Source organism: Pilimelia terevasa (genome assembly GCF_014647915.1).
Taxonomy (GTDB): Bacteria; Actinomycetota; Actinomycetes; order Mycobacteriales; family Micromonosporaceae; genus Pilimelia; species Pilimelia terevasa.
Window position 1 is genome coordinate 1 of record NZ_BMQC01000011.1, and the last position, 115,343, is coordinate 115,343.

Here is a 115,343-nt window from a genome sequence, read left to right on the forward strand (position 1 = left end):
GCGCCACTTCGACGCCGCCTCCGGTGCCATCCGCTGGGAGGCGCCGACCCCGCCGGGTACCCGCCAACTGCTGGTCCACGGACCGACCGCCTACACCGGTAGCGGCACCGGCGACATCCAGGCTGTCCGGGCGGGACGCCTTCACCTGGGCGGCCACACGTCGGCGGTGGGCGGCGGGTCGGGCAGGGTGAGTCCGCACCGCTGCGCGGCATGCTGGAGTCCCGCTTACCTCCGATTTGGTAAAGCAGCGATGACAGCCGTCTCCCACCCAGCCTCGCTGACGTGTCCGTCACTTCGTGGAACCTGCCGCGCGGCGCGCATGTGTCTCCACGCAGAGAGGTAGATCACTGTCTGCCCTTGCATCTGGCAGGTTCCGCGGCGTGGGGGGTACATGTGGCGCATGCTGAATTCCGGAACCGTCGCGCTGGTGACAGGCGCCGCGCGTGGGATCGGCGCGGCCGTCACCCGGGCATTCGTGGATGCCGGTGCGACTGTCGCGGCGTTGGATGTGGACGCGGTCGCCGCCACCGAACGCGTCCTGCCACTCGCCACCGACGTCAGCGACTCCGGGGCCGTGGAGCGCGCGGTGGCCGAGGCCGAGCAGCAACTCGGGCCGATCTCCGTCGGCGTCTCCGTCGCCGGAGTTCTCCGCCCCGGCACGGTATGTGACACCTCGGACGAGGACTGGGCAGCGACCTTCGCCGTGAACACGAGCGGCGTTTTCCACGTGCTACGCGAGTTGGGGCGCCGGATGGCTCGCCGGGGTGCGGGGTCGCTGGTGGTCGTCGGCTCCAACGCCGCCGGGGTGCCGCGGGCGAACATGGCCGCGTACGCGGCGTCCAAGGCCGCGACGACCATGCTCGCCCGCTGCCTCGGGCTGGAGCTGGCCGGCTCGGGCGTGCGATGCAACGTGGTCTCGCCGGGGTCGACGGACACGGAGATGCAGCATCGACTCTGGACCGACGACAACGGGCCGGAGCGGGTGATCGCGGGTGATCTTGCGAGTTTCCGGGTCGGAATTCCCCTCGGTCGGATCGCCGACCCGGCGGACGTGGCCGACGCGGTGCTCTTTCTGGCGTCGGACCGGGCACGGCACATCACCATGCAGAACCTGTACGTGGACGGTGGAGCCACCCTGCGTGCGTGACCACTGCACCGGAGCCGATGCGGCAATTTAACTTAGGTTAGGCTAACCTCTGCCTAGGCAGACCTGTCACGGGTGAGAGGGGAATCGTCGTGCCCACCACCGCTCCCGTGCGTCCTCGTCCGGTGCACACCGCAGCCGACCTGCTCGCCGCGTACCTACCCGGCTCCTACTACTTCTCCTCCCCGCGCGGGGTGCTGCTCGCCGACGGCGTCCACGCCCGCGTCGGCGGTACCGCGGGCGCCCGCGGCCGGGGCGCGGCCGCCGCGCTCGCCGCGGCCACCCGCGACGGCGTCGAGGAACCCGTCGCGGTCGGCGCCATCGGCTTCTGGCCCGACGCCGAGGCGACGCTGTTCCTGCCTTCGGTCGTCCGGCGCGCGGCCCCGCTGACCGGCAGGAAGCCCGCCCCCGCCGGGCTCGCGCCGCGCTGGTCCATCACGCACCGGCCGGCGCCCCGGATGTACGCCGACAGCGTGCGCCGCGCCCTCGACATCATCCACGCGGGCGGCCTGGACAAGGTCGTGCTCGCCCGCTGTCTGGAGCTGACCGCCGACGCCCCGGTCCGGGTGCCGCAGTTGCTCACCCGGCTCGTCCGCAACGATCCCGCCGCGTACGCGTTCGCACTCGACGTGAGCGCGCCCGGCGACGCGGCGCCGCGGACGCTGCTCGGGGCGAGCCCCGAACTGCTGGTCGCGCGGCGCGGCGACACGGTCGTAGCGAACCCGCTCGCCGGCTCGGTCCCCCGCGCGGCCGACGACGCCGACAACCAGTCCCGGATCCGTGACCTTCGGCGCTCGCCGAAGGACCGGGCCGAGCACGCCCACGTCGCCGCCCAGGTGGCCGCCGTCCTGCGCCGGCACTGCGTCGCACTGGACGTCCCCGAGCCCACCGTCGTCGGCACACCCACGATGTGGCACCTCTCCACCCGGATCACCGGCCGACTCGCCGACCCCGGCCACCCGGACTCCTCCGCGCTGGCCCTGGCCGAGGCGCTGCACCCCACCCCCGCGGTCTGCGGCGTCCCGGAGCAGCCCGCCCGGACGACGATCGCGGACCTGGAGCCCGAGGACCGCGGCTACTACTCGGGCCTGGTCGGCTGGGTCGACGCGCACGGCGACGGCGAGTGGGTCGTCACGATCCGCAGCGCCGAGGTGTACGGCCGGACCGTGCGCGCCTTCGCCGGGGCGGGCATCGTCGCCGGTTCGGACCCGGCGGCGGAGCTGGCCGAGACGAGCGCGAAGTTCCGCACCCTGCTGGGCGCCCTCGGCGTGGACGGCGGCCTGAGCGAGCCCGGCAGCGAATCCCGGGCCGGCGCGCCGGAGACGGGCACCGCCGGGCACGGCGAGGTGATCGCATGAGCACGACCTGGCCGACGGAGTTCGCGGCGCGGTACCGGGCCGCCGGGTACTGGCGCGGGCAGACCTTCGGCGCGCTGCTGACCGCGCTCGGCGCGGCGCACGCGGGTCGGACCGCCGTCGTCGGCGACGATGCCCGCTGGACGTATGCCGAGCTGGACGACCGCGCCCACCGCGTCGCTGCCGGGCTGCGCGACTGGGGCATCCGGCCCGGCGACCGGGTCGTGGTACAGCTTCCGAACGTCGCCGAGTTCGTGGCCGCGGTCTTCGGGCTGTGGCGGGCCGGCGCGCTGCCGGTGTTCGCGCTGCCGGCGCACCGCGAGACCGAGCTGCGGCACTTCGTCACGCAGTCCGGCGCGGCGGCGATCCTCACCGTCGGCGTGTACGAGCGGCACGACCACGCCGCCACCGCGCGGGCTGTCGCCGACCGCGTCCTCGCCGTGGACGGCGCCGAGTACGCCGACCTCGCCGCGACCGCACCGCGCGGGCTGCCCGACCCCGACCCGGCCGGCGTGGCGTTCCTGCAACTCTCCGGCGGCAGCACCGGCCTGCCGAAACTGATCCCGCGGACGCACGACGACTACCTGTACAGCGTGCGGGAGAGCGCCCGCATCTGCGGTCTGCGCCCGCAGAGCGTGTACCTGGCCGCGCTTCCGGTCGCGCACAACTACCCGCTCAGCTCGCCCGGCGTCCTGGGCGCGCTGCACGCCGGGGCGAAGGCCGTCCTCGCGCCGCGGCCCGACGCCGACACCGCGTTCCGGCTCATCGAGGCCGAGCGGGTCACCATCACCGGCGTCGTACCGCCGCTGGCCGCCGCGTGGGCCCAGGCCGCCGCCCGCACGCGGCGCGACCTGTCGTCGCTGGAGACGCTCCAGGTCGGCGGCGCCAAGTGCGGCCGCGAACTGGCCGAGCGGATCGGCCCGGCGCTGGGCTGCCAGCTCCAGCAGGTGTTCGGCATGGCCGAGGGGCTGGTCTGCTACACGCGCCTGGACGACCCGGCCGCGCTGGTGCTCGGCACGCAGGGCCGCCCGATCTCGCCCGACGACGAGATCCGGGTGACCGACCCCGACGACCCGGCGGTCGAGGTGGCGCCGGGCGAGGTGGGCGCGCTACTGACCCGCGGCCCGTACACGATCCGCGGGTACTGGGACCGCGACGCCGAGGCGTTCACGCCCGACGGCTTCTACCGCACCGGCGACCTGGTGCGGCGGCTGCCCAGCGGCCACCTGGAGGTGGTCGGGCGCGCCAAGGAGCAGATCAACCGCGGCGGCGAGAAGGTCGCGGCCGCCGAGGTCGAGAACCACCTGATGGCCCACCCGGATGTGCTCGACGCCGCCGTCGTGGGCGTGCCGGACGAGTACCTCGGCGAGCGCACCTGCGCCTACGTGGTGCCCGTGGCCGGGGCGGCGCCCAGCGGTGCCGACCTGCGCCGGTTCGTCCGCAGACGCGGGGTGGCCGCGTTCACGGTGCCGGACCTGGTGCGGGTCGTGCCGGAGTTCCCCGTCACCGGCGTCGGCAAGACCAGCAAGCGCGAGCTGCGGGCGGCGCTGACCGCCCATGCGACGAAGGGTTGACGCACGTGTCCCTGCCGAAGATCCCGCCGTACCCGCTGCCGACGCGCGCGGAGCTGCCCCGCGCGCGCGTCGGCTGGCGACCCGACCCCTCCCGGGCGGCGCTGCTGGTGCACGACGCGCAGCGGTACTTCCTCGCGCCGTACGCGGGCGACCCGATCCCGGCGGTGCTGCGCAACGCGGCGGCCCTGGCGGCGGCGGCGCGGCTGGCCGGCGTGCCGGTCCTCTACACCGCGCAGCCGGGCCGGCAGGCGCCGGGCGACCGCGGCCTGCTCACCGACATGTGGGGGCCGGGCATCGGCGCGGTCGTCGACGCCGATCCGGGTGCCGCGGACATCGTGGACGCGCTGGCGCCCGCGCCCGGCGACGCGGTGCTGCCGAAGTGGCGGTACAGCGCGTTCCAGCGCAGCGATCTGGCCGAGCGGCTGGCCGCCGCGGGGCGGGACCAGTTGCTGGTGACCGGCGTCTACGCGCACATCGGCATCCAGGCCACGGCGGTGGAGGCGTTCATGCGGGACGTGCAGCCGTTCCTGGTCGCCGACGCGATCGCCGACTTCTCGCGCGAGCGGCACGACGAGACGCTGGCGTACGTGGCGCGCACGTGCGGCGGGGTCGTCGTCGCGGCCGACGCGCTGGCGGCGCTGTCGGCCCCGGCCGTGGCGGAGGCGGGCGCGTGAGCACCCTGACGGCCGAGCGGCTGCGCGCCGACGTCGCCGCGGCGCTGGACTGCCCGCCCGCGGAGGTGGACGCCGAGGCCGACCTGCAGGACCTGGGGCTGGACTCGCTGCGCGTCATGGGCCTGGTGGAGAAGTGGCGGGGCGCCGGGGCGTCCGACCTGGAGTTCGCCGACTTGGCCGAGGACCCGCGCCTGGTCGCGTGGAACGCCCGGCTGGTCCGGTCGTGACGCGGACGGACGGGCGCGCGCGGCACCTCGACGCCATCGCCGAGGTGCGCGCGGGCGACACGCCGACCAAGGTCGGCTACCCGATCCGGGTGCGCCGCGCCGAGGTGCTGCGCACGGCCGCCGTCGGCGCCGGGCTGGTGCGGGTCACCCTCGGCGGCCCGGGTACCGCGGGCTTCGAGGCGCACGCGCCCGACGAGCACGTGAAGCTGCTGTTCCCCGACCCCGAGGACGGCGCGCTGCGGCTGCCGACCCAGGACGGGCTCATGCTGCGCTGGCCGCGGCCGTCGCCGACGTCGCGCGAGTACACGGTGCGCCGGTACGACCCGGGCAGCGGCGAGCTGGACATCGACGTCGCCGTGCACGGCGGCGGGCTCGGCGCCCGGTGGGCGCGCACTGTCCGCCCCGGCGCGCACGTGCACGTCGCCGGGCCTCCCGGCGGGCTGATCGTGCCGCACGTGTACGACCGCTACCTGCTGGCCGGCGACCTCACCGCCCTGCCCGCCATCGCGCGGTGGCTGGAGGAGCTGCCCCGCGCCGCGGCCGGGTGGGCGTTCATCGAGGTGGCCGGCCCCGCGCAGCGGATCGACCTGGCCGCGCCGCCGGGCGTCGCCGTGCGCTGGCTGCACCCGGTCGGGGACCTCGCCGACGCGGTCCGGGGCGTCGACATCCCCGCCGGACTCCGCACGTACGTGTGGGTTGCCGGCGAGGCCGGCGCGATCCGGCCGCTGCGCGCCTGGGTCCGCGACGACCTGCGCCTGCCCCGCACCGACTACGACATCACCGGCTACTGGAAGCGCGGCGTCGCCGACTTCGACGACGACCACGACCACGACCACGACCACGACCACTGATCGAACGGTAGGACCGCACATGCGCATCGCCAGAACCGCCCTCGCGACGGCCGCCGCGCTGACGCTCGGACTCACGGCCGGCTGCGCCGGCGGCAAGGCGGGCCCGGACGGCGCCGCCGCGGCGACCCGGGTGTTCGCCGCCGACAACGGCGACGTCACCATCCCCGCCGCGCCCAAGCGGGTCGTCGCCACGGGCTACGCCGTACCCGCGCTGCTGGAGGCGTCCGCGCCGCTGGTCGGCGTCTCGACGTGGAACCGCGGCATCCCGCTGATGGGCGAGGCGGACCGGGCGACGTACGAGAAGCTGCCAAAGGTGGCCGGCGAGCAGGCCGCCGAGACCAACTACGAGGCCGTCGCCCAGGCGGACCCGGACCTCATCGTCATCGGCGTACCGAAACCGGCGCTGGCCGACATCGACATGAAGCGGCTGGAGGCCATCGCTCCCGTCGTCGCCATCGGCCCGTCCGTACCGAAGGCGTGGCGCGAGCTGTCCCGCCGCCAGGCGGACGCCGCCGGCTCGCTCGCGGCGTTCGACGCCGTCCGCGCCGAGTACGACAAGAAGGCCGCCGCCGGCGCGCAGAAGTACGCCGCGGTGCTGCCGAAGCTGAGGCTCGCCCACCTGGGCGCGTACGGCGAGGTCGGCAAGGGCAACTTCCAGCGCGAGTTCAACGGCTCCTGGGGCACCAACGTCGCCCAGGACCTCGGTGCGAACTACTACGGCGAGGTGAAGGTCAGGGGCGGCGGCAGCAAGGACGTGAGCGAGTACCCGTCCGTCGAGGAGCTGTCGACGGCGTTCGCGCAGGCCGACGCCCTCACCTACTCCGTGGCCGCCGACGGCTCCCTTCCCGCCCCGGTGAAGTACGTCCTGGACTCCCGCCTGTGGAAGAACCTGCCCGCCGTCAAGGCCGGCAGGGTGTTCCCCCTGCGCTACACCGAGGCGGCGACGTACCGCTCCGCGCTGAGGACGCTGGACGCCGCGGACGCGGCGTTCGCGCCGCTGCTGACCAAGTGATCCTGCGCCGACGGTCGACCCGGACCGCCGCCCTGCTGGCAGCCCTCGCGCTGCTGGCCGGGGCGGCGGTCCTGAGCGTCGGCGTCGGCGCGCACACCATCGCCCCCGCCCAGGTGCTCCGGGCGGTGCTGTGGCCCGGCGACTCCGCCGACCACCTCGTGGTCCGCGACATCCGGCTGCCGCGCGCCGCCCTCGCCGTGGCCGTCGGCGCCGCCCTCGCCGTGGCCGGCGCGCTCGTCCAGGTGCTGACGCGCAATCCCCTCGCCGAGCCCGGCATCCTCGGCGTGACCGCCGGGGCGGGCTTCGCCGTGACACTCGGCGCGGCCGCCGGGGTGGCCGGCGGGGCGCCCCTGGAGCTGGGCGTCGCCGTGCTCGGCGCCGCGGCCGCCGCCGCGCTCGTCGGCTCCGTCGGCCACGGCTCCCCGCTGCGCCTGGTGCTGACCGGCGTGGCGCTCAGCTCCGTCCTGGCCGGCATCTCCCTGGGGCTGCGGCTGCTGCTGCCCGAGGTGTTCGACCGGTACCGGTTCTGGGCCGTCGGCTCGCTGGCCGGTCGGGAGCAGGCCGAGACGGCGCCCGCGCTGCTGGTCATCGGCGTCGGGGTCGGCTGCGCGCTGCTGCTGGGCCGACAGCTCAACGCCGTCAGCCTGGGCGAGGACACCGCCGCGGGGCTGGGCGTCCGCGTCGCCCCGGTGCGGGCGGCGGCGTTCCTGCTCGTGACGGTGCTCGCCGGGGCGGCCACGGCGCTCGCCGGGCCGATCCTGTTCGTGGGCCTCATCGTGCCGCACCTGGTGCGTCCGCTGGCGGGCGCGTCGGTGCCCTGGCTGACCGCGTTCGCCGCGGCGGTCGGGCCGGTCCTGCTGCTCCTGGCCGACGTCGGCTCCCGCCTGCTGCTGCCCACGGGCGAGCTGCCGGTGGCGATCGTGACCGCGCTGCTCGGCGGCCCGGTGCTGATCTGGGCGGTCCGGCGGTGACGGCGCTGGTACTGCGCCGCGGCGGGCTGTCGCTGCGGGTCCGGCGCCGCACGCTCGTACTGGCCGCCGCGCTGCTGCTCGCCGCCGCCGCCCTCGCCGTCGCCGGCCTCTGCTACGGCCCGACGTGGGCCGGCCCGGACCGGGTGTACGAGGCGCTGTCCGGCGCCCCCGGCGGGCCGCACGTCGTCATCCGGGAGTGGCGGCTGCCGCGGGTGCTCGCCGGGTTCGTCTTCGGCGCGGCGCTGGGCGCCGCCGGCGCGGTCTTCCAGAACCTCACCCGCAACCCCATGGGCAGCCCCGACGTCATCGGGCTCGACGCGGGCGCGTACACCGGGGCGCTGGTCGCGCTGACGGTGCTCGCCGGCACGCCCACCCAGCTCACCGCCGCCTCGGTCCTCGGCGGGCTCGCCGCCGCCGCGGTCGTGTACCTCCTGGCGCTGCGCGGCGGGGTCTCCGGGCTGCGGCTCGTCGTCATCGGCATCGCCGCCAACGCCACGCTGTCGGCCGTCAACTCGTGGATCGTCCTGCGCGCCGACCTGGACATCGCCATCGCCGCCGTCGGGTGGAGCGCCGGCTCCCTGAACGGCGTCGACTGGGCCGACCTCGGCGTGCCCTTCGCCGTGATCGCCGTGCTGCTCGCGCTGCTGGCCGCCCGGTCGCGCGCCGTCCTGCAGGCGTCGCTGGGCGACGACCTCGCCGTCGCCACGGGCATCCGGCTGGAGCGGCTGCGCCTGGAGCTGGTGCTCATCGGCGTCGGCTGTACCGCCACCGTCACCGCCGTCGCCGGACCCGTCGCGTTCATCGCGCTCGCCGCGCCGCAGATCGGCCGCCGGCTGGCCGCCGCGCCGGGTGTACCGCTGCTGCCGGCCGCCCTGGTCGGCGCCGTCCTCCTTCAGGGCGCGGACCTGGCCGCGCAGGCGCTGCTGGCGCCGGTGGCGCTGCCGGTCGGCGTCGTCACCACCGCCATCGGCGGCTGCTACCTCCTGTGGCTGCTGGCCCGGGAGGTCCGTCGCACCCCCGCATCGAGGAGCAGGCCATGACCACCCTTGCGCTGACCGGCGCGCAGCTCGGCATCTGGAACGCCCAGCGGCTGGAGCCCGAGTCGCCGTACTACCTCGTCGGCGACGTCGTGGAGGTGCGCGGCGACACCCCGGTGGACGCGGAACTGCTGGCCGACGCGATCCAGGCGACGGTGGGCGAGGCGGAGTGCCTGCGGCTGCGCGTCACCGAGACCGCCGACGGTCCGCGCCAGTCGGTCGCCGCCGGGCCGGCGCCCCGGCCCCGGGTCCTCGACCTGAGCGGCGAGGCGGACCCCGCGGCGGCCGCGCACGCGTTCACCGCGGCCGAGCGGCAGCGCCTCGCGCGGCAGTGCCGCGGCATGGTCGACCGGCCGCTGTTCGCGTACACGGTGCTGCGCCTGTCCGCGCGGGAGGTCTGGTTCACCCAGCTCGGGCACCACCTGGTCTTCGACGGCTACACGGCGGCGATGCTGGCGCGCCGCACCGCGGCCCACTACACGGCCCTGGTCACCGGCGCGACGGCGCCGGCCGCCACCTTCGGCGCGTTCGCCGACCTCGTCGCCGCCGACCGCGCGTACCGGGAGGGCCCCGACGCGGAGCGGGACCGCCGGTACTGGGTCCAGCGGTTCACGCCGCTGCCCGAACTGGGCGACGGCGCCGCGCCCGCCGGGCCGCCGTCCGGCACGCGGACCGCGCACGCGGTGCTGCCCCCCGAGGAGGTGGCGCAGCTCAAGGCCGCCGCCGACGCCACCGGCATCACCTGGGGCGAGGGCCTGATCGCCGCCTACGCCGCGCTGCTGCACCGCGTCCTGGGCGGCACCGAGGTCGTCTTCGCGGTACCGCTGATGTGCCGCACCGGCGCGGCGCTGCGCACGCCCGCGATGGCCGTCAACGTGCTGCCCGCGCGGCTGGCGGTGCGCGGCGGCGACGACCTGGCGTCGCTGGGCCGGCGGGTCGCCGGGGTGCTCCGGGAGATGCGGGCCCACCAGCGGTACCGGGGCGAGGACCTGCCCCGCGACCTGGCCGCGCCCGGCGCGGGCGCCCTGCTGCACGGGCGCGGCGTCAACCTCAAGGCGTTCGACCTGGCCATCGACTTCGCCGACGCGGTCGGCGTCATGCGCAACGTGGCCGGCGGGCCGCCCGAGGACATGGGCCTGGCGGTCCTGCCGACCCGTGCCGGGGGGCTGGCGCTGACGTTCGAGGTGGACGCCCGCACCCACGACCAGGCGGCGGTCGACGCGCGGCTGACCGCGCTGCGCAGGCTGCTCGCCGGCCTGGTGGCGGGGGTGCCGGTCGGGCGGGTGGAGCTGCTCGACTCCGCGGACCTGCTGCGGGAGTGGTCCCCCGCGCCGGTCGCCGGGGCGGCGCCGGACGTGTCGGACCTGGTGGACGCCCTGGACCCGGCCGCGGTCGCGCTGGTGTGCGGGGCCGACCGGCTGACCGGGGCGGAGCTGGCCGGGCGGGTGCACGGGCTGGCGCGGACGCTGCGCGAGCGCGGCGTCGGCCGCGACGACGTGGTCGCGCTGGCGCTGCCGCGCTCGGCCGACCTGGTCGTGGCGCTGCTCGCGGTCCTCGACGCGGGAGCGGCGTTCCTGCCGCTGGACGTGACCCAGCCGGCCGCCCGGCTGCGTCAGCTCGCGGCCGGCGCCCGGCTCACGATCGCCACGCCGTCGACCGCGGACGTGTCGCCGGTACCGGTACTCGCCGTGAGCGTCGCCGTCGGCCCGCCGCTGTCGGAGGTGGAGCGCCACCCCGACGACCTGGCGTACGTCATCCACACGTCGGGCTCGACGGGCGCGCCCAAGGGCGTCCTCGGGCGGCGCGGCGCGCTCGCGGAGCTGGTCCACGGGCACCGCCACGGCATGGTCGCCGACGCCGCCGCGGGGCGGCGGCTGCGCGTGGCGCACACCTACTCGTTCGCCTTCGACTCGGCGCTCGACCAGTTGCTGTGGCTGCTCTGCGGGCACGAACTGCACGTCTACGACGCCGAGACCGCCCGCGACCCGGGCGCCCTGCTGGCCGCCTACGCCCGGGACCGCATCGACGTCGTGGACACCACCCCGTCCATGGCGGGGCCGCTGGTCGACGGCGGGCTCCTGGACGGGCCGCACCGGCCCGCGCTGCTCGTGCTCGGCGGGGAGGCCACCCCACCGGCGCTGTGGGAGCGCGTGGCCGCCTCCGGCGTGGCCGCCCGCAACCTGTACGGGCCGACCGAGGCCACCGTGGACGGCACGGCCGCCGCGGTGTCCGGCGACGCGGTCACCATCGGCGGGCCGCTGCCCGGGACGCGGGCGTACGTCCTCGACGGCGCCCTGCGCCCCGCCCACGTCGGCGAGCTGTACCTGGCCGGGCCGCGGCTGGCGCGCGGCTACCGGGGGCTGCCCGGGGCGACCGCGGAGCGCTTCGTCGCCGACCCGTACGGCGCGCCCGGCGACCGGATGTACCGCACCGGCGACCTGGCCCGGTGGACGCCGCGCGGACTGGAGTACCGCGGCCGGCGGGACGGCCAGGTGAAGGTGCGCGGGTACCGCGTCGAGGTCGGCGAGGTCGAGGCGGCACTCGGCGCGCTGCCGGGGGTGGCCGCGGCGGCGGCCGCGGTGCGCGGCGGGCGGCTCGTCGGCTACGTGGTCGGCGGGGAACTCGACCCGGCCGGGGTGCGCGCCGCGCTCGCCGGCCGGGTGCCGGAGCACCTGGTGCCCGCCGCGGTCGTCGTCCTCGACGCGCTGCCGACCACGGCACACGGCAAGCTGGACCGCGCGGCGCTGCCGGCGCCCCGCGTGGACGGCGGCGGCCGCGCCCCGGCCACGGCGGCGCAGCGGCTGCTCTGCGCGACGGTCGGCGAGGTGCTCGGCGCCGCCGCCGTCGGCGTGGACGACGACTTCTTCGCCCTCGGCGGCGACAGCATCACCGCGATCAGCGTGACGAGCCGCCTGCGCGCCCACGGGCTGGAGCTGGCGCCCCGGGAGCTGCTGGCGCGGCGCAGCTTCGCGGACGTGGCCGCGGCGGCGCGGCGGCGCGACGAGGCACCGGCCGTACCCGACGAGCCGGTCGGCCCGGTGCCCGCGCCGCCGATCGTGCGCGCGCTCCTGGAGCCCAACGAGCCCCGCGCCGTCGCCGGCTACGCGCAGTGGACGGCGCTGCGGCTCGACGCGCGGCTCCCCCTGGCCGACCTCGACCGCGGGCTGCGCGCCCTGCTGGAGCACCACGACGCGCTGCGCCTGCGGGCCTCGCCGGCCGGCGTCGACATCCGGCCGCGGGGGTCGGTGCTGCCGGACGCACGCGAGCTGCGCGACGCAGCCGACCGGTCGCCCGCCGGGCTCGCCGCCGTCGCGGAGCGGCTGGCGGCCACCCTCGACCCCGCCGCCGGCGAGCTGCTGCGCGCCGCCCTCGTCCGCGCCCCGGCCGGCGAACCCGACCGGCTCGTCCTCGTCATCCACCACCTCGCCGTGGACGGGGTGTCCTGGCGGGTGCTGCTGGCCGACCTGCGCGCCGCCTGCGCCGGGGAGCCGCTGGCGCCCGTGGGCACCTCGTGGCGGCGGCACGCGATCCTGCTGGCCGAGCGCGGCGAGTCCGGCGCGCACCGCGGCGAGCTGGCCCACTGGCGCGACGCGCTCGACGGCGACCGCATCGCGGCCCGCCCGCTGGACCCGGCCGCCGACACGGTCGCCACCGCCGCGGTGACCCGGACGCTGGCCACCCCGCAGCAGACCGCCGCCGTGCTGACCGCGCTGCCCGCGGCGTACCGGGCCGGCGTCGACGAGATCCTGCTCGCCGCGCTGACGCTCGCACTGCGGCGGTGGAAGCCGCTGGACAGCGTCTCGGTGACGATGGAGGGCCACGGCCGCGACCGCTCCGAGGTGGACCTGGCCCGGACCGTCGGGTGGTTCACCAGCGAGCACCCGGTGCGCGTACCGACCGCCGGCGACGTCGGGCGACTGCTGCGCGCGGCGAAGGAGGCCGCGCGGGCCCTGCCCGGCGTCGGCTACGGCGTGCTGCGCCACCTCGACCCCACCACGCGCGAGGAGCTGTCCGCCACGCCGCCGCCGGACGTGCTGCTGAACTACCTGGGGCGCTTCGCCCCGCTGCCCGACGCCGGGTGGCACCTTCCCGAGGGCGACCCGTTCGCCGTCGTCGAACCGCCGGCCAAGGCGCTGGAGCAGTTGCTGGCGCTGAACTGCTTCGTGGCCGGCGACCGGCTCGCCGTCGAGTGGACCGCCGCGTCGACCGTCCTCCCGGCGGCGGAGGTCGCCCGGCTCCAGCGGGCGTGGGCCGAAACGCTGGAGGCACTGGCCGGGCACGTCGGCGGCGGACTCACCCCCTCGGACCTGCCACTGGTCGACCTCGACCAGGCCGCGATCGACGCCGTCGAGGCCGACGGGCCGGTCACCGACATCCTGCCGGCCACCCCGCTACAGGTCGGCCTGACGTACCACACGCTCCTGGGCGGCGCCGCCGACGAGCGCGCCGAACCCCCCTGCGCGGAGGGCGACCGAGCCGAGACACCGACCGCCGACGTGTACGTCGTGCAGGCCGTGGCCCGGCTGAGCGGGCCGGTCGACACCGCCCGGATGCGGGACGCGGCAGCGGAACTGCTGCGCCGGCACCCGGCGCTGCGCGCCCACCTGCACCTGACCGCGGCCGGCGACGTCGTCCAGGTCCTGCCGGCCGACGTGCGCCTGGAGTGGCGGCACATCGACGGCGGGCTCGACGCCGCGCTGCGCGAGGAGCTGGACCGGCCGTTCTCGCCCACCCGGCCGCCGCTGATCCGGTTCCTGCTCGCGGCGCTGGCCCCCGACGACCACCGGCTCGCCATCACCATCCACCACGCGCTGCTCGACGGCTGGTCCATGCCGCTGGTCGGCCGCGCGCTGCTGGCCACGTACGCCGAGCTGGGCGGCGGGCCGCCCGCGCCGGTGGCACCGTCGCCGACCGCGTACCACCGCTGGCTCGCCGGCCGGGACCGCGGCGCGGCGCTCGCGGCGTGGGAGAGGGCACTCGCCGGCGCCGAGGGCACCCGCCTCGCGCCGACGACGGCGCGGGCGACGGTCGGCCGGCCCGCACGCGTGGCGGTGGACCTCGGGCCGGAGTTCAGCGCGGAGCTGCGCCGCTTCGCCCGCGAGCGCGGCGTCACTCTCGCCACGGTCCTCAACACGGCGTGGGGCATCCTGCTCGGCCGGCTCACCGGCCGCCGCGATGTCGTGTTCGGCTGCCCGGTCTCGGGCCGGCCGGCGGAGGTGCCGGGCGTCGAGGCGACCATCGGTCAGCTCGGCAGCGCGATCCCGGTGCGGGTCGCCGCCGCGCCGGCCGAGCCGGTCGCCGCGCTGCTGGACCGCGTACAGGCCGAGGCCACCGCGCTCGCCGAGCACCACCACCTGGGGCTGCCCGACATCCAGCGGGCGGCCGGCGCGGGCGAGTTGTTCGACACGATGCTCGTGGTCGAGAACTTCCCGCTGTCGGACCGCACCCGCGTCGAGGTCGGACCGGGGCTCGCGCTGACGGGCGTCGACATCACCGACGCCACGCACTACCCACTGACCGTTATCGTCATCCCCGGCGACGACATCAGGATCGGCCTCGGCTACCAGCCCGAGGCGTTCGGCGCGGACACCGCCGCGGCGTACGGCCGCGGCCTGCGCCACCTCCTGCGCCAGATCGTCGCCGGCCCGGACACTCCCGTCGCCCGCCTCGCGGTGCTCGACGCCGCCGAGCGCGACCAGGTCCTGGGCCTGGGAGTGGGACCGGAGCCGCGCCGGCCCGTCGGCGGCGTGCTGGCGGAGTTCGCCGCCTGGGTCCGCCGCACCCCGGATGCCGAGGCCGTCGTCTGCCGCGACCGCACGCTGACCTACGCCGAGCTGGACCGCCGCGCCAACCGGCTCACCCACGCGCTGCTGGCCCGCGGCGTGCGCGCCCAGGACCGCGTCGCGGTGCTGCTCGGCCGGGACGTGGAGATGCCCGTCGCGCTGCTGGGCGTGCTGAAGGCCGGCGCGGTCTACGTGCCGATGGACCCGGCCTACCCGCGGGAGCGGCTGGCCTACATGCTGGCCGACGCCGCGCCGACCGCCGCCGTCGCCACCGACGGCGGCCACGCCGACCTGCCCGCGGTGGACCCGACGGCGCCGGGTGGCCCGCGCGGGTGGGACGCCGACCCGGTGCACGCCCGCCGGGGCCTCACCCCGGACGCGCTCGCGTACGTCATCTACACCTCCGGCACCACCGGCCGGCCCAAGGGCGTCGGGGTGCCGCTGCGCGGCGTGCCGAGCCTGGTGTCGCTGCAGGAGGACGTCGTCGGCATCGGCACCGGCGAGCGGTACCTGCACTTCGCCTCCACCAGCTTCGACGTGGCGGTGTGGCAGACGCTGCTGCCGCTGCTGTCGGGCGGCGCCTCGGTCATCGCCCCGGACGAGGTGCGGCTGCCCGGCGACGAGCTGCTCGACTACGCGGCCGCCCAGCGGGTCACCGGCATGAACCTGCTGCCCTCGTTCCTGGCCGCGATGCCCGACGACGCCGCCGTGGACCCGGGCGTGTTCTTCGTCGTCGGGGCCGAGCGGCTCGACCCGGCGCTGGCGGCCCGCTGGGGCCGCGGGCGCAGGGCGCTGTTCAACGCGTACGGCCCGACCGAGGTCACCGTGAACTCGGTGACCTGGCGGTACGACCGGGACGATGCCGGCCCGCTGCCGATCGGCCGCCCCGACCCGCTGGTGCGCGCGTACGTGCTCGACGGCGGCCTGCTGCCGGTCGGCGTCGGGGCGGTGGGCGAGCTGTACCTGGCGGGCCCGAAGCTCGCCCGCGGCTACCTCAACCGGCCGGGGCTGACCGCCGGGCGGTTCGTCGCCGACCCGTTCGGCCCGCCCGGCGAGCGCATGTACCGCACCGGCGACCTGGCGCGCTGGCGCCCGGACGGGCAGCTCGTGTTCCTCGGCCGCACCGACGCGCAGGTGAAGCTGCGCGGCTTCCGCATCGAGCTGCCCGAGATCGAGACCGTGCTCTCGGCGCACCCGGACGTGCGCGGCTGCGCGGTCGTCGTCCGCGGGGACCGCCTCGTCGCGTACGTCATCGGCGACGCCGACGCCGCGGCGCTGACCGGCCACCTCGCCGCCCAGTTGCCCGAGCACATGGTGCCGTCGGCCGTGGTGTTCCTGGACCGGCTTCCGCTGACCCCCGCCGGGAAGCTCGACCAGGCCGCCCTGCCGGCGCCGGAGCGGGCGCGCGGCGGACCCGCCCGCGAGCCGGCCACCCCCGCGGAGGCGACGCTGCTGCGGGTCCTGCGCGAGGTGCTCGGCCGGGACGTGACCGTGGACGACGCCTTCCTCGACGTCGGCGGCGACAGCATCGCGTCGCTGCGGGTGGTGTCCCGCGCGCGGCGCGCGGGCCTGGCCCTGACGGCGCGGGACGTCTTCGAGGGGCGCACGGTGGCGGGGATCGCCGCCCGCTGCGGTACCCCGGCGCAGCCGGCGGCCGACGCCCCCGCGGTGGGCGACGCCCCGCTCACCCCGGTCATGCGCGACCTGTTGCGCCGCGCGGGGAGTGCGGCCGACCGCTTCTGCCAGTGGGTGGAGGTCTGCGTACCGGCGGGCGGCGAGGCCCGGCGGTGGCGCACCACCCTGGACGCGGTGCTGGCCCGGCACGACGTGCTGCGGGCGCACCTGGCCGGCGGCGCGCTGCGCATTCCCGCGCCCGGCACCGTCACCGGCGCGGACGTGCTCGTGCACGTGCGCACCGCCGACGGCGACGTGCGGGCGCGCGTCGACGCGGCGGTCGAGGCGGCGCGGGCGGCGATGAACCTGCGCACGCCGCCGCTGCTGCGCGCCATCTGGTGCGACCCGGGTGCCGGGCGCCCGGGCCGGCTCGTACTCGTCGCCCACCACGCCCTCGTGGACGCCGTCTCGTGGCGGGTGCTGCTCGACGACCTCGCCCACGCGTACGGGGGCGGGGAGCTGACCCGGCACGGGCAGTCGTTCCTGGGGTGGGCGCGGTCGCTGCGCGCGGCGCGGGACGGCCGGGCGGGGGAGCTGCCGTTCTGGGCGCGGGTGACCGCGGGGCCGCCCGCGCTGGGCGCCGCGCTCGACCCTGCCCGCGACACGGCCGGCACCGCGCGGCACCACCACCTGTGGCTCGACGCGGCGACGACCGGGACCCTGCTGACCGCGCTGCCGGCGGCGTACCGCTGCACGCCGGACGCCGTCCTGCTGACCGCGCTGGCGCGGGCCGTGGCCGCCTGGCGCGGCACCGCGCCCGACCTGCTGGTCGCGCTGGAGAGCCACGGCCGCCCGCCGCGGGCGCCGGACGGCTCGGGGCCAGTGGACCTGTCGGCGACCGTCGGCTGGTTCACGGCCGTGCACCCGGCCCGGATCGCGCCCCCGGCCGGCCCGGCCGCGGTCGCCGCCGTACGGGACCACCTCGCCGCGGCCGGTGACGGCCTGGGCCACGGCATCCTGGACGCCGACGGCCGCCGGCCGGAGGTGAGCTGGAACTACCTGGGCCGCTTCCCCGCCCCGCCCGCGGCGGAGACGCCGTGGCAGCCGGCGCCCGACGCCGACCCGCTCGGCTCCGGTGGCGGCGCCGACCTGCCGCTGCCGTACCCGCTGATGATCGACGCGCTGGTCCGCGACGACACCCTGGGCGTGCGGTTCACGTGGCCGGAAGCGCTGTTCGGCGCGGCGGACGTCGCCGCCCTGGCCGGGCACTTCGCGGACGCCGCCCGCGCGCTCTGCGCGCCGGCCGGGGTCCTGCCGCTCACGCCGCTGCAGGAGGTGCTGCTCCGACACCCCGAGCCGTACACCGTGCAGGCGGCCTTCCACCTCGACGGCCCGCTGGATCTCGCCGCGCTCCGCGCCGCCGCCGGGCAACTGGTGCGCCGGCACCCGCACCTGGGCGCGGTGTTCCCGCCCGGACACGCCGTCCAGGTCGTACCCCCGGCGCCGCGCGTGGACGTCCGGGAGGCCGACTCGCTGGACGACGAACTGGCCGAGCCGTTCGACCTGGCGACCGGACCGCTGCTGCGGGTCGCGGCGCTGCGCCGCGGCCCGCACGCGTGGACGCTCGCGCTGACGAGCCACCACCTGCTCTCGGACGGCTGGTCGGCGCCGCGGATCCTGGCGGAGCTGTTCGCCGGGTACGCCGGCACGCCCCTGCCCGCACCGGTGCCGCTGTCCCGGTACACCGACTGGCTCGCCGGCCGGGACCGCGCCGCGGACATCGCGGCCTGGCGGGACGCGCTGGCGGACCTGCCGGAGGGCGACGCCCTCACCCGCGGCCGGGACCACCGGGTCGCCGCCGCCGCGCCGGTCCTGTTCACCGTGCCGGCGCCGCGCGTCGCCGCGCTGACGGCCGCCGCCGCGCGGCGCGGCCTGACCCCGAACACCCTGCTGCAGGGCGCGTGGGCGGCGGTGCTGGCCGCCCGGTCGGGGCGCCCGGAGGCCTGCTTCGGCGTCATGGTCTCGGCGCGCGACGCCGACGTGGACGGCATCGAGGAGATCATCGGGCTGCTGGCGAACACCGTGCCGGCCCGCGCCCGCTTCACCGGGACCGTCGGCGACGCGCTCGCCGACCTCCAGGCCCGGCAGCAGGCGCTGGCCGGACACTCCGCCGTCGGGCTGGGCGAGCTGACCGAGCTGACCGGGCGGCGGCGCCTGTTCGACAGCATGGTCGTGTTCGAGAACTACCCGGTCGACCCGGCCAGGCTGCGCGAGCCGGCGCCCGGCCTGACGGTCACCGGGGCGCGGTTCCGCGAGCGGACCCACCACCCCGTCACCGTCACCGTCGTACCCGGGGACGGCGGCTGGTCCGGCGTCCTGGCGTACCAGGCGGGCATGTTCACCGCCGGGGAGGCGGCCGCGCTGGCGGACGCGTTGCAGAGTGCGCTGGCCGCGCTGCCGGGCCGGCTCGACGAGGACGCGGCCGCGTTCGTGGCGGGGCTGCGGTGAGCGCCGCCCCGGAACGGGTCGGCGCCGACCTGTGGCGCGTCGCCGGGATCCTGGTGCTCGGTACGTTCATGGCCACACTGGACGCCACGATCGTCGCCGTCGGGGTGGACACGCTCGCCGACGCGTTCGGCGCCCGGGTGGCCGACATCCACTGGGTCAGCACGGCGTACCTGCTCGCCGTCGTCGCGGCCGTCCCCGCCTCTGGCTGGCTCGCCGAGCGGTACGGCGGAAAGCGCGTCTGGATCGGCGCCGTCGTCGGGTTCGTGGCCGCCTCGGCGCTGTGCGCGGCCGCGTGGTCGCTGGCGAGCCTGGTCGCGTTCCGCGTCCTCCAGGGCCTGGCGGGCGGGCTGCTGCCCCCCACCGGTCAGGCGCTGCTGGCCCGGGCGGCCGGGCCGAAGATCGGCCGCCTCATCAGCGTCGTCGGCGTCGTACCGCTGCTCTCCCCCGTCCTCGGGCCGCTGCTGGGCGGCGCGATCCTCGGCGTCGCCGACTGGCCGTGGCTGTTCCTCGTGAACCTGCCGATCGGCATCACCGCGGTACTACTGGCGAGCCGGCACGTGCCGGCCGTCGCGCCGGCGCCGTCGCGGCCTCCCTTCGACATGGTCGGTGCATTACTACTCGCACCGGGCCTGGCCACCTTCGTGTACGGGCTGTCGGGCCCGCGACCCGCGCTGGCGCTGGGCACCGCGATGCTCGCCGCATACGTCGGGCACGCCCTGCGATCCGGCCGGGCAGGACAGCGCCGGTCCCGGCCCGTGCCGCCCCTGGTCGACCTGCGGCTGTTCGCGCGGCCACCGTTCGGCGCGGCAGCTCTGGCGCTGCTGATGCTCGGCGCCTCGGTGTTCGGCACGATGTTCCTGCTGCCGCTGTACCTGCAGGACGGTGCCGGCCTCTCCCCGTGGGAGGCGGGCCTGCTGCTGGCCCCGCAGGGCGCCGGGGCCGTCGCCGGGTCGCTGCTCGTACAGCGGCTCGTGGACCGCACCCCGCCCCGCACGCTGGTCCTTGCCGGAATCACCCTGGTCGCCGCCGGCACCGCGCCGTTCACCCAGCTCGCCGCCGCACTACCGGACAGCGTCGTCGCCGCCGCGCTCGTCGCGCGCGGCTTCGGCGCCGCACTCATCAGCGCCCCGATCATGGCGCTGGTGTACCGGCGAGTCAGCCGGCCAGACATCCCCCACGCCGCCGGCGCGCTGAACCTTCTGAACACACTCGGCGGCTCCCTCGGCACCGCGGCCCTGGCCGTCGCGCTGCAGCACCGGCTGACCGCACGCGGCCCCGGCGCCATCGCGGCCGCCTTCGCCGATGCCTTCTGGTGCGTGCTGGCACTAGCCGTCGTCGCCGCAGTGGCGGCCGCCTGGCTGCCGCGCCGCCTCACCGCCCCTGACGAGAGGACCACCACCGATGTCTGACCCCCTACCGACGCCGGCCGCGATAGCCGCGGCCCTCCCGCCGGCGCCGCGCTCGGTGACCCGGGGCCGCGCCGCCGTCCGGGCAGTCCTCGACGGGCACGACCCGCGCCTGCTGACGATCGTCGGACCGTGCTCGGTGCACGACACCGACGCCGCGCTGGAGTACGCCGGCCGGCTCGCGGCCGCCGCCCGCCGCTACGGCGACGACCTGGTCGTGGTGCTCCGCGCGTACCTGGAGAAGCCGCGCACCGTCTCGGGCTGGACCGGGCTGCTGCCCGACCCGACCCTCGACGGCCGCGGCGACGTGGCCACGGGCGTACGACGCGGCCGGGAGTTCCTCGTCGCCGCGGCCGCCACCGGACTACCCCTGGCGTACGAGTTCGTGGACCCGCTACTCGCGCCTTACGTCGCCGACACCGTGAGCTGGGCTGCGATCGGCGCCCGCACGGTCGCCAGCCAGCCGCACCGGCACCTGGCCTCCGGCCTCCCCATGCCGGTCGGCATGAAGAACTGCGTCTCCGGCCGCCTCGACACCGCGATCGACGCGGTCCGGGCCGCGAGCCTGACCCACGTACTGCCCGTGGTCGGGCCCGACGGACGACTGACGCGGGTCCGCAGCATCGGCAACCCCCACGCCCATCTGGTGCTGCGCGGCGGCCCGACACCCAACTACGGCGCCGCGGCCGTCGCCGACGCCCTAACGCGGCTGACCGGGGCCGGCCTGCCACCCCGCCTCGTCGTGGACGCCTCGCACGGCAACAGCGGCAAGGACCACCTGCGGCAGCCAGCCGTCGTCACCGACCTCGCCGCACAGGTCGCCGCCGGCAACACCGCGCTCGCCGGCGTCATGATCGAGTCGTACCTCACCGACGGCCGGCAAGCCCCCGCGGCCCGCCCCCTGCGCCCCGATGTGAGCGTCACCGACGCATGCCTCGACTGGAACGCCACTGAACGACTACTGCAGACACTCGCCCGGGCCGCCGGCGCTCGCCGCGGCCGTATGACTCCAGTGACGGCATCAACGGTCACGGCACCCTCCCGCCTCCTGGCCGACGCGACCCGGTACGAGGCGGGTCCGTAGAGCCGCCATTCGACCTACATGTGCCTCAGTAGGTGTTTCGTAATGGTGTCAGTCGGGCCAGTCGAAGTGGCGGCGTTTCTGCCGTTGGGTGGGATGGTCGCGGGTGAGGCGGCGCAGCATCTGGTTGATGGCCGCCCACCGGATCATGGCTTCGGAGACCGTGGTGGTGCGTTCGTAGTCGCGGGCCAGGCGGCGGTGGGCGGTGAGCCAGGCCAGGGTGCGTTCGACGACCCAGCGTCGGCGGTGCACGACGAAGCCGCGCTGCCCGGCCGGTGGGCGCACGATGTCCAGGTTCATGCGCGAGCTGGTGGCGCACCAGTCGACGAGTCGGCCGGCGAAGCCCTGGTCAGCGAACACGTATCGCATGCCCGGCGCGGTGATCGTGGCGGCGATCAGGGCGCCTTTGGCGCCGTCGCGGTCCTGCCACGAGGCGGCAAGCACCCAGGCGGTGACCAGCAGCCCCAACGTGTCCGTGACGATGAACCGCTTACGGCCGTTGACCTTCTTCCCCGCGTCGTAGCCACGCGAATCGGCACCGACGGTGTCGGCGCCTTTGACGCTCTGGGAATCGATGATCCCGGCAGACGGCTGCGGGTCCCGGCCCCACCCACCCGCAACTCATCGGCGCGGTCAAAGGTCTACCCGTCCAGGCGCGCAAGTCGCTGACCTGGGATTGCGGCTCTGAGATGGTCCGGCACAAGCAAATCACCGCCACCACGATGCCGGTCTACTTCGCCCGCCCCACTCACCCTGGCAGCGCGGCAGCAACGAGAACCTCAACCGGATCGTCCGCGAATACCTCCCCAAAGCCGTGAAAATCACCTCCAGCCCGGACTACCTCGCCATGGTCGCCGCTGAAATCAACGACCAGCCCCGTGAGATCCTCGGCTGGAAGAAACCCTCCGAAGTATTCGCCGAGCTGATCAGCTCAGATGCTTCCACCGACTGAACCTGCCGTCCGGCCGTGGGGGTCGTGAATCAGCCTGCTGGCATCGTGAAGTGGAAGCGGCTCCCGCCGCCGGGGTTGTCGTCCACGGATATGGTGCCGCCGTGGCGTTGGACGATCCGTCGGCAGATGGCCAGGCCGAGTCCGGTTCCCTGGTAGCTCCCGGTCGTGTGGGCGCGGTGGAATGAGTCGAAAACTCGCGCGTGCTGCGTGGTCGGGATTCCGATTCCGTGGTCGGCGATGACTACCTTGACGAGGCCGTCCGCGTGGCGTTCAGCGCTGATTTCGACGTGGGCCGGCTGGCCTGGCGTGGTGTACTTGAGCGCGTTGCCGATGAGGTTGTCGAGGAGTTGGCGGAGCATCGCCCGGTCCGCGCGTACGGTTACGGCCACCGCATGGATGTCGATGAGGGGCAGCGTCGCCGACGTGTGGGTGGGCCCGGCGCACAGATGGGCGGTACGTTCGGTCACGACTTCACGGACCGCCTGGTTCAGATCGATTTCCTCGATCTTTTGGTTCGCATCGCGGGCGGTCGCATAGCTGAGCAGGTCGTCGATCAGCCGTCGCATGCGCTCTATTCCCCGGAGTATGGAGTCGACATTGTCCCCGTGGTCGGCGCGTACCGGTTCGCCCGGCGGTGCGGCCGACTCCTCTTGGAGCAGTTCCGCGTAGGCGGCCACGCTAGCCAGCGGCGACTTGAGGTCGTGGGCGACGACTCCGGCGAAGATGTTCAGTTCCTCGGTCTGTTCCAGTAGTTTGGCCTCGGTCAGCCGGCGTTGTGCGAGTTCCTGCTCCAGCAAGGCCGAGGCGACGGCGAGTTGCGCCTCGTGCTGCTTGCGGGCCGTGACGTCTCGCAGGACGGCGACTGCACCGGGGCGGGCGGCTCGGTGGTGCAGCGGCCGTGCGTTGACGCTGAGGACGGAACCGTCCGACGCGCCCCGGAAACCGATGATCATTTCTTCCCGGTCCACCGACTCGTCGCGCTGTGCCGCACGTGTCCACGGTAGGTCCTCGGTGTCGAATAACGAACCGTCCAGGCGATACGCCGGCTGGCTCGCCAGCCAGGCACTGTCGCCGGCGGGTCCGGTGATCGGGGCGGCGGCGCTGTTGTGGTGCACGAGTTGGCCCGACCGGTCCACCACGATTACCGCTTCGCTGATGCTGTCCATGATGAGTGCTAGCAGGTTCGCCTGGTCGCGGGCGGCGCGTTCTTGCCCGCGCAGCTGGGCAGTCGCGTCGGCCACCCGGGCTAGCGCTCGTGCACGGGCGCTGAGCAGCACGTACACGAGGACAGCGAGCAGCAGGGAGATGGCCGAGCCGGTCGCCGTCGCGCCGATGGGCAGCGACCGTCCGCTGCCGGGAAGGCTGGTGGCTGTCGCGGCGGTGTGGAGGCCCCACTGCTGCTGTGCCACGGGGATCGACACCGACCGGTGCAGGTCAGCGCCGGTCCCGTCACCCAGTTTGGCCACCGTGACCTGGGCGCCGCCTGCCCCCGGGGTGGTAAGGGTGACACCGAGCAAGTCTTGCGCGGTGCTCCGTAACGTCTGGCTGATGAAATCCTGGCCGCGCAGTCCCATCAGAATCCAGCCGCGAAAGGTGCGGCCCCCCGCACTGTCGACAGGGCTGTACACCGGCGCGGCGAGGACAAACGACATCTGCTGCTGGTCTACTGGCAGGCCGCGGTCGCGGAGGAGTTGGTAGGTGTCCGACACCACGGTTTGACCAGTCCGCCGTGCCTCCGTCAGGGCAGCGCTGGGCTGGGGAGCGTTGCGGATGTCGATCCCGGCCAGCGTTGGGGCGCTGCCGTCGAGGTTGCGGCTGAAGACGGTGAACATGTGCGTCCCGCCCGGATCACCGGGGGCAGGTTTGAATACCAACCCGGCCGCGCCCCGGCCCCGCCAGAACCGCTGGACCGCCCCGTACCGGTCCCGCTCGGCGGGCACGACGAACACCACCCCAGAGGCACCACTAAGCCGTTGGGCGGCCAGCGGGGCGGTGATGTCTGCGAAATCACCGGTCGTGAGTTCCGCTTGCGCGCCCACCGAGGCCGCCACATCACCGACAGCGTCGACATATCTGGTGGCCTCGGCGCCGACCGCCTGCTGCGCCAGAGCAGTCTGGCGATCCATCGTCTGACTCGCGACCTGGCCGCGCAGTCGCTCCAGGACGGCTACAGCGGCAAGTGTCAGACATATTCCCAGCCCGAGAGTGACGGCTGCCAACGCCAACGCGGAGCCGGGCTCCACGATCCGCCGCCATACTTCTCGGTTCGGCAACCGCACCGCCTGATCATCCCTCTGGCCGACGATATATAGTGTATTTTGGTAGAAATTACCACCAGTCGGGCAGCGCGGCGCTAGGACTGATGTAGCGTTGAAAGCAGCTCGATTCGACGATCGCCCGGGAAGTGGGCGAAGCATGCACCAGGAAGTACCGGCGTTTTCGGATGTCCGTGGCCAAGTCGGGGTGGAGCCGCCGGCACGCTCCGTGTTCCCCGCCGTACTCGTAGCCGTCGCGACCATGAGCAGCCTCGCCATACTCGACGCGGCTGCTGGGCCGACGCTCATCTTGGCGGGTTTGTTGGCCGCAGGCCCCTGCCTCGCTGCATCGTCCGGCCGCCCCCGGGCGGTGCTGTTCGTCGGGGGCTACGCGCTCCTGCTCATCTCCGCACTCGCGTGGTGGCCCAACAGGATCTGGGGCACGACACACCACCTGCTCTTCCTGCTCAGCACCGCCGCCGTGACCGCGGTCAGTGTCATGCTCGCCCGCCATACCCAGCAGCTCGAGGCGTTCGCTGTCCAGTCCCAGGGGCCACTGCGCACGCTTGCAGCCGTTGTCGCATCGACCGACGAAGCGATCATCGGCAAGACACTGCAGGGCGTTATCACGTCCTGGAACCCGGGCGCTGAACGGATGTACGGCTACACCGCCGCAGAGGCGGTCGGATCCCATATCTCGCTCATCTGCGGACCTGCCGGTGACCAGGACCTTCCGATGCTGCTGGCCCAGGTCGCCGCTGGCCGCAGCATCCAGGAGTACGAGACCCAGCGCAGGCGTAAAGACGGCACAGACATCGACGTGGCACTCACCATCTCACCCATCCACGACGCCCGCGGGGTCGTCGTCGGGGCGGCGGCAGTCGCCCGTGACATCACCACGCGTAAGGAGGAGCAGGAGCGGCGCGACACCGTACAGGAACGCACCCGGCAGGCCCAGCGCATGCAGAGCCTCGGCCAACTCGCCGGCGGCGTCGCCCACGACTTCAACAACCTGCTGGCCATGATCCTGAACTTCACGGCGTTCGCCGCCGAACGCAGCGCGGCCGACGCCGCCGTACAGGCGGATCTGGACAAGGTCCGCAACGCCGCCGAGCGCGGCGCAGGACTTACCCGACAACTGCTGCTGTTCAGTCGCGGCGAGCAAACCAGCACCGACGTACTCGACGCCAACGACTCCATCACTGAGGCCTGCGCGATGCTCTCCCGGGCAATCAGCGCGGACATCACACTCGTCACCACGCCGTACCACGAACCGGTGCTAATCAATGCTGACAGCGGCCAAATCCAGCAGGCACTGGTCAACCTCGCCATCAACGCCCGCGACGCGATGCCAAACGGCGGCACCCTCCGCATCGAGGCCAGCCCCATCGATTTCGACGAACACCAGCCAGACTTCCAACCGCCCCTACCGTCCGGGCGCTACGCGTGCCTGACCGTCAGCGACACCGGCACTGGCATGAACGACGAGACACTCGCCCACATCTTCGATCCATTCTTCACCACGAAAGCGGTAGGCTACGGGACCGGCCTAGGACTGGCCACCGTGTACGGCATCGTCACCGACGGCGGCGGCAGCCTCCACGTCAGCTCCACACTCGGCGCAGGTACCTCCCTCTCCCTGTACCTACCCCTGGCCTCCGGCTCGGGTCCGACCGCGAACTCCGCACCCTCCACTGCGGTCACACCGCTAGGACAGAACCAGACGGTCCTCGTGGTCGACGACCAGCCAGAAATCTGCGAAATGCTCACTCGAATCCTCGCCGCTGCCGGCTACCGCCCACTGTCGGCCACCGATGGACCGCAAGCGCTAAAAATCATGTCCGAGGAAAGCTGCGCGCTGCTAGTGACCGACACGGTGATGCCCGGGATGTCCGGCCGCCGCCTCGTCGAACTACTACGCCGCCTGCACCCCCACCTTCCCATCCTGTACATGTCCGGGGACGGCGCGGGCCTCCACGACGTCCCCTCCATCCCCCACGAAATCAGCTCCCTGGCAAAGCCATTCACGGCCAACGACCTGCTCCGGCAGGTCCACGACCTAATCGGTGGCCGGTAGTTTCGGCCGGGCTACCGGACTCCACGCCGCGGAACCCGATGCGCGGGCCACGGCAGGCCCGCGCCCGGCTCCAACTCGTTGAGGCGAACGACCAACCAGTGGCCGGGAGCGGCGTGCCGAGCAGCGGGGTGATGTCGGTCAGCCATAACCGGTCCGGAGCGGTGGCGGTGAACTCGCGGCCGACCAGGTCGTCCTGCACCGGCGGCCCCGACCGGCGCAGGCTCTTGCGAGCCCTGCGGGAAAACACCGACCAGATTCGCTGTTGAGCGCACAACCGCTGCACCCGGTTCTCGCCGGCGGCCACACCACGGTCGGTCAGTTCGTCGGCGATGAGCCGGTAGCCGAACGCCGGGTCGTCGGCGTGGATGTCGTAGGCGGCGTTGATCAGGTGGGCGTCGTCCCAGTCCCGCTGGCTGACCGGGTCAGCCTTCCATCGGTAGAACGCCTACTTGGAGAAACCCGACACCCGGCAGGTCACCGCCACGGGGATCCCGTCAGCAGCAAGGCCGAGGACAGCGGGTAGATCATTTTGGGGAGATGTCCCGGGCGAAGAACGCCGCCGCCCGGCGCAGGATCTCGTTCTCCTGCTCCAGCAGCTTGATCCGCCTCCGGGCCTCACGCAGGTCGGCGGACTGGACCGCGGTCACACCGGGCCGGTTTCCATCCTCGATGTCGGCCAGCTTCAACCAGCGGTGAAGACACGATTCGGAGATCCCGAATCCTTCGCGATCTGCGACAGCGGGGCCTCACCCCGGCGGCGGGCGACCGCGACGACGTCACGACGGAACTCAGGCGGGAACGCTTTCGGCACGGGTGCATCCTTCCAGGAGGACCAAGATCCTCACAGGTCAAGAGTCAACCAAAACCGGGGCAGTCCCATAGCGGACTAGTGGCACCCAGGTATGGAAGGTTTCTTACCCGACCCCGTGATCAACTTTTCTGTATGCCCCGGACCCAATCTGTGACGGTGGCCGCTGAGCTTCACGCCAGCGCTCCGCCGAGGCGCACGACGGGACGGTCACCCCGTATTTGCCAGGCTCGGCGCTGCCGTCGCTGTTGAGCGGACGCGCGGCGCTGCGTGGGCCGGCGATCCTGGCGCGCGGGGGCTGAGTTGCATTCGTAGGCGCGCGATGATTCGGTCGATTTATTGCCGATATTGGGCGTTATGCGCTATGTGCCGCTTAGCTTGATGGGGTAGGTGGTTGACGGTGGTGGGGGTTTGCGGTGTCGGTGCGACCGTGCAATGGCTGGGTGCGGCGGCTGGTCGGGGTGTGTGCCGCGCTGGGGGTGGTCGCCGGGGTTGTGGCTGTGCCGGTGGGGGCGTGGGCGGCGCCGGTGTGTGGTGCGGGAACGGTGTCGGTGACGCGGGTGTCGGGTCCGACGCTGTATCTGGAGCCAGGGACGCTGAACAGCGCCTACGCGATGTACAAGGTCACCAATGTCAGCGGTGCCGGTTACCAGGATCTGTGGGTGCAGATCGGTTCGTTCGCGGGTCCCTCGATTGGTCTGGCGGCTTCGGAGACCGGGCGGGCGCACCCGGGCGCCGTGGCGAACGGTGCTAGTGCGAACGCGGCGTTCTATCTGACCGCCTCTGCCGAGCATCTGGTGGCGGAGTCGCACAAGGTGAGCGTGTACACGACCCGCCCGGACCTGGCCGGGGGAGCGTTGTGTGAGGCGTCGTTCACGCTGGCGGCGGAGAACGACATCGCGGCGGCGGCGAATAAGGTGACGTCGGTGACCAGCAGTTCCACCCCGCAACTGGGTGGCAGGTTGACGATCACGGTGGTGGGGGACACCGGCACCATCGGGGCGGCGGGCAAGTTCACGGCGACGCCGGCGTCGTATGCGAGTTGGCCGGCTAACGCCTACCGGCTGACCGGGTCGCGGATCACGATGACCGGCGGTAACACCGGTGTGCACACTGATGTGCTGTACCTGTCGGGGCTGAACTCGTCGTCGACGGACTACACGGCTGAGTTCACCTTCGCCGTGGTCGGTACCACCGCCTCGACGACCGCGGTGAGTCCGATGACGCACATCTCCAGCGGCACTCAGGTCAAGCACACGTCGACGTCGAACTTCGGGAATCTGCCGGCGATTCCGCAAGTGGTCAACACCACCACCCTGGCGATGTCGGGGAGCCCCGGCTCCCTGCCGTCGCAGGGCGGGACCGGCACCTACACCGTCACCATCACCAACACCGGCGGCGGGGCGAGCACCCTGGACGATGTGGTTGTCACCCTGCCCGTGGGCACCAGCTATGTGCCAGGGTCGGCGACGTTCGCCGGGACCACCACCCCGGACCCGAGCATCAGCGGCAGCACGGCGACCTTCCTGAGCGGCCTGACTGTCCCGGCGAGCTCCAGCCGGACGTTGACGCTGCAGGTGACGGTGCCCGGCACACCGGGTGCCTATACCGCTTCGGCGACTGGACACATCGCCGCTGTGGCGGTGGACTCCACGCTGGGTACCGGCGACAGCGCGCCTCCCACCGCCGGGATCACTGTCGCCGGGCCGGCCCCTACGGTCACCGGGTTGAGCCCGACTACCGGCCCCGCGGCGGGCGGCACCAACGTCACCATCACCGGTACCACCCTGACCGGCGCAACGGCCGTGACCTTCGGCAACCAGCCCGCCACGGGGTTCACGGTGGTCAACCCCACCACGATCACCGCCGTCACCCCGCCGGGCAGCGGCGCTGTCGATGTCACCGTCACTACTCCTAACGGCACCTCCGCCGTGGTTCCCGCCGGTGTGTTCACCTACCAGGCGCCGCCGGTGCAGCCCCCCACACCAGCGAACCTGACCTCCACCGGCACCGGCACCACCGCGCAGACCGCTACGGTGACCATCCCCGCCGGCGGCACCGCCACCCTCCTGGACGCTCAGGGCAACCCCACCGCCGGCGCGGTCACCGTCACCGGCCAGGGCAGCTACAGCCTGTCCGGCACCACGATCACGTTCACCCCGGTCCTCGGCTTCACCGGCCAGGCCACACCCGTGGGCTACCGGGTCACCGACCAGTACCAGCAGTCCGGCAACGCCACCTACACCCCCACGGTCAACCCGCCCGCAGCCCCCAACCCCGGCAACCTCACCTCCACCGGCACCGGCACCGCAGCGCAGACTGCCACGATCACCATCCCAGCCGGTACGTCGGCGACCCTTCTGGACGGCCAAGGCAACCCCACCGCAGGAAACGTCACGGTCACCGGGCAGGGCAGTTACAGCCTGTCGGGCACGACGATCACGTTCACCCCGGTCCTCGGCTTCGCCGGCCAGGCCACACCCGTCGCCTACCGGATCACCGACGCCTACAACCAGTCCGGCGACGCCACCTACACCCCGACGGTCAACCCGCCCGCGGCGCCGAACCCGGGCAACCTCACCTCGACTGGTACCGGCACGGCAGCGCAAACCTCGACCGTCACCATCCCAGCCGGGATGTCGGCCACCTTGCTCGACGGCCAAGGCAACCCGACCGCGGGAACGGTGACGGTCACGGGCCAGGGCGGCTACAGCCTGTCGGGCACGACGATCACGTTCACCCCGGTCCTCGGCTTCGCCGGCCAGGCCACACCCGTCGCCTACCGGATCACCGACGCCTACAACCAGTCCGGCGACGCCACCTACACGCCCACCGTCAACCCGCCCGCGGCGCCCAACCCACCCAACCGGACCTCCACCGGCGTCAGCCCCGCCACCCAGTCGGTGACGATCACCCTCCCGGCCAACACCACCCCCACGCTGCTGGACACCCAAGGCAACCCCATCGGCGGGCCCGTCACGATCACCGGGGAAGGCGCCTACACCCTGTCCGGGGCCACCATCACCTTCACCCCACAGCAAACCTTCACCGGCACCGCTACCCCGGTCACGTACCGGCTCACCGACGCATACAACCAACACGGAGACGCCACCTACACCCCGACCGTCACCGCCGGCCTGCCCAACCCACCGCAGCCAAGCAACCTGACCTCCACCGGCACCGGCACCACCGCGCAAACCGTCACCGTGACCATCCCCACCGGCGGCACCGCCACCCTCCTGGACACTCAGGGCAACCCCACCGCCGGCGCGGTCACCGTCACCGGCCAGGGCAGCTACAGCCTGTCCGGCACCACGATCACGTTCACCCCGGTCCTCGGCTTCACCGGCCAGGCCACACCCGTGGGCTACCGGGTCACCGACCAGTACCAGCAGTCCGGCAACGCCACCTACACCCCCACGGTCAACCCGCCCACAGCCCCCAACCCCGGCAACCTCACCTCCACCGGCACCGGCACCGCAGCGCAGACTGCCACGATCACCATCCCGGCCGGTGGGTCGGCGACCCTCCTGGACGGCCAGGCAAGCCCCACCGCAGGGACGGTGACCGTAGCCGGGCAGGGCGGCTACAGCCTGTCGGGCACGACGATCACGTTCACCCCGGTCCTCGGCTTCGCCGGCCAGGCCACACCCGTCGCCTACCGGATCACCGACGCCTACAACCAGTCCGGCGACGCCACCTACACGCCCACCGTCAACCCGCCGGCGCCACCGACAGCGGCGAACCTGACCAGCACCGGCCAAGGTGTCCAAGAGCAGACCGCCGCCGTGACCGCACCCGCCGGCGGCGCCGTCCGGCTCCTCGACGGCGGCAACCCGGTCACCGACCTCACCGTCGATGACACCGGTGCCTTCGCGGTCACCAGCGCCGCCCTCACCTTCACCCCCGAGTTCGGCTACCTCGGCCAAACCACCGTCACCTACCGGCGCACCGACGCCTACGGCCAACACGCCACCGCCACCTACACAGCCACGGTGACCGCCCCACCACCACCGGCGGCCCCGGACCGCACCACCCGCGGGGTCGGCACCACACCACAAAGCACCGTCGTGCCCGTACCCCCCGGCGGCACGATCGCCCTCCTGGACGCAGCCGACAATCCCGTCAGCCAGGTGACGTTCGCCGGCAAGGGCACCTACCGACTCCAACTCATCCAGAGCGCAAACCTGCTGGCGGCGGCGCCGCGACGCGCCGGCGCGCTGCGCGCCACCGCCCTCACCACCGGCGCGAAAATCGTGTTCACCGCCGTCCTCGGCTACAAAGGAACCGCACCCGCCGTCGACTACCAGGTCACCGACGCCTACGGACAGACCGCCACCGCCACCTACACACCCACCGTCGTCCTACCACCACCACCGGCCTCACCACCGCAGACCAGCACCGGACCCCAAACCAACCCCCAACAGGTCACCCTGCCCGTACCCCCAGGCGGGACCGTCACCCTCATCGACGCCACCGGAAACCCCGTCACCACCCTGACCATCCCCGGACAGGGCACCTACACCCTCAACCCCACCACCGGCGTTCTGATCTTCACACCCCTACCCAACTTCACCGGCCAACCCGACCCCGTCACCTACCAACTCACCGACGCCTACGGCCAAACCTCCACCGCCACCTACACCCCCGCCGTCATCGGCGCTCTACCCGTCACCGGCACAGGCGCACCCACCAACCAACTCGCCACGACCGGGCTCCTACTCCTGCTCCTGGGCGCACTCCTCACCACAGCCACCCAACACAAGCGACCGACGGCCGGCCGGTGAAGCCCACACCACCCGAACCAGTTGTGGCTGTCCGACATCACCGAACACCACACCACTTGGATTCCCATCACCCGGCGGACGGATCGCGGGAATGAGTAGTTCGTCGGCGGCGGCCGGTAGGTGCTCCTCCAGTTTCAGCGCGACGGCCCGGCGTGGCGCGAAGGCGCCCGTCTGCAGGGAGGCACAGCGCGGACCGGTGCCGCGTCGAGATAGTCGTCGGCCTCGTGGCTGAGACGGCAGGCTGGATCCGCGGGCCGGTAGTGGCAGTTGGTGGCGCAAGCTGTGGCGGTGTGCGGTGGTTGTCGTCGGGGTGGGACGCCCGGTGCCCGGGCACGCCGCAGGTGGGGGCAATGCCCGCCGCGTGCGGTGGCAGTGGCTTGACGCCGTCCGGCCGGGGTCGGGACCGTGGGCGTCGCCCCGGCGGCGCTAGTGACGCGTGCCTGGAGTGGTCTTGTGGTGTGGGCGCGCGATGGTGAGGCACCAGCCGCGGCGCGGTGGGCGGTGTTGCGGCCACTGCTGCCTGCACTGACAGGTCCAGGGCGGCCGCCGTCCACGGTCCCGCGGGAGCCTCTTCGTCCGACACTCGTGGTGACGCGTGGTGTGCCGTGGGTACAGTCGGGGACACCGCGTGCGAGGGGCCGTTGTGTGAAGAAGCTACGCACCGAATTCGACCGGCTCGGGTTGTTGATCGCGGGCATGGCAGCGGTGCTGCTCAGCGTCAGTGACCTGACGGGGATCATCGACCTTCCTGTGCTCAGCCAAAGCACGCCCAAGTTCGCGCTGCTGGTATCCGGGATGACCCTCATGATCGTCGCGAGCACCCTCACCACCGCCGGCCGGCTCACCCACGAGCGGCTGGCCGCGCTGCGCGACGTGGTCGTTGGGCAGCGGCAGGCACAGCAGCGGGAGGCCGCGGCGCTCCAGCAGGCTACCGCCGACCAGTTGGCGGCCATGCACGCCGAGCTGCTCGGACAGCTACGGCACAACCACGCCGCCATCAGCCGGGCGGTGGTGGCCCAGCTCCCGGACCTGCTGGAGCAGACCGAACCCTCGGTGCTACGGATCTACCGGCCGTACCTGGAGGAGATCTTCCGGACGCCGGCCCGGGTACTGACCGAGGGGCGATTCCGACTGGAGAGTGTGGACCAGCAGCGCAGCTTCCACCGGCGTGCCTTCGACCAGCACCCGGGCGGGCACTTCGTCGCCACCAGCCTGCCCACCCGTCGCTACTTCTGGCAGTCCGACTACGTCGAACGGGCGATGGCCGGGTTCGTGGCCGGCGGCGGGATCATGGAGCGGGTGTTCTTCCTCCCCCACGGCGCCGACACACTCGCCGACCCAGAGTGCCGGGCGATCATCGATGCGCACGCCGAGATGGGGGTTCGGGTATCGGTGCTGGACGTGTCCCGGGCGCCGGTACCCACCCACCGGTTCTTCTTCGCGGCCGCCTCCGGTGCCTTCGCCTGGGAAGCGATGCGCGGCCCCGACGACCAGATCACCTCCTTCGAGGTGACCGCCAACCAGGTCGACACCCATCGCTACCTGGAGCTGTTCGACCAGATCCGGAACATGGCCGAGCCCTACCGGCCGGGCCTGGCGGCGGCCCGCCAGATCGGCGGCCCCTGCGCCGTGGCGGTGTCCCGAGAACCGGCCGCGTTCACCGAGTTCGAGCGACGCGGCTGGCAACGAGCGGCCCCGGTCTACGCGGAGGTATGGTCGCCGCTGACCCGCCAGACCAACGACAGCGTCCTGGACGCCCTGGCGGTCGACGTGGACACCACGCTGCTGGACGTGGCCTGCGGCGTCGGAGACCTGACCGCCGCCGCAGCCGACCGCGGCGGGACCGCGGCCGGCGTCGACTTCTGCCCCGCGATGCTCGATCTGGCCCGGCAGCGCCACCCGGGGCTAACGTTCGGCGCGCAGGCGGCGCAGCAGCTGGCGTACGGCAGCGACCGCTTCGACGCGGTGGCGATAAACTTCGGCCTCCTGCACGTCCCGGACCCCGAGGCGGCGCTACGCGAGGCGTACCGGGTACTGCGCCCAGGGGGGCGGTTCGCCTTCACGGTCTGGGCGGAGCCGGTAGAGGCGGTCGCCTTCGAGTGGATCCTGCGGGCGGTCGCCGACTGTGGCGAGCAGGTGACGGTGCCGCACGGCCCGGACTTCTTCCACTTTGGCCGAGCCGCGGAATGCCGGGTGGCACTGACCACCGCGGGGTTCGCCGCCGTCAACGTCGTACGCCTGGACCTGGACTGGCGACTGTCCTCGTCACGTGCGGTGTACCCGGCGTTCCACGCCGGCACCGCGCGTATCGGCGGCCTGCTACAACAGCAGAGCCCGGCCGCACAGGAGCGCATCCGGTCGCAGGTGGACGCCTCGGCACGGGAACTGGCGGACGCCGACGGGGGGCTGGTCGTCCCGATGCCCGCCGTGCTGGCGTACGGCGTCAAGCACTGACCGGGGGCATGTCCACACCATCTATGCAATCCTTTACCGTCGCGCGCACGGCCCAGTTTTCGGCATGAGCAGATATCCACGGGTTAGTGCGGCGTTATCTGGCCGCCGCCGATCGGGCCTAGCTGACAAAGTAGTTCTCCACGTCACTCACGCCCAGATCAACGAACGACCAGACCAGTCAACAACCCAAATGACACGCGGCCTCAGGGGCCATCGCCAAGAGCCCGTGATTGCTCCTCACTACCGGCGGACTCCGGTCGGCCACGCGGCGGCTCTGTCTCTACGAGTTCGACGGCTTCATCCGGCGGCACTCGTGCCGGCAGCTCGCCAAACCGTACAGATCGCTGGTTCTCACGATCAGCATCGGCGTGTTGTTTGTCTGTCATGAACCGATTTTCGCACAAGCGTCATTCAGGATGGGGGCGAAAGATATGGCACCTTCCAGCGCGTACGCAGCCCGCACTCAACTCGGTATGGGCGTGTCAGTGTCCACCTACGTGCCGAGCGGCTGGGGCTGACGTCGGCGAGGGCGCCGCTGGATGGCTGGCGGTGGTGTATGCGTCCGGCGGCGACGATGGTCGTTGGACGTGTTCGGGTCGACGCCGCTTACGTTCAGTGAGGGGTCCAGGCGCCGGACAAGTTCTGCCTCCGTAGTAGCCGGCTCCGCGTCCTCAGCCCAGGTCAGCCGCAGGGGGGTCTGTCAAACGTTCGTCTTAGAATCGGGAGCCAGGTAGCCCTCACGCCCCAGGCGCGTGCGCCGCACATAGGCGATGAACTGCCCAAACGCGGATCGCTGCTCCAAGTCCGCCCCAACGATTGGCCGCTGTGCGGTCGATGTGTGCTTGAGCGTCGTGATCCTGCCGAAAGGCCCCGATCCTGTTGCTCCGAGTACGACTATCCACAGCGATATACAGCGCTCGCACCTATGGTGACCAGGGCAGATGTCCGTGCGGCCTTGCGTGCGCGCTCCGTGCCGGCTCCCCGGGACGCCGTAGCGAAGATCGCTGGTCGGCCTACGCGCCAGCCGGTCCGCCCGCTGGCACTGCCACACCCCGCAAACTGGCCACGCCGTCCTCGTAGCCGTTGCCGCCCTGCTGAACGCAGGGTGCTCGGCAGGGGCGGCGGTGCCGGCTCGGGCAGCCCGCGGTCCGGCTCGACTGCGCCGCCACTGTTCAGCCGTCCCCGGCGGGGCGGCCACGCCCCACGCCGGGGCGTGGCCGCCAGATCATCGCTGTGGTCAGGCGTCGACTTTCGCCGGGGTGCCGTTGACCGCCGGGGCGGGCGGCCGCGCGGCTTCCCGCAGGTCGTAGCCGAGGACGGCGTGGCTGGTGATGTCGATGCCGGCGACCTCGTCGCGGACGGGGATCCGGAAGCCCAGCACCCGGTCGATCACTTTGGCGATCGCCCACGCGGCACCGAAGGCGTAGAGGCCGACCGCGAGCGGCCCGAGTAGCTGCAGCCCGAGCTGCTGCAGGCCGCCGCCGTAGAGCAGGCCCTGGTGCTGCTGCGGGAGAAAGGTGTACCGGGCGAGGATCCCCAGCGAGACCGCGCCGACGAGGCCGCCGACCAGGTGGACGCCGACCACGTCGAGCGAGTCGTCGTAGCCGAGCCGGTTCTTCAGCTCAACCGCCCAGGCGCAGATCGCCCCGGCCGCCGCGCCGATCACCGCTGCGGCCCACGGGTCCACGAAGCCGCAGGCCGGGGTGATCGCCACCAGCCCGGCGACGGCGCCGGAGGCGATGCCGATCGCGCTGTAGTGGCCGTGCCGGTACTTGTCCACCGCGAGCCACACCCCCGCGCCGACGGCGGAGGCGATCAGGGTGTTCATGAACGCCAGGGCTGTGGTGGAGTCGACCGCCAGCTCGGAGCCGGCGTTGAAGCCGAACCAGCCGAACCAGAGCAGGCCCGCGCCGAGTAGCACCAGCGGGACGTTGTGCGGCTGCTGGTGGCCCGGCCGGTGCCGTCGGCCGAGGACCAGGGTCAGGGCGAGTGCCGCGGCGCCGGCGTTGATGTGTACGACGGTCCCGCCGGCGAAGTCCTCGATGCCGAGTTCGGCGAGCCAGCCGCCGCCCCACACCCAGTGCGCGACCGGGAAGTACACGACGGTGGCGTAGACCAGTGAGAACACCACCCAGGCGGTGAACCGGGCCCGGTCGACGACCGCCCCGCTGACCAGCGCCACCGTGATGACGGCGAAGGTGAGCTGGAAGGCGGAGAAGACGAGCTGGGGCAGGTTGTCGCCGGTCTCCGGTGACAGGCCCGGGTAGACCGTGTCGACCAGCCCCTGCAGCCCCAGGTGGTCGAGGCCGCCGACGACCGCGTTGACCGCTGCGTCGCCGGCGGGGTCGAAGGCCAGCGAGTGGCCGTACAGCACCCAGGCCACGGTGACGGTGGCGATGCTGACGAACGACATCATCATCATGTTCAGGGCGCCACGGACGCTGGTCAGCCCGCCGTAGAAGAAGGCCAGCCCGGGCGTCATCAGCAGCACGAGCGCGGTGGCGGCGAGCATCCAGGCCGTGGCTCCAGTGTCAATGGGCATTGCTGCGCTCCTTTCGCGTCGTGGGGACCGTAGACGCGGCGGCGGCGGGCGTGGGCAGTGGCGCGTCGCCAGCGGCGAGCAGGGCCAGGACCTCGGCGTGGCCGCCGCGGCGGGCGTCGTCTGCCGGGGTACCGCCCCAGCGGTCCACCGACGTGGGCTGCCGCACCAGGCTGAGCAGGTGCGCGACCACGTCGGGGTGGCCCTCGGAGGCGGCCAGGTGCAGGGCGGTGCGTCCGTCGTAGTCGGCGGCGTCGGGGTCCACTCCGGAGGCGATGATCGCCCGGACTTCCTCCAGGTCGCCTTCGCTGGCGGCCCAGCACAGCCGGATCACTCCGTTGATCTCGGCTTCGTGCTTGCGCAGGCGCGGGTCGCGCTTGCTGCCCCGGCCACCGGTGACCAGGCCGTCGTAGGTGTGGAAGTTGTACCGGGCGACGAGCTGTTCGCAGAACCGCACGCCGCGGACCGAGTTGCCGATCGGGTCGAGCCGCGGGGACCAGACGCACACGCCCATCACCTGCGGTACCACCACCATTACGGCGCCGGAGACGCCGCTCTTGGCGGGCAGGCCGATCGAGAAGGCGAACTCGCCGGAGTAGTCGTACATGCCGCAGGAGGACATCAGCGACAGGCAGCGCTGCACGGTGCTGGTGGCGAGTACCTGTTCGCCGGTCACCGGGCAACGCCCCCCGTTGGCCAGGGTCCCGGCGACCATGCCCAGCGCCCTGGCGTTGACCTCGATGGAGCAGCACTGGAAGTAGAACTCGAGCGTCTCCACCAGGTCGGTGGTCGGCGGGAAGGCGCGGTTCTCCCGCATCGAGTAGCCGAGCGCGAAGTTGCGGTCCGCGGTGGCCCGCTCGGAGAGGTAGACGGCGTTGTTGAAGCCGACCCGGCCGCCGCCGGCCAGCCGGCGCCAGGCGTCGGCGACGAAGTCGAAGCGATCGGCGACGTTGAGGTCGGGGCGGATGAGCGCGCCGGACATGATCCCGCCGGCGTTGATCAACGGGTTGTGCGGCAGCCCGTCGCGGTTGAAGGTGAGTTCGTTGAAACCCTGCCCGCTGGGCTCTCGACCCACGTGCTTGTGCACCCCGTCCGGCCCGTGCTCCTCCAGCGCGAGGCAGTAGTTGATTGCCTTGCTGATCGACTGGACGCAGAACGTCGCGTCCGAGTCGCCGAGGGCGAGCTGCTGGCCGTCCACGGTGCACACGGCGACCGCGAACTGGTCCGGTTCGACCCGGGCCAGTTGCGGGATGTAGTCGGCGACCCGCCCCGACCGGTCCTCCCGGGCGGCCTGGTAGATGCCCGTCAGCTCCCCGGCGAAGGTGGTGAAGTCGGGGATCACCAGCTCGCCGGCGGCGGCCCGGCTGATCAGGCCGCCGTCGCTGCCGCACAGGGCCACGAACTGGTCGAGGGTCAGCGGTTCGTCGCTGTCTCCCACCGTCAGGGTACTGCCGCGCAGTCGCGGGTCGTCGGCGCTGATGCCGACCCGGCGCAGTTGGCCGAGGACGGCGCCGCGGGTGACCGTGCCGTCGAGCCGCCGCGGGAACGACTCGTAGATTCGCCGGTACGGGCCGGAGCGGTCCGGGGCGTCGGCGGCCGCCGGTGTGGTCGAGGGCGCGGCGGTCGCGGTACGGTTCCTGGTCGAGGCCATCATGTGTCTCCGTCCGGCTCAGATGTCGAAGTAGAGGGCGAACTCGTGCGGCGTGGGGCGCAGCCGGATCGGGTCCACCTCCAGCTCGCGCTTCATCGAGATCCAGGTCTCGACCAGGTCGGGGGTGAAGACGCCGCCGTCGAGCAGGTAGTCGTGGTCGGACTCCAGCGCGTCCAGCACCTCCGGCAGCGAGCCGGGTACCTGGCGCACCTGCCGGGCCTCGGCCGGGGTGAGCTGGTAGAGGTCCCGGTCCATCGGCTCCGGGGGCTCGGTCTTGTTCTTGATGCCGTCCAGGCCGGCGAGCAGCATGGCGGAGAACGCCAGGTACGGGTTCGCCGACGGGTCGGGCACCCGGAACTCGACCCGCTTGGCCGCCGGGTCGGACCCGGTGATCGGGATGCGGGTGCAGGCGGATCGGTTGCGCTGGGAGTAGACCAGGTTCACCGGGGCTTCGTAGCCGGGCACGAGCCGGCGGTAGGAGTTGACCGTCGGGTTGGTGAAGGCCAGCAGCGACGGCGCGTGCTCCAGCAGGCCGCCGATGTACCAGCGGGCCGTGTCCGACAGCCCCGCGTAGCCGGACTCGTCGTAGAACAGCGGCTCGCCGTCGATCCACAGGCTCTGGTGGGCGTGCATGCCGGAGCCGTTGTCGCCGAAGATCGGCTTGGGCATGAACGTGGCCGTCTTGCCGGCCGCCCAGGCCGTGTTCTTCACGACGTACTTGAAGGCCATCAGGTTGTCCGCCGCCTGCAGCAGCGTGGCGAACCGGTAGTTGATCTCGCCCTGGCCGGCGGTACCGACCTCGTGGTGCGCCCGCTCCACCCGCAGCCCCACGCCGGTCAGCTGGCGGACCATCTCGTCGCGCAGGTCGGCGTGCTGGTCGGTCGGGCCGACCGGGAAGTACCCGCCCTTGTGCCGGGTCTTGTAGCCGCGGTTACCGCCGGGCTCGTCGCGGCCGGTGTTCCAGGCCGCCTCGTCGGAGTCCAGGTAGTAGAACCCGGCCTGCGCGCTGGTGTCGTACCGCACGGAGTCGAAGACGTAGAACTCGGCCTCCGCGCCGAAGCAGGCCGTGTCGGCGACGCCGGTCGTACGCAGGTGCGCCTCTGCCTTGGCGGCGATGTGCCGCGGGTCCCGGCTGTACGGCTGGCCGGTGAGCGGGTCGTGGATGAAGAAGTTGAGCGCCAACGTCTTCTGTGCCCGGAACGGGTCGACGAAGGCGGTGCTCACGTCGGGGCGCAGGAGCATGTCCGACTCGTGGATCTCCTGGAAGCCGCGGATGGAGGAGCCGTCGAAGGCCAGCCCTTCGCCGAGCAGCTCGGCGGTGCAGGCCTGCGCGGGTACCGTGAAGTGCTGCATCACCCCGGGCAGGTCGCAGAAGCGGACGTCGACGGACCGGACGTCCTCGTCGCGGACGTACCGGAGCAGATCCTCGTGCGATGAGAACATGAAAACTCCTCCTGTTTGGTGGGCGCAGGTAGTGCCGTCGCCCTGCACGTGGTGTGGATGGGACGGGTTACCTCTCGCCGGCGCTGGCCCTGCGCGACCCGGGTACCGCGTCGCTCCCCATACGGACGGCACCCGAACCTGGTTCAAAGTTTTCCGGCCCGGCATTCGTCCGACCTTCCCGACGGTCACCCCGCCGCGTACGCCAGCGGCTTCCCCGCGCTGCCGCCGCGCCCTAACGTTGGCGACATGCAGGCCACGTTCCCGCCGCATTCCGACCGGCAGCGGCGCCGCGTCCGGCTGTCCGCCGCCGCGCTTGCCCTCACCCTCGTCGGCGGCACCGGGGCCTGGCTCGCCCGCGACCCGACGCCGGACTGGCCGGACTACGTGGACATCGGCCAGGTCAACCAGCTCACCTCGACCTGGCCTCCCACCCCCGGCGACACCGCGGGCACCGGCTCCTACACCTGGTCGTGCGGACGCAACGAGATCGGCCACCGCAACAGCGCCAACGTCGTCGTCACGCCCGGCTCCACCGGACCCGTCCACCACACCCACGAGTACGTCGGCAACACCTCCACCGGTGCCGACTCCACCGACGCCAGCCTCGCCGCGGCGGGCACCACCTGCGACAACGACGACCGGTCCACCTACTACTGGCCGGTCCTGCGCCTGGCGCCGCCCGACGGTGGCCAGGACGGCCAGCACGGAGCGATCCAGACGCCCGCCGCGGTGACGCTCACCCTGTACGGAAGCCCGGTCGGACCCGTGGTCGCCCCACCCGGCGGCCTGCGGGCCGCCGTCGGTGACGCGCTGGCCGTGACCGACGGCGGCCGGCACGCCGCTGCCACCTGGACCTGCGCCGACAGCCCCCGACGGCGCACCGACCGCTACCCCCGCTGCGGTCCGGGCCAACGGGTCCTGCGGGTCTTCGACTTCCCGAGCTGCTGGGACGGGCGCCGCACGGACAGCCGCGACCACCGTGAGCACCTCGTCCCGACCGCAGCCGACGGCCACTGCCCACCCCGGACGTTCCCCGTCCCCCAGCTTCAGGTCATCGTCGCCTACGACCTGCCGACCGGCCGACGCTTCCTGGTCGACGCCTTCGCCGACCAGAACCACAGCCCCCGCACCGACCACGCGTTCGCGCTCAACCTGATGCCGGCGCCGGTCCTCGCCGAAGCGGTGTCATGCCTCAACGCCGGCCGCGCCTGCCGCGGCTGACCACCCGGGAACCAAGAAATGGTGAACCGGATCCGGGCGGCGTCCGTAGTGCGGACGACCCCCGTGTCAGCAGCGCACAGGAGGCAGCCGGATGGTCAGACTGAAGGTCCGCTCAAGTCAGCGGACCAGGGACGAGGCCCTGGTCCGTGCCCTCTACGAGGAGCACGGCGCGGCGATCCTCGCCTACGCCGCCCGGCTCACCGGGGACCGCGCCGCGGCCGAGGACATCCTCCAGGAGACCCTCATCCGGGCCTGGCGGCACGCGGGCGACCTGTCCGCCGCGGCCGGCTCCATCCGCGGCTGGATGTTCACCGTCGCCCGCAACCTGGTCGCCGACCGGGGCCGCGCCCGCGGCGCCCGACCGACCGAAGTAGCGCAGGCGCCGACGACCGTCCCCGTCGAGCACGACCACGCCCAGTCGGTGGTGGACTCGCTGGTCGCCCTCGACGCGCTCGAGCGGATCTCGGCCGAGCACCGCAGCGTCCTGGTGTCGATCTACTTCCACGGCCGCAGCGTCGCCGAGACCGCCGAGGCACTCGGCATCCCAGCCGGCACCGTCAAGTCGCGCTGCCACCACGCGCTCAGACAACTGCGGCACTCGTCGCTGGGGCGCTCCATCGTTTTGGAAGGGGTAGCCTGATGACCATCACCCCGCACCACAATCCCCTACTCGGCGCGTACGCCCTCGACGCCCTCGACCAGTCCGAGCGAACCGAGGCGGACGCCCACCTGGCCGGCTGCGCCGACTGCCGGGCCGAACTCACCGAACTGACCGCCGTCCGTGCCGCCCTGGGCCACCTGCCGCCGGAGGCGCTGCTGCACGGGCCGCCCGACGCCGACCTCGTCCTACACCGCACCCTACGCCAGGTCCGTAAGGAGAACACCGCCCGCCAGCGGTGGGGACTATCCGCGGCGGCCGCCGCGACCGTCGCCGCCCTCGCCGGAGCGGTCCTGGCCGGCGCCGCCCTAACCAGCCGATCCGCGCCGCCGCCGACCGCGGCACCGCCGACCACCACCGCCGAACCGCAGCCGCCCGGTACCCGCATCGCCACCACCCAGGACCCGCGCACCCACGTCCGCGTCACCGCGTCCATCATCCCGGTGGCCAACTGGGTGCGCATCAACGTGGCCGTCAACGGCATCGCGCAGGGCCAGGACTGCCGCCTGATCGTCGTCGACCGGCAGGGCCGGCGCATGATCGCCGGCGGCTGGATCGTCTCCGAAAAAGGCGAGCGAGACGGCACCAACCTGGACGGCACGGCCGCGATCGCAGTCGGCCAGGTCAGCGCAGTCGAAGTCGAGAACACTGCCGGCACCCGCCTAGTTTCCCTGCGGGTGTGAACGGCGCGAACCTCACCAACGAGCCTCGGCTACATTCCGTGTCACCTCACCAGAAGGCGTCGCCAAGGTGTCAGTGATCCCACTGCTGCGCGCCCGGCACCCCGTGGCGCCCGTGGTCGCCCTCGACGCGTTCCTCGACCGATTCCGGTCCCCGCGCTGTCCGACTGGATGAACTTTTTGAACCGCCCCCCGCCCTCCATGCGGTGGGCGACGACGCCGAGCTTGTCACCGACGTTCTCGACCAAGCCCGCAGACTTGACGTTGGAATCAGCAGCGCTCCGCGGGCGGTCGGCCGCCGTTTTCCGATATCACAGCGGGCCAAAGACCTCGTTACCCGCAGCAGGGCAGGCGGCAACGGCGGCATCGAAGCCCTCCCGCGTCCTGAACGACGGCTGTCCGACATGATCTACCGGGCCCTACCCGGATGAGGTGACCTGGAACTGGTTGACGACATCTTCCAGGTTGCCGACGGTAGCCGACACTTCCTCGGCGGCGCGGCGGGTGTCGCTCGCCGATTCTGTCGCTTCTCGTGAGGTGCCACTGACTGCGGCAACTCGTTGAGCGATGTCGCTGGCCATGTGTGCGGTCTGCGCTACCCGTTCACCGATTTCGCGGGTGGCGGTGGACTGCGTGCCGACGGCGGCTGCGATAATTTGCTGGATGTCGGCCACCTGGTCGATGTTGGTGGAGATGCCGGTGATCGCCGCTGCTGCGTCGGTGCTGTCGGTTTGGAGAGCGGCGATCTGGCGGGCGATGTCCTCGGTCGCCGTCGCGGTCTCGCGGGCGAGGTCCTTAACCTCGCCGGCCACTACCGCGAAGCCTTTGCCCAGCTCGCCAGCGCGGGCGGCTTCGATGGTGGCGTTGAGTGCGAGCAGGTTGGTCTGCTCGGCGATCCCGGCGATGACTTTGGCCACTGCGCCGATCTGGTCGCTGGACGAGGCCAGTCGGGTGACCGTGTCGGTGGCCCGCCCGGCGGCGGCGACGGCGGTGTTGACGATGCCGGTGGCTGACTCGGCGTTGCGGGCGATCTCGGCGATCGATGACTGCATCTGGTCCGCCCCGGTGGCGATGGCTTGCACGTCCTCGCTGACCCGGGTGGCGCTGGCGGATGCTGCGGCAGAGTCGGCCGACACCTGGTCGGCGCCGGCGGCGACCTGTTGACTGACCGCCGTCAGCCGTCCGGCCGCGCCCGACAGCGCCGCGGCTTCGGTGGTGATCCGGCCGATCGCCGCGCCTACGGACTCGACGGTGGTGTTCAGCGCCCGTCCCATCAGCCCGAGGTCGTCGGCGACGCGGACGTCGATCCGGCCGGTGAAGTCACCGGCGGCGACCCGCTCCAGCAGGGCCTTGGTCAGCCGGATCGGTCGGGCGATCAGCCGGGCGATGAGCCACACGACTCCCCCGACCAGCGTCGCCGAGATCACCGTCACGATTATCAAGATGACAGTCGTGGACTCAGCCCCGGCGTTGGCAGCAGTGACTTCCCGGACCGACACCTCGCTCAGAAGCGTCTTCACTGCGTCACTCTGCTCGTCGAAGGCGCCCCAGTGCTCACGCACGGAATTCAGGTCGGTCAGCGCGAGCACGGCGCTGGAGCGGGCGAGTCGATCGGAGTCGGCCAGCAGCGCCTCGATCGTCGGCTCGAACTCCGCCCGCAACACGCGGAACTCGTCCCCGACCTCCGCGGCGTTCAACGTCTCCAACTGCTCCCGCAGTTCCCCGGCGTGTTCGGTCATCTGCTCCACGACCTCAACCCGGTCCGTCGCCGACAGCGGCTGGGCAAGGATCGCCGCGTCGGCCAGAACAACGGACGCGGTGTGCTGGGCGTCAATAGTGGTCGACAAGGTGCGGGCGACCTCGAAGGCGCGCTCCGCGCGCTGAGACGACGCCCGCGCCTGCAGAATCCCAATACCTCCCACAGCTACCACCGCAATGATCGCCAACGCCCCGACAGCAGCCAGTCTCCGCCCGATTGTCCAGTTCATCGCATCCCCCGGTCGGCAAACGACGCGCACCTTCTCTAACAAGAGAACCCTTAATCGATGCGGCACCACCGGAGAATCACCGAAACCGGCGCGGTGGTTGACGGCGTCGCCACGGAATGCCTTCATGCACGGCATGCCCGCCGGCGCTGCCGCTCACTGCACCGACCCGTATGACGCGGACCCGGCCGGATCCGCCGCCGGTCGCTCGCCGGACGCCTCGGCCGGACGCCTATCGAGTGGTTGTTCGCGGCCGGCCGGTGGCGCAGGATCGTGGCATGCCTGCCTACGCCATCGCGCACCTGCGCACCCCGACGGTGAACGACGACGTGCTCGACTACCTCGAGCGGATCCAGGACACGCTTGAGCCCTACGGTGGCCGTTTCCTGGTGCACGGCGGCGACGTCAACGTCCTGGAAGACGAGTGGCCCGGCACCATCGTGATCATCGAGTTCCCGGACTGGGAGAGCGCACACGCCTGGTACTCCTCTCCCGCCTACCAGGAGATCCTGCCGCTGCGGACCCGTCATATTGACGCCGCGGCGATCATCGCGCCGGGAGTGGCAGCGGGCTACCATCCGCGCGCCGCCGCTGCGCGCCTGCGCCAGGTCAGGTGATCCGCCGCCCATCTGCCTCGGCTTCACCTCTGCACGGCAACAGCACTCAAGCAGCATCGATAACGCAGAGTTACGAAATTTTTGGGCCGGGTTTGCCGCCGGTGTTGGCTCCGTGTTGGCTCGGATGTCAACGCACTCACCCGTACGTACGCGCATTGACACGCACAGCCGTCGCCTTTGCGGGCCGGGGCGAACGGCGCTCAAACTCGCCCCGCCACCAGGTCACGCACCCTCGGGCCTGCAACAGCCGGTCGAGCGACCTCGCCGATTTAGGTTCACCGAACGTGAGCGGACTAGCGTTGTTTCACTACGGTGTGTACAAGACAATGGCATGTTCTCGGACAAGTCGATCGGCCGCCGCCGGCCCGGCCCGGGACGAACGACGTCGCCCGTCCCTGCTACTCTTACCGCGCGTCACAGCGCGCACGGCCAGATAGCTCAGTTGGTACGAGCGTCCGACTGAAAATCGGGTACGTGGGGCCGTTTTCTAATCCTATGTGGGCGAATGCATGGCGGCTGACCTGCGGAAACGCTTCCCGCCCTTCAGGTCGCTGCGGCATCCGCGGGCCGTGACTGCTCGGCGCTTGCTCCGTTGACGCGACGCTGTCGAACGCCAGGATTCCGCGCCTCTGAGCGCAACTACTGCCGGTGACAGGTGAACCGGCCATCCCTCTGACCAGGACGGAAGCTCGTCGTCGTTCATCAACGCGGCGATGCGGACCGCGATCTTTCGCGGCAGTCAAGGCCCATCCTCGACCACCTAATCCACTTAGCACGGATGTACGAGGGCGGCACTCGGTCATACTCATGTGCCACCATCTGTCATCGAAGGAGCGCTTACTGTCGATCTTTCGGGTCGTTGGGGGCATCGCTTGGTAGTACATGGGCAGCAGCCGGATCTGTTCACCGTCGAGGACGCCTCGGCGGAGCCGTCGATGAACGAGGTTCGTTCCCCGGCTGGGGACGCCTCGGTCCGAGCGAGGTGGCGAGCGCTGGTCCTCACTGACCCGGTCGCTCGTCTGGTCCGCAACGCGGGACATGCCGGTATCGACGACGATGTCTTCGATCTCAGACAGCTGGCCCTCGCCGCGATCGACGTGGCGGTCGCCTCGATGGGATTCGCCCGGCAGATCACCCTGGCGCAGCTCGTGGATACCGTTGCCGGGCTCGCCCGGCTGATGGACGAGCGGGACGACCCGGTGGCGGCGATTGAAGCTGCGCGGTGGGTGGTTCGGGGTCTACTCAACGACGCCGAGAATCAGGGCAAGTTCGTATACGTCTTCCACGACATACGTTCGACGCCGCGCCGGCGGGAGGAGTACGCCTTCAAATTGCTGTCGTTGCAGGACAGCCCGTCGGGCGCCGTCGTCCAGGCATCGCCCCAGGCGGTCATGCTCTACCTCAACGGCTTGAACCTCGATGTCGATGACGCTGAGGAAGCCCTATCGGTAGTATTGCGTCGCCAGTTGGAGGACCGCCGCTTTGAGGCTGCCGGCCGCACGGCGGAGACGGCCGAGCGTGCATCTGTGGCGATGGCGGCCACCCTCGCAGACATCATCGAGTCGACTCGCCGTGACGTGCGTTCAGCCGACTGGCTGGTGGATGTTCCTGCACGACTGGCCCGTGCTCGCAAGCACGTGAAGGCGCGAATCGAAGCCGACGGCGAGGTGATCGGCCATGTCATGTCCGGTATCGATGCGGAGTCCGACGCCGCCGTCCGACGCGCGTCTGGTGATTTAGTCGAGACGTTGCAGCGGATCCGCGAGGTGCACCTCGATCTCGCGTCGCGCGCCTCCGGCGCACGGGAGGTACTTCAGCAGGCGCAACTGCGCCAGGTGTTCAGCCGGCCTGTGCGGTTACGGCTGCTCAACGTCGAACGGGAGCTGTTCGAACCGATCCTGGCGATGGCCACCGCCGACGCGCAGGCCGTCTGCGAGGCGTTCACCGACCGCATTCTGGGGTTCCGGCTCCCACGGGTGCTGCACCTGGGCGATCTGGTGGACAGCCTGCTCACGCCGACGCGGCAGGTCACACCAGTCGAGTACGTCCCGGAGGACCCCGGCAACGCTGATGAGGCCGATGCCCAGGCGTACGCGCCAGAAGTCATCGCGGCGGCCACAAAGATTTTGCGTCGGGCCGAACATGCACCGGTGCCACTTAGCGAGCTTGTGGACGCCGCCACCGCCGTGGACCCCGAAGAGGTGGACGGAGCGGTCGAGGATCTCATCGAACTGGTCACCCTCGCAGCCCTGTGGGCCTACGCTCCCGACCTGCCCGAACCGGGAGATTCGCCCACCGCCGGCATCGACACGTTGATCGCGGCCCTGACAGCCGAGCGCACAGGCCACACGATCGACCGGCCCATGGTGTGGGGCAACCAGTTGATGATCTCCGCGAGTGGGGCGATCTCATGAGCATTTCCCTGGAAGATGTCCGACGCGCCGCCGAACTGGTGACCTTCGGGCTGCGCCACGGCGCCCGTCCCACTGACGGAAACCCCTACGGACTGCTGCTGCACCGCTACCGCACCGAGGCGGCCTTTAGTGACTTGGTCGACGTACTCGCCAGCGGACTCGGACTGGTCGTGCTCGGCACTCCGGCGCGCACCGGCATCGTCGTGACCACCCAACCCGGCAGCGTCTTCGCGATCCGCACCTCCGACCTGCGCAGCACCAACATGGGCCCGGAAGACAAGCTGGTGGCCGGTCTAGTAACCCTTGCGATCGCCGCGTACGCCTTCCCCCACCCGCGGGACCTAGACAGCACTGACGTCAAGATCGTCGAAGTTGTCGCCCTAGACGCGTTCATCCGCTCGGCAATTGCCCGTGTGACCGCCACGACTGGCGAAGACGGCAACGACGCACAGGCGCGTCGGGCCGCCGACGTCTACGACCGGATGAGTGCCTTCCTACCCAAGGCGAATCAAGCCGGGCCCGCCAAGGGATGTACGCAGTGGGCCATCGGTGAGGTCCTCGGCTGGCTCGTCGACCGCGGAGCCGCCCGCCCCGCGCCGACCATGGGCGCCACCACGTACCAGCTCACCGATCGCTTCCGGCTCTTGGTCGCCGACATCGGCGGCGGTGAAGCGCTCGAAGCGCTGCGAACTGCCCGACGCGAATCGGAGACCACCTGATGCCCCCTCCTGCCCGGCTGTGGAGGATCCGCCGGATCTACCTCGACCGCATCGGCGCCCCCGCCGCGCGCTTCCGCGACGTGTGGCTGGAGTTCGGCAGCCGCACTGGGAACCCGCTCGACACGATCCTGTGGATGCGCAATGGCGGTGGCAAATCCACACTGATCGCGTTGATCTGCGCATCGATCCGGCCCGCGCGTAACGACTATCTCGCCACCGCAGAGACCGGTCGCCACCTCGAGGACTGCGTGCTGGGCGCCGACACTGCCCATATTGCCATCGAGTGGCAGGACCCCGAGGGAACGCGCATGGTTACGGGCGCCGTCTACGAATGGACCGACCGTATCCAGCCCGCAGACCCGAACGCCTCCTGGGAACAGCTGCAACAACGCTGGTACGCGTTCACCCCTTCGCGCCCCGGGGCCGAGCTCGAGGTCCTGCCCTTCCACGACGACAACCAGCACCCGACGACGCTGAAGGCGTTCGCCGATGCGATCGCGGCCTTGCCGCCCGAGGCAGACGCTGTGGTGATCGACTACAAGGATCAAGGAAAGTGGACTGGCGCTCTGCAGGACCGTGGCCTGGATCCCGGTCTGTTTAGCGCCATCCTGAAGATCAACGCCAGTGAAGGCGGCATCGAGAAGCAGTTCAAGTTCTCCACGACCGACGAGTTCGTGCGTTACCTACTCAGCCTGGTCGGCGACTCTGCAGCATCCCGCAGACTGTCCACCATGCTGGGCAAACACCGCGCCAGCATCGCCCGCCACCCGCGCCTGCGCACCGAACTCGACTTCACGCAAGAAGCTGTCGAACACCTCAAACTCCTCAAGGAAGACCACCGTCGTCTGCACGAAGCCGAGGAGGCCCGCGCCACGCAACGCCATCGTGCGCGCACCCTGGCCGCCTCCTTCTCCGCGGCAGCCGGCCACGCCCGCAATCAGGTTGCCCGCTTCAACACGGAAGCTGACGACCACCGCGAACGCCGCAAGCAGGCCGCCGACAACGCCGACGCCTACGAGCGTCTGCACCGCGAGTACCACTGGTGGGCGGCGCATCTGCTCGACGAAGCCACTCGGGCCGCCAGCACAGAGGCTGATAAGACCGTCGCCGATCGTGACCGGCTACGCCAAGCGTGGCATTTGGTCCCCACCCTGGTCCAGCACGCGGAGCTGTCAGCGGAGCTCAAGGGCCTCCGCGAGCAGCAGACACGCGACGAAGCCGACGCCGCCCCCGTCCGTGAGCGCTACCAGCAGGCTGCCGCACAGTTGATCGCGGTGCTCGACCGATCTCGACGCGATCTCGAAACCGCCATCGACGCGAACGAGAAGACCGCCGCCGCTGCCGAGAAGGAACGACGGAAGGCCCAGGACGAGATCGGAGAGGCCGATCGTGAACTTGGTGCTCTGACTGCCGAGAGCACTCAGCTCACGCGAAGCATCACGGTGTTCGAGACAGCGGTGGCTAGAGCAGTCGCCGACGGGCACCTGCCTGCCGGCGCCCACCTAGCAGACACGCATACCGCGTGCGCCGACCAGCACGCCCGCCTGGTACGCGAGCTGGACGTGGATATGCCGGACGCGGCGAATGCGCTGGCCGAAAGGCGCTCGCCGATCGACGCTGAACACCGCGAGCTGGGCACGCAAATCGCCAACCTCAAGGTCGCGCTGCGCAAGCTCAACGACGAACGTCAGCCCCTGCTTGACCAGATCAGCAGCCTCAGCAGGCACAACCGGCTTACTCTGCTGGCCCAGTCCGGCATCGTTGACCCGGTCGCCGAAAATGGCGCGCTCCAGCAAGCATTGACTGATGCGATCATCGAGATCGACCGCGAGCGTATCGATCTGTCGGTCGAAGACGCCGACGATCGGCGAGCGCTGCGATCACTCGCTGGGCAGTCCGGTCTTCTCCCGGCTTCCCTCGACCTGACCCGCGCCGCCGACATCCTGCGCGAGCACAGCATTCCCGCGACCACCGGCTGGCACTACCTCGCCGACGCGGTCGCACCGGCGTTGTGGCAGCGAGCCATCACCAGTGCGCCATCTCTAGTCGCCGGCCTTTTGGTGTACGACGCTGACGACCTAGGCGTCGCCCAGCAACGCCTGGATGCTGCTGCGCTAACCCCCGGCACCACTGTTCAGGTCTCCACCACCCGCGCTCTGCAGGATGCCATCGACACCGACGCGGGCACCGTGGGCGGCTTCGTCGTTGCGCCAGCCGCAGCACTCTTTGACCGCGACGCTGTTACCGCGGAAGTCGAGCGCCGGGAGACGGCCAGCGCGACTCGCGCCGACCACCTTCGGCAGCTTGAGCTCGCCCGCGACCACGATAAGCAGCTGATCCACGAACTAGCGCTCCTGGCGACCACCTGCCCTCCGGGCCACCTCGAGCACCTCGCCGCCGAGCACGACCGCATCACCGCAGCGGTCGCCGTGGCAGAGAAACGGCATAGCGAGCTCACCGCGCAGCTGGCCGACCTCGATGTCCGCGCTGCGCAGCTGAGCCGACAACGTGAGGAGGCCATCAGGAAGGAAAGGATCATGAGTTCGCGCGTTCACATCCTCAGCGGCCTGGCCCAGCAACTGCCCGCTATCACGGAGCTGCGTACCAGGCTGGCCCAGGTACCTGCCGCACGCGAAGCCCTCGAGGCTGCTAGGGCGCTCGCGGTGGCATCCGAACAGGAGTTGCGCACGGTCTCCGAGCGTGCGAATGGCGAGGTCAGCCGTGACCGGCGGGTCGTCGCGGGTTACATTCGCGAGGCCACTGAGTTCGCCGACGACGCAGGCGAGGCGACCGACGAGGCTGAGGCCGTCACCCTTGCGCAGGCGCGAAGCACGTTCGAGACCGCCCGCAAGGCCCATCAGATTCAAGCATCGCGCAGTGTGATCGCCGCCCAAATCGAGGGCGTGACCGGGCAGATGTCACGTCTAGCCGCCACCATGGCCGTAGCAGACCAGGACGTCCGAGGCCTGGCCAATGACCTTGCCGCAACGCCCGCCGCATCCGACCCTGCCATGAGCGCTGAACTCACAGCGACCGCCGAGGCTCAATACGCCGAGGCGCTCGGCGAGCGGGCCGTCAAGCGCAGCGACGCGACGGAGGCCGACACGGCACTGCAAAAGGCCAGCCGCACTCGCCCAGTCCGGGTCGAACTATTGCTGCCGGTCACCGAACCCGCCGACCTCGACCACGCCAGGCGTCTGCGGACAGATGCCGAAGAGAACCAGGAGCGCCACCGCGCACAGCGACAGGCCGCAGCCGAAGCTCTCGGGCGCCTGGAAACGCGTATTGAGCAGCTGACGAACGACGCTGACCAGTTCGACGGCCTCGCCGCGAGCCTTATGAGCGACGAGGACCAAGTCATGGACGTCACCGTACCGCCCGCCGCCTATGCGGGAGCCATCACCGACGCCATGGCCGAGGCGGACACGGCGCGCCGAGAACTGACAACAGCCGATCGGAGCGTCGGCACCGCCCGCGCGGCCGTCACCGAGCGCGGCCACGTCGTCAGCCGCTGGTCCGCCGAGGCCCGCTTTGCTGCCGTCTCCGCTGAGGTGAAGGTTCGTTTCAGCGGCGGTGAACACACCAGCGGCTTGGCTGAGGAAGCGGACCATCTCATCGCGGAGATCACCCTTTATAGAGCGAATCTTCAAGGGCAGATCGATGAGGTGGAGCAGGACAAGGAGATCGTAGTGTCCGCGCTCTGCGAAGAAGCGCGCACGTGCCTTAAGATGCTGCAGCGCGCACAAACCCAGGCGCAGCTCCCGGCCGGAATCGGCGACCACCTCAAGAATCGCCGTTTCCTCGACGTCGGCCCCAAGCACGGCGTCGATACCAGCCCGCCGGTCATGCGCAGCCGCATCAGTGCCCTCGTCGATGGCCTCGTACAGAGCGAAGCCAAGACGCAGCCCGACGGCAAGACCCTGACCTGGCAGGCTGTCTCCGCCGCCGTCGGCGGCCCCGGGCACTTCAGGGCGCGCGTCCTCAAGCCGTCGACCAACCTCGCCGACGAACGGGAACCCGTCGAACGGATGGGCAAATGGTCCGGCGGCGAGAAGGTCACCATCAGCCTGTTGCTGTTCTGCATGCTCGCCCGCCTACGCGCCGCCAGCCGCGGCACCGATCATCCCGGTCTGGGTGTCCTGCCCATGGACAACCCCCTCGGTACCGTCAACTACGTCGCGTTCCTGGACCTGCAACGACGGGTCGCCGCCGCCAACGGCATTCAGCTCATCTTCCTGTCCGGCCTGGCCGACATGCGCGCCATCGGCCGCTTCCCCAACATCATCCGGATGAAGAACACACACAACCACGATCGCACCTACGCCCAGGTCAGCGAGCGCAGCATCAACGACGACAACCTCGCCGCCGCCATCACCACCGCGAGGCTTACCTTCCCTCTGCAGGAGAGCCTGCTGTGATCGGCCTCAGCCCCCTAGCCCGTCACTTGGCCACAGCCGTCACCACCCACCGAACCGCCCGGATACCAGTCGGCGTCCTGCGGACCGCGGCCCATGCCGCGGACCTCTCGCTCGCCGGCGACCCGGACGCACGCCGAAGACTCGCTGGCGCGCTCGACGAACTCGCCACCGTCGGCCTCATCCGAACGCCAGCAGCAACAACCCGGGCTGCCTGGGACTTCACCCTCCAGCCACCACTACCCAACTGGGTGCAACGCCTCACCGCGCAACGGGCTCCAACAGCCCTCCCCGTGGCGGTCACGACCACCTGGCACGCACGACTATCCTGGGCCGCGGCGTTCGTCGCCAATGAACGCCCCACCGACAACGAACTCGCCCTGCTCCACGCGGCGAACCGTTACCTCGCGGGGCACCGGCCGCCCGAGATTGTCCCGATGCGGGAGCGCTCCTGGGAGTTGCTGCACGAGGAGAAGGCCCTCGACGCCCTCAGCCGGGGACGACTGTTCGCCGCGAACCGCCTTACCTTGGCGGACCTGCATTGCGAGCGCATCCCCCTGCCCCTGGTCCAATGGCACATCGGCGACGGCTCCGCCGCACTTCTAGTCGAGAACCACACCACCGCCCACAGTCTGGCCTGCTGGCTGCCTGCCAGCGGCTCGGTCGGCACCGTCATCTGGACCGGAGGCAGCCAGCTCCCACAAATCCTTGCCTCCATGCCGGCAGACTGGTCACGCCCCCTGTCCTACTACGGGGACCTCGACTTGCGCGGTATCGAGATCGCCGCCGACGGCAACCATCACGCCCAAGCCCTCGGGCTGGGTCCGCTGACCCCGGCGTCGAACCTGTACCGCCTGCTACTCGACGTAGGCGTACCGGTCAAGCCCAAGACGCGCGCCAGGATCATCGCCGCCGACCACGCCATTCTCAACTGGTTCCCGCCGGACCTGCGGGCACCCATTGGCGTGATCATCGCGGCAGGCCAGCGCATCCCTCAGGAAGCCACGGGCCGCCGCCAACTGGCCAACATCGACCCGAGCGAGTTCGACCTCTGCGGCGCCCCGGCGAGTCCTCCATCCCCGCCGGGGCGTTGATTACCGGCGGTCATCGGCCACGCAGCACGCCTTCCATCACAGGTGCAGCCCTTCGGCATCTGCGGCGTCGGCGAGGGCGACCAGCTCGGCCTCAGTCGCCCACCTAAGGCTGCTGCCGACGGGTGATTTGGTGACCCGGATCAGGGAGGTTACATGCTGGGCGACGGCCAACATATGGCTGATAACGACCACTAGCCGTCCGGCGCTTGCCTGGGTGGACAGGGCATCGAGCGCCTCGGCCAGCGCCGTCTGGTCGAGTGTGCCGAAGCCCTCGTCTAGAAACAGCGCCTCAGCCCGGCCCCCGCTGCTGCTGGCATGTTCGACGAGTGCCAAGGCTAGAGCCAAGCTGGCTTGGAACGTCTCGCCTCCTGAAAGTGTTTTCACGTCACGCAGGCGGCAGGTGTGCTCGTCCCACACCTGGAAGTCGGTGCCGAACGCGAACCGCCCTAGGGACATACCGCGCAGGAGTCCGGTGGCGGTTCCCAGCAGCGTTTGCTGCCGCTCATGCACGGCGTCGGCCACGAACTTTCCGTCACCGAGGAGTTTCACCAGTGCATCGAGCCCGTCCACGTGTGGTTGCGCGATTTTGAGACGGGCCACGACGTCGTCGTACTCGACGGTGTTCGCGGTCGCCTCCTTGTAGGTGCGGTCGGCGACGGCCTTGCGCCCGATCGCATCGGTGAGTGCCTCGTCGAGCGGCTTACCGCCGGTCGGCGCCTCAGCGATGATCGCGCCCATCTGCTGCGCGCACCGGCGTCGAACCTCTCCGAACTGGGCGAGGTGATCGTCGGCGCAGGTCGCTGCGGTCAGCGCACTATCGGTGACCTGGGCAGCCCATTCGCAGTGGACGTTGACATCGGCCGTGACCTCGATGTCGGGTGCTTCCGGCAGTGCCAGCGCCGCCGCGATCGCAACCTGCACGGTTCGGAGCTTCAGCACGGCCTGGCTGGCGGCCGTGGCAGGCTTGGTGACGTGTTCGGTGCGGCGCACGCCGAGTTCTCGACGTTGTAGGTCGATTTTCTCGAGTTCACCGTCGAGTGCCTCGATCATCCTCCAATGTTCGGCGAGTTTTTCCTGCTCGCGGCCGGCGGCTCTTTGCTGCGCGACCACTGCGTCCGGGGTGGGCCCGTCGGGCCGATATGGCTCCGGCACCTCTTTGATGAGCGCGGCGATCCCCTCCTGGACCCTCGTGAGCTCATTTTTCTCGCGGTCCACCGCGGCGGCGTCCCGGTCGACCTGCCTGCCGAGAGCTTCGGCCTTGGCGGCGGCGCCAATCTTGCTCTTGCGCAGTGTCACGGCCGCCTCAGCGAGGGCAGCTTGCTCGTCGGTGGCCCGCTGCAGTGCAGACAGGTGTTCGGCGAGGATCGCGTCATCCTCGGACTCGAGTGGGAAGGGTCCGAGTTGCGCGGTGAGCGCGTCGATCGCCTTCTGCGCGCGCGCGTCATGCGCCGTAAGGTCTTGTGTTGCCCGGCCTGCGCGGACTTGGGCGTCACTGTGAGCGGCGACCGCTTCATTGACCGCCTCACGGGCCTTCTTAGCCTTCCGGTGAGCGTCATCTAGGGTACGCTCGGCGGCCTTGAGATCCGGCGCGTTGGGCGGGGTGAACCCGTCAGGCAAAGGGTGTTGGCACACCGAACATGCGTCGCCGGGCGCCAAGCCGTGGGCGGCGTGGGCGGCGGCATTGGCACGCCGCCGGTCCTGCAGGGCCGCATCGGCGGCGGCGGCCTCGCGCTCGACGTCGGCGACGTTGTCCTGTGCCTTCCGCAGCTCTGCAGCAGCCCGCGCCGCTGCAACGTCGAAACGGTGCTTGGTGTCGGCCAAGTCCTGACGCTGCGCGGCGAGGCGGCGGGCGTCGGCGAGGCCGGTGCGAAGCGTCGCTAGACCGCTCTTGAGGCCGTTGACGGGGCCAGTGCGGTCGGAGAGGGCGGCTTCCGCCCGTTCCAGGAGCGGCTCGTGCCGCATGTCTTCGGCAACGGCCGCCGCGGCGTCTACTCGCAGCCTTTCGAGGGCCTGCTCCTCCGTTCGGTGGCGTTCGGTGCGTTGCGCCGCGCTGATGATGCGTTCGTGTAGTTGGGACAGTTGCCCCACCGCGGACGTGAGGGCGTTGGCCTGCGAGCCACCGGGCCTGAAGTCACCCAGCCCAGTGAGAAGTTCTTCCCGCCGGGTACGCAACGGCTCGGCGCGCTCGGCGAGCTCGGTCTCCTGGGCGGTGATCTCCCGGTCCAGGCCGGCTAGCGTACGCAGCTGCTGCGGCGCATCGGTCTGGGCCGCTTTCGACAGAGCCTCGCGCATGCTGGTGAGAGCGGCGTGCCGCTCGCCTGCTCGCTTCTCCTCCTCGAGGAGGCCGGCGACGGCTCCCTGCGCTGTTCTGAGGCGGGAGAGCTGCTCGGTGATCGTTTCCGCCTCCGTGGCGGCAGTTTTGGCGGTCGCGCGAGGGTCCCCGAGTGCCGTCTTGCGGGTACGTAGCTCCACGATGGTAGGCGTGAGTGCGTCGCGCTGTTGGCGCGCGCGGTCGACGACCGTGTCGAGGATGTCGAGGCCGAGCAGACCTTTGAGTATCTTGGCGCGTTCACCGCCGCTGGCGTGCAGCAGTTGCTCAAACTTCCCTTGGGGCAGGAGCACCGAGCGGAGGAACGTCTTGTTGTCCATGCCGACGAGGTCAACGATGCGAGGGGTGACGAGCTTGCCGTGGACGACCTCGTCTCCGTCGAGCGACTCCAGCTTGTGGACCGTCCCGGTTGGTTTCCTCGAGAGTTGCCGGGTCACCCGCCATGGGCGTCCGCGTGCCTCGAAGTCCATTGTCACGGCCAGGGCGCCGTCGCCGCCGTCCGCGATCAAAACCTTCGAAGACTGTGTTTCCCAGGTCGCGGTGCCGAAGAGCGCGAAGTTGATCGCCATCAAGATGGTGGACTTGCCGGCGCCGGTGTCGCCTATGATCCCGACGAGGTCGTGACCGCGGAAATCGATGTGCTGCCGGCGGATGTAGGAGCGGAATCCGGAGAAGGTGAGCTGCAGCGGCTTCATGCGACACCACCAGCCGGGACGCGGAGCTGTTCCTCGGCCGGGAAGTAGGGGTCGCGCTCGTCCTGCTCCGCGGCAAGGAACTCGGCCATCATGGCGGTGACCGTGCCGATCGGCGCGGTGCCTGCGCCGTGCTCGTTCACGTACTGCTCGAATGACTCGAGCAGGCTGCGCTGCACCTGTGTCTGCCCAGGTTCCACGACGTCGTTGCGGGGCTGGGCGCCGTCGACGCGTTGTTGGACGTCCAACACTCGGGCCTTTGCGAGCAGGGTGTGGACGCGTTGCGCAAGGGCGGGTTCATAAGCCGGCGTGTGCACCGTGACGAGGCACAGTGCGTCACCGATGGCGCCAGCCTGTTGCTGTAGCTCGTCCCAGGTGCCGTCGAACTTGATCAGTTCTCGGCCTCCGCGCAGCGGGACCTCCTCGCATACGGCCGCTTTGCCGGGCTCGACGGTCACGAGGGTCACGCTCTTGCGTTGCCCGGCTTCGCCGAAGTCCAGCGGGATCGGCGATCCCGCGTAGCGTCCGACGACCCGGCCGGGCAGCTGTTGCGGCTGATGGATGTGTCCGAAGGCCGCGTAGTCGACGGCGGGGATGGCGTCGGGGTCTACGGCGAACTCGTCGGTGGTGTGCCGGGCCCGCTCGCTACCCGCGAGTCCGGCGCCGGTGACGTGCATGTGCGCGGTGAATAGGGTGACCTCGGACCGCGGGTCCAACCGGTCCGCGAGCCCAGCGGCGATCCGGGCCTGGAGGTCTGCGAGCTGTTCACGGTAGGTGCTCGACCACGGCTGGGCGTCGGGGATGGTGGTCAGGCGCTGGGGATAGATGAACGGTAGAACCCCGACCCTGGCTCGGGTTCCGTCGCGCCCCGGCACGATCAGATAGTCGCCGTTCGCGCCGAGCGGGTGACTGACGAAATGCAGCTGGTGCAGCCGGCCGAGCTTGTCGAGGTAGCGGTGCAGCGCGACGTTGTCGTGGTTGCCCGCGACCACGATCGTCGGGGCGATCGCTGCCAGTTCGGCGAGCCAGCCGACGACGCGTTCGATGTCGTTGTGGCTGACCCTGGAGTGGTCGATCAGGTCCCCGGAGTGCAGGATGCCGTCAGGTCGGCGTTGCTTGGCGATCTCAATGATCTCCGACATGGCGTCGACGAGGTCGGGCATCCGGGGCTCGTTGTAGGTCGTCCGGCCGGCATGCCAGTCGGAGGTGTGCAGAAAGAGCATGGCGATGGCGCCTTTCATCCGGCTACGTCGCGGCGCAGCCTGAGGAATTCGAGGGCAGTTAGTGGTGTACGCGGACGCGGTGGTTGGACAGGTGGGCGAGAACGGCCTGGTTGGCCTCCCACCCGTCGGGGAACTTGATGAAGTCCTTCAGGTGCACGGGTTCGGTGTCGGGGTGGGCGTCCAGGAGCTCGGGGATGCCGCGGCGCCCGACCACGATGCAGGCTTGACGGTGGCGGGAGGTCAGCACGCATAGACGGCCGGGGGTGAGGTGGAATGGTGTCGCGTCGATCCGACCGGACAGTGGATGCAGGATCACGGTGATGTCGAACTCTGCGCCTTGCAGCCGATTTGCGGTGTCTACCCGGATCCCGTCCGCAATTTCGCCACGGTTCTGCAATGCTCGGGTGATGGCGGCGACCTGGTCGCGGTGCGCTGCGCCAACGGCGATCCGCGCGGCGGTGAGCCGCCGGCCGCCAGGGGCTTGCTCGCAGACCGTCTCGGTACCGCGTTGCAGGAGCCGAACAGCTACGTCCGCAGTGGCGGTCACCGTCTCAGTGTCGGTGCGCAACGTGTTGCGATGCGGTAGCTCGAGGAAACCCCATCCGGTGCCTGCAGCGAGGTCGATCACTTCATCGACTGCGGCGCGTCGGATCCCGACAGTTGGCACGTGCATCGCGCGTTCGTCGTCGCGCGTGCCGGGGACGAACTCGGAATACGGGTAGAAGGCCGTCTTGATGAGGCGTGCGGCGCTAGCTGGCAGCCGCCAGGTCACTGGAAGTTCGTGCGGAACGATTTCCGGGTTGTTGCGCAGCAGCACGGCAACTGCGCTCTGCATGGGGTCCCAGGGCAGACCGGCCCACCGTTCCCCGTCGATGGGGGAGAACGGATCGAGCTGTCCGGGGTCGCCGACGAACAGCATCCGCTTGAACAGCGGCACGATCAGCAGAAGCATGTCCGAGCGCATCTGGTATGCCTCGTCGACGATGGCCCACGGCCAGGTGCGGACGCTCTGCACCTGCGCCCACTTGGCGGCGGTGCCGACCACGACTCGGCAATCTGGCAGGTCATCGACGCGGGATGCGACTTGAATGTTGGGCAGGAGCAGCATGGGCGACGGCAGGTATCCGTCGCGGGACAGCCGTCCGATGATCAGGCCAGGGAGCCGAGTAGCGATCTTGGCGACGAGGTCGTCCACCTGCGCGTTGGTTTGCGCGACGACCACGACCGTGTCGCCGCCCATGGCGATCTCAGCCGCAACGCGCCCCACCAGCGTGGACTTGCCGGCGCCGGGTGGCGAGTCGACAACGACACCGCGGTGACCGCCGCTAGTGAACGCGTCGAGGATCTCTGCCATCTTGATCTCCGCACGGTCTTGCGGCGCGATCATGACCAGTCCTCCGCAGCGTCCTCAACAGCAGGGGCTGAGTCAGGCGCCGGGCCCCCATGCGTCCATGGGGTTTCCTCCCGTGCCGGCCACGGCCGGCGCCGCACGAACGTCTCCGTCACGCTCGTGTAGGTGACGTCCTCGCCGAGCGCGGGAACGGAGCCAGGCTTTGCGGTTTGGCCGCTGCCCATCCGGTTCTGTAGTTCAAGTGCGACACGCCAGCCGTCTTCGGTCTCGGCGACCGACTCGATGACCGCCTGCTGGCCGTTGCGAGCCGGGTCGTATACGTGCTGCCCCACGTCGAAGTGGATGTGGTCACCAGTCGCCACCAGAACTAGTGGACGCAGCACACTGCGACGTAGCCCGGGCACCCGGCGAGTCGCGTCAACCTTGACGACCTGCCCGGAGAATGCCTCACCAGTGAGGCGATGGTCCGCTATGACCAGCGGGTCGTCGTAGGCGCGCTGTGCTTCGAAGGCAGCCTTTCGCTGTTCCAGCTCGGCGAGTCGATGGGCGCTGCGGCCGGCGTTGTCGCGCTTGGCCTGCGGTCGGCCGCCATCGGCGACGTACCGGTGGAACGAGGTGAACCGGTCACGTTGCTGTTCCCAGCGTTTCGGCACCCGAGGCGCCTCGGGCACATCGGCCAGAAGGCCGATCGCGGTCCACACCAGCTCCCAGGTTGGGCGCATCTGCTCCTCCAGCATGGCGGTCAAGCGCTGGTGAACAGCTCTGTGCGCCGCCGGGGTACGCGCGGTCGCCAAGTCCCGCAATGCGGGTTCCAAGAAGAGCCGGTCGAACGTCGGATCGGTAGCCGGACCGGCCGGTGGACACAGCTGCGGATCCTCCGCTCGGCTGACGGCCGAGGCGACGTCCATCCCCTCGGGCGGGTCGAGCCAGGCTATCTGGGCGGCAAGGTTGCCGTCTTCGAGATCGCTTTGCCCGGTCGCCCACACGGCGGCCACTGCCCGGGTCGCAGCGATCAGCGCGCCGGTGTCAGCGAACTCGGCCTGCTCGGCGAACCAGGTCAGCCAGATGCCGAGTTCGCGCACCTTCTTCGGCACAGCCCACGGTCCTTCGGTCTGACGTAGCCTCGTCATCCGACCCAGCGTGCGGACGAACTCGACTCCTGCCGGGTTTGGAACCCAGATCTGCGGGGCGTCGACGACCCTGACCCGCGCATTCGGCCCCGAACTGGTGGCCTGCGTCCGCTGCGCGGCTGTCTCGATGGGGAACAGCAGCTCGCTGGCGAGCCGGCCGGCGAAGTTCAAGCGCTCCGCCCGTTCACGGGGCTGGCGGGTCACAATCAGGTTCGGCCGGGCACGGTCGCTACCGACCATCGCCGCGAGCGGCGCGTTGGTCTCGCCAGCCAACGTGAGCGGCACGATCACGATCGGCGTCGACGATATGTACAGGTGCCGGAACACCGTCAGTCGCTGCGGGGCCATCGAGTACACCGCCAACGCCTTGGCCAAGGAAGTCAGCGCGCTCATCGGGCAGCCCCGAGAGCCGCCTCGCGCATGTCGTACGCCCTGCGTAGCAGCTCAGCCGCCTGCCGCTGGCCGGCATCTGGCTCCCTCAGGCCAGTGGCCAGTTCGACTGCCTCCTTGATCGAGTCGACGCCGCCGAGGTCCTCGCGTACCACCCGGCCCAGCACCGCGACCGTGCCGCGTGCCTCCGACCGGCATACCCCACCCAGCTCGCAGGCGCCCAGGCACTCCGGCGAGTACCGGGCGGTGACCTGAAAGATCGCCGTCGCCAGTTCCTGGGGGTCACGCGTCGGCTGGCCGGCGTCGTCCAACCGCAAGTCGAACGTAAGGTCCGGCGGCAGCAGTCGCAGTATGCTTTCCACGCTTTCCATCCGGTTCAGCTGGCGCTTCAGCGTCGCCAACTGCTTGCGGACATCGAGCAGTTCCGCCACCGGCTGATTGCTGAAGTCCTTCGGGCACACGAGCACGACGTGGTCAGACACCATGTCAGGGTCCAGCCCGGCCGTCTGCAACATCTCCCGCATAGCGAGCACGTACACAGCGGATTGCTGGGCGGCAGCCGCCACCTTGCCGGAGTCCGCGGCGCCGTCCAATATGGCGAAGGACTTGATCTCCACGACGAAGAATTGATTGCCGAGCTTGAACGCGATCAGATCCGGTTCGATGCGGACCTGCACCCCGTTCACAGTCAGCTGCAGGATCGGGTGGTCGAACAACGTCCCGGTCGGCTCATCGGACTCCACCGCCGCCTGTAGGGCGCGCTGGGATCGGCGCAGTCGCGAAGTGATCCGGTCGTCGGTGTCAGTCGGGTTGAGGTCGTGATAGTGGACCTCGGCGACTGGCAGCCGGATGTGTTCCCGCAACAGGCGCAGTAGCTCAGCACATCCGTCCGCCTTCACCTTCGCTTCGAAGCCTCTCCCCCGAGCAATAGCGATGCTTGACATTTGGCCGATGGAGATGCGGATGCCCAGTCCTTGTGCAATCTGCCCTTTGTCGATACCTGCGGCATCAAGCAGGGTGCGTCGGCGGCAACCGGGATTCGCCGCGAGTGCGGCGAGTGTGCGGGCGTTGTGCGGCTTTCGCGGTGCCGCACCACGTAGAGCGTTCAAACGTTCGTCGACGACAGCCATCTCAACCTTTGAAGGACGGGTCCGGATCTTCGCGGGAACCGGGCCGTCGGATAGGGGGAAGTGGAAGCTAAGTGTTCGTGACGGACCGAACTGCTTTGAGTTGTGCGCCCCCGAACAGTTGTTCCGCATCGGGGAGACGTCGCGCACGGTCCGCAGCTGCCTCGCGTTGCTGGCGGTCGAACTCCTCGTGAATCTTCAGCTCTGCCTTCGCAGCGGCAACGAGCCTTGACGGGTCGAACTCCTGAGTGGAACTGCCAGCGCCTGGAATGTTGTTGATGAACGGCCACAGGAGCCGAATCGACTGCGACCCAAGCTCCCCAGCGCCCTGCAGGTGGCGAACCAGGCGGATCGCGGCGGTAAGGAAGTCGACCCTGGGGGACAATGGACCCATGATGCGACGGTCTAACGGCCACGTGGATATCGCTAGGAGGCCACGCACGCCCACGAGCTGATCCGCCGTTAGGGCAGCACAGATGTAATACGGGCGTGCGTACGGCGCTGCGCGAAACGATCGCTCCTCGTCGCGCCGAAGACTTGCGAGCTTGGTCGCAATAAGTCCGCCCGCGTACAACACCTCGTGCGTCGCGACGATCAACCGAGGCGCCGCCGCAACCCCCAGCACCGTAAGAACCTGATGTACCTGCTCGCGGACGGGGAACAACGACATGGCCGCCGGCAACGTCTCCGGTGGGGACAGCATCGAGTCGTCGGACTCCAGCAGCGCCGAATCCCAACTCAGCTCCGCCGCCCGTAGCTCCGCGCGCAGACGAGGGACAGCGGCACGCTCGCCAGCGGCAAGTGCTTGGCGGAGGCGACCGCGGAGCTGCGAGATCCGCATCTCGAGCTCGTCCATGGCGTTGGGCATGGCGGAGACCGTATCACGAATTCCAAAGTCTTCCAAAGATCTCCAGACTTGCCGGAGAGTCTGCGAGGACGCTATGGCTAGCCGGCGCCGGACGGGGCACACCGAATCCGCGCGGTTCTAGGTGTTTGGCAGCAGCGTGCGCTGCGGGCGGCAGCTCGCCGCCGCACCGGGCCGGGCGCCTAACCTGTGAGGGTGATTCGAGAGGCGTACCTCGCCGCCGCGGCCGTACTCACCGACTTCCTCGACCACCCGGCCGTCGAGGCCGCGTGGAAGGCGCCGAGTCGGCTGCCGAAGATGACCGTCGGGGGCGTCGCGGCGCACCTCGGCAGCGCGATCGAGCGGGTGCTGATCACGGTCGAAGCGCCGCTGACCGGCGAGGCCCCGATCTCGCTGCTGGAGCACTACACCCGGGCGGCGTGGCGGGGCGGGGACATCGACAACGCCCCGAACACCGCCTTGCGCGACGAAGGCGAGGCCGCGGCCGACGGCGGCGCGGCCGGGCTGGTCAAGCGGTGCCGCGAACAGCTAGCCGAGCTGCGCGACCGGCTGCCCGCCGAGCCGGCCGACCGGCTGGTGTTCCACCCCCGGGGCCCCTGGACGCTGACCCTGGACGACTTCCTCGTCACGCGGCTGGTGGAGATCGCGGTACACCTCGACGACCTGGCGGTGAGCGTCGGGCAGCAGGCGCCGGACCTGCCGGAGGAGGCGCTCGCGCCGGTGTTCACCGTGCTGACCCAGCTTGCCGTACACGAGCACGGCCCGACCGCGGTGCTCCGGGCGCTGACCCGCTCTGAGCGCGCGCCGGCCAGTATCGCGGTGCTGTAACCCTCGACCGCATCGCCACGGCCACTCCCCTCCCGTGGAACCACTCGTGATCACGGTGGGTGGTCTTGTCGTAGGCGGCGGGTAGCGTCCCGGCCGCCGGCCCCGGGCGTTAGCCCGCGGCTGGCTTCCCATCGTCGAGCGGTCGGGGGGCGTTTCGTGGGCTGGTTGAAGCTGACGCCGAAGGTGCCCGCCGACCCGGCGGGCATCCCCCATATGAGTGAGTCGGGGTGGCTGAAGCACACCGACACCCTGGCCGGTACCAGCTTCGCCGCGGTCGCCCGCCGCCTGCCCGGCACCATCCGGCAGGCACTGGGCATCGCGTGGGTGGCGAGCCGGATCGACACCGCCGCCGCGCTGCTGCTCAACCTCCTCACCGGGGTAGCGACCGCGTTCGGGCTGCTGGCCACGCAGAGCGTGCTGCAGCAGCTGTTCGCCGCCGGGCCGACACCGGAGCGGGTCCGGGCCGCGGTTCCCGCGCTGGCGGCGGTGGCCTGCACCGTCGCTCTGCGCTCGGGGCTGGGTATCGCGGCCGGGTGGGCGCAGTCGCGGCTCGAGCCACGTGTCGTGGATGCGGTCGAGCGCCGCCTGTACACGGCGACGACGCTGGTGGACGTGGCGGCGTACGACGACCCGGACTTCGCCGACGAGACGTTCCGCTCCCGGCAACGCTCCAGCATCTCCGCGCAGTACCTGGTGCGCGCCAGCATCGACCTGACCGCCGGCGCGGCCGGGCTGGTCGGTACGGCGGTGGCGCTGCTGCTGATCCACCCGCTGCTGTTCGCCGCCCTCGCCGCCGCGAGCGTGCCCGGGGCGTGGACCGCGATCCGCGTCGGCCGGTTGGGCTACCTGGTCGACCGGCTGCTCACCAACCGGCGCCGCCGGATGTGGCTGCTCGCCGAGGTGATGGCCACCCGCACCGCCGGCGCGGAGGTCCGGGCGTTCACCGCGCGGGACTACCTGCTCGGCGAGTACGCCACCGTCGCGGAGGCACAAACCCGCGCCGAGGTCGACACCGCCAACGTCCGCTCCACCATCCGGCTGATCGGTGGGATCGCCTCCGGCATCGCCACCGCCGGCGTCTACGTCCTCCTGGGCTTCCTGCTCGCTGACGACGTTATCCCGCTGGCCGCCGCCGGCACCGCCGTCCTCGCCCTGCAGGCGGCACGGCAATCCACCGCGTTGGCGCTGGTGAACATCAACAAGATCTATGAGGAGTCGCTGTACTTCGGCGACTACCTCGACTTCGCCGCCCGTGCCGCCGCCCTGACCAGCCCTCCCCATCCGGGTCCGGTCGCCGCGCCGGCGAGGATCGATGCGCGGCAGGTGAGCCTGCAGTACCCGGACAGCGACCGCCTGGCTCTGGACAAGGTGACCGTGACCGCACGGCGAGGGGAGACCATCGCCCTGGTCGGGGAGAACGGCTCCGGCAAGACCACCCTCGCCAAACTCCTCGCCGGCCTATACCGGCCCACCGACGGCACCATCGAATGGAACGGCACCCCCCTGACCGGAGGCGGCGAGGCGGTGTGGCGGCACGTCGCCCTGGTGCCGCAGGAGCACGTGCGGTGGCCGTTCACCGCCCGCACGAACATCACCATCGGCAGCCCCACGCAAGACGGCCCAGACGAGCTGGCGGTCGAACGGGCGGCGGTCGACTCTGGTGCGCACGAGGTGATCACCGCCCTGCCGGCGGGCTACGACACCTTGCTCTCGCGCGGCTTCGCCGGTGGCGTCGACCTGTCCGGCGGGCAGTGGCAGCGCATCGCCTGCGCCCGCGCCTTCTATCGCGACGCCCCGCTGCTGATCTGCGACGAGCCGTCCGCGGCGCTGGACGCCCGAGCTGAGCACGCGCTGTTCACGGCGCTGCGGGCCAACGCCGAGCGGCGGATCACGGTACTGGTGACTCACCGGCTGGCGAATGTCCGGCACGCCGACCGGATCTACGTCATCCACGAGGGCCACCTCGTCGAGGAAGGCACCCACCAGCAGCTCATGGCCGCCGACGGCCGGTACGCCGAGCTATTTCAGCTCCAGGCGGCCGGCTACCTCGACGCCGACGCAGCGCGTGTACCCGCGCAGGTCAACGCCGCCCGCGCAGGGCAGCCCGATAAACCGACCTGATCAGCACGAGGATGGAGCCCCCGATGCCCACCGCCGCGGCCGCACGCCAGCGCATCGCCGACCTGGCCACCCGAGTCACGCCCATAGACCATCGCGAGGACGCCGACCGGGCCGACATCCTCGCCTGGGTAGCCTCCGGCCAGCCGCTGTTCCGCACCGCCAAACCGGATGTGCCGGCCAAGCACCTCGCGGTGTACTTCGTCCTCCTCGACGAACCGTCGGGCAGTGTTCTGCTCGTCGACCACATCAAGGCCGGCTGCTGGCTACCACCCGGCGGGCACGTCGACCCCGACGAGGACCCCGCCGTCACCGCCGTCCGGGAAGCCGCCGAAGAGCTCGGCATCGACGCCCGCTTCTACCCGAAGCTCGGCGACGGGCAGCCGCTGTTCCTGTCCGTCACCCGGACCCGCGGCCCCGGCTCCCACACCGATGTCACCATGTGGTTCGTCATGACCGGCGACCGCGATACGCCGATGACCGGCGACCCGGCCGAGTTCGCACGCACAGACTGGTTCAGCCTCGACCAGATCACCGCGTGGGCGCCCGACGCGTCCGACCCGCACATTCAGCGTTTCGTCGCCAAGCTCCAGGAGGCGCTCGCCCTCGCGGTGGAGCGGACCCGCCTAACGCAAGACTCTTGAGGGGATCCGATCCGATGACCAACACCGCCGCCGACGCCGAGGTCCGATCGGGCGGCTGCCTGTGCGGCAAGATCCGATTCACCGTGACCGGGACGCCGGACTACCCGCACGTCTGTAGCTGCCCGCACTGCCAGAAACGTGCCGGCGGCCCGCTGCAGACCTGGGTCGGCTTCCCGCTGACCAGGCTGCGCTGGACCGGTGAAGGCGGCGAACCGACGTGGTTCGACACCTTCCCCGCACAGACCAAGCGGGGCTTCTGCCCGACCTGCGGAAGCCACATCGCCGCGCACGATCACGGCGACAGCACGATCGGCATCAACGTCACCGCGCTGGACCAGCAGGACGATCCCGCGCTGCTGCCCGTCAACCAGTCCTTCCGCGGCGACGCCGTGCCCTGGCTCCCGCAGGTACCCGACACGTCGCGCAGCCCGGTCGGCTAATCGGCGCCCGGCGGCGTCCAACCCGGATGATCGCGCTGAACTGCCGATGAGAGCTGCGGCCGATCATGTCGTAGTCGACGCACTCGATCATGTTGAGGCGGTGCGCCCGGACTGCCCTCCACTGTAGGGAGTCAGCGCGGCGGCGCCTCAGTGCGGGGAGTCAGCTTTGCAAATTACCACGAGCGGAGCAGCAGCATTCCATCGTCGCCAATACTAAGGCGAGGAGACGATGCCGACTTTATCTCGTCGTCCATCGCGGGCTTGTCCGACAGATGGGCGGCGGTCACAGCCCCCACCCGACCGATTGGTGATTTTCGGAGGCTTACGTCCTCCTACTCGGTGTTCTCGGTAGCAGATCTCCCGGCCCGCGGTAGCGCAGGCGGATGCCGGTATCAGCACGGTGCCGGCGGGCGCGGAGGATGCCTTGCCGATCCGCGTCGAGGCGGATATTTGCCTCGCCTAGCAGGTCGAAGCCCGTGGACCAGATGTTGATCTTTCCGGGCGTGGCGTTGGTAATCCGCAGCCACGTGTCGGGCTCGGGAACGTCCCTGTACCAGGTGACGTCCGGTACGTCTTCGGTCTGGTGACTCCATCGGCGGGCACGGCGCCTCCCTGACGGGTTGACGAATGCTTCCCATGCTGAGCGCGATTCGGGCGTCGGCCACGCCGGGTTGAAGGCGTACTCCGGTTCGAGGTTATCGATCCAGTCGCGCAGGCCCTGGGTCGAATCGAAGGTGGCGTCGGCACTCGTGACTGCGGCGATGGCGGCGAGACGGTGGTCGAAGCCGGTGCGGATGAGGACCGAGGCTGCCTGGTTGAAGGTTCCCGTCTCGATCGCCGCCACCGTCGCGCCCGACAAGGTGTCGGCACCGGCATTGTCCTGGGCGGTTTCGTACACCCTGGCGGCTTCCATTCCCCAGACCAGCCGATAGATGACGTCGTCCTCGATGAACTGCGCGATGTCGACGCGGTCGCCGGGTACTTCGCCGAGGGCCGAACCGCTCACCCAGTGCCGCAGAACGTCGCTCCAGTTGGCGAGGTTCGTCTTCGGCCCGAAGACCTCGATCGCGAATACGATTTCGGCGATCAGCACGATCAGGTCGGCGGCCGTCGCGTGGTCTTCCTCCAAGATGGCGGTTTCGGCCTGGCCCGCAAGGGCGATGATGCGACCGGAGACTTGGGCGAGTTCGGAGCCGCCCTGCGCACCGAGCCCGGCCAGGAACCATCCGCGCCGCTGGGACGGCGTGGCTGTCTGCCACAGGTGCCGGGTCCGGCTAGAAACGAGTCCGCGCACGGCTGCCCTTGTGAGGTCTTCGGCGCGGCGGAGCTGCCGGTCCCATAGCGAGTCGCGGAGGGCGTCGGCGACGAGCTGGGTCGCGGCGTCGGCGAGGACGTCTTGGTCGCCGTCGCCGACGATGCTGAGAATTCCGATGTCGAGCAGTTTGAGGTTTTCTCGCCAGCTTGCGGCTGCGTCCTCCTGCGCCGTGGCGTCCTCACCGGTTATCACAGGAAGTGTCCAGTCTGGTCCACCGGTGAGGTACGCGAGCAGGGGCTCAATTTCGGTGAGCCCCTGCGAGCGATACATCCTGCTCAGCAGCGCAAACCCGATTTCGATCAGGCCCGATCGGAGTTCTTTGCCGCCGTCGCCCTGCGTCAGTTCGAACCACTCACGGCGGCGTCCTGGTGTGGGGGCGAAGATGGGGTAGAGGACGAGTCCTTCGGTGTCGACGAACGCGCGGCCGGCGCGGCCAATCACGTTCGCGAACTCTGAGGTTTTGATCAGTTCCCGGCCGCGGTGCAGGCTGTGAAAGAGCACCGCCGAGGCGGACAGGTTCAGGCCTTGGGCCAGGGTCGGCGAGGCGATCGTGACCTTGAGGATGCCGCGTTGCAGGAGACGCTCGATCTCGCGGCGGAAAGGGCCGGGCAGCGCGCCGTGGTGGATGGCCACGCCGAGTTCGAGGCATTTCAGGATGGGATGGTCGGCGCCGAACCATTCCGCGCCCACGACCAGAGCATCACTGAGGTCGACATCGGCCGGCAGCAGAGACGTGATGACGCCTCGCGTGTGAAGGTCGACGATGGCGCGGGCGAAGGGTTCGACGGATTTGCGCACAGGGCAGAAGACCAGGACGGTCTGACCTTCATCGACCAGCCGCCATCCGGTGGCGATAACGTGTTCACGCTGGTCCTTCGGGAACATCTTCTTGCGTCGCCCGCTCGGTGCTTTCTCCTCGAAGTAGTGTTCGATGAATGGCTGCTCTGAGCCAAGAGTGATGGACAGACGTGCATGGTCTCGTCGCCATTCGACGAGCCCGAAGCGCTGCTGCGTCGGGCGCCATGATTCGCGGTGCAGACCGTCCGCTTCGTCGTCGGTGATCCACGCGACAAAGTCGTCCAGCTGAGGCCCCGATGGAAATACGGCTGAGAGGCAGAGGATGCGCCGTTCCGAGGCGTCCGGGCGGCGCAGCAGGCGCTGAATCTGGGCCTCGTAGCGCACCTCGCGTTCGGAGGCTCCGATCATGTGCCCCTCGTCCAGGACGACGAGGCCGACGTCGTCGAGCAACGACGGGTCCGACCGCAGGGCGAAGTCCAGCTTCTCGGGAGTTGCGACGACGATTTCGCTTGAGCGCAGGGTGTCCTCGTCGACGTCGCTGGTTCCCATGCTTCCGTAGAGCGACGAGACTCGGATACCCAATGGGGTGAACGTCCGGGCGAGAATGTGTTCGGTTTGCGCGGAGAGCGCACGCAGTGGGGTGACGTAGACCGTTCGCCGTTGCTGTGCGAGACAGGCCAGGATCGACAGCTCCGCGATGCGGGTCTTGCCGGCGCTGGTCGGCAGCGCGACGACGAGGTCTCGTACGTCTTGGAAGAGTCGGTCGACGACGTTCAGTTGCGAGGGCCACAGGTCGATCTCGGAGCGTTCTCGTGCCAGCAACGACGCGACAAAGGTCCGCCGCAGGTACCGCCACCGCTCGACGCGTTCGGCGGCCCCGGCCGGCGGATCGGTCGGAATGTTGGTCTCCAGGCTGGTATCGAACAAACCGCCGAGCATATGTCGGGTGAGCCGATAGACCCACCACGGCCCGGGGGCGTTGGCATCCGAGGATGCCTGCTCACCCTCCCGCAGCTCGGTGAGAGCGATCTCCAGGAGTGCGCGGTCGCCGATCTCGATCGCGAAGAGCCCGGACGAGACCGCCGACAGGTAGTTTTCGCTCAGTAGCAGAACGACGGGGCCGACCTGGTCGGGTTCGGTGTCGTCGCCCGCCACGCTGTCCGAGGAGTCGAGGGCGACCAACAACGCCTGGTCAGAAAGCTGATCGGATGATCGCAGCGACAAGGTTCGCCGCTCGATCGCGCCGAGGTCACGCATGAGCAGGTCTGCCAGCGTCTCCTCCATCGGAGTTAGTCGTTCCGACTGCCGACTGCCCTGGATCAGTGAGAACGCGCGTGCGGCGAAGCCTCCGAGGTGGCTGGCTGCGCCGGCTACGAGTCCGTGAAAGCTAAGGTCGTCCCCGGGGGCGGCGTTTCGGGTGGCTGCTTCCAGGGCGTAGGAGCTCTGGACGAATCCCTGCCGCGCGAGGTCTGCCTGCTCGGGCGAGTCGTTCTGCGCGATCTCCCACAGCTCAAGACTGGTCGACAGCAACGCATAGCCGTAGTTGAGCAGGTCGGCGTCCAAGAATGCGCTGAAGTTGGGGGCCTCCGGAGGCAGGGTGCCGTTTCGGCGAATCATCGACTGCGCTTGACCTTGAGCCAGAAGCCGGTTGCGGAAGCCTGCGTCGGTCACCGTGGTCAGGATGTCTACCAGTTCCTGCGCCTCACGGGCCACCGGCGGTCACCTTCTCGTAGGCTTGACGAATGAACTGCTGGTGGCCTCGGACGCGCAGTGTGATTGTCAGCTGCGACACGGGACCCTGGTACGCCACGAGGTCTGCCGTCACGTGCTTGCCGGGGTCGTTGCCTGTGAAAAGGAACATCAGATGATCAACGTCGGCCGGGCGGACGCCCGCCAGCTGCAGCTCGAGCACGGCGATGCCGACATCGCTGTCGGGCGTGGATAGGAGCCGCTCGGCGAACTGCGCAAGCGACTGCGCTGAAGGCAGCTCTCCGTTGCGCGACAACCCCTCGCGCGCTTCGACGACGGTGTCGTTATACAGCCGGGCGCGGCTCTTGGCCTCGGCTTTGACGACGCGTGCCTTGCCGTCGGAACTGAGCTTCGCTCCGAGCGCGTCATCGCCTCGCATGGCCCATTCCTGGTGGTCGCGTTCGCTGAGTCGGCTCGGCCCGACCACCCACCCTTGCTCCTCGTGGAGATAGGCGGTCGCGAGGATCTCGCCGATGTCACCGGAGCGGGCGCTGGCCGAGGTGGGAAGTTTGTTGCGAAGGAACTCTGCGACGGCGTCCTTGCCCAGCCGCTCGGCGATGTCCGCGAGCGACCCGGACTTGGTGTACGCGGCGGGTAGACCAGCTGCGACCGCGGCGACTCCCGTGCTGTCGTCGTGCGACTCGATGAGGCCGGCTAGGTGGCCGCCTGTAGGCACCGGCGCATGAACCGTACACCAGCGGCGGAATTCTGACATGTCGTGACGTTCCCGTATCCCTGTCTGTGTCTGAGCGTCAGCCGACAAACTGTATCGAGTAGCCGGAGTAGCCAGGCCCCTTTGCCGCCGTACGTGTTGCGGCTGCCCGATTTGCGACGCTGTCAACGGAAGCCCAGCCGAGCAAGCCGCCGATCACGCGCGGTGCGCCTCATTGATCCGACCAGGTGGCGATGCCAAGCGTCGGGGATGTCCGGGGCTGGTGCACGAAGGGGCAGTCGAAGTGCGTGCCACGAAGCTGCACGCGACGATCGGTGGTCGCAATCGCTGCTCAACCAGGCCCTGAAGCTTCGGTTTGCCGTCGCAATTGCCGGACCTAATGCGTCAGGGGCGATCGCTCCCGAATGTCGCTTCGTGGCCGGCGTGGGCGAGCGCGGCTTGGGTTGTGGCGGCGAGCCCGAGCCGGTTCCAGTGGAAGATCACGTGTAGCGCGAGGACGGCGCGGAGTCCGCGTGTGAGCCTGCCTGCTTCTCGGGTGCGCTGGAGGGTTGCGCCTGCGTTGATGAATGCGGCGTGCCATTCGTCGGTGGTGCGAACGGTACCGGTGATGAGTTGCCCGACGCTCCTGATGAAGCCGCCCCACGTGTGGCTGCTGGGCGGCTGTGTGAAGTGCTCGGCGCGGTGCTCGGCCACGCGTGCCCAGACGTCGCCTTGCTCGTTGAGGTCGAGTCCTGCGCCGCGCATGAGCGCCGTACACAGCACCAGTGACCGTTCCCGCCGGTCGGTCGGCTGGTGCTGGAGGTACCGCAGGAGGTGGCGGCTGTCCTGGTGGAACAGGGTGTGCGAGGTCGTCATCGCCTCTGTGCCGCCGAACGCGTGCGTCTCGGGTTCGTAGATGTCGGGGGTCCAGCTCACGCCGTCGGTGATCAGCTCGTGTGCCCGTTGCTGGCTGTGCTGCTGGTCGGGGGGTAGGTATCGGATGCGCCAGGCGCCCTTCCGGATGTACCACCACGAGGTGATCAGTCCGCTGGACTGGGCGGCTGGGAGAACTCGGTTCAGGTGTTCGATCGCCCGGAGTTCACGCTCGCGGGCGTCCTGGCCGGGGTAGTTGATGTTGATCTGTTGCCAGAGGCTGTCGTCCATGGGTGGGCCTTTCGCGTCAGGCGATGAGGAGGCAGGCGTCCCAGGCGGTTGCGGTGGTGCCCATTCCGGCGAGGGCGGCACCGGTGGTCCCGGTCAGCAGCCCCAGGGGTTCGTCCGCGTCGCCGGTGGCCCGCTGGTGGAGAGCCGCGATGGTGTTGAGCGGTGTCGGGGTGAGCGCGTCGGCGGCGATGCGCCTGGCGGTGGCCAGGAGTCCTGCGGTGCCGTGGCATAGGCCGCCCTCGACGAGCCGACCGGTCTGGTCCGGGTCGGTGACGCAGCAAGCGAAGGCCGTCTCGGCACGGTTCTGCCGGTCGGGTTCGTGCAGGGCCTGCGCGGCGAGCTGTTGGGCGCGGGCGATGCCGGGGGTGCCGTAGCACCAGGACGGCCGCAGCGGTGTCTGCTGGGTCGGGGCCCCACGGTTCACGTCGGTGAGGGTGAGGGTCTGTGGCCACCAGATCGCGCCGTCGGTGTTCTGTTGCCAGGTGTCGAGCCATCGGCAGATCCGCTGGATCGCCTCGGAGTGCCCATTGACGGTGATGCCGTCGCGCAAGGTGAGTGCGAGCAGCGCGAGCGGGCCGGTGATGCCGTGGGCGATGCCGTGGTTGGCGTGGCCGCCGACCGGCGGCGGTTGGTCGCGTTCGGGGCTGTTGCAGCACCACCAGCCGGGAAGTTCAGCTTGGGGTTCGGTGAGCCGGACGAGGTACTCCAGGACGTCGCGGAGCAGGTCGAGGTCGCCGATCCGGCGTAGGGCGACCCCGAGGCCGGTCAGTCCGCGGATCAGGTCGTACTCGGCGAAGTGCGGCAGCGCGCCGCGGTCGATGCGGCGGTGCGCCGCCTCCAGCCGCTGCCGGGTGACCATGACGGTGCCCTCAGCGGTGGTGGCCTTGGCTTGGGCGAGGCCGGGGTGGTCGGCGGCGGCGAGGACGAACGCGAGCGCGGGGGCGCCGTAGAAGAGGCTCGCTCCGGCCGCGATGCTGACGCCGCCCACGGTGGCCTGCCGTAGGGCGTCGCGCGCTGCGGGCCAGTTGCCGGTCTCCAGGTGCAGCAGGGCGACGCCGGCAGCTCCGTCGGCGAGCGACTGCCCCGCGCTCATGCCGTCCGCCTCGCGTGGGCGGTGTGGGCGACGGTGCGGGCCAGGCGCAGGCAGTGCTGCTCGGATGCGGTGCCGACACCGATCATGCGGGCGTGGTGCAGGTGCAGCAGGTCGCCGAGTACCTGGTCCGGGTCGAGCCCGTCCGCCTCGACCAGCGCCCGATAGGTGGCCAACGCTGAGGCCAGGCGCTCGTCGTGGAACGGGACTCGAGCGGCGTCGAGCTGGGCCGGATCCAGCCGCGGGCCGGTGTGTCGGGGGACGTGCGTGGTCAACCAGCGCAGGCCATCGCCGGTGAACCCGTCAGCGATGGTGATCATGCTGGCGGCGGTGTTGGCCTGCCGGTCGCCGGTCAGCCGGCGCAGGGCGGCGTGGGAGTCGGCGGCGAACACGACCTCGGCCGCCGCCAGGATCGGCCCGACGCCGTGCCGGGTCTCCGGCCGGTACTGATGCAGGCTGTAGTCCTGGACGACGGCATCGCCGTGAAGTTCCTCCACCCAGCGGGCGAGGTGGCGGGCGGCGTCCGCGAACCGGTCGACGTGCGGAAGCGGGATGCGCAGCCGCAGGTGGGGTTCGGGCTCGGGGTACCGCAGGAACCACCAGCCCGGCGGTAGGTAGTCGGCGGCGCGTCCGGCGAGGTCGGCGAGGATGGCGTCGACCCGCCCGTACAGGCGGGCCTCCAGCCACCTCGACCGGCCGGGCAGGTGCACGACGGTGCTCGCCCGCCGGGCGGAACGAGGCGGTCGGGTGGCCGGCGCAGGGTCGGTGAGGGTGAGCATCAGCTCGGCGGGGCGGTTGTCGATCCAGCCCGCCGGACCAGGCGCCTCGGTGATCACGGCGCGGCCATGCCGGTCGAGGTGCTCGCGCAGGACCGCCAAGTGCGCGGGCTGGTCCAGGTCGAGGCGCAGTTGTACGTCGTCGCCGCCGATGAGGACGTGCTGCGGAATGTGCCACTGGTGCTGGTGGCGCTGCCACGCGTCCCGCCACTGCGGCCATTCGGCGGTGCGAGCCGGGACCGCGGTGGGCTCGATGGTCCAGCGGGCCGGGTGCAGAATGCTGCGTCCGCGCCGCACGCGGGGTAGGAACGGCAGGCCGGCGGCGTGCCCCCAGTCGAACCGGGTGCACGGCGAGTTGTAGGCGGTCCAGATCTCGGCCAGGAACCGCGTCAGCGGCTGCTGAAGCGACGGGAGCACGCTGTTGCACAGCAACGGCTCGACCGGCTGGCCGGTGCTCCGGGACACCAGCCACAGCCGCCGGCCGTCTCCGGTGACCGCCAGATCCGCCACGGTCCACGGCGGCGCGGGATGGAAGTCGCCGACCGGGAGCACCGGCAGCAGCTCGGGCGTACGGGCCAGGGCCGCGAGGCGGGCGTCCAGCGGCGGGCCGGACAGTTGCACGGTGGCCGCGCCGGGCAGGGTGGTCGGCAGCTCGCGGTATACCCGCTGGAACGAGGCGAACTCGGCGGGCGTGAGCAGGTGCAGGAACCGGCCGGCGGACACCCCGGCGTGCCGTGAGCCGCTGAGCACCGTCAGGACGAACTCGCCGCGGTCCAGATCCCGCAGCGTGTCGGCGGCGAGGGAGAACCGCAGCTCGCTGTGCGGCACCGATGGCCGGTCGTCGCCGCCGCGCAGCCGCTCGATCAGCGCATCATCCAGGAGCACCTCGGCGCACTCGTCGAGCGCTGATTGCTGGGCGAGTTGGCCGAGCAGCCGATCCCGGCCGGTGAACTTCGCGGGTGTACGGCGGGTCGATCCGCGGTATCCGGCCGGGAACCCGAGCACGCTGAGCACGTCGCGCAGGGGCACGGCCGCTCCCGGCCCCCACCGCTCGATGAACGCTCGGTGGTACTCGACCCAGCCCGGCAGCGGCGGCGCCACCGCCACCAGCGTCGCCGCGGCCCGCCCGGCCTCGCGCAGCACCGCCGGCGGAAGGGCGACCTCGACATCGGCTCGCAGGTCGACCGCGACCCGCTCACCGGGATCACGCGTCGTGCCGCCATCCGGTGCGTAGCCGGCAGGGTCGGTGACCATCGCCGGGCGCAGCGCCGACAGCAGCACTCCGGCCTTCACCAGGTCGGCCAGCAGCCGCTCGGCTGCCGCCGCGCCAGCGCCCGGTCCCGCGATCTTTGCGGCGAGGTCGGCGAACCCGATCGGCGTCCGCGCCGCGTCGATCGCGGTCCGGACCGGGCCGGTGAGGCGGACCTCGACATCCCACCGCCGGTCACCGTCGGTGCGGGCGTACGGCAGCACCCACCGCCCGGCGCGCTCGTACCCGAGGGAGTTGGTCATCACCGCGGCCGTGCGCAACGCGGCGAGGTTCTGCTCGACGCGCGCGGTGTGCTCGGCGATGACTTCGCCGTCCGGGCGCGCGACCGCCCGATGGGCTTCACCCACCCGGACGCTCGCGCGGGTACCGAAGTTGACGGGGGCCACTCCGACTAAGGTGCCGAACGGGGTCGCGCGGGTGGTCCACCGCAGCAGGTACCTAACTGCCGTTCCCACGAGGCGGCGCAGCCGGTGCTCCTCGATCGGCTCACCGGACACGACTTGAGTGATCCGCCCGGCGAGGTCCGGCGCTGCGGAGGTCACCGCCGCCGCGAATTGCGGCGATGCCCAGACCGCGGCGAGCCAGGTGCGCCACTCGTCCGGTCCGGCCGAGGCCGGGTCCGGCCAGGCGGGCAGGACCAGATCGTTGGGGTAGGAGGCGACTCGGATCAGCGCCGCACCGGCTGCGGAAATCACGCTTGCACCACCGAGGGGGTCGGCGGGTCCGGCGCCGCGCGGGCGCCGGACCCGGTACGAGGGGTTGGGGGGTCAGTTGCCGCCGTCGCAGCGGGTGGTGCCGGCGTTGGAGCCGGTGTTGCCCGACCCGCAGCCGTCACTGGTGTTGGTGGAGTAGCCGCTGGCGGCGGGGCCGGCGTCGACCAGGCTGACGTCGAGGACGAACTCTTCTTCGATGGTCGTGTCGCTCATGGGCTTGCCTCTCTATGAAGGGTTGAAGGCGAGGACGATGCGGCTGTGCCGCTTGTCCAGCACCGTCCCGGCCGGCAGGTCGCCGTCGGGAGTACCAGCGGGCGCGACATGCAGCACCGGCGAGGGCGTGCCGGCGTCCAGCCACGCGCGCATCTGCTCGACCATCCGCCCCGCCGCCGCGGCAGCAGCCGGCCCGTGCGCGCGGGCGCCCACGTCGAACAGGTCACCGGTCCAGGTCAGGTCCGAGCGGTAGCAGAAGGTGCCGTCGGCCAGCGCGGCGGGCGTGCCGAACCGCCACGCCGGGGCGACGCGGCCGGCGTCGATGGCCTCCTGCTGCGCGGTGAGCACCACGAACTGCTGCCCGTCGTCGGTGGTGCGGGCGGCCAGCCACAGGTCGAGGTCGGCCAGGACCGTGCGCGCCGGCAGGCTCGCACCGGCCCACTCCTGCACCGGCGGCTGGGCCAGCAGCGCGCTGACCGCCTGGGTGTCGATCTGCTGGCCGAGTTCGTCCAGCCGCAGGTGCACGCCCTGCGCGATGTCGACGAAACGCATCTCGTGGGCGCCGGCCCCCTGCATGGACACGAACCCGCACAGCCGCTGGCTGCGGCTGACCAGCCGGTCACCGGTGCGGCGCAGCGCCCACGAGCGAGTCATCCCGAAGGTGCGCAGCGGCACCACCAGGGTGCCGTGCTCGGCGAGCTGGGCGGTCCACGCCGGCGGGATGTCCCACGCCCCGACCGTCACAATGATCAGGTCGTAGAGGCGACCGTCGGCGATCGGCTGTTCGGCGTCGGCGCACACCACGCGCACGTCGTCGTAGCCAGCCGCGATCAGGCAGGCGGTAGCGCGGTCGGTGACGTCGCTGTCGATGTCCACTGTCGTCACCGATCCCGCCGGCCCGACCAGCTCGGAAAGCAGGGCCGCGTTGTAGCCGCCGGAGCCGATCTCCAGCACGTGCCGGCCGCACAGTCCACCGTCCACGGCGTCGGCGGCCTGGCCGAGCATCTCCGCGATCAGCCACGGCGCCGACACCGAGCTGATCGCCTCGTCGCCGCGCCGCTTGGTGACCACCGCCTCATCGGCGCGGTACGCCTGGGTCAGCGGGGCGTCCGGGGTGAACAGGTGGCGGGGGACGGCGCGCAACGCCGCCTCCACCTCGGGTCGCATCGTCAGCCCCTTGTCCCCGTGGTCGGAGACGAGCTGGTCGACCATCGCGGTATGCAGGTCCTCGCTCGGCATGGTGTCGACGCTCACTGGGATGCACTCCTCTTCCATCAGGGCCGCCACGTGGGACGGCTCGGCTTCGGGCTGTTCGGGCTCAACACCGGGCTGAGCGACGGGACTCGAGATCGGCTTGCGCGGTCACGGCTGGCGGGTACGCGATGTCGTCGGCATGCGCGCGGGCGGTGTGGTGTCGGGGACAACAGGCGCCGGAGCCGCGAACGCCGCGGCCACCGGCTCGGATCGGACCGTGCCGGCGCGTCGCAGTTCGTCGATGGTGGGCTCGGTCATCGGTGGCTCCCGGGTTGGGTTGTCGTGGGAAGGAGGCGCAGGTGGGCGGGCGGCGTGCTCCGGGTGGCCAACCGTCGTCGGCCGGGAGCGGATGCGCTCGAGTCAGCGCCGTCGCCCGGCTGGGTCCCGGCGGTCGGGGCGGCGGTGTGCCGGCCGGGGACGGCGAGGACAGCAGCCGCGCGGCGGGCCGCGGGACATGGTGCGGCGGCCAGGCGGGCGGCGTCGTCCAGGCAGCCGGCGCACCAGCCGCCCGGGTCGGGTCGGTGGATGGCCAGGGTGGCGGCGGCGCGGGTGAGCACGGCGTCGAGCTGCACGACGATCACCTCCGGCCGCCTCGGCGCGGCCGGCGGGCGGCTGCCGGCGGCCGGGTGGGGTAGTTGTACAGATGGCGGCGCGCGCGGCGGCTTGGCATGTCGGGGCGGCTGGCTACGGTGGGGCCATGGTCGTGCGTTCCCCGCGGCGCGGTGTCACGCGCTGGCAGCCCCCGCAGCCGCCCACCGTCCCCGCCTCGCTGACCCGCGGGGTACTGCCGGACCACGACTTGGACCATGAGGTGTCCTTCGACCGGGTCGAGTTCGACGGCCTCGACTTGACCGGCCGCCGCGCGGGCGGGGTGCAGTTCGAGGAGTGCCGGCTGGTCCGTACGGATCTGGCGGAGACGGTGCTGGACCGGTCGCAGTTCTCCGAGTGCATCGCCGAGCAGGCGAACTGGGCGAATCTGAAGGCCACGAAGTTGACGTTGCTGCGCTGCCGGCTGTCCGGGCTTCGGCTGACCGGCCTGCACTGGGTCGACGGCGGCCTGCGCGACGTCACGATCTCCGAGTGCCGGGTGGACCTGGCGTCGTTCCGGTTCTCGTCGTTCTCCGCGGTGCTGTTCGAGGACTGCGTCCTGACCGGCGCGGACTTCACCGGCGCGAAGTTGGGCGGTGCCCGGTTCGTGGGCTGCGACCTGACCGGCGCCCGGTTCCCCGAGGCACAGCTGAAGGGCGCGGAGTTCTCCCGCTGCACCCTGGCGGACATCGACGGGATTACCAACTTCGCCGGGGCGGTGATCGACAGCCACGACCTGATCGCCCTGTCCTACACGCTGGCTGGGGCGCTGGGCATTCAGATCCGCGACTGATGTCACCGCCGGCCCCCGATGAGGGGGGTCTTGCTGACCAGCAGCGGGCCTAGCTGTAGGTGTTGCAGGTCGGACCCGTCGAGGACGGCGAGGGCGCCGGCGGCGGTGCGGGCGATGGGCTGGCCGTGCAGGTTCAGTGAGGTGTTGAGCAGGATCCCGCGCCCAGTGGCCTGCTGGTAGGCGGTCAGGATGGCGGCGAGGCCGGTGTCGGTGTGGTCGTCGACGATCTGTGGCCGGCAGGTCAGGTCCGCGGGGTGGACCGCGGCGATCATCTCGGGCAGGGCGTCGGCGCGGGCGGGCATGGCCAGCATCATGTGCGGGCTGGGCAGCTTCTTCGGGTTGTGCAGGTAGTCGTGCTGGCGGCTGGCGAGCACGGCGGGGGCGAACGGCATCCAGAAGTCGCGCTGCTTGACAAGCCGGTTCAGGATCCGCGGCAGGTCGGGGTTGGCGGGGTCGGCGAGGATGGACCGGTTGCCCAGGGCGCGGGCGCCGAACTCCATCCGCCCCGCCGCCCGACCGACGATTTCGCCGCGGGCGACCAGCGCCGCGACCGCGGCGGCTGGGTCGGCAGGGTGCTCGACGTGGTAGCCGGGCCGGTCGGCCAGGGCCGCGGCGGCGTCGGCTTCGGTGATGTCGTCGCCGAGGTAGCAGTCCGCCAGCGGCGCGACGTCGGCGTGCCCGTATTCGTCGGCGGTGTGCTGGTACAGGGCACCCAGCGGAAGGCTCTCGTCGCCGCAGGACGGGAACGCGGCGAAGCTGTCGACGCCGGGCAGGGCGGCGAGGCGCTGGTTTGCCTTGACGTTCATGAACACCCCGCCGGCGGCGAGGACGTCGCGGATGCCGGTGTGCGCGACGGCGGCGGCGGTCCAGTCGGCGAGGAGGTTCTCGGTGAACAGCTGCAGTCCGGCGAAGACGTCGTCGAAGCGGCGGCCTTGCAGCCGGGCGGCGATCCGCGGCCAGCTGCGCTCCACCGACGCGGTGGTGGTGCGGCGGAAGGTGAGTCCGTCGGCGGAGAGCTTGAGGAAGTCGCCGTAGACCGCAGCGACCTGGCTGGCCCGGCCGGGATCGGCGTGGGGGGCCATGCCCATGAGCTTGTACTCGTCCTCGTGCGGGGTGAAGCCGTGGGCGTGGGTGGTCCAGAAGTACAGCAGCCCGAGACTGTTGCGCAGGTCCGTGCGCGCTACCTCGGTCGCGTGGCCGTTGCGCCAGACGGTGATGGTGGCGCAGGCGCCGTCGCCGAACCCGTCGCAGGTCAGCACCAGGTAGGGGCGGGCGGGGTCGGCGCGTAGGCCGTAGTAGGCGGTGGCGGCGTGGGTGCGGTGGTGTTCGTAGAAGCTGACCGGCGCCTTCACGCCCACGCCGGCGAGGGCGTCGGTGACCTGGCGGCGGTTGGCCGGGGAGTCGTCGGCGAGCAGTTGCACCTCGTGGCGGGCGACGCCGGGTCGGCGGTGGAAGTCGACGAGCCGGCGCAGGAACTCCTCACGCGGGCAGTGCGCGACCGGGCCGGTGCGGGCGCCGTAGGCGACGGCGGTCACGTCGGCCGGATCCGCGGCGACGTGGCGCAGGCATGCGGCGATCGCCTCGCGGGGGAAGCCGATGTGTCCCTTGTTCCGGGTCAGGCGTTCCTCCTGCACGCAGTAGATCAGCCGGCCGTCGACGGCGATGGCGGCCGCGGAGTTGGCGCCGGCATGCAGGGCGAGGGTCAGGGCGGTCACGAGATGGCTCCGGCGGGCTGGCGGGTGGGAATGTCGAGCAGGTCGGTGAACCACTGCCACTCGGCGAACTTCAGCTCGGCCAGCCGGGTCAGGTCCCCGGCCCGGGACTCGTGCAGCCCGGCGAGGACGGGCCGGACATGCTGGGCGTACCAGTCGGACAGCTGGGCGTCGAGGTCGGCGATCTCGGGGTCGGCGAACCGGAAGCCGCGGTGGAACGGTGCGGCATCGAGCAGGCCGTCGTCGCGGATGCGGCGCTCGGCGACCGTGCCGGGGATGACCAGCAGCCGCGAGCGGGCCAGGAACTGCGGGACCCGGTGGCGGCCGAACTCCTCCAGGGCGGCCAGCTCGGCGCGCAGGGCGGGCAGGGTTTGCCAGGGGTGCCAGAGGATGTAGCTGGCCACGGTGGTGATGCCGGCGGCATCAGCCGCCGCCACCACGCGGCGCAGGTGGTCCAGGTCCTGACGTTTGCCGTACAGGCGGTGCAGCGTGTCCGGGTTGAGCGACTCCACGCCGATGAGCAGTACGTCGACGCCGGCTTCGGCGAGCAGGGTGATGGCTTCGCCGGTGAGGGTCTCGGACCGGATGTTCATGCTCAACCCCACCCGCCCAGCCAGGCCGTGGGCGTGGAGGGCGTCGCGGAGTTGGCCGGCGCGGCGGATGCAGGCGTCGCGGGTGCCGCCGAAGTCGACGTCGTCCATGGAGAAGCGGGTGGCGCCGGTCAGCTCGTGCAGGTGGGCGATGTCGGCGACCGCAGCGGCGATGGGGAGTTCGGTCCAGCCGGCGCCGAGGTCGGCGTTGTAGGCGCAGAAGGTGCAGCGGGATCGGCAGCCGCGGCTGGCCGACACCGACACCACCGCCTCCGGCTGCCGAGCCACATCCTCGGCGGTGAGGTCGAGCAGCGAGGTGTGGCCGCGCAGCGCGTCCGCCGCATCGGCGGCGACCGCGGCCACGAGCGGGTCGCGGGCGGGCCCGCTGTTGGGGTGCAGGCCGACGACGTGGTCGACGGCGCCGTGGGCGCGCAGCTCCGCGGCGGCGCTGGTGGCCAGCGGCCCGAACCCGAGCACCGCGACCGCGTGCCGGAAACGGGCGGCGGCCAGTTCGTCGGCGATCTCGGCCAGCCGCGGCCCGTAGGCGTCGGAGGTCCACAGGTGCACGATCAGCACGTCGAACCCGCCACCTGCGAGCACGTCGGCGAGCGGAGAGGCGTTGGCGGCGCGGTTGTAGGCGTCCAGCAGGCAAACGTGGTGGCCGCGGGCGCGTAGGTGGGCATGCAGGGCGAGCGCTTCGCCGTCGACGTGGTGCTGCTTGAACCCGCCCTCGTACAGGCTCGGCGCCCACAGCAGGATCCGCGCCCGCCGGGTCGGGGTCAGCACTCGCAGCGCCGGCATGGCGTGGCCACCTCCCCCCGGAACGCGGCCATCGTCGCCGAGGAGAACCACACCTGGTCCAGGTCGTCGGTCAGCAGGTTCCCGCACCGCATGGCTGGGTTCTCCACACCGAAGATGCAGGGGTAGATGTCGGCGCGCTGGTCCACGGCGAAGCCGACGGTGCCGCTGCCGCACGGCTCGTCGGGGTTGATCGTCTCGATCTCCACCGCGTGCAGCCGGGCCAGCCGCGCGCACTCCGGCACGAGCGTGCCCATGATCTGCGCGTCGTCGAGGGTGTGCGCGACCGTGGAGCGGCCGACGGGCTTCTGCGGGAAGAACTTGAACCGCGAACAGCCCACCTGCACGCCGACCTTGACGATCTGCTCCAGCTCGGCAAGGTTCATCCGGTTGACCACCGTGTTGATCACCGGGGTGGCGAACTGCGCGATCTGCTCGATCCCCGCCAGCGTCCGGGCGAACGAGCGGGGGGCGCCGCGGATCAGCTCGTGCGTGGCGGCGGTGCCGCCGTCGAGTGATACCTGCACCGTGCCGACACCCAGCTCGCGCAGCCGGGTGAGGGTGCGTGGGGGTAGGACGGTGGCGTTGGTGCTGACCCCGAACCCCATCCCGCGGCCCAGGATCTCGCCGGCGATGTCGAAGAACCCGTCCAGCATCAGGCTCGCCCCGCCGGTGACGTAGACGTCGAAGACGCCGTAGTCGTCGAGCCGCCCTATCACCTCCCGCCACGTCTCGGTCGGCAGCAGGAACGGGTCGGCTTTCGGGCCGCCGGAGCAGTAGCAGTGCAGGCACTTCTGATTGCACACGGTGAACGGCTGCAGGTGCACCCACATCGGTTTCAGCACCGGCAACGCGGGCCGGCGCTCAGCGATTGCGCGGCCGGCCCCGTCCAGGTCCGCCGCGGTGACCGCAGTCGGGCGCTCGTCGGCGGCGACCAGCACGTCCTGGTCGAGAAGGCTGGCGACGATCTCCGCCCAGCCGGCCTCGGTGATCGGGTCCAGGCCGGGCACGTGCACCGCCGGCGACGGCGCGGCGGCGGGCCGGGACCGGTGGTGCAGCAGCACCAGCGCGACGGCGGCGGGGTGCAGGTTGAAGATGCGCCGCGGCCGGCCCCGCCACGCCAACGCCCCGAAGTGCTCATGCCGCAGCCGCAGATCCGGCGCGACGGTGATAGCCGCTGGAAGTACCGACACCCTGACCCCCCTTCCCGGGTGGTGGGGCGGGCCTGCTGGCGCCCGCCCCACCACGACCATCACTTCGCCGCCGACACCTGGCGGTCAGCGGTCGCGGCCTGCTTGCCGGTCGGGAACGGACGGTCCGGGGCGACTGTGCCCGAGTAGGTCCGGTGGCCGATCGACAGCGACGCCGCCGCGGTCGTCTCGTACGCCGTCACCGGCGGATACGTCGAGGACATGCCGATACCTCCTGCGATATCGCTGGGTTTCAGCGGGTACCTCCCGCTATCTACTCATTGACCCACCGCCCGCGCCGTGAGGCCAGAAGGCCGATCTGTACAAGTAGGAGGGTCGCTACTTGTACAGATCACCGTCCGGCGCCGCCGGGCCCGTCGTGCGATGCTCCCGACCCCGCCGCGCGCCGGCGACGGTCTGCGGCCAGTTGCTGAGCCCGCACCGGCGGCCACAGCGCCTCCAGCTCCCCACCAGCGACGAGGACCTTGTCGCAGCTGGCGGCCAGCTCCCGCGACGGCCAGCGCTCTGCCCGCTCGGTCTTGGCGACGGTCTGCGCGCTTTGAAAGACGAGGTCGGCCAACCCCTGCTGGGACAGCCCGCGCCGGATCCGCCATGAGCGCAGGGCGGCACCGAAGCGATGCGCCGGCGACGCGTCCGGGGTCAGGTCACTCATCCGGCCGGCCACAGCCACCACCACCCGGGCCACCGCAGCCGGCACCGCGCAGGGGGCACCCGGCCGGCGGGAGCTGGAATCTCCGCCGGCCGGGGCTTTCCCCAACCCCCTCCGCTCGCCCCTCGGGTGGGCGAACGTCTTTCACCCGGCCGAAGCCGGACGCGGTTCACGCGCCGCTCCAGGTGAGCCGGCCCGCTTCGGCCATCACGTCGAACAGCGCCTCCGCATGCCCCGCGTCGACCGGCAAGCCGGTGGCGGTGGCGGCGCGCGCGGCGAGCAGCGGCACCGGGCTGGCGTCATCGACGGCGTGCGCGAGGGCGACCAGCCGGGCGTAGTCGGCCGGCCCGTCACCCAGCAGCCCCGCGAGCCGGCGGCGGCCGGCGGTGTTCAGCGCCTCGGCCAGGGCGTGCAGGGTCCAGGGGCCGGTCCAGCCGCGTAGCGGCACCCGCCCCACCGGCAGGCTCGTGACCGGCGGGGGCAGCGCCGGGGCGAGGCGGTGGGCGTGTTCGGCGACCTCCTTGCGCCGCGCCTCGACGTCGAGCAGCCCGCTGGGGTGCCAGCGGCTCAGGACATCGAGGCCGCCATGCGCGGAGTCGACGGCAGCGACGAGATCCGCGGTGGTGGGCTGGCGTGGGCCGCTGTCGCCGAGCAGGTCGGTGATGCGGCGCAACGCGAGGTCCGTGGCGGCGTCGGTGACCTCGGTCAGCGCCGGCCCGCCGATACACAGCGCCGTGACCGCGACGGCGGCGGTGATGGCGCCGAGCCGCAGCTCGGGGTAGGAGATCGTGGCCGGGGTGTCGCCGCTGGTGTGCTGGTACCTGTTCGGTTGCCGGCTGAGCCGGGCGGCGGGGATGCCGATGGCCGGGTCGGCGTAGAGGGCGTGGTCGCCTGCGCCGACGAACGGCACGACACCACGCGCCCAGGTCGGCAGCCGCACGGTGCCGGCGTAGGAGCGGACGTCCGGCTGGACCGCCCGGGCGGCGGCTTCCAGGGCACCGGCCAGCGGCGAGGGCTGGTGATCGGGCGACCCCTCGATCGTGAGGGTCCCGCCGCACAGCTGGGGATCTCCGCCCAGGGAGTCCAGGCACAGCACGAACTCCGGGCCGGCGTCGCCGGTGTCGGCGATGTCGTGCAGGAACGCCGCCGTACCGACCGTCTCCGGCGCCCACAGGAATGCGAGGTCGGGGCCGGCGTTGGCGCCGAAGATGGAGTAGGCGGCGTAGGCGATCGAGGTCAGTGCGGCGGCGCCGGAGGCGTTGTCGTCCGCGCCCGGGCCGGCGTGGCACAGGTGCGCGGACAGAAGCCCGTGCGGGCGCCCCTGGCGGCGGACCTTGCGGCGGGCGTAGACCAGCGGCATCGCCGCCGGCGGGTCGCCTTCGACGAAGACGTGGACGTACTCGCCGGCGTCGGCGGCGTGCTGGAGCCGGGCGGCGTGCTGCAGCGACACCGAGAACACCGGCAGCCGGGTGCCGTCGGCGGCCTCCAGCCGCTCGACCAGCGAGGCATCGATGTTCGACCTGCGGTCCGTGCGGACGGCTACGCCGATCGCGCCCTGGTCGGCGAGCTGCTCCAACCGCGCATCGAGTGCCAACCGCGGCGTGGGCGGTAGGAGGTAGAACGCGCCACTGATACGCCGGTCGGGGCTGCGTTCCAGGTCCACGACCGGGCCGGTCAGCCCGGTCGGCGGGGTGGCCGCGCAGCCGCGGGCCATGGTGCAGGGCTGCTCGGGGTAGGCGATCAGCGGGGCGCCGTCGCCGTTGATCGTCAGGGTCGCCGTCCGCACGGCCGGGGCGGTGCTGGGGGCGTGGTTCCACCAGTGGGCGTCCGCGGTGCCGGGTAGGTAGTGCCGCACGTGCACCTCGAGCCCGGCCCGGTCGGCGCGGGCGGCGACGAGTTCGGCGGCGGCGAGCAGCCCCTGGCCGCCCTGGGTCCGGTCGTGGCCGGCCAGCGTGGTCAGGTCGGTGCGCAGGGCGGCGGTGGAGATGACGTCGCCGTAGGCGGTGGCCAGGTCGGTCAAGCGCACGGAACTGCCTTTCGCGGAGCGGTTTCGGGCATGGCGGGATGGCCGCGCCGGCCCGTCGGACGGGGAACCTCGGGGCCGGCGCGGAGCCGGGGCGCTGCTAACGGGGTCGGAGGCCGGGCTCGGCGCGCGGTCGGCGCGGCGGGTGGGCGGTTAGGTGTAGACGGCGGTGGCGGCGTCGCCGATCGCTGCCTTGGTGACGGTGCCGATGATCGGCAGGCCGGCCAGCGGTCCGCCGGCGTAGCGGGTGGGGAGCCGGTCGATCGCGTCGGCGACGGCGGCGCGGACCTCGGGGACGGCTTGGTTGAAGAAGAACATCCGGTCGTGCAGCCCGAGCGCGTGCACGAGCACGCACAGCCCGTCGGTAACCGGATCCGGGGCCAGGCCCTTGACGATGTCCTGCCCGTCTACCGCGTCCCGGGCCCGCGCCCGGACGCGGACATTGAGGCCGCCGTCGGCGAGCGTGTGCCGCGGACCGAGCAGCCGACGGTGCACCGGCCGAAGCCGCCCGGCCACGACCAGGTACGCCTGGGTCCGCTCATACAGGCCGGGCGCGATCAACCCCAGCGCGGTCGGCAGGGACAGGGTGCCGCCATGGACCCGCAGCCGGCCCATCGCCTCGGCCAGCAGCCGGTCCGTCGGCGGCTGCGCGAAGGACCGCACGAACACCCGCGTGTGATCGACGGTGGCGACCCCGGCGATCAGCAGGTCGGCCAGCGTCGCCCCCGCCAGGGCGACGGCCAGAGAGCGGGGGTTGACCAGGAGCTTGAACCGGCGGTCCTCGTCGTGGGCGAACAGGAACACCTCATCGCGCACCGTCAACGTGTGGGCGCCGCGGTCGCGGGCGTCGGCCGGGATCCGCTGCACCGCCACCACCCGCTCCCCAACGACCGCCCGCCCGGCGGTCACCGGTACTCCCGACCGCGCTCGGCCAGCCGGCTGTGCACGCCCTCATACGGGGTGCCGCCGGGCACGTACCGCTTCGCGATCCCGGCCGCGATCGTGTAGTTCGCGTCCACGACGTTGCCGATCGGCGCGGTACCGGCCTGGGACAGCAGCTGGTACGAGTCGAGGGCGTCCATGCCGGTCAGCTCGCCGATCCAGCCGACCAGGTCGTGGCAGCCGGACCGGTAGGCGTCCTCCAACGGCCGCGCCACCCCGACCGAGAACAGCTCCGAGTCGGACTCGATCCGCGGCGTCGCCGTCGCCACCGCCTTGATCACGTCCACGATCAGGACCGTGGTCATCGCCGTCTCGACCGCTACGCCGCAGCACTCCCCCTCCCCCTGCCGGGCGTGCCCGTCGCCGAGGGCCAGCAGCGCCCCGTCGACGTTGACGGGCAGGTAGAGGGTGTTCCCGGCGCGCACGTGCGGGGTGTCGAGGTTCCCTCCGTGCCGGTCCGGGACGATCGTCAGACGCGCTTCCCCGGCTGCGGGGGCCACGCCGATGGTGCCGATCATCGGCTCCAGGGGCAGATCCACCACGTGGTCGCTGCGGCGGGCGGTGAACCGGACGGTCCGCGTCGACCGGTCGATGTCGTAGCGCCAGACCCGCTCCTCGAGCCACGGCTGCAACGTCGCCGTGCTCGGGGTGCCGGTGAGTGCCCCGAAGCCGGGGAACGTCGCCGAGAACCCGTGGTCGCGGCGTGGGGTGATCGACACGATGTGCACGGCGAGGGTGTCACCCGGCTCGGCGCCCTCGACGTGGATCGGGCCGGTCACCGGATTCAGGTTCGGGAACCGGCACACCCGCGACGGCAAGTCGTCGACGCTCAGCACGGCGCCGCCGAAGCAGTCCTCGGTCTGTACCTGCAGCACCTGGCCGGGCCGGACCTTGGCGATCGGGGGCACGCCGCCGAAGGTGTAGGCCAGCCGCTCGGCGGTGGCATCGAGGACGAGCAGATCATCGGACATCGGGTTACGCCTCCTGAAGATGGTGGGGCAGACGGGGACGAAGGCCGGCCGCGTACATGCCGGCCAGGACCAGCACGCCCACCCCGAGCCAGATCACGCCGACTTGCTGGGCGAGCAGGTTCGCGTTGACCGCGACCGCGATCAACACCGCCGCCCCGGCCAGCGGCAGCAGCAGTTGACGGACGAACTTGGGGCGGCGGCCGGCACGGCTGTGGTGCCAGATCACCGACGCGTGCAGGGTGATGAAGGCGATCACCGCGCCGAAGTTCACCAGCGAGGACAGCAGGGTGATGCCGTCGGCGCGGCCGGCCATCCACACCCCCAAGCCGAGGGAGAGCACGGCGGTGGTGAGGATCGCGTTGATCGGCACCGCCCGCTTCAGCGACACCCGGGCGAGGAACGCGGGTAGCTGCCGGTCGCGGGCCATCGCATACAGCAGCCGCGACGTGGCGGCCTGGGCGACCAGTGAGTTGGCGATCCCCCACGCCAGGGCGGTGGCGATCGCAGTCAGCGTGGCCAGCCAGCCGCCGCCTGCGACGCGCGCGGCGTCGTAGAACGCCGTCCCGGCCGGGTCGCCGTTGGCGATCAGGCCGTCCGGGTCCGGAGCGAGCAGGGCGGCGACCCAGCCCTGTACGACGAACAGCGTCCCGGCCAGCAGCAGCGCGGCGACCATCGCCCGGCCGACCTGACGGCTGCCATCGCGGGTCTCCTCGGCCAGCATCGAGATCCCGTCGAAGCCCAGGAAGCTCAGCATGGCCACCGACACCGCGGCGAAGATCACCGGCCAGGCGAACGCGTCCGGGTCGAACAGCGGGCTCCACTCGAAGCCCCGCCCCTTTCCGTCAGCCAGCGCCTTCATCCCGATGGCGAGGAACACGCCCAGCACGGCCAGCTCGGCGACCAGGAACACCTTCGTCACCAGGGCGGTCAGCCGGATCCCGAAGCTGTTGACCAGCGTGTTGAGCAGCACGAACCCGACCACCCACACCAGCGTCGGAACCGCCGGGAAGGCCGCGTTCATCGCCACCCCCGCCACGACGTACAGCAGGCACGGGACCAGCAGGTAGTCCAGCAGCACCGCCCACCCGGCCAGGAACCCGACCGGGGCCGCGATGCCGCGGCCGGCGTAGTTGTAGACGCTGCCCGCCATCGGGTACACGCGCACCATCTGCGCGTAGGAGTTTGCGGTCAACATCATCGCCACCATGCCGACCAAGTACGCCAGGGCGACCATCCCGGCCGACGCCGAGAAGACCGAGCCGAAGATTCCGAACGGTGCGATCGGCACCATGAAGATCAACCCGTAGAACAGCAGATCCCGGGTGGTGAGCGTGCGGCGGAGTTCTTGGCGGTAGCCGAATCGTTCGAGTGAGGGGTCGGTTCTGGTCACGTGCAACACTTCCTGCCTCGGAATCGGGGGTGAGGGCCGGTGATCCCGGAGAGCGTTCTACCTACCGGCGGCGTTGTATGGTCATGGACCACGGAGCGCGGGATCGAGGGGCCGACCTGTCCGCGCGTCGTGACCGTCCAAGCACACTCCCGCCGCCTCGGACGGACAACAACCCGGGGCGAATCAGTACCGAATCAAACTGCGAAGGGCCCATGACGGCGGACGGCATGCCCGATGCGCTGCGCGAGGCGCGGCGTAGCTCCGGCATCGCGTTTCACCGCTTCGCCAGCCTCGCCGGATACTCCGAGGGTCACCTGCGCAGTGTCGAGAACGGGCGCCGGGCGGTCACCGAGGACATCGCCACCGCGTACGACCGAGTGCTCCGCACCGGGGGTATGTTCGTCGTCCAGCTGCGGACGCTCGGCGGCATCGACGCGGTGTCGTGGGGGCGGGCCAGCACCGAGGCCTTGCTGACGACGATCACGCAAGAAACGGACGATGTGAAGCGACGCTCCATCCTGGCGCTGCCCTGCGGGGCCATGGCCGCCACAGCCACCCTATGGGCGGACGCCCTCAGCCCAGCTACGCCCGTCGAGGGCCACGGCCCCCAGCGCATCGACGTCCGCCTTGTGGATCACATCGATCAGCGGCTCGACCACCTGCGCCACCTCGACGATCAGATAGGCAGCGGGGAACTCACGCGGCTTGCCCGGTCCGAGCTAACGCTGATCGCACGCCTGCTCCGCAACGGTCGATTCACCGAACCGGTGGGCCGGCGCCTGTACTCACTGGCCGCGGAAGCGAGCAGGCAGGCGGCGTGGGGACACTTCGACCAAGACCACAACGTCTCAGCGCAGCGCTACTTCGATCTCGCGCTTCGCGCGTCAGCGGACGCAGGCGATCCTGCCGCGGGTGCGTACGCCATGTCGTTCATGGCTGTGCAGTGCTACTCGACCGGCCATCCGCGCGACGCCATCGCGCTCCTCGAGGCCGCGCAAGCAGCCATCTCGCGGACCGGCACGGCGCGCATGAAAGCCATGCTCGCGGCCCGTCATGCTCGCGCGCTGTCGAAGACCGGTGACAAGCAGGCGTACGCCAGGATGCTGCACAAGGCGCGGGTCGAACTCGAGCGCGGCCCGAGCGAGGACGACCCGCCGACGTTGTACTGGGTCAGCGAGGCCGAGATCGAGATGATCGCCGGATCGTCCGCGTTGGACCTGGGTGACGCGCGAGAAGCCATTCGTCGGTTCGATGCCGCCATCGCAGCGGACACTGTCAAGGGCGAATACGCGCGCAGCCAAGCCATCTACTTCGCGAGGGCAGCAAAGGCGCACATTCAGGTCGGTGACCTCGATGGCGCCCTCTCGCGCGCCGAAGACGCCCGCCAGTGTCTCTCCAGCGTGGACTCAGCTCGTTCGTCAGCAACGCTGGCTCAGCTCCGTGGACTGCTGCGCTCGCACGCCAAGAGCCGAGCGGTCCGAACCTTCCTGCAGCAGGACGCCTGAATGGCGTCAGGTCGCCGGTAGGCCGAACAAGGCCCGTAGGACGCGCGATGTCTCGTCCTCGTCCAGCGCGTGGATGACCGTCATGCCCATCCGCTGGGCCGGAACGAGATTGGCTTCGGTGTCGTCGGCGAAGACGCACCTATCGGCCGCTACTCCGAGTCTTTCGAGGGTGTACTCGAAGATCGCAGGATCGGGCTTACGGATCTTTAGGTCGGTCGACAGAACGAAGTGATCCACGGCGTCGTGCAGGTTATAGGTCAGGTAGGGATCGTGCGGGTCGGTTCCCAGAGAGTTCGACAACACCGCCGTGCGGATACCTGCCGCCCGCGCCTCACGCAGCACGTTCAGCACTTCATACGCAGGATCGAGCGCGTAGAGCACTCGGCCCATAAGGTTGGAAGGGTCGACTCCGATCAACGCCCCGAACCCGGCGTTCCAGTCCCGCTGGTCGATCTCTCCCAGCTCGAGTCTCCGGTACAGGTCTTGCCCGCGGGGATCCGCCCACGCGCGCAGGAAGACGCCTCGTCGGAGCCGCTCTCGGTGCTCGAAGTGGTCAATGACCTCCACCATGTTGCTGGTCATGACGCCCGCGAAGTCGAGGATCAAGCCGTCATAGCGCTCTGCCACCACGAATGGTGATGCTATCGGACGACCCGATCTTGCCCCCAACGTCGATGGGGCCGGCTCGTTCGTCCTGCGCTGGAGCTGCGAGAACCTGTCCGCTGTGCGTGGGCCGGCCGGGTGTGGCCGGCCCACGCACATTGTCGGTATGGAGTTCTCAAGTCACGGTGCCGCTGAGGGCCGGCCTTTGAGCGTTGACCAGGCCGTACGCCCATTCAGCCCGACGGGCGGTAGCGGTGGAACCATCGCCATGCGGACAAGGAGCGTTGTCCGCATGGCAAGCACCTGGATCGCCGTGGCGCGCGTGCGGCAACGGGCTCGCACGTGATGCGATAGCGGCGTGACGCTTCAGCCTGCGCAGCCACTGGACGCCCGTGTGGTCGCATCGGATCGGACAACTCTGGATCATCTCGTCCACGCCGGCGGCGGCTTCTATTGGCTGGAAGCCGGCGGCCGATCGGGCGGCGAAGCTGTCGTGGTGCGCGCGGAGCCTGGCCATGTACCGGCGGTGGTGTCGGTTCCAGGTGTCGAGATTGCCAGCGGGCTGCATTCGTACGGGGGCGGCGCGTACGCGATCGCTGGTGATGGGGCGCTGTGGTTCACGACGACGGACAAGGCAGCCCTGTACCGGCGCGGGCACCGCGAGCTGGTCGAGGTAGGCATCGGTGTCATCGGCGATCTCGTGGCTGATGGGGATGCCGTTCTCGGAGTGCGTGAGGACGCCGACGGCGACGCCCTCGTCCAAGTCGGGCCCGACGGCCGGACAGTCGAACTGATGCGCGCCACGGCCCACCTGTCGTCGCCGACCAGGTCGGGTCAGCGCATCGCATGGCTGCAGTGGGACGACGAGCACATGCCCTGGGATCGGTGCGGGCTCTGGGTCGGGCAGATCGGGCCGGACGGCAACCTCGTTGACGCGCAGCTCGTTGCGGGACTGCCGGAGGAGGCCGCGGCCCAGCCGCGCTGGGCGCCGGACGGCACGCTGTACTTCGCGTCCGACCGGGCGGGCTGGTGGAACCTGTACCGGTGGGACGGACATCGCGTCGCCCGGCTAACGGACACCGCCGGCGAGCAGGCCGTGGCGCATTGGGAGCACGGCTACCGGACGTTCGACCTGCTCCCCGACGGCCGGATCGTCGTGATCACCCAGCGCGGCGCAAGCCAGCGGCTGGAGGTCGTGTCGCCTACCGGCCGGACGGAAGTGGTTCCGCTGCCGTACAGCTCGATCAAGCCTTACCTCGCAGTGGGCGACGGTGCGGTGGGCATCATCGCCGCGACGCCGGTAACCAGCCCCGCGGCCGTGCTGGTGAACATCGACACCCCCACGACAACGCCACTCAGCACCCCCGCTCACGAGCCACTGGATGGGTCCGCCCCGGTGCGCAGCGAGCCGCTCGTGGTCGGCGGCATCTGCGCGACGCTCTACCGAGCCGGCCCACGGGACGCGCCGCTGCCCACGATCGTCCGGGCACATCCAGGTCCGACCTACAACATGCAGGTCAGGGTCGACGCCCACATTCGGTACTTCACGAGCCACGGCTTCGCCGTGGTCGACGTGGACTACCGTGGCAGCACCGGCTACGGACGGGCGTTCCGGCAGAGCCTCTACGGGCACTGGGGCTGCTACGACGTCGAAGACTGCACGGCCGTGGCGCGCTGGCTGATCAAGGAAGGCTACGCGCGCGGCGACGCGACGTTCATCGCCGGAGCGAGCGCTGGGGGCTACACCGCGATGCGCTGCGTGAGCCGCAACGACAGCCCGTTCGCCGGCGCGGTTGCCTCCAGCGCGATCGCCGACCCGCAGCGGTGGACGACCACGGTCCCACGCTTTCAGCGGGCACACGCGAAGGCCCTGGCCATTGGCGCCGAGCCCGTGGCCGCGGACACGATCGCGCGTCCTGTGTTGCTGCTGCACGGGACCCGCGATGCTGTCGCTCCGATCGACGACGTCCGGCCGCTGGCGGCGGCGCTTCGAGGGCGAAGCGGCGAGCACCAGCTCGTGGAGCTCGACGCGGGCCACGGCCTGACGGCGCCGGCCACGCTCGTCACTGCGCTGGAGGCCGAGCACGCCTTCTACGGTCGCCGGCTCGGCTCGCCCGTGGGCTGAGGGTCTATCCGGCCAGCCGGAGGGCGCCGGCTGCCGCGGGGGGTGAAAGGCGCTCGGTCGCGTACTCCCGGAACTCGCGCACGGCTGCGACGTCGGCATGGTCGGCCAGGCGCGCCAAGACGGCCAGAACACGTTGGGAGCTGCGGAGCGAGGCGATCGCGGCGGCGTGATCCACGGCGGTACGGCCGACCGCGCACGCCTCCTCGATGTCGCCGGAGGCCGCCAGCGACGTTGCCAGCAGCGCGGTGTCGATCGCCAGGCGCCGGCGGCGGGTCGGCGCGAGGCTGGCGACGGCCTGCCGTACCTCGGCCTGGGCGGCGCGGTGCTGGCCGAGGTCGACCAGACAGTGCGCCCGCTCATCGGCGAGGTATGCGCCGTCGAAGTAGCCGATCCACGCCGGTTCGTCTCCGGGGCGGATGGCCTCCAGTTCGCGGTCGGCCACCGCGAGCGCGCGCGTGCTGGCGGCTTCCTCACCGAGTCGGGCGTGAGCGCGGGCCGTAACCGCGGCGAGCGCGGACCGGATTGCGGGTGTGGAGCAGCTATCCGTTCCTGCAGATGCGGCGAGGCTCATCCGTAGGGCGGTAGAGGCGTCACCGCAGTGCAGCGCGAGATGGGCGAGGCTGACCCCGATGAGGTAGGCGCCGTAGCGGCGGTCGTCCTGTGCGGCGACCAGGCCGTTCAGGTAGTGGCGCTGGGCGGTCCCCACGGCGCCGACGTCGACAGCGGCGTAGCCGGCCAGCTCGTACGCGCCGACCACCAGACTCCGGCCGGTCGACGTGGCTGCGGGCCCGTCGGATGCGGATCGTAGGGCGGTGACCTCGCCGGCGATGAGTGTGTCGATCTGGTCGTGGACGACGCCGGCGCCGTACCGGTGGTCGGCTTCCCGGAGGCGCTCCAGCTCTCCGGCGGCGCGATCGAGGACCGCCTCGTCCGGGGTCAGCATCGGCGGTCGGCCAGGTGCGTGGCCCAGGTTGCCCAGCAGCCAGTCCAGCGTCGGGCGGTCTAGCGCCGGCGCCTCGAAGCCGGAGTCGCCGGCGGCCGGCCGCCGCACGCCGTGGAACCGTGCGGTCTTCCACAGCGCCGCGAGCGCGCCTCCGGCGCCGAGGACGGTGTCGCAGTCGGTGACGAAGCGGTCTGACGGCACTCGCTCGGCAGTTTCACAGCGTCGAACGGTGTCAGCCGTGTATCTGATCTTGCGACCGAGTTCGGCTTGGGACAGTCCCGCGGCGGTGCGGAGTCGGCGCAGTTCGGCGCCGAAGTAGTGCAGCGTGGACGCCGATGGAGTCAAGCGACGTGGCTGCTGACCCATCGCGCCTCCCGCCGCTGTTCCCTGGCCGGGTCTGCCCGGCATCTGAGGACGGTACGCGTGGCTAGCGTCGCGCGGGGGTCGCCAGGCCGGGGAGACCTTGAGCAGCCGGCGCAGCGGCCTGAACGCCACCGACGGGGCGTCCGACCACGCGGTCGGACGCGCCCCTCGACGGTGTCAGGCGGCCTTGGGCCGCGAGCGCGGCACGAGCTTCGTGACCTTGTTGGCGGTCTCCTTCTGCAGTTCCTCCAGTACGGACGTGTAGAGGTCGGCGGTGATCCGGTAGTTGGCGTGGCCGAGGGTTTCCTGGATCTCTTTGAGCGTGGCTCCGGCGGCGAGCATCAGGGTCGCGGCGAGGTGCCGCAGGTCGTGCAGCCGCACCGGCGGCAGCCCCGCGGCAGCCACGATCTTGTAGAAGATGCGGGAGAGCTGCTCGGGATGCCAGGCCGAGCCATCGGATCGGACGAAGAACAGCCCACTCGCCACCCATTTGGCTCCGGCCGTGAGCTGCCGCTGCGAGCGTCGTGCCTTGTATTTGCGCAGGCTGCCGGTGGTGTCGTCGCCGAGCGCGACCTGGCGGGCGCCCGCGCGGGTCTTGACCGTCTTGGTTACCGGGACGTAGCCGACGCTGGTGATCTGCTGTTCGACACCGAGCTGCCCGTGGACGAGGTCGACGTTGTCGTCAGGCAGCCCACACGCCTCCCCTCGCCGCAAGCCACGGTGCCCCATGACCTCGTAGACGGGGGCCAGGTCGGGGTAAGCGGCCTCGGCGTAGTCGAGGAAGATGCCGAAGTGCTCGGCGGTCCAGACCATGACCGGGGACGGCCGCAGTCCGGTGCGCTCCCACTTGGCGACGGCCGCCTTGGTCCACAGCCGCGGCTTGGGCGAGGCGCCGGAGGCCAGCTCGACGTTGACCGCCGGGTTGTACTCGAGCAACCGGTGGATCCGGATGGCGTCGTTGAGGGCCTTACGGATCGTCGCCTTGATGCGCTGCTGGCTGGCTGGCCCGACGAGCCGCTGCCCCTTGACGCTGGCGCGAACCGTCGGGTCGGCGCTTTGCCGCGCTTCGTGGATCTCGGCGTTGCGGTCGTCGATGGCGTCGAAGATCGCCAGGAGGTGGTGGGTGCGCAGCTTCTGCAGCGGCAGGTCCCCGATCGCGGGGGCGAAGTAGAGGCGGATGTGGTCGTCGTAGTTGCGGTAGGTCTTCGGCGAGATCTTCCGGCGGCGGCTGGTGAGCCACTCGACGAGGTAGTCCCCGGTGGTGGTCTCGGCGTGGACGGCGACACCGGCCCGGATCCGGCGGGCCACGGTGTCGCGGTCCGGCAGTGGCTCGCGCTGCTTGAGGCCCTGCAGCAGGTCCCCGACGGCTCGTTTGGTGTCCGGGTCGTCGCCGGCAAGGCCGAGTAGCTCGCGGACGGCGTCGCGGGCCGCGACGGCTTCCTCGCGGAGGCTGTAGCCGGAGCGGCGGAACTGCCGGCGGGTTCCGGCCGCGGTGGGTGGGAGCTCGACCTGCATCGCCCAGGTGCCGTGGTGCGGGCTCCAATTCTTGTCAGATCCTCTGCGCAGTTTCGGGCAGGTGGCGCCGACGAGCTTGCCGTCGGGGTTTCGGCAGGTGCAGCGTTTCGTAATAGAGCGGTCGGGCGCGGCCATGGGCACACTCCTCCTATGTATCGAATGCGGGGATGCGATTTCGTGCTTCCTACTTGGCGTGGTTGATCAACGCTCCGATTCGGGAACGGATCAAGTCGACGGCGCTGATTCCGTCGTTCCGTCGGTTGATGGCGGGCTGGGGTGGCGTGGGGGTTCGGCGGGGATGCCGAGCACGGCCATGATCGACAGGACGGACACCCAGCGGCGTTTCCCGACAGTCATCACCGGCACCGGGAAGGCGCCGCGACGGGCGGCGTCGTAGGCGACCGTGCGGTTCATGCCAAAGATCGAACCGGCGGTGGGGATGTCGACGAGCGTCCCGAGGGCGCGGATCTGCGCAGCGGTCCAGCCGTTGGCCCGGCCTTTGGGCCGTCCCTTCGCCGCGCTCACCCGGTGCCCCTGCCGCGGCGGCGGGCGGCGGTGACCGCGTCGATCATCGCCTTCCACTGCGCGCGCCGCAGGCCGTGGACCCGGTCGATGAGTAGGGGCCAGTACAGGGCGAGGCGGCGGACGATCAGGCTCCAGCAGTCGCTGTGCAGCACGGTGACGGTGGTCCCGTTGCGGCTGCGCACCGTGCGGACCGCGCCGGCCGGCGGCGCTTCGAGGAGCTCGTCGACCAGGCCGGGCAGGTCGATGTAGTCGAGCAGCTCCGCGGCGGGGATCCGGTCCAGCGCGGGGTTGCGCAGACGCCGGGGATGCAGGTTCGGCCGGCGGGCCAACGTGGCGGCCATCAACGTCGCCGGCCGCAGGTAGCGCCCCGTGGCCGGCGCGGTCCGCGCCGGGCGGGCGGTCTGGGTGTGGGAAATGGTGGAAGGCATATCGGGCTCCCGAAAAAGGCCAAGTCGTGGAGCCGGCCCACCGGCGCGGACAGCAGCACCACCAGACGGGGACTGTCGGCGGCCGAGGCCGGAGAAGAAGAGGCCGCCGGTGGCACCCGGGCGCGGCTGGAAAGCCGTCGCGGTTCTTGGGTGCCACCGGCGGACCAGTGGTGGGGAATTTCAGGACTGGGCGGGCCAGCGGGCCAGGCCGAGCAGGTCCAGGATCGGCGCGACCGGCACCCGGTACCGGCCACCGACCTTGATCACCGGCACCGGGAACGCGCCCCGGGCGTTGATCGGGTACGCCGACAGCGGCTGCAGCCCGAGGATGGACGCCGCGGTCTGCAGGTCGGTAGACACACCCAGCGCCCGGATCTCCTGCGCCGTCCACCGGGTCGACCGCCCACCGCTCGCGCCGGACTTACCGGCGCGGTCGCTGGTGACGGTCTCGGTCGTGGTGGTCCGGCGCAGCTGCCAGCGGCTGGTCTTGCGGTGCGAACCGGCGTAACGGCCGGTGCGGGAGTTGGTGTTGTCGTCGGAAGGCATACAAAGCTCCTGAGAGACGAAGATGGCCGGCCCCGGGATCCGCGACGTCGCGGATCCCGGGGCCGGCCTGATGAAGGGGGTGTTGGTGCGAGGTGGTGCTGCCGTTGGCGCGGGCGCGCTGCGGGCGGGCCGTGCTCCGGTGGACTCCTTTCGATCAGCGCCGACAGCGGGGTCAGGTCGCTGGGGCGTGCCAGCGTCGGCGGGCGATGCCGTCGACACCGTGGTCGGCGCGGCGGCGGCTGGGCCGCGACCAGCCGGCGGTCGGGGGCCGGGAGGCGACGACCTGCCAACCGGCCGCGCGCAGGCTCGCGCCCGATTCACCGTTCTGGGTGTAGGTGATCAGCCGGCGGTAACCCATCGCCTTCGCCGCCCTCCATGCCGCCCCGTACAGCAGGCTGCAGGCGTTGCGCGCGCCGTCGGCGACGGCGACGCGGGTGACCTCCAAGGTCTGGCCGTCGTCGAGGAGCCGGGCCACGGGTCGGCCCACGACGGCGACGCCGACCAGGACGTCGCCGTCAGCCACGCCGAGCGAGAACTTGTGGCCCCGGGGTGGCCGGTGGTGGCGGTGCCAGTCGTCGATGAACGCGACGGCTTGGGCGAAGGTGACCGGCACGACCCGCAGGGTCACCGATCGACCTCACGCCATCCGGACCGGCGCCCGGCCGTCCGGGCCGCCGCCGGCCGGGGCTCGGGCGCCGTACGCCGCGGTCGGCCGCCCGGGGCCGGGACGGCACCGTTGCCGAGCGCACGGGGATCGGGAGTTGGTAGGTGGTTCGACAGCATGCGACTTCCTTGGTCAAGAAGGCGGCCGGGCCGGCATCCGCAACAACCAGATGCCGGCCCGGCCGACGGGGGAAGGGATCTACAGAGGTGGCGGAACGGGCCGATCTGCGGTCCGGGCCGGACGGCGGGGATCGGCTCGCCGCGGCGGCGGCCCTGCGGGAGCAGGGGCCGGCCGCTGCGATGGATGTGGTGGGCCTCCTCGGCGAAGGTGAAGCCGGTGTCGGGTGCGTCGGCGCCGAGCTGGCGCAGCAGCGCCACCGGCAGCCGGCCGTTCGGGCCGGCGCGGCGACGCCGCCACGTCCGCGCCGCCATCCAGTGCCAGGCGTTGGTGAACAGGGACATCGGATCGGCCTCCTGGGCTGTGGCGGGAAGAAGGCCCCGCCGGCAGCGCGTCACCGCGCTCGCCGCCGGGGCCTTCAAAGGTGTGCAGTGTGGTGCGGTAGGGGCTCCTCTACTGGTGGGGGTCTGGCAGGTGCGGGCGTAGCCGGAGCAGGGCCTCGTCGTGGTAGGCGCCGACGGTGTCGATGCCGACGTACGAGCGGCCGAGCTGCAGCGCCGCCAGGCCGGTGGTCCCAGCTCCCGAGAACGGGTCCAGGACCATGCCGCCGGGTGGGCAGCCGGCCGCGATCGCCCGCATCGGCAGGTCGACCGGGAACGGCGCGACGTGCGCCCCCCGGTACGGCCGCGTGGCCAGCAACCAGACGTCGCCCGGGTTCTTGCCGCGCGGGTGCGCGGCGGTGTGCCGGCTACCGGTCGGGGCGAGGTTGACCGCCCCGGCGCGGGGCATCACGGAGCCGACACTGTATTTACTAGCGCCCCTGCGTCGTGCGGTCGCGCCGATCCCACCTGTGGCGCCCTTGCGGGAACCGCCGAAGACCCTGCTGCCGTCGGCGGCCTCGGGGCGCAGCAGCGGCTGGCGGATCGGATCCAGGTCGAACCAGTACCTGGCCGACGCGGTGAGCAGGAAGAACATCTCGTAGGTACAGGACAGGCGATCACGCACCGATTCGGGCATCGGGTTGGTTTTTGCCCAGACGATCGCGTTGCGGATCCACCAGCCGTCCGACTGCAGGGCCAGCGCGGTACGCCAGGGCACGCCGACGAGGTTCTTCGCCGGCAGCCTCTTTCCTTCTTCTCCTTCCTTACCTACTACGGGTGGGGTGTGCCGGTCGGCGGCGGTGTAGCCGTCGCCCAGGTTCAGCCACGCCGTACCGTCCGGTTTGAGCACCCGGCGGATCTGCGCGAACACGGCGACCAGCCGGTCGACGTACTCGTCAACGTTGGGCTCGAGCCCGTAGGGGACCTCGCCCGGCTGGCTGCCGGTGGGCGCGTAGTCCCGCAGTCCCCAGTACGGCGGTGAGGTGACCACGCAGTCGACCGACGCGGGCGGCATCGCCGCCAGCACCTGCACGGCGTCGCCGCGCAGCAGCCGCACCGGCCCCACCTGCCCATGTCGGAACGCCGCGAGGGGGTCGCCACCCCCGGCCGGCGAGGCCGCGCTCACGGGAACGGCTCCCACCGGGTCGGGCACAGCAGCAGCCGCAACGCGAGCGCCGCCTGGGCGGGAACGACCCCGTTGCCGAGCACGTGCAGCGCCCGGGTCCGCGGCAGGTCCAGCTCGGTGACCCAGCCGGCCGACAAACCCATCAGCCACTCGACGAACGGCGGGGCCAGGACCGGCTTGCCGTGGCGACCGGTCTGCGTCGCCGCCGGCGCCGACCGCCCGAGCAGCAGCTCCCAGCAGGCGACCGCCTGCGCGTAGATGCCCCACGCCCGCTCGTGCGCGGCGCTGGCCACCGTGGTCCGCAGGCCCGGGCCGCCGGTGCCGTGCCGGCCCGGCCCCCGCCCATCCGACGCGCGCGGTGTCGGAAGGACCGGCAGCCGCACCGATGCCGACGGCAGGGTCAGGTCCCCGCGCCGGCCCCGCTGACCCGGGCTGCCCTTGACCCCGTCGCTGGCACGCGGCGTCGGCAGCAGCCCGTCGGCCGGCGTGGACGCGCACGCCGGGAGGAACCCGGCGAGCGTGTTCAAGCTGTGCCGACGGGTCGCCCCGGGCGACGGGCTACGGTTCGACCCGTACGCCGCGGCGGTCGGCGTCGGAAGTAGCTGACCGCTGTGCCGGCCCCCCTCGATCAGGTCGGGCAGGCCGTATTGGTGGCCTGGCCCTTTGCCGTCTCGGGCGCACGGCGTCGGCAGCGTCCGCGCCGAGCCAGGGCTGGTCTCGGTGGTGGCCGAGCAGGAACAGCCGGTCCCGCCGGTGCGGTGCTCCGACGTCGGATGCGCGTACGCATGTCCATCGCGTGTCGTACCCGAGCGCGGCCAGATCACGGTGGACGACGTCGAGGCCTCGCCGGAGTAGGGCGGCGACGTTCTCCACGAACACGAGGCTGGGTCGAAGCTCGCCAACGGCGTGGGCGACTGATCCCCACAGGCTGGACTTCGGCCCGCTGATCCCGGTTCGGCCGCCGGCGTTGGAGATGTCCTGGCACGGGAACCCGGCGGTGAGCACGTCGACTCGGGGCACGGTGCCCCAGTCGATGTGCTGGATGTCGCCGAGGTTGCCGATGCCGGGCCAGCGGGCGGCCATGACCCGGTTGGCGTGCCGGTCGGTTTCGGCGTACCAGGCCAGCTCGCCGCGCAGCACCAGCTCGACGGCCAAGTCGAGGCCGCCGTAGCCGGAGCACAGCGACCCGACCCGCGGCCGGCGTGTGGTTGGGGTGTGGGCGTCACTGTTCACGCCACCCCCCGACCTGTGGCCGGGGTGTGGGGGCAGGTCCACGGACCGCACCCCAACGCCTCGGCTTCGCCGGCGCCCGGCGTGCGGGGTCGCAGGATGACCTCGTCGAGGGGCACCCGCTGCCGGTGCAGGAAGAACTGTCCGCGCAGGGGCTGTCCGGCGGCGTTGGCTCGCGCCGAACCGTTGCGGATCGCGCGGTCGAACGCGACTGCGTCCGCCCACTCCGCCGGCTTGTGGGCTTTCAGGTCGGCCCAGAAGTCGTCGGAGTGGAACGGGCATCCCAGGCACGACGAACGCGGAGTGCCCGGGAAGCCGTGCCGGGTCAGGAACTCCAGGCAGTCCCCGCGCCGCCAGCCGAGGTCCAGCAGCGGGAAGGTGTTGCGCATGTAGCGCACGTCGGCAGGCCGGGCCCGGCCGATCTCGTCGACGCTGATCCCGATCGCCATCTGCGCCCACACGCCAGCCGGGATCCGGCGCGGGTGCGGGTAGCCGAGCCGGCGCCGAACTTCCACTTTGATCGGTTTGACCTTGTACTCACTGGTGCATTGCCGGCGTGCCATACCCTTGCGCCCATCCGGGGACAAGGTGAACAAGGGCATCGAGGCGAAGCGGTGCTTGGGGTCCAGGGCGTCGTACCGGATGTTTCCGGCACCGACCCGCACGACCGGGATGCGATGGGCAGCGGCGTACCGCTCCAGGCGCAGCAGGTGCTCATAGACCGCGACGGGCTCCCATGCGGTGTCGGCGAACACGGCCACGTCGAAGGCGTCGACCAGGCCGTGGCAGGCCGCCACGAGACGCGCCGAGGACTGCACCCCGGCACCCAGCGACAGGACCCGCAACGCGGGCCGCCCCGGCGCGGTGGCCGGGGCGGCGCTGCGTGCGGTAGCGGTGGCGGTCATCGGGCCACCACCCCCGCGGTCGGGTCGCCGGGGTTGCGCAGGACGATGACGTCCTCGTGCGCGATCAGGTGCATCGGCACCCCGACCAGCCGCTGCTTGCGGACGTGGCCGAGCTGGAAGAACGACGGCCGGGCGATGATCCGCCCGTCCCGGACCGCGCCGAGGGAGGCGGGCATCCACGCCACCGGCACCAGCCCGGCACCCAGGCCAGCGCCGACGACCGCAGACGGCAGGTCGACCAGCGGGCCCTTGTGCCGGAACGGCCGCACCGTCACCACCACGACCCCGGCCGGGCGCAGGACCTGCCGGCAGCCGGCCAGGATCTGCGTGAACCCGTCGATGAGCGCCTCGGTAGACCGGTGGGCCAGGTTGCCCCGGTCCTCGCCATAGCGGTAGTTCTGCTTGGCGATGCCCGCTTCGGTCGGATCCACGTGCCCGTGGACCGTCGACCCGTACGGCGGCGAGGTGACGACGAGCGCGACCTGACCGTGCAGCACGGACGGGAGGAGCTGGGTCAGCGCGGTGGAGTCGCCGCGGATCACCGAACCACGACCCGGCGCACCCTGAGCACGAGCCAGCGCCAGGTTGGCGTCGGCGATGTCCGACCACCGCGACTCGTACTCCACCCCGACCGCGTCCCGCCCGAGGTGCATGGCCTCGACGAGGGTGGTGCCGACCCCGGCCATCGGATCCAGTACGAGATCACCGGGGGCGGTGTAGGTGGCGATCGCGTGGGCGGCGGTCGCCGGATACATCCGGGCGGGATGGGACTTCTGCTCGGGTACGTATCGGCCGCGGCGCTGGACGGGCTGGGTCTGCTGCGCGGTCGCCCACACCGACAGACGGTCCGGGTCGACTGGGTTGCGGCGGCTAGGCATGAGCCTCACCCGCCCGACGCAGGTACACCCGAAGGTCGCGGTGGACCCGCACGTGCCCCGACCCGGTTGGGTCAGCGGCAGCGGCCAACTCGGCCTTCGTCGGGTAGAACACGAACCGCTCGCCCTCGGCGGGGGCACCGACCGCGACGATGTGCTGGAAGTAATCCAGCCCCACCGCCGCAGCAGTGACGTGGACCGGACGCTGATCGACCGGCCCCGCCAGCGCCGGGTCGACGAGGATCAGGCAGCCGCCGGGCAGCAGCCACCCGGCCGCCTGACCGAACAGCGCCGTGGTGGCCTCGTCGGTGGCCGGCCGGTCGGCGACGACCAGCGCCGCCATGCCTGGCCCGGGGTCGGTGGTGTGCCGGCGGCCGGCCTGAGCGCAGGCGTCGGGGATGCTCGGGCTGGCGGTGCGGTCGACGACGGTGTGGCCGGGGTTGGCGTAGGAGGTGACGATCGCCGCCGCGAGCCGGGCCCCGATCTGGTCGGGGACGTCGGTGTCGGTGGTGGCGGTGCGCCACAGGCTGATCGGGACCGGCGGCTCGCCGGTCACCACATCCACCCCGTCGACAGCGACGGACGTGGACGCGGGGGCGGGCAGGGGCTCGAGCGAGAGCTCGGACTGGGACTTCAGCTTGGGCTTAGGCATTCGGTGTGGGAGTTCCCGCCGCGGCGGTGATGCGCTGACGCCTACCAATCCGCGTTTGCCATCGCCAGCGAACGCCTTACCGCGATGGCAGAGCAGTGGCAGCGATGGCAAACCCACGCGGGCCCGGGCGCTGCCATCGCAGCCCGCAGTGGCAAAACGCGGTCAAGAACCTCGTGTGTCCGACATGCACGATTGCCAGCCGCCGCCTGGCTCTACCCATCCTCCGCCGCGTGTTTACGCAGGTCAGAGGCGGTCTGCCATCGCATTGCCATCGCGCTGCCATCGCTGCCATCGCAGGCCGCCGAGGCCGTCTGTGTGGCCGAAAAGGGCCTCTGACCTGCGGTGCCATCGCAGTGCCATCGCCGGCTGGCCCAATTCGTGGCCTGACCGCCGGCCACCTGGCCGCGGCACCGAACCTGCGAAGGGCACCTGCGATGCACACGACCACGACAACCGCCGCCACCCTCGATACCCCGACCGCCGCCGGCGGCACGAGCGCGGCCTGGGCGGCGGGATCGTCGCTGTCAGCGGCCGAGACGGCGTTCGACCTGCTGACCACGGAGCCGGCGCCGCTGAGCCTGGACTGCACCGACATCGACGGGCTGCCCGCAGGGCCGGTGCCGCTGCCGCAGGTCCGGGCGTGGCTGCTGGCCCACCCCCAGGCGCACGGCGCCTCCGACGAGGTGTGGCGGCGCCTGATCCTGGCCGCCCGGCTGGACGGGCCCGCGTGGGTCGTGGCGACGGTCGGGATGGCGATCCCGGCGTTGGCGGCGATGTCGCGTCAGCTGCGCGACCGGTTCGCCGAGGCCGACCCCGTCGACATCGACGCCGAGCTTCTCACTGGGCTCCTAGAGGCGGTCCGCGACCGTGTCGACCGCCAGGCGGCAGGGCTGCTGCCGACGCTGCGGATGACCGCCTGGCGGGCGGCCTGGGCGATGCTGACCCGGGACCTGGACGTCGAGCCCCGCGACGACATCGACCACACGGTGCCCGCCTCGCGGACCCCGCGGCCGATGGTCGCCCACCCCGACCTGCTCGTCTGGCGGGCCGTCGAACTGGGCGTGGTCGACGGGGAAGACGCCGACGCCTGGATCGACATCCGGCTCGGCCACAAGGCGCCCGAGCCGCACGCGGCGCGGATGGGGATCAGCGTAGACGCGCTGCGGATGCGCCTCGGGCGCGCCGACCGTGCCCTGCACACCGCGATCCGTGCGGGTGCCCTCTCCGACGGCGCTGGCCCCGGCGAGCGCGAGCGGCACGGCACGGTGGCGGCCAGGCGCAGCGGGCAGCGGCGCCGCACCGCCGAGGCGGCAGCCGGCCGGATCGCCCGGCTGCTCCGCCAACCCGCACCCGCGACCGCGATCACCTGACCCCTGGAACGACTACCACCCTGTGGCCCCGGCGCTTTCGCCGGGGCCACAGCCACGTCTGGCCACCTACAGCTCGGCGACCTGGGGCACCAGGCGGGCCGGTGTCCAGATCATCCGATAGGTCGGCAGTGGCAACGATGGCAGCGGCGCTATTTCGGTAATGCCGGGCGTGGCAGCGGCGCTGCCACCGGTTTGCCACTGCTCTGCCATCGCTGCCACCGCTCTGCCACTGCGGTAAGGCGTTCGCTGGCGATGGCAAACGCGGATTGGTAGACGCGAGACCACCCAGCTCGGCCAGCCCACCAAGCCAGCCGCACGCGACGGGGTCTCGCTGGCCGCCGGGGATCTGCCCGGTGTCGGACCAAGACGCCTCGCGGGTTGGCGTGATCCCGGGTGCCGCGCCTATCGATGCGCTGACACCTCATCGCCAAGCACACACCCTTCGAGGGGAGGACGAGTTCCTCTCCGGGCTTCGCGCCCCACCTGCGACGCGTTCGCCTTCCGGCGCCGGCCCCGGCGGCTACCTCCCTTTTCCCCTGTTCGCCCCGCCCTGCGCGGTGGGGCCGGAGGTGTCTGCCATGCGAACCTTTATCCACAGCCTCATCCACAGGCCAGGCGTGCGCGCCGTGGCCGCCCACGGCACCGCGATCGCCCTCGCCGTGGCAGTACCGGAGGCCGCCTACGCCGACCCCGGCGACGGCACCGCGGTCCTGGCGGCCAACACGCTGCCGCAGGTGATCGCGAACCTGCAGTCCTGGGTCATGGGGCTGCTCGCCGCGATCGCCACCCTCTTCCTCGTCCTCGCCGGCGTCTACTGGGCCACCGCAGGCGGCGACCCCAGTGCGGTGGAGCGGGCCAAGGCCGCCCTGCGCAACGCCTGCATCGGCTACGGCCTTGCCGTGCTGGCGCCGGTGCTGCTCGGGGTGGTCAAGGGCATCGTCGGCGGCTGATGCGTCATGGGCTTCTTCCTCGACGGCATCCTCAAACGCCTCGCCGAGATGCTGCTGGCGGGCTTCGACGCGATCGTCGCCGCCCTGACCAAGATCCTGCTCGTCATCCCGAACGTCACCGGCCTGCCGCAGGTGCAGGCGCTGACCGGCAAGTCGGTGTGGGTCGTCGACACCGTCTTCGTCCTGGCGTTCCTCGCCGCCGGCGCGATCACCATGTTCTCCGGCGGCAGCGAACGCGCCCGCTACGAAGTCAAGGACCTACTCCCGCGCCTTGTCGTGGGGTTCATCTGCGCGCACTTCTCACCCCTGATCTGCACCCTGGCGATCGACCTGGCCAACGCGCTGACGTTCAGCTTCTCCCAACAGCCCGGCACCGAAGCCGGGGCGGTGGCGGCTATGCGCCGACACCTCGTCGAGGCACTCGCGGGGGGTCCGGCCACCGCGCTGCTGTTCGTACTGATCGGCGTGCTCGTCGTGACGCTGGCGTGCATCGCGGCGTTCCAGACGATCGCCCGGCTGTGCATCCTGATCGTGCTCGCGGCTTTCGCGCCGATCGCCCTGGCGATGCATGCGCTGCCGCAAACCGACCCGGTCGCCAGGCTGTGGTGGCGCAGCTTCGCCGGATGTTTGGCCGTGCCCTGCCTGCAGGCGTTCGTCCTGCAGGCAGGGGCCTGGATGCTCACCGACCCCAAGGTGCTGCTACCCAACCTCGGCCTACCCGGCCAGCCGACCACCCTCATCAACTTGTTGATCGTGGTGGTCCTGCTCTGGACCGTCATCAAGATCCCCGGCCTGGTCGCCCGCCACGTGCGTTCGCCGGCCGCGTCCGGCCGCACGGTCGTCGGGGGCGTGTTCCGCATCGCGGTGGTCCAGCAGGCCAGCCGCGTCATCCCCGGCCTGAAAGGACGGTAACCCTCATGCCCGACAAGACCGACACACCCGAGGTCCGCGCGCGGATCACGTCCGACGTCGACGCACCCGACAAGATCCTCTACGGGTTGACGTTCCGGCAGTTGGCGATCCTCGCCGTCGCCGCCGTGATCTTCTACGGCCTGTTCCAATCGCTGCGCCACACGGTGCCGATGCCGGTCCTGACCGGTGCAGGCATCGTGTGGGCAGGGTTGGCGTTCGGCCTGGCCGTCGGCCGCCGCGACGGGCTGCCCTTGGACGTGTGGCTGGCCCACGCGCTGCGGCACCGCCGCGCACCCAAGGCCCTCGCCACGGCGCCGCCGGCAGCGGGCAACCTGCCCGGCTGGGCGCCCAGCGCCACCGGCGCGACGGCGGGGCCGGCACCGCTGCGGCTGCCCGCCGACGCCATCGACCGCGACGGGCAGATCCGTCTGCCCGACGGCACGGCGGCGATCACCGCGACCACCACGGTCAACCTGGCGCTGCGCACGACGGACGAGCAGGCCGCTCTGGTCGACGGGTTCGGCCGGTGGCTCAACTCCCTGACCGGGCCGGCGCAGATCGTGGTGTCCGCCCAGCCGGTCGACCTGACCGCCCGCGCCAAGCGCCTGGCCGCCCGGGCGCGCCGGCTTCCGCACCCGCAGCTCGCGGCGGCGTGCGCCGACCACGCGCAGTTTCTCGCCGACCTCGCCCAGCGGCGCGACCCGCTGCGCCGGCAGGTCCTGGTCGTCACTCGCAGCGCCCAGACCGACGGGCACGCGGCGCGGCGGGTCGCCGACGACACCGCCCGCGCGCTGGGCGGCCTGGGGGTCACCGCCCAGGCGCTGGATGCCGGCGCGGTCAGCGCCGCCCTGGCCGCGGCCGTGGACCCGTACCGGGCGGCGCTGCCCGGCCAGCGGGCCGCCGCTGGCCGGCCCGTCACCGCCGCCGGTGCCCCGGCGGCCGACACCAGCTGACCAACCACCCGGCCCTCGCGCCGAAGAAGGGAATCGATCATGAGTGTGTTCGCGCCGTTGCGGCGCCCCACCAACACCCAGGCCCCCGCCCCCGACTCCGGGTCAGCGGGGGCCTTCGCGTGCGGGCCCGTCGAAGTCGCTGCCCGGCACATCCGCGTGGCCGATGGCTACGTCGCCACCCTGGCCGTGACCGGCTACCCGGCCGAGGTCGGGCCAACGTGGCTGGCGCCGCTGTTGTCGTGGCCTGGCCGGCTCGACGTCGCCATCCACGTCGACCCGCTCCCGGCGCCGATCGCGGCGGACCGGCTGCGCAAGCAGCGCGCCCGCTACGAGAGCAGTCGCCGCGCCGACGCCGCCAAGGGCCGCCTCGGCGACCCAGTCGTCGACGCCGCAGCCGAAGACGCCGCCGACCTGGCCGCCCAGCTCGCCCGCGGCGTCTCCAAGCTGTTCCGCGTCGGCATCTACGCCACGGTCCACGCCCGCACCGAGCTGGAGCTGCAGGTGGCGTGCCAGCAGGTCACCGCGGCCGCGGCGTCCACCCTGCTGGAGGTGCAGCCGACGACGTGGCGGCACCTGCACGGCTGGACCACCACCCTGCCGCTGGGCCACGACGCCCTCCAGCAGCGCCGGACCATGGACACCCGCGCCCTGGCGGCGGCCTTCCCCTTGGAGTCGCCGGACCTGCCAGCGCCGCTTCCCGGCCAGCCGGCCGACGACGGCGGGGTCCTCTACGGCGTCAACCCGGCATCCAGGGGGATCGTGTGGTGGGACCGCTGGACCCAGGACAACTACAACTTGGTCGTCCTGGCCCGGTCCGGTGCCGGCAAGTCGTACTTCGTCAAGGTCGAGACCTTGCGGCACCTCTACGACGGCGTCCGCGTCGCGGTAGTGGATCCGGAGGACGAGTACCTCGCCCTGGCCGACGCCGTCGGCGGCCGCATCGTCCGGCTGGGGCAGGCCGGGGTGACGGTCAACCCGCTCGACCTACCTGCCGGCGACCGGCGCCCGGATGTGCTGACCCGACGCGCGTTGTTCGTCCACACCTTGGTGGCGGTGCTGCTCGGCGAGCAGCCCACCGCCGCCCAGCGCGCGGCACTGGACCGGGCGGTGCTGGCCACCTACCGGGCCGCCGGGATCACCGCCGACCCCGCCACCCACTACCGGCCCGCACCCCTCCTGGCCGACCTGGTCACCCAGCTCGACGCCACCGGCAGTGCCGGTGCGGAGTTGGCGGCCCGCCTGCAGCCCTGGATCAGTGGCTCAGCCGCCGGTCTTTTCGCCGGGCCGTCGACCCACCGGACGGATTCGCACTTGGCGGTGTGGTCGCTGCGGCAGTGCCCCGACCAGCAGCGCCCCGCCGCCACCCTGCTGGCGCTGGACGCGATCTGGCAGTCCGTGGATTACCAGCCCGACCCCGGCAACAGCCGCCGACCGCTGGTCCGACGATTGGTGGTGGTCGACGAGGCATGGCAGCTGCTGCGCGATGGCGAGGGCGCGAAGTTCCTGTTCCGGCTGGCCAAGGCCGGCCGCAAGCGCAACACCGGGCTGACGATCGCGACCCAGGACGCCGCCGACGTGCTGGGCACCGACCTCGGCCAAGCGGTCGTCGCCAACGCGGCGACGGCGGTGCTGCTGCGCCAGTCCCCGCAGGCCATCGACGCCGTCGGTGATGCCTTCGGTCTGACCGGCAGGGAGCGGCGGCTCCTGCTGGCCGCCCCGCGCGGGCAGGGCCTCCTGCTCGCCGGCGCCCACCGCACCGGCCTGGAAGTGGTCGCCTCGGCTGCCGAGGCGGATCTCGCTTCGACGTCACCGGACTCCCTAGCCGACGACGACCCCCTCTGAACATCCCGAGCCTGCTTGGAGCAGATCATCATGCACACCCTTGCCTCGATCCACCCTGCCCAGCTCACGCCGACCCCGGACCCCGCACCGCCAATCGCCCCGCCCCACCTCGACCCTGGCGCTGCGGCTGCCGATGCGGTGGCGTGGGCGCTCGGGCGGCCGTGGCTGCTCGGCGCCCTCGCCCTGATCGCCGTCAGCGCGCTGACGCTGGTGCGGGTGGTCGCCAACCTGCGGCACCTGCGCCAGGTCGACGGCGCCCGCCAGGTCACGATCGCGCCGCCGCCGCAGGTCGACCCCGCCGGCGCCGGCGTGTTCTGGGCCAACCTCGCCGGAATCCTGCGACCAGCCCGGATCAAGCGCCTGCGGTACGGGACACCGCATGTCGTCTTCGAATACCTGTGGGTCGGCCGGCGGCTGACGATCAGCGTGTGGGTGCCCGGCACCGTGCCGCCGGGGGCGGTGGAGGCCGCCGCCCGCGCCGCCTGGCCGGGCGCCGCCGTCACCACCACCGACGAGGCCACCGATCCGCTGCCCGCCGTGGAGAACATGACCGCGGTGGGTGGGCAGCTCGCCCTGTCCGACGCCGAGTGGCTGCCCATCAGCACCGACCACGACGCCGACCCACTGCGCCCACTCATCGCCGCGGCCGGCCGGCTGCGCGACGACGAGCACGCCGTCGTGCAGGTACTCGCCCGCCCCGCATCGCCACGTCGATACGCCCGCGCACGGCGGGCCGCCGGCCGGCTACGCGCCGGCAAGCCCGCCGCCAGCGGCGTCGACCTGGGCGCCCCGATCCGCGGGGCGCTGGACATCTTCCTGCCCGGCCCACCGACCTCCGGCCGCGCCGCGACGGCGGGACCGCGGCACCCGGGAGTGGACCGCGACGTGCGGGCCATCCTGGAAAAGAGCAGCGGCCAGCTGTGGCAGGCCGGCATCCGCTACGCGGTCGCCGCGGTACCCCGCGGCGGGACCGCGCCGAGCCCGGACCGGCGGGAGCAGATCACCCGCCGGCTCGGCGGCATCGGCTCGGCGGTCGCGTCCGCGTTCGCCGTCTATTCCGCGCGCAACCAGCTCGCCCGCCGACTGCGCCTGCCGCACCCGGTGCGGGCCGTCGCCGACCGCCGCCTGGGTGCCGGGTTCCTGCTCGGCACGCCCGAGCTGGCGGTGCTGGCCGGGCTGCCGCAGGACCTCGCGGTGCCCGGCCTGGACCGGGCCCGCGCCAAGGCCATGCCCGCGCCGGTGGAGGTACCCACGGGCGGGCGGGACACCAAGCCCCTCGGGCTGGCCGAGGTCGGGGGCCACAAGGTCGCGCTGCGGGTGGCGGACTCCCGGTACCACACCCACATGGTCGGGCAGACCGGCTCGGGCAAGTCGACGCTGCTGGCGCGGCAGATCATCGCCGACATCAACGCCTACCGCGGCACCGTGGTCATCGACCCGCACGGGGACCTGATCACCGACGTCCTCGAACGCCTCGACCCCAAGCACGCGGACCGGGTGGTGCTCTTCGACCCCGACCAGCCCAACCCGCCCGCCCTGAATCCCTTGGACGGGTCGGATCACGACCTGATGGTCGACAACATCGTCGCCATCTTCTCCTCCATCTTTTCCAAGGCGTGGGGGCCGCGGATGGACGACGTGATGCGGGTATCGTGCCTGACCCTGCTCCGGCATTCAAATGTGACGTTGCAGCACATCCCACCGCTGCTCAATTCGCCGCAGTTCCGGGCCGAAATGACCGCCGACCTGGACGACCCCGACGGGTTGGATGGCTTCTGGCAGTGGTACGACGCCATGACGCCGGCGCTGCGCTCGCAGGTAATCGGTCCCGTCCTTTCACGGCTTCGCTCATTCCTACTGCGCGACTTTGTGAAGCGGACCATGAAATGGCCCAAGTCATCGTTCGACATGGGCAAGATCCTCGACGGCGGCATCCTGCTCGTCCGCATTCCCAAGGGCGTGCTCGGCGAGGACACCAGCAAATTGCTGGGCTCGCTGATTCTGGCGCGGGTGTGGCAGGCCGCCACCGCCCGGGCGTCACTGCCACCCGAGAAGCGGCGGGACGCCTCCATCTACTTGGATGAGGCCCAGAACTTCCTAACCCTCGCCGGGTCGCTGGACACGATGCTGGCCGAAGCCCGTAAGTACCGGCTCGCGATGACGTTGGCGCACCAGGACTTGGCGCAGTTCCCCCGGGAACTGCTCGCGGCAGTCTCCGCGAATGCGAGGAACAAGGTGTTCTTCTCGGTGGCGCCGGAGGATGCGCGGGTGCTCGCGAGGCACACGATGCCGGAACTCGACGACCACGACCTCACCCACCTCGACGCCTACACCGCCGTCACAAGGTTGGTGGTCGACGCCCGGCAGACCGCGCCGTTCACCATGAAGACCCTGCCTCCGGCGCCGGTCGTAGGAGCGGTCACCGCGATCCGCCAGTCCGCGGCCTCCCGGGTACCCACCCAGCACCGCTCCGCCGTCGACGGCCTAGTCGAGCGGGCCGCCCGCAAGGAGGCCCACCAGAAGGAGCGGGCGCGCCGCGAGCGCCAGGATCCGGTCAACGGCACCTGACCGCTCCGCGCCGGGCCGGGACCACTGCACAACTTGGTGGTCCCGGCCCGCTGCCACCTGCAGTGGCAAGACAGCGATGTGTCCGAATTCGTTGCCGCCTTCGCTGCTGCCTTCGCTGCTGGGTTCGTCACGCGGATCTCCGACGAAACGACCCAGCCTCGCGCGCTGCCCCCGTTCGCGCAGGTCGGCGGCCTGCCACCGGCCGGCGCCGCCGGCCGTGCTGCCCAGACTCCTCCTCCCGGAGGTTCGTCTTCTCCCCCTTGGCGAGTCCTAGCCGTCTACCGAAAGGCCCTGCTCATGCCTGCTGTCGACCCGCTGATCCACCTGCGACACGTGACCGTCCGCGACCGGCTGCTGATGTCCTGGCTCACCGAGCACTACATCCTGTCGACCGAACAGATCACCCAGGCCCTGTTCCCCAGCCTGCGCTCAGCGCAAGTCAGGCTGCGGCTACTGACCCGCATCGGCGCCGTGACCCGATTCGTGCTCCCCATGGCCGACACCACCTCCAGCTCCTACCGCTACACCCTCGGCCCACTCGGGGCGCTGCTGCACCCGACCGCGTGGCAGGACCCGGACAACCCGGCCGCCAAGCCCGCCCGCACCCACCTGGAGCGGCGCAACCGGATCGTCCGCTCCCCACGACTGGGCCACCTGCTCGGCGTCAACACCTTCTTCACTGCCCTGTACGGGCACGCCCGCACCTGCCCCGACGCCGCGCTGCAACGGTGGTGGTCAGAGCAGCACGCCACCAGCGTGTACTCGCCCCGCTCACCCAAACTGCGACCCGACGCCTACGGCGTCTGGACCCACCACGGGCAGCTCACCGAGTTCTTCCTCGAGTACGACACCGGCACCGAAGGGCTGCCCCGGGTCCTAGCCAAACTCGGCGCCTACGAGGACCTCGCGCACGAAACTGGGGTGGCCCGCACCCTCCTGCTCTACGTCCCCGACACCCGGCGCCGCGGCCGGCTCACCGCCGCGCTGCACGGCGAGCCGCTGCTGACCCCGGTAGCGGTCGCCGCCCACACCGCGGCCCCGCACGAGGCGGTGTGGCACCTACCCGGCCACACCAAGCCGCTGGCCCTGCACGAGCTGCCCAGCACCCACCCGGACGACTAAGTCCGAAATGCCACCGGTGGCAGAGCGGTGGCAACAGTGGCAGAGCAGTGGCAGCGCGGTGGCAGCAACCGCCGCCGCACCCGAGTTTGCCCAGGTCACACGGGCTTTCGCTGGGTGCGGCGGCGGGGTTGCGTTGCCACCGGCCATGTGTACCGTCCAAGGCCACACACAAACTCCACACGCACCACCCAGGCTGGTCCCACCCCGGACTCCCGCCGCGCGACACGGCATCGAACACACCCACCCGCTCACCTGAGCCGGTCGGCCCGACGCCCAGCGCAGCGAACCCGCAGGGTCGCACCAACCACCAGCACCACCCGGCACCACCGAGCACCACCCGCTCCACCCACTGCTCAATCTCGAGCAACCCCCGCGGCAATTAATGCCGCGTCACGGGCGCTCGCCCGATCTCGCCGACACGGCGCTACCGAACAGCCGAACCGCACGATGCGGTCCGGCCGCCTTCGCGCGCCCGGCATCGGGCGCGCTCTCGTGAAGGGAACCGATCACCGATGACCAGCACCGAGGCTGGTACGCCGCTTGGCCGCTACGGCAGCCGCGCCCGTGCCGCACTCGCCACCGATGCCACCGCGCGCCCGAGGGCCGCTTCGCCGTCGCCCCGTCCGGCAGCCTCGTCCGCGCCTGCCACCGCTGCCGGCGCAGCCATCCGGGTGCCGGCGACGGTCCGCACCATGATCGTCTGCCTGCCCGAGGACCTCCCGACCGCCGCGCTCGCCGACGGCCGGGACCTGAGCCTGCTCGGGATCACCGCGACCGCGACCGCACTGTTCTGGACTGTGCCCACCGTGCGCGTGTGGCAGCGCGGTGACTTGATCGACCGGCGGGCCGGCAAGCGCGGACCGCGCTGGTGCGCCGGCGGGCCGCTGCGGCTGCTGAACCTCGACGGGATGCGCCACGCCGCCGGGATCGCCGCCGCCGTCCGCCACCACACCTGGGCGGCCACCGTGCGCGGCACCCGCAACGCCGGCGCGTGGCCGGACTACCTGGGTCGGCACCTGCAGCACGGCGACCGGTACCCGCTCGCCGCCGCCCAGCGGGACTTCGAAGCCCAGCCCCGGATCCTGGCGATGCGCGCGCACAACGCCGCCCAACCCCACGCCCCGCAACTCGACCCGTACGAGGTCGACGCCTACCAGACGGGGCACGCGGCCTACCAGCACCTGCACGCCGCCGCCGCGGTCTGCGGCGACGCGGTACGGGCCGCGGACTCCACGGCGCTGCGCCCGGCCAGCGGCGAACTGACCGACCGGATCACCTACCTGGCCGCCGCCAACGCCCACCTCGCCCGGCTGCGGCCCG

81 protein-coding genes and 3 pseudogenes (1 of these 84 running past the window's edge) are annotated in these 115,343 nt (G+C 71.5%); 39 read left to right on the top strand and 45 right to left on the bottom strand.

What is annotated here, in order from left to right; all coding sequences use genetic code 11:
* Positions 1-400: 400 nt before the first annotated feature.
* The 12 genes from dhbA to IEY75_RS15315 all read left to right on the top strand — a co-directional run bounded on the left by dhbA (position 401) and on the right by IEY75_RS15315 (position 21,240).
* Positions 401-1,147: a 2,3-dihydro-2,3-dihydroxybenzoate dehydrogenase gene (gene dhbA / locus IEY75_RS15260; protein ID WP_189115027.1), complete on the top strand. Its 747-nt coding sequence runs from the start codon at positions 401-403 to the stop codon at positions 1,145-1,147.
* 122 nt (positions 1,148-1,269) lie between these two features.
* The gene (locus IEY75_RS15265) at positions 1,270-2,502 is read left to right on the top strand and encodes an isochorismate synthase (protein ID WP_229789740.1); all 1,233 of its coding nucleotides are present in this window, start codon (positions 1,270-1,272) and stop codon (positions 2,500-2,502) included.
* On the top strand, positions 2,499-4,073 hold the full coding sequence (locus IEY75_RS15270; RefSeq protein ID WP_189115029.1) for a (2,3-dihydroxybenzoyl)adenylate synthase: 1,575 nt from the start codon (positions 2,499-2,501) through the stop codon (positions 4,071-4,073). The genes IEY75_RS15265 and IEY75_RS15270 overlap by 4 nt, the downstream gene beginning before the upstream one ends.
* A 5-nt stretch (positions 4,074-4,078) precedes the next feature.
* Positions 4,079-4,747: an isochorismatase family protein gene (locus IEY75_RS15275; protein ID WP_189115030.1), complete on the top strand. Its 669-nt coding sequence runs from the start codon at positions 4,079-4,081 to the stop codon at positions 4,745-4,747.
* Complete coding sequence (locus IEY75_RS15280; RefSeq protein WP_189115031.1) at positions 4,744-4,974, top strand: phosphopantetheine-binding protein; 231 nt, start codon at positions 4,744-4,746, stop codon at positions 4,972-4,974. Before IEY75_RS15275 ends, IEY75_RS15280 begins: the two co-directional genes overlap by 4 nt.
* Entirely contained in the window at positions 4,971-5,825 is an 855-nt protein-coding gene (locus tag IEY75_RS15285; RefSeq protein ID WP_189115032.1) for a siderophore-interacting protein, read from the top strand. Before IEY75_RS15280 ends, IEY75_RS15285 begins: the two co-directional genes overlap by 4 nt.
* A 19-nt stretch (positions 5,826-5,844) precedes the next feature.
* Positions 5,845-6,837 carry an ABC transporter substrate-binding protein gene (locus IEY75_RS15290; protein WP_189115033.1) on the top strand — a complete coding sequence of 331 codons (993 nt, stop codon included), beginning with the start codon at positions 5,845-5,847 and terminating at the stop codon, positions 6,835-6,837.
* Positions 6,834-7,808, top strand: coding sequence for a FecCD family ABC transporter permease (locus IEY75_RS15295; RefSeq protein WP_189115034.1), 975 nt, complete (start codon positions 6,834-6,836; stop codon positions 7,806-7,808). Before IEY75_RS15290 ends, IEY75_RS15295 begins: the two co-directional genes overlap by 4 nt.
* On the top strand, positions 7,805-8,848 hold the full coding sequence (locus IEY75_RS15300) for a FecCD family ABC transporter permease (RefSeq protein ID WP_189115035.1): 1,044 nt from the start codon (positions 7,805-7,807) through the stop codon (positions 8,846-8,848). Before IEY75_RS15295 ends, IEY75_RS15300 begins: the two co-directional genes overlap by 4 nt.
* On the top strand, positions 8,845-18,750 hold the full coding sequence (locus IEY75_RS15305) for a non-ribosomal peptide synthetase (protein ID WP_189115036.1): 9,906 nt from the start codon (positions 8,845-8,847) through the stop codon (positions 18,748-18,750). Before IEY75_RS15300 ends, IEY75_RS15305 begins: the two co-directional genes overlap by 4 nt.
* Complete coding sequence (locus tag IEY75_RS15310) at positions 18,747-20,159, top strand: DHA2 family efflux MFS transporter permease subunit (protein WP_189115037.1); 1,413 nt, start codon at positions 18,747-18,749, stop codon at positions 20,157-20,159. The genes IEY75_RS15305 and IEY75_RS15310 overlap by 4 nt, the downstream gene beginning before the upstream one ends.
* Positions 20,152-21,240 carry a 3-deoxy-7-phosphoheptulonate synthase gene (locus IEY75_RS15315; RefSeq protein ID WP_189115038.1) on the top strand — a complete coding sequence of 363 codons (1,089 nt, stop codon included), beginning with the start codon at positions 20,152-20,154 and terminating at the stop codon, positions 21,238-21,240. The genes IEY75_RS15310 and IEY75_RS15315 overlap by 8 nt, the downstream gene beginning before the upstream one ends.
* Positions 21,241-21,288: 48 nt before the next feature.
* Here the strand turns inward: IEY75_RS15315 and IEY75_RS15320 are convergent.
* Positions 21,289-21,843, bottom strand: a pseudogene (locus IEY75_RS15320) (transposase); the annotation flags it as partial.
* A 14-nt stretch (positions 21,844-21,857) separates the two neighbouring features.
* Between IEY75_RS15320 and IEY75_RS21555 the strand changes: the two are divergent.
* Positions 21,858-22,189: pseudogene (locus tag IEY75_RS21555) on the top strand (IS30 family transposase); the annotation flags it as partial.
* Between the two features lie 29 nt (positions 22,190-22,218).
* Here the strand turns inward: IEY75_RS21555 and IEY75_RS15330 are convergent.
* Positions 22,219-24,468, bottom strand: coding sequence for an ATP-binding protein (locus tag IEY75_RS15330; RefSeq protein ID WP_189115040.1), 2,250 nt, complete (start codon positions 24,466-24,468; stop codon positions 22,219-22,221).
* 238 nt (positions 24,469-24,706) lie between these two features.
* On the opposite strand from IEY75_RS15330, the gene IEY75_RS15335 reads away from it, so the two are divergent.
* Positions 24,707-26,521, top strand: a complete 1,815-nt coding sequence (locus tag IEY75_RS15335) for a PAS domain S-box protein (protein WP_189115041.1) — start codon at positions 24,707-24,709, stop codon at positions 26,519-26,521.
* Between the two features lie 127 nt (positions 26,522-26,648).
* Here IEY75_RS15335 and IEY75_RS20945 read toward each other — a convergent pair.
* A pseudogene (locus IEY75_RS20945) lies at positions 26,649-27,332 on the bottom strand (IS3 family transposase); the annotation flags it as partial.
* 812 nt (positions 27,333-28,144) lie between these two features.
* Here IEY75_RS20945 and IEY75_RS21305 point away from each other — a divergent pair.
* Both IEY75_RS21305 and IEY75_RS15350 read left to right on the top strand, forming a co-directional pair.
* Positions 28,145-32,116 (top strand): beta strand repeat-containing protein, encoded by a 3,972-nt coding sequence (locus IEY75_RS21305; RefSeq protein ID WP_189115042.1) that lies wholly within the window; start codon positions 28,145-28,147, stop codon positions 32,114-32,116.
* Positions 32,117-32,761: 645 nt separating this feature from the next.
* Positions 32,762-34,570, top strand: coding sequence for a class I SAM-dependent methyltransferase (locus tag IEY75_RS15350; RefSeq protein WP_189115043.1), 1,809 nt, complete (start codon positions 32,762-32,764; stop codon positions 34,568-34,570).
* A gap of 1,237 nt (positions 34,571-35,807) precedes the next feature.
* Here the strand turns inward: IEY75_RS15350 and IEY75_RS15355 are convergent.
* From IEY75_RS15355 to glnA, 3 genes are read right to left on the bottom strand one after another with little or no spacing between them, the layout of a single operon-like run.
* On the bottom strand, positions 35,808-37,112 hold the full coding sequence (locus IEY75_RS15355) for an ammonium transporter (RefSeq protein ID WP_189115044.1): 1,305 nt from the start codon (positions 37,110-37,112) through the stop codon (positions 35,808-35,810).
* Positions 37,102-38,760, bottom strand: coding sequence for a glutaminase A (glsA, locus tag IEY75_RS15360; RefSeq protein WP_229789742.1), 1,659 nt, complete (start codon positions 38,758-38,760; stop codon positions 37,102-37,104). Before glsA ends, IEY75_RS15355 begins: the two co-directional genes overlap by 11 nt.
* Before the next feature lie 18 nt (positions 38,761-38,778).
* Positions 38,779-40,203 carry a type I glutamate--ammonia ligase gene (glnA, locus tag IEY75_RS15365; protein ID WP_189115046.1) on the bottom strand — a complete coding sequence of 475 codons (1,425 nt, stop codon included), beginning with the start codon at positions 40,201-40,203 and terminating at the stop codon, positions 38,779-38,781.
* Between the two features lie 246 nt (positions 40,204-40,449).
* Between glnA and IEY75_RS15370 the strand changes: the two genes are divergently transcribed.
* From IEY75_RS15370 to IEY75_RS21310, 3 genes are all read left to right on the top strand, one after another.
* Positions 40,450-41,424: a DUF1996 domain-containing protein gene (locus tag IEY75_RS15370; protein WP_189115047.1), complete on the top strand. Its 975-nt coding sequence runs from the start codon at positions 40,450-40,452 to the stop codon at positions 41,422-41,424.
* A gap of 91 nt (positions 41,425-41,515) precedes the next feature.
* The gene (locus tag IEY75_RS15375) at positions 41,516-42,064 is read left to right on the top strand and encodes a sigma-70 family RNA polymerase sigma factor (RefSeq protein ID WP_189115048.1); all 549 of its coding nucleotides are present in this window, start codon (positions 41,516-41,518) and stop codon (positions 42,062-42,064) included.
* Positions 42,064-42,765, top strand: coding sequence for an anti-sigma factor family protein (locus tag IEY75_RS21310; RefSeq protein ID WP_268244358.1), 702 nt, complete (start codon positions 42,064-42,066; stop codon positions 42,763-42,765). The genes IEY75_RS15375 and IEY75_RS21310 overlap by 1 nt, the downstream gene beginning before the upstream one ends.
* A 416-nt stretch (positions 42,766-43,181) precedes the next feature.
* Here IEY75_RS21310 and IEY75_RS15385 read toward each other — a convergent pair whose 3' ends face one another.
* A complete protein-coding gene (locus IEY75_RS15385) occupies positions 43,182-44,876 on the bottom strand; it encodes a methyl-accepting chemotaxis protein (RefSeq protein ID WP_189115049.1) in 1,695 nt (564 codons plus the stop codon).
* 149 nt (positions 44,877-45,025) lie between these two features.
* Here IEY75_RS15385 and IEY75_RS15390 point away from each other — a divergent pair, with 149 nt between their 5' ends.
* From IEY75_RS15390 to IEY75_RS15410, 5 genes are all read left to right on the top strand, one after another.
* Positions 45,026-45,364 carry a DUF1330 domain-containing protein gene (locus IEY75_RS15390; RefSeq protein WP_189115050.1) on the top strand — a complete coding sequence of 113 codons (339 nt, stop codon included), beginning with the start codon at positions 45,026-45,028 and terminating at the stop codon, positions 45,362-45,364.
* Positions 45,365-46,299: 935 nt separating this feature from the next.
* Entirely contained in the window at positions 46,300-47,778 is a 1,479-nt protein-coding gene (locus tag IEY75_RS15395; RefSeq protein WP_189115051.1) for a hypothetical protein, read from the top strand.
* On the top strand, positions 47,775-48,497 hold the full coding sequence (locus tag IEY75_RS15400) for a hypothetical protein (RefSeq protein ID WP_189115052.1): 723 nt from the start codon (positions 47,775-47,777) through the stop codon (positions 48,495-48,497). Before IEY75_RS15395 ends, IEY75_RS15400 begins: the two co-directional genes overlap by 4 nt.
* Positions 48,497-52,915, top strand: a complete 4,419-nt coding sequence (locus IEY75_RS15405; protein ID WP_189115053.1) for a coiled-coil domain-containing protein — start codon at positions 48,497-48,499, stop codon at positions 52,913-52,915. The genes IEY75_RS15400 and IEY75_RS15405 overlap by 1 nt, the downstream gene beginning before the upstream one ends.
* A 290-nt stretch (positions 52,916-53,205) precedes the next feature.
* Positions 53,206-54,006, top strand: coding sequence for a Wadjet anti-phage system protein JetD domain-containing protein (locus IEY75_RS15410; protein ID WP_189115054.1), 801 nt, complete (start codon positions 53,206-53,208; stop codon positions 54,004-54,006).
* Between the two features lie 36 nt (positions 54,007-54,042).
* Here the strand turns inward: IEY75_RS15410 and IEY75_RS15415 are convergent, their stop codons facing one another.
* From IEY75_RS15415 to IEY75_RS15440, 6 genes are all read right to left on the bottom strand, one after another.
* On the bottom strand, positions 54,043-57,030 hold the full coding sequence (locus tag IEY75_RS15415) for an AAA family ATPase (RefSeq protein WP_189115055.1): 2,988 nt from the start codon (positions 57,028-57,030) through the stop codon (positions 54,043-54,045).
* Positions 57,027-58,268 (bottom strand): metallophosphoesterase family protein, encoded by a 1,242-nt coding sequence (locus IEY75_RS15420; RefSeq protein WP_189115056.1) that lies wholly within the window; start codon positions 58,266-58,268, stop codon positions 57,027-57,029. Before IEY75_RS15420 ends, IEY75_RS15415 begins: the two co-directional genes overlap by 4 nt.
* Positions 58,269-58,308: 40 nt before the next feature.
* A complete protein-coding gene (locus tag IEY75_RS15425) occupies positions 58,309-59,637 on the bottom strand; it encodes an AAA family ATPase (protein WP_189115057.1) in 1,329 nt (442 codons plus the stop codon).
* Positions 59,634-61,124 carry a hypothetical protein gene (locus IEY75_RS15430; RefSeq protein ID WP_189115058.1) on the bottom strand — a complete coding sequence of 497 codons (1,491 nt, stop codon included), beginning with the start codon at positions 61,122-61,124 and terminating at the stop codon, positions 59,634-59,636. Before IEY75_RS15430 ends, IEY75_RS15425 begins: the two co-directional genes overlap by 4 nt.
* Entirely contained in the window at positions 61,121-62,251 is a 1,131-nt protein-coding gene (locus tag IEY75_RS15435) for a hypothetical protein (RefSeq protein WP_189115059.1), read from the bottom strand. Before IEY75_RS15435 ends, IEY75_RS15430 begins: the two co-directional genes overlap by 4 nt.
* Positions 62,252-62,318: 67 nt before the next feature.
* Positions 62,319-63,116 carry a hypothetical protein gene (locus IEY75_RS15440; RefSeq protein WP_189115060.1) on the bottom strand — a complete coding sequence of 266 codons (798 nt, stop codon included), beginning with the start codon at positions 63,114-63,116 and terminating at the stop codon, positions 62,319-62,321.
* A gap of 192 nt (positions 63,117-63,308) precedes the next feature.
* Between IEY75_RS15440 and IEY75_RS15445 the strand changes: the two genes are divergently transcribed.
* The 4 genes from IEY75_RS15445 to IEY75_RS15460 all read left to right on the top strand — a co-directional run bounded on the left by IEY75_RS15445 (position 63,309) and on the right by IEY75_RS15460 (position 67,143).
* Positions 63,309-63,941: a maleylpyruvate isomerase N-terminal domain-containing protein gene (locus tag IEY75_RS15445; protein WP_189115061.1), complete on the top strand. Its 633-nt coding sequence runs from the start codon at positions 63,309-63,311 to the stop codon at positions 63,939-63,941.
* A gap of 165 nt (positions 63,942-64,106) precedes the next feature.
* Positions 64,107-66,062, top strand: a complete 1,956-nt coding sequence (locus IEY75_RS15450; RefSeq protein ID WP_229789744.1) for an ABC transporter ATP-binding protein — start codon at positions 64,107-64,109, stop codon at positions 66,060-66,062.
* Positions 66,063-66,085: 23 nt separating this feature from the next.
* Complete coding sequence (locus IEY75_RS15455; protein WP_229789746.1) at positions 66,086-66,703, top strand: NUDIX hydrolase; 618 nt, start codon at positions 66,086-66,088, stop codon at positions 66,701-66,703.
* A 14-nt stretch (positions 66,704-66,717) separates the two neighbouring features.
* A complete protein-coding gene (locus IEY75_RS15460) occupies positions 66,718-67,143 on the top strand; it encodes a GFA family protein (RefSeq protein WP_189115063.1) in 426 nt (141 codons plus the stop codon).
* 322 nt (positions 67,144-67,465) lie between these two features.
* Here IEY75_RS15460 and IEY75_RS15465 read toward each other — a convergent pair whose 3' ends face one another.
* From IEY75_RS15465 to IEY75_RS15505, 9 genes are all read right to left on the bottom strand, one after another.
* Complete coding sequence (locus tag IEY75_RS15465; protein WP_189115064.1) at positions 67,466-70,969, bottom strand: DEAD/DEAH box helicase; 3,504 nt, start codon at positions 70,967-70,969, stop codon at positions 67,466-67,468.
* Positions 70,959-71,720 carry a Hachiman antiphage defense system protein HamA gene (locus IEY75_RS15470; RefSeq protein WP_189115065.1) on the bottom strand — a complete coding sequence of 254 codons (762 nt, stop codon included), beginning with the start codon at positions 71,718-71,720 and terminating at the stop codon, positions 70,959-70,961. Before IEY75_RS15470 ends, IEY75_RS15465 begins: the two co-directional genes overlap by 11 nt.
* Before the next feature lie 342 nt (positions 71,721-72,062).
* Entirely contained in the window at positions 72,063-72,821 is a 759-nt protein-coding gene (locus IEY75_RS15475) for a thiopeptide-type bacteriocin biosynthesis protein (protein ID WP_189115066.1), read from the bottom strand.
* 16 nt (positions 72,822-72,837) lie between these two features.
* Positions 72,838-73,914 (bottom strand): lanthionine synthetase C family protein, encoded by a 1,077-nt coding sequence (locus IEY75_RS15480; RefSeq protein WP_189115067.1) that lies wholly within the window; start codon positions 73,912-73,914, stop codon positions 72,838-72,840.
* The gene (locus IEY75_RS15485) at positions 73,911-76,652 is read right to left on the bottom strand and encodes a lantibiotic dehydratase (RefSeq protein WP_189115068.1); all 2,742 of its coding nucleotides are present in this window, start codon (positions 76,650-76,652) and stop codon (positions 73,911-73,913) included. The genes IEY75_RS15480 and IEY75_RS15485 overlap by 4 nt, the downstream gene beginning before the upstream one ends.
* Before the next feature lie 72 nt (positions 76,653-76,724).
* Complete coding sequence (fxlA, locus tag IEY75_RS15490; protein WP_189115069.1) at positions 76,725-76,883, bottom strand: FxLD family lanthipeptide; 159 nt, start codon at positions 76,881-76,883, stop codon at positions 76,725-76,727.
* Between the two features lie 12 nt (positions 76,884-76,895).
* Complete coding sequence (fxlM, locus tag IEY75_RS15495; RefSeq protein WP_189115134.1) at positions 76,896-78,095, bottom strand: methyltransferase, FxLD system; 1,200 nt, start codon at positions 78,093-78,095, stop codon at positions 76,896-76,898.
* A 150-nt stretch (positions 78,096-78,245) separates the two neighbouring features.
* A complete protein-coding gene (locus IEY75_RS15500) occupies positions 78,246-78,395 on the bottom strand; it encodes a hypothetical protein (RefSeq protein ID WP_189115070.1) in 150 nt (49 codons plus the stop codon).
* On the bottom strand, positions 78,392-78,709 hold the full coding sequence (locus IEY75_RS15505; RefSeq protein ID WP_189115071.1) for a hypothetical protein: 318 nt from the start codon (positions 78,707-78,709) through the stop codon (positions 78,392-78,394). Before IEY75_RS15505 ends, IEY75_RS15500 begins: the two co-directional genes overlap by 4 nt.
* A 125-nt stretch (positions 78,710-78,834) precedes the next feature.
* On the opposite strand from IEY75_RS15505, the gene IEY75_RS15510 reads away from it, so the two are divergent.
* The gene (locus tag IEY75_RS15510) at positions 78,835-79,518 is read left to right on the top strand and encodes a pentapeptide repeat-containing protein (RefSeq protein ID WP_189115072.1); all 684 of its coding nucleotides are present in this window, start codon (positions 78,835-78,837) and stop codon (positions 79,516-79,518) included.
* 2 nt (positions 79,519-79,520) lie between these two features.
* Here IEY75_RS15510 and IEY75_RS15515 read toward each other — a convergent pair whose 3' ends face one another.
* From IEY75_RS15515 to IEY75_RS15555, 9 genes are all read right to left on the bottom strand, one after another.
* Entirely contained in the window at positions 79,521-81,233 is a 1,713-nt protein-coding gene (locus IEY75_RS15515; protein ID WP_189115073.1) for a carbamoyltransferase C-terminal domain-containing protein, read from the bottom strand.
* Positions 81,230-82,621 (bottom strand): B12-binding domain-containing radical SAM protein, encoded by a 1,392-nt coding sequence (locus IEY75_RS15520; RefSeq protein WP_189115074.1) that lies wholly within the window; start codon positions 82,619-82,621, stop codon positions 81,230-81,232. Before IEY75_RS15520 ends, IEY75_RS15515 begins: the two co-directional genes overlap by 4 nt.
* A complete protein-coding gene (locus IEY75_RS15525; protein ID WP_189115075.1) occupies positions 82,600-83,811 on the bottom strand; it encodes a radical SAM/SPASM domain-containing protein in 1,212 nt (403 codons plus the stop codon). Before IEY75_RS15525 ends, IEY75_RS15520 begins: the two co-directional genes overlap by 22 nt.
* A 59-nt stretch (positions 83,812-83,870) precedes the next feature.
* Positions 83,871-84,032 (bottom strand): hypothetical protein, encoded by a 162-nt coding sequence (locus tag IEY75_RS15530; protein WP_189115076.1) that lies wholly within the window; start codon positions 84,030-84,032, stop codon positions 83,871-83,873.
* A 128-nt stretch (positions 84,033-84,160) separates the two neighbouring features.
* On the bottom strand, positions 84,161-84,514 hold the full coding sequence (locus IEY75_RS15535) for a helix-turn-helix transcriptional regulator (RefSeq protein ID WP_189115077.1): 354 nt from the start codon (positions 84,512-84,514) through the stop codon (positions 84,161-84,163).
* Between the two features lie 133 nt (positions 84,515-84,647).
* On the bottom strand, positions 84,648-86,504 hold the full coding sequence (locus IEY75_RS15540; RefSeq protein ID WP_189115078.1) for a zinc-binding metallopeptidase family protein: 1,857 nt from the start codon (positions 86,502-86,504) through the stop codon (positions 84,648-84,650).
* A gap of 150 nt (positions 86,505-86,654) precedes the next feature.
* Positions 86,655-87,410: a GOLPH3/VPS74 family protein gene (locus IEY75_RS15545; RefSeq protein WP_189115079.1), complete on the bottom strand. Its 756-nt coding sequence runs from the start codon at positions 87,408-87,410 to the stop codon at positions 86,655-86,657.
* Positions 87,407-88,414, bottom strand: a complete 1,008-nt coding sequence (locus tag IEY75_RS15550; protein WP_189115080.1) for an acetamidase/formamidase family protein — start codon at positions 88,412-88,414, stop codon at positions 87,407-87,409. The genes IEY75_RS15545 and IEY75_RS15550 overlap by 4 nt, the downstream gene beginning before the upstream one ends.
* Positions 88,415-88,418: 4 nt before the next feature.
* The gene (locus tag IEY75_RS15555) at positions 88,419-89,804 is read right to left on the bottom strand and encodes an APC family permease (protein WP_229789747.1); all 1,386 of its coding nucleotides are present in this window, start codon (positions 89,802-89,804) and stop codon (positions 88,419-88,421) included.
* Between the two features lie 212 nt (positions 89,805-90,016).
* Between IEY75_RS15555 and IEY75_RS15560 the strand changes: the two genes are divergently transcribed.
* Positions 90,017-91,309 (top strand): helix-turn-helix domain-containing protein, encoded by a 1,293-nt coding sequence (locus IEY75_RS15560; protein WP_189115081.1) that lies wholly within the window; start codon positions 90,017-90,019, stop codon positions 91,307-91,309.
* A gap of 6 nt (positions 91,310-91,315) precedes the next feature.
* Here IEY75_RS15560 and IEY75_RS15565 read toward each other — a convergent pair whose 3' ends face one another.
* Positions 91,316-91,939, bottom strand: coding sequence for an HAD-IA family hydrolase (locus IEY75_RS15565; RefSeq protein ID WP_189115082.1), 624 nt, complete (start codon positions 91,937-91,939; stop codon positions 91,316-91,318).
* Between the two features lie 331 nt (positions 91,940-92,270).
* Here IEY75_RS15565 and IEY75_RS15570 point away from each other — a divergent pair, with 331 nt between their 5' ends.
* A complete protein-coding gene (locus IEY75_RS15570) occupies positions 92,271-94,037 on the top strand; it encodes a S9 family peptidase (RefSeq protein WP_189115083.1) in 1,767 nt (588 codons plus the stop codon).
* A gap of 4 nt (positions 94,038-94,041) precedes the next feature.
* On the opposite strand, the gene IEY75_RS15575 is transcribed toward IEY75_RS15570, so the two are convergent.
* The 12 genes from IEY75_RS15575 to IEY75_RS15630 all read right to left on the bottom strand — a co-directional run bounded on the left by IEY75_RS15575 (position 94,042) and on the right by IEY75_RS15630 (position 104,210).
* The gene (locus IEY75_RS15575; protein ID WP_189115084.1) at positions 94,042-95,388 is read right to left on the bottom strand and encodes a helix-turn-helix domain-containing protein; all 1,347 of its coding nucleotides are present in this window, start codon (positions 95,386-95,388) and stop codon (positions 94,042-94,044) included.
* 132 nt (positions 95,389-95,520) lie between these two features.
* Complete coding sequence (locus IEY75_RS15580; protein ID WP_189115085.1) at positions 95,521-96,993, bottom strand: tyrosine-type recombinase/integrase; 1,473 nt, start codon at positions 96,991-96,993, stop codon at positions 95,521-95,523.
* A 90-nt stretch (positions 96,994-97,083) separates the two neighbouring features.
* Positions 97,084-97,383 carry a DNA-binding protein gene (locus IEY75_RS15585; RefSeq protein WP_189115086.1) on the bottom strand — a complete coding sequence of 100 codons (300 nt, stop codon included), beginning with the start codon at positions 97,381-97,383 and terminating at the stop codon, positions 97,084-97,086.
* Positions 97,380-97,811 (bottom strand): hypothetical protein, encoded by a 432-nt coding sequence (locus tag IEY75_RS15590; protein ID WP_189115087.1) that lies wholly within the window; start codon positions 97,809-97,811, stop codon positions 97,380-97,382. The genes IEY75_RS15585 and IEY75_RS15590 overlap by 4 nt, the downstream gene beginning before the upstream one ends.
* Before the next feature lie 180 nt (positions 97,812-97,991).
* A complete protein-coding gene (locus tag IEY75_RS20970; protein ID WP_229789748.1) occupies positions 97,992-98,357 on the bottom strand; it encodes a hypothetical protein in 366 nt (121 codons plus the stop codon).
* Between the two features lie 172 nt (positions 98,358-98,529).
* Complete coding sequence (locus tag IEY75_RS15600) at positions 98,530-98,985, bottom strand: XF1762 family protein (RefSeq protein WP_189115088.1); 456 nt, start codon at positions 98,983-98,985, stop codon at positions 98,530-98,532.
* Positions 98,986-99,591: 606 nt separating this feature from the next.
* Positions 99,592-100,644, bottom strand: coding sequence for a DNA-methyltransferase (locus IEY75_RS15605; protein ID WP_229789749.1), 1,053 nt, complete (start codon positions 100,642-100,644; stop codon positions 99,592-99,594).
* On the bottom strand, positions 100,641-101,171 hold the full coding sequence (locus tag IEY75_RS15610) for a hypothetical protein (protein WP_189115089.1): 531 nt from the start codon (positions 101,169-101,171) through the stop codon (positions 100,641-100,643). Before IEY75_RS15610 ends, IEY75_RS15605 begins: the two co-directional genes overlap by 4 nt.
* Positions 101,172-101,202: 31 nt before the next feature.
* Positions 101,203-101,877, bottom strand: coding sequence for a DNA cytosine methyltransferase (locus IEY75_RS15615; protein ID WP_189115090.1), 675 nt, complete (start codon positions 101,875-101,877; stop codon positions 101,203-101,205).
* Entirely contained in the window at positions 101,874-102,779 is a 906-nt protein-coding gene (locus IEY75_RS15620; RefSeq protein ID WP_229789750.1) for a hypothetical protein, read from the bottom strand. The genes IEY75_RS15615 and IEY75_RS15620 overlap by 4 nt, the downstream gene beginning before the upstream one ends.
* Complete coding sequence (locus IEY75_RS15625; RefSeq protein ID WP_189115091.1) at positions 102,776-103,657, bottom strand: TRM11 family SAM-dependent methyltransferase; 882 nt, start codon at positions 103,655-103,657, stop codon at positions 102,776-102,778. Before IEY75_RS15625 ends, IEY75_RS15620 begins: the two co-directional genes overlap by 4 nt.
* Positions 103,650-104,210, bottom strand: coding sequence for a hypothetical protein (locus IEY75_RS15630; protein ID WP_189115092.1), 561 nt, complete (start codon positions 104,208-104,210; stop codon positions 103,650-103,652). Before IEY75_RS15630 ends, IEY75_RS15625 begins: the two co-directional genes overlap by 8 nt.
* Before the next feature lie 530 nt (positions 104,211-104,740).
* Between IEY75_RS15630 and IEY75_RS15635 the strand changes: the two genes are divergently transcribed.
* A complete protein-coding gene (locus tag IEY75_RS15635) occupies positions 104,741-105,676 on the top strand; it encodes a hypothetical protein (protein WP_229789751.1) in 936 nt (311 codons plus the stop codon).
* Positions 105,677-105,742: 66 nt separating this feature from the next.
* Here the strand turns inward: IEY75_RS15635 and IEY75_RS15640 are convergent, their stop codons facing one another.
* On the bottom strand, positions 105,743-105,886 hold the full coding sequence (locus IEY75_RS15640; RefSeq protein ID WP_189115093.1) for a hypothetical protein: 144 nt from the start codon (positions 105,884-105,886) through the stop codon (positions 105,743-105,745).
* Between the two features lie 368 nt (positions 105,887-106,254).
* Between IEY75_RS15640 and IEY75_RS15645 the strand changes: the two genes are divergently transcribed.
* The 7 genes from IEY75_RS15645 to IEY75_RS15675 form a co-directional block, all read left to right on the top strand.
* The gene (locus tag IEY75_RS15645; RefSeq protein ID WP_189115094.1) at positions 106,255-106,626 is read left to right on the top strand and encodes a pilin; all 372 of its coding nucleotides are present in this window, start codon (positions 106,255-106,257) and stop codon (positions 106,624-106,626) included.
* 6 nt (positions 106,627-106,632) lie between these two features.
* Positions 106,633-107,538, top strand: a complete 906-nt coding sequence (locus tag IEY75_RS15650) for a TrbL/VirB6 family protein (RefSeq protein ID WP_189115095.1) — start codon at positions 106,633-106,635, stop codon at positions 107,536-107,538.
* Between the two features lie 5 nt (positions 107,539-107,543).
* The gene (locus IEY75_RS15655; RefSeq protein WP_189115096.1) at positions 107,544-108,491 is read left to right on the top strand and encodes a PrgI family protein; all 948 of its coding nucleotides are present in this window, start codon (positions 107,544-107,546) and stop codon (positions 108,489-108,491) included.
* 39 nt (positions 108,492-108,530) lie between these two features.
* Positions 108,531-110,333, top strand: coding sequence for a VirB4 family type IV secretion system protein (locus IEY75_RS15660; RefSeq protein WP_189115097.1), 1,803 nt, complete (start codon positions 108,531-108,533; stop codon positions 110,331-110,333).
* 30 nt (positions 110,334-110,363) lie between these two features.
* Entirely contained in the window at positions 110,364-112,901 is a 2,538-nt protein-coding gene (locus tag IEY75_RS15665) for a DUF8128 domain-containing protein (RefSeq protein ID WP_189115098.1), read from the top strand.
* A 297-nt stretch (positions 112,902-113,198) separates the two neighbouring features.
* Positions 113,199-114,023 carry a replication-relaxation family protein gene (locus IEY75_RS15670; protein ID WP_189115099.1) on the top strand — a complete coding sequence of 275 codons (825 nt, stop codon included), beginning with the start codon at positions 113,199-113,201 and terminating at the stop codon, positions 114,021-114,023.
* 692 nt (positions 114,024-114,715) lie between these two features.
* Positions 114,716-115,343, top strand: the 5' portion of a protein-coding gene (locus IEY75_RS15675; RefSeq protein WP_189115100.1) for a hypothetical protein. The gene runs 29 nt beyond the window's last position; 628 of the gene's 657 nt are visible here — the first part of the coding sequence; it begins with the start codon at positions 114,716-114,718; its stop codon lies beyond the right edge, outside the window.

Bases quoted from the DNA above. Each gene is read 5' to 3' on its own strand.
- dhbA (WP_189115027.1), top strand. From the start codon at position 401: ATGCTGAATTCCGGAACCGTCGCGCTGGTGACAGGCGCCGCGCGTGGG.
- IEY75_RS15270 (WP_189115029.1), top strand. From the start codon at position 2,499: ATGAGCACGACCTGGCCGACGGAGTTCGCGGCGCGGTACCGGGCCGCC.
- IEY75_RS15290 (WP_189115033.1), top strand. From the start codon at position 5,845: ATGCGCATCGCCAGAACCGCCCTCGCGACGGCCGCCGCGCTGACGCTC.
- IEY75_RS15305 (WP_189115036.1), top strand. From the start codon at position 8,845: ATGACCACCCTTGCGCTGACCGGCGCGCAGCTCGGCATCTGGAACGCC.
- IEY75_RS15315 (WP_189115038.1), top strand. From the start codon at position 20,152: ATGTCTGACCCCCTACCGACGCCGGCCGCGATAGCCGCGGCCCTCCCG.
- IEY75_RS15335 (WP_189115041.1), top strand. From the start codon at position 24,707: ATGAGCAGCCTCGCCATACTCGACGCGGCTGCTGGGCCGACGCTCATC.
- IEY75_RS15355 (WP_189115044.1), bottom strand. From the start codon at position 37,112: ATGCCCATTGACACTGGAGCCACGGCCTGGATGCTCGCCGCCACCGCG.
- glsA (WP_229789742.1), bottom strand. From the start codon at position 38,760: ATGGCCTCGACCAGGAACCGTACCGCGACCGCCGCGCCCTCGACCACA.
- glnA (WP_189115046.1), bottom strand. From the start codon at position 40,203: ATGTTCTCATCGCACGAGGATCTGCTCCGGTACGTCCGCGACGAGGAC.
- IEY75_RS15370 (WP_189115047.1), top strand. From the start codon at position 40,450: ATGCAGGCCACGTTCCCGCCGCATTCCGACCGGCAGCGGCGCCGCGTC.
- IEY75_RS15375 (WP_189115048.1), top strand. From the start codon at position 41,516: ATGGTCAGACTGAAGGTCCGCTCAAGTCAGCGGACCAGGGACGAGGCC.
- IEY75_RS21310 (WP_268244358.1), top strand. From the start codon at position 42,064: ATGACCATCACCCCGCACCACAATCCCCTACTCGGCGCGTACGCCCTC.
- IEY75_RS15385 (WP_189115049.1), bottom strand. From the start codon at position 44,876: ATGAAGGCATTCCGTGGCGACGCCGTCAACCACCGCGCCGGTTTCGGT.
- IEY75_RS15390 (WP_189115050.1), top strand. From the start codon at position 45,026: ATGCCTGCCTACGCCATCGCGCACCTGCGCACCCCGACGGTGAACGAC.
- IEY75_RS15395 (WP_189115051.1), top strand. From the start codon at position 46,300: ATGAACGAGGTTCGTTCCCCGGCTGGGGACGCCTCGGTCCGAGCGAGG.
- IEY75_RS15400 (WP_189115052.1), top strand. From the start codon at position 47,775: ATGAGCATTTCCCTGGAAGATGTCCGACGCGCCGCCGAACTGGTGACC.
- IEY75_RS15405 (WP_189115053.1), top strand. From the start codon at position 48,497: ATGCCCCCTCCTGCCCGGCTGTGGAGGATCCGCCGGATCTACCTCGAC.
- IEY75_RS15415 (WP_189115055.1), bottom strand. From the start codon at position 57,030: ATGAAGCCGCTGCAGCTCACCTTCTCCGGATTCCGCTCCTACATCCGC.
- IEY75_RS15420 (WP_189115056.1), bottom strand. From the start codon at position 58,268: ATGAAAGGCGCCATCGCCATGCTCTTTCTGCACACCTCCGACTGGCAT.
- IEY75_RS15425 (WP_189115057.1), bottom strand. From the start codon at position 59,637: ATGATCGCGCCGCAAGACCGTGCGGAGATCAAGATGGCAGAGATCCTC.
- IEY75_RS15430 (WP_189115058.1), bottom strand. From the start codon at position 61,124: ATGAGCGCGCTGACTTCCTTGGCCAAGGCGTTGGCGGTGTACTCGATG.
- IEY75_RS15435 (WP_189115059.1), bottom strand. From the start codon at position 62,251: ATGGCTGTCGTCGACGAACGTTTGAACGCTCTACGTGGTGCGGCACCG.
- IEY75_RS15440 (WP_189115060.1), bottom strand. From the start codon at position 63,116: ATGCCCAACGCCATGGACGAGCTCGAGATGCGGATCTCGCAGCTCCGC.
- IEY75_RS15455 (WP_229789746.1), top strand. From the start codon at position 66,086: ATGCCCACCGCCGCGGCCGCACGCCAGCGCATCGCCGACCTGGCCACC.
- IEY75_RS15460 (WP_189115063.1), top strand. From the start codon at position 66,718: ATGACCAACACCGCCGCCGACGCCGAGGTCCGATCGGGCGGCTGCCTG.
- IEY75_RS15470 (WP_189115065.1), bottom strand. From the start codon at position 71,720: ATGTCAGAATTCCGCCGCTGGTGTACGGTTCATGCGCCGGTGCCTACA.
- IEY75_RS15475 (WP_189115066.1), bottom strand. From the start codon at position 72,821: ATGGACGACAGCCTCTGGCAACAGATCAACATCAACTACCCCGGCCAG.
- IEY75_RS15480 (WP_189115067.1), bottom strand. From the start codon at position 73,914: ATGAGCGCGGGGCAGTCGCTCGCCGACGGAGCTGCCGGCGTCGCCCTG.
- fxlA (WP_189115069.1), bottom strand. From the start codon at position 76,883: ATGAGCGACACGACCATCGAAGAAGAGTTCGTCCTCGACGTCAGCCTG.
- fxlM (WP_189115134.1), bottom strand. From the start codon at position 78,095: ATGGTCGACCAGCTCGTCTCCGACCACGGGGACAAGGGGCTGACGATG.
- IEY75_RS15500 (WP_189115070.1), bottom strand. From the start codon at position 78,395: ATGACCGAGCCCACCATCGACGAACTGCGACGCGCCGGCACGGTCCGA.
- IEY75_RS15510 (WP_189115072.1), top strand. From the start codon at position 78,835: ATGGTCGTGCGTTCCCCGCGGCGCGGTGTCACGCGCTGGCAGCCCCCG.
- IEY75_RS15520 (WP_189115074.1), bottom strand. From the start codon at position 82,621: ATGCCGGCGCTGCGAGTGCTGACCCCGACCCGGCGGGCGCGGATCCTG.
- IEY75_RS15530 (WP_189115076.1), bottom strand. From the start codon at position 84,032: ATGTCCTCGACGTATCCGCCGGTGACGGCGTACGAGACGACCGCGGCG.
- IEY75_RS15550 (WP_189115080.1), bottom strand. From the start codon at position 88,414: ATGTCCGATGATCTGCTCGTCCTCGATGCCACCGCCGAGCGGCTGGCC.
- IEY75_RS15560 (WP_189115081.1), top strand. From the start codon at position 90,017: ATGACGGCGGACGGCATGCCCGATGCGCTGCGCGAGGCGCGGCGTAGC.
- IEY75_RS15575 (WP_189115084.1), bottom strand. From the start codon at position 95,388: ATGCCGGGCAGACCCGGCCAGGGAACAGCGGCGGGAGGCGCGATGGGT.
- IEY75_RS15580 (WP_189115085.1), bottom strand. From the start codon at position 96,993: ATGGCCGCGCCCGACCGCTCTATTACGAAACGCTGCACCTGCCGAAAC.
- IEY75_RS15590 (WP_189115087.1), bottom strand. From the start codon at position 97,811: ATGCCTTCCACCATTTCCCACACCCAGACCGCCCGCCCGGCGCGGACC.
- IEY75_RS20970 (WP_229789748.1), bottom strand. From the start codon at position 98,357: ATGCCTTCCGACGACAACACCAACTCCCGCACCGGCCGTTACGCCGGT.
- IEY75_RS15620 (WP_229789750.1), bottom strand. From the start codon at position 102,779: ATGACCGCCACCGCTACCGCACGCAGCGCCGCCCCGGCCACCGCGCCG.
- IEY75_RS15625 (WP_189115091.1), bottom strand. From the start codon at position 103,657: ATGCCTAGCCGCCGCAACCCAGTCGACCCGGACCGTCTGTCGGTGTGG.
- IEY75_RS15635 (WP_229789751.1), top strand. From the start codon at position 104,741: ATGCACACGACCACGACAACCGCCGCCACCCTCGATACCCCGACCGCC.
- IEY75_RS15640 (WP_189115093.1), bottom strand. From the start codon at position 105,886: ATGGCAGAGCAGTGGCAAACCGGTGGCAGCGCCGCTGCCACGCCCGGC.
- IEY75_RS15645 (WP_189115094.1), top strand. From the start codon at position 106,255: ATGCGAACCTTTATCCACAGCCTCATCCACAGGCCAGGCGTGCGCGCC.
- IEY75_RS15650 (WP_189115095.1), top strand. From the start codon at position 106,633: ATGGGCTTCTTCCTCGACGGCATCCTCAAACGCCTCGCCGAGATGCTG.
- IEY75_RS15655 (WP_189115096.1), top strand. From the start codon at position 107,544: ATGCCCGACAAGACCGACACACCCGAGGTCCGCGCGCGGATCACGTCC.
- IEY75_RS15660 (WP_189115097.1), top strand. From the start codon at position 108,531: ATGAGTGTGTTCGCGCCGTTGCGGCGCCCCACCAACACCCAGGCCCCC.
- IEY75_RS15665 (WP_189115098.1), top strand. From the start codon at position 110,364: ATGCACACCCTTGCCTCGATCCACCCTGCCCAGCTCACGCCGACCCCG.
- IEY75_RS15670 (WP_189115099.1), top strand. From the start codon at position 113,199: ATGCCTGCTGTCGACCCGCTGATCCACCTGCGACACGTGACCGTCCGC.